At 56.5% G+C, this 111608-nt stretch carries 114 protein-coding genes and 3 pseudogenes; 60 read left to right on the top strand and 57 right to left on the bottom strand.

The window, feature by feature from the left end:
* The first annotated feature begins 186 nt into the window (after positions 1 to 186).
* The 14 genes and pseudogenes from BDE40_RS17845 to BDE40_RS17785 all read left to right on the top strand — a co-directional run bounded on the left by BDE40_RS17845 (position 187) and on the right by BDE40_RS17785 (position 12878).
* A complete protein-coding gene (locus BDE40_RS17845) occupies positions 187 to 2169 on the top strand; it encodes a ParB/RepB/Spo0J family partition protein (protein ID WP_134016919.1) in 1983 nt (660 codons plus the stop codon).
* 74 nt (positions 2170 to 2243) lie between these two features.
* A complete protein-coding gene (locus tag BDE40_RS17840; protein WP_025042408.1) occupies positions 2244 to 2837 on the top strand; it encodes a hypothetical protein in 594 nt (197 codons plus the stop codon).
* Positions 2837 to 3490 (top strand): DUF6927 domain-containing protein, encoded by a 654-nt coding sequence (locus BDE40_RS17835; RefSeq protein WP_134016947.1) that lies wholly within the window; start codon positions 2837 to 2839, stop codon positions 3488 to 3490. Before BDE40_RS17840 ends, BDE40_RS17835 begins: the two co-directional genes overlap by 1 nt.
* Positions 3491 to 3613: 123 nt before the next feature.
* Positions 3614 to 3940: a type II toxin-antitoxin system PrlF family antitoxin gene (locus BDE40_RS17830; RefSeq protein WP_005668772.1), complete on the top strand. Its 327-nt coding sequence runs from the start codon at positions 3614 to 3616 to the stop codon at positions 3938 to 3940.
* A complete protein-coding gene (locus BDE40_RS17825) occupies positions 3937 to 4455 on the top strand; it encodes a type II toxin-antitoxin system YhaV family toxin (RefSeq protein ID WP_101657206.1) in 519 nt (172 codons plus the stop codon). The genes BDE40_RS17830 and BDE40_RS17825 overlap by 4 nt, the downstream gene beginning before the upstream one ends.
* 101 nt (positions 4456 to 4556) lie before the next feature.
* Positions 4557 to 4721, top strand: a complete 165-nt coding sequence (locus BDE40_RS18265; RefSeq protein ID WP_162848126.1) for a hypothetical protein — start codon at positions 4557 to 4559, stop codon at positions 4719 to 4721.
* A complete protein-coding gene (locus tag BDE40_RS17820) occupies positions 4711 to 4863 on the top strand; it encodes an antitoxin PaaA2 family protein (RefSeq protein WP_113912995.1) in 153 nt (50 codons plus the stop codon). Before BDE40_RS18265 ends, BDE40_RS17820 begins: the two co-directional genes overlap by 11 nt.
* 103 nt (positions 4864 to 4966) lie before the next feature.
* Positions 4967 to 9230: pseudogene (locus BDE40_RS17815) on the top strand (strawberry notch-like NTP hydrolase domain-containing protein).
* Positions 9231 to 9351: 121 nt separating this feature from the next.
* Complete coding sequence (locus BDE40_RS17810; protein ID WP_134016917.1) at positions 9352 to 9738, top strand: DUF6878 family protein; 387 nt, start codon at positions 9352 to 9354, stop codon at positions 9736 to 9738.
* A 1-nt stretch (position 9739) separates the two neighbouring features.
* Positions 9740 to 10201, top strand: coding sequence for a DUF6915 family protein (locus BDE40_RS17805; RefSeq protein ID WP_134016915.1), 462 nt, complete (start codon positions 9740 to 9742; stop codon positions 10199 to 10201).
* Between the two features lie 100 nt (positions 10202 to 10301).
* Entirely contained in the window at positions 10302 to 10604 is a 303-nt protein-coding gene (locus BDE40_RS17800; RefSeq protein WP_134016913.1) for a hypothetical protein, read from the top strand.
* 124 nt (positions 10605 to 10728) lie between these two features.
* Positions 10729 to 11457 carry a DUF736 family protein gene (locus BDE40_RS17795; RefSeq protein WP_134016911.1) on the top strand — a complete coding sequence of 243 codons (729 nt, stop codon included), beginning with the start codon at positions 10729 to 10731 and terminating at the stop codon, positions 11455 to 11457.
* Positions 11458 to 11611: 154 nt separating this feature from the next.
* Positions 11612 to 12148, top strand: a complete 537-nt coding sequence (locus BDE40_RS17790) for a hypothetical protein (RefSeq protein ID WP_246030512.1) — start codon at positions 11612 to 11614, stop codon at positions 12146 to 12148.
* Positions 12149 to 12278: 130 nt separating this feature from the next.
* Complete coding sequence (locus tag BDE40_RS17785) at positions 12279 to 12878, top strand: rhomboid family intramembrane serine protease (RefSeq protein WP_246030511.1); 600 nt, start codon at positions 12279 to 12281, stop codon at positions 12876 to 12878.
* 103 nt (positions 12879 to 12981) lie between these two features.
* Here the strand turns inward: BDE40_RS17785 and BDE40_RS17780 are convergent, their stop codons facing one another.
* Entirely contained in the window at positions 12982 to 13296 is a 315-nt protein-coding gene (locus tag BDE40_RS17780) for a hypothetical protein (protein WP_088664985.1), read from the bottom strand.
* Between the two features lie 187 nt (positions 13297 to 13483).
* Between BDE40_RS17780 and BDE40_RS17775 the strand changes: the two genes are divergently transcribed.
* A complete protein-coding gene (locus BDE40_RS17775) occupies positions 13484 to 17425 on the top strand; it encodes a tetratricopeptide repeat protein (protein WP_134016909.1) in 3942 nt (1313 codons plus the stop codon).
* Between the two features lie 91 nt (positions 17426 to 17516).
* On the opposite strand, the gene BDE40_RS17770 is transcribed toward BDE40_RS17775, so the two are convergent.
* A protein-coding gene (locus tag BDE40_RS17770) for an IS3 family transposase (RefSeq protein ID WP_134016907.1) occupies positions 17517 to 18625 on the bottom strand; the annotation gives its coding sequence in 2 pieces (ribosomal slippage) (positions 17517 to 18370 and positions 18370 to 18625; 1110 coding nt in all).
* Between the two features lie 705 nt (positions 18626 to 19330).
* On the opposite strand from BDE40_RS17770, the gene BDE40_RS17760 reads away from it, so the two are divergent.
* The 6 genes from BDE40_RS17760 to BDE40_RS17730 all read left to right on the top strand — a co-directional run bounded on the left by BDE40_RS17760 (position 19331) and on the right by BDE40_RS17730 (position 27591).
* Entirely contained in the window at positions 19331 to 20260 is a 930-nt protein-coding gene (locus tag BDE40_RS17760) for a DUF2493 domain-containing protein (RefSeq protein WP_134016903.1), read from the top strand.
* A 131-nt stretch (positions 20261 to 20391) separates the two neighbouring features.
* Entirely contained in the window at positions 20392 to 21408 is a 1017-nt protein-coding gene (locus BDE40_RS17755; protein ID WP_246030510.1) for a nucleotidyltransferase family protein, read from the top strand.
* A 533-nt stretch (positions 21409 to 21941) separates the two neighbouring features.
* Positions 21942 to 22148 (top strand): hypothetical protein, encoded by a 207-nt coding sequence (locus BDE40_RS17745; RefSeq protein ID WP_007120662.1) that lies wholly within the window; start codon positions 21942 to 21944, stop codon positions 22146 to 22148.
* Between the two features lie 520 nt (positions 22149 to 22668).
* The gene (locus tag BDE40_RS17740; RefSeq protein ID WP_134016896.1) at positions 22669 to 23262 is read left to right on the top strand and encodes a transposase; all 594 of its coding nucleotides are present in this window, start codon (positions 22669 to 22671) and stop codon (positions 23260 to 23262) included.
* Positions 23249 to 25582 carry a relaxase/mobilization nuclease domain-containing protein gene (locus BDE40_RS17735; protein WP_134016893.1) on the top strand — a complete coding sequence of 778 codons (2334 nt, stop codon included), beginning with the start codon at positions 23249 to 23251 and terminating at the stop codon, positions 25580 to 25582. The genes BDE40_RS17740 and BDE40_RS17735 overlap by 14 nt, the downstream gene beginning before the upstream one ends.
* 8 nt (positions 25583 to 25590) lie before the next feature.
* The gene (locus BDE40_RS17730; RefSeq protein WP_134016943.1) at positions 25591 to 27591 is read left to right on the top strand and encodes a type IV secretory system conjugative DNA transfer family protein; all 2001 of its coding nucleotides are present in this window, start codon (positions 25591 to 25593) and stop codon (positions 27589 to 27591) included.
* 61 nt (positions 27592 to 27652) lie between these two features.
* On the opposite strand, the gene BDE40_RS17725 is transcribed toward BDE40_RS17730, so the two are convergent.
* From BDE40_RS17725 to BDE40_RS17645, 18 genes are all read right to left on the bottom strand, one after another.
* On the bottom strand, positions 27653 to 28369 hold the full coding sequence (locus BDE40_RS17725) for a hypothetical protein (protein WP_134016891.1): 717 nt from the start codon (positions 28367 to 28369) through the stop codon (positions 27653 to 27655).
* A gap of 23 nt (positions 28370 to 28392) precedes the next feature.
* Entirely contained in the window at positions 28393 to 30711 is a 2319-nt protein-coding gene (locus tag BDE40_RS17720; protein ID WP_134016889.1) for an anti-phage 6A-MBL system cap2_3 protein, read from the bottom strand.
* Positions 30712 to 30720: 9 nt separating this feature from the next.
* Positions 30721 to 31893 carry an anti-phage 6A-MBL system MBL-fold protein gene (locus tag BDE40_RS17715; protein WP_134016887.1) on the bottom strand — a complete coding sequence of 391 codons (1173 nt, stop codon included), beginning with the start codon at positions 31891 to 31893 and terminating at the stop codon, positions 30721 to 30723.
* A gap of 221 nt (positions 31894 to 32114) precedes the next feature.
* The gene (locus tag BDE40_RS17710; protein WP_134016884.1) at positions 32115 to 33194 is read right to left on the bottom strand and encodes a TrbL/VirB6 family protein; all 1080 of its coding nucleotides are present in this window, start codon (positions 33192 to 33194) and stop codon (positions 32115 to 32117) included.
* 6 nt (positions 33195 to 33200) lie between these two features.
* On the bottom strand, positions 33201 to 33605 hold the full coding sequence (locus BDE40_RS17705) for a hypothetical protein (protein WP_134016882.1): 405 nt from the start codon (positions 33603 to 33605) through the stop codon (positions 33201 to 33203).
* Positions 33602 to 33790: a hypothetical protein gene (locus tag BDE40_RS17700; protein WP_043772467.1), complete on the bottom strand. Its 189-nt coding sequence runs from the start codon at positions 33788 to 33790 to the stop codon at positions 33602 to 33604. The genes BDE40_RS17705 and BDE40_RS17700 overlap by 4 nt, the downstream gene beginning before the upstream one ends.
* Positions 33787 to 34773 (bottom strand): ATPase, T2SS/T4P/T4SS family, encoded by a 987-nt coding sequence (locus BDE40_RS17695; protein ID WP_134016880.1) that lies wholly within the window; start codon positions 34771 to 34773, stop codon positions 33787 to 33789. Before BDE40_RS17695 ends, BDE40_RS17700 begins: the two co-directional genes overlap by 4 nt.
* 4 nt (positions 34774 to 34777) lie before the next feature.
* Positions 34778 to 36157 carry a TraB/TrbI/VirB10 family type IV secretion system protein gene (locus tag BDE40_RS17690; protein ID WP_134016878.1) on the bottom strand — a complete coding sequence of 460 codons (1380 nt, stop codon included), beginning with the start codon at positions 36155 to 36157 and terminating at the stop codon, positions 34778 to 34780.
* Positions 36154 to 36849, bottom strand: a complete 696-nt coding sequence (locus BDE40_RS17685; protein WP_134016876.1) for a TrbG/VirB9 family P-type conjugative transfer protein — start codon at positions 36847 to 36849, stop codon at positions 36154 to 36156. Before BDE40_RS17685 ends, BDE40_RS17690 begins: the two co-directional genes overlap by 4 nt.
* A 2-nt stretch (positions 36850 to 36851) precedes the next feature.
* Positions 36852 to 37505, bottom strand: coding sequence for a VirB8 family type IV secretion system protein (locus BDE40_RS17680; RefSeq protein WP_134016874.1), 654 nt, complete (start codon positions 37503 to 37505; stop codon positions 36852 to 36854).
* Between the two features lie 114 nt (positions 37506 to 37619).
* Positions 37620 to 38429 (bottom strand): type IV secretion system protein, encoded by an 810-nt coding sequence (locus BDE40_RS17675; RefSeq protein WP_134016941.1) that lies wholly within the window; start codon positions 38427 to 38429, stop codon positions 37620 to 37622.
* Complete coding sequence (locus BDE40_RS17670; protein WP_211342455.1) at positions 38429 to 39583, bottom strand: lytic transglycosylase domain-containing protein; 1155 nt, start codon at positions 39581 to 39583, stop codon at positions 38429 to 38431. Before BDE40_RS17670 ends, BDE40_RS17675 begins: the two co-directional genes overlap by 1 nt.
* Positions 39573 to 39740 carry a hypothetical protein gene (locus BDE40_RS18260; RefSeq protein WP_009815545.1) on the bottom strand — a complete coding sequence of 56 codons (168 nt, stop codon included), beginning with the start codon at positions 39738 to 39740 and terminating at the stop codon, positions 39573 to 39575. Before BDE40_RS18260 ends, BDE40_RS17670 begins: the two co-directional genes overlap by 11 nt.
* On the bottom strand, positions 39737 to 42112 hold the full coding sequence (locus BDE40_RS17665) for a VirB4 family type IV secretion/conjugal transfer ATPase (RefSeq protein ID WP_134016872.1): 2376 nt from the start codon (positions 42110 to 42112) through the stop codon (positions 39737 to 39739). Before BDE40_RS17665 ends, BDE40_RS18260 begins: the two co-directional genes overlap by 4 nt.
* Positions 42102 to 42380, bottom strand: coding sequence for a VirB3 family type IV secretion system protein (locus tag BDE40_RS17660; protein ID WP_008327373.1), 279 nt, complete (start codon positions 42378 to 42380; stop codon positions 42102 to 42104). Before BDE40_RS17660 ends, BDE40_RS17665 begins: the two co-directional genes overlap by 11 nt.
* Entirely contained in the window at positions 42373 to 42693 is a 321-nt protein-coding gene (locus tag BDE40_RS17655) for a TrbC/VirB2 family protein (protein WP_134016936.1), read from the bottom strand. The genes BDE40_RS17660 and BDE40_RS17655 overlap by 8 nt, the downstream gene beginning before the upstream one ends.
* 71 nt (positions 42694 to 42764) lie before the next feature.
* Positions 42765 to 43379, bottom strand: coding sequence for a lytic transglycosylase domain-containing protein (locus tag BDE40_RS17650; RefSeq protein WP_134016870.1), 615 nt, complete (start codon positions 43377 to 43379; stop codon positions 42765 to 42767).
* Positions 43380 to 43422: 43 nt separating this feature from the next.
* Positions 43423 to 43791, bottom strand: coding sequence for a hypothetical protein (locus BDE40_RS17645; protein WP_024099343.1), 369 nt, complete (start codon positions 43789 to 43791; stop codon positions 43423 to 43425).
* A 210-nt stretch (positions 43792 to 44001) separates the two neighbouring features.
* Here BDE40_RS17645 and BDE40_RS17640 point away from each other — a divergent pair, with 210 nt between their 5' ends.
* Positions 44002 to 44253, top strand: coding sequence for a hypothetical protein (locus BDE40_RS17640; RefSeq protein WP_076981275.1), 252 nt, complete (start codon positions 44002 to 44004; stop codon positions 44251 to 44253).
* A gap of 124 nt (positions 44254 to 44377) precedes the next feature.
* A complete protein-coding gene (locus BDE40_RS17635) occupies positions 44378 to 44635 on the top strand; it encodes a helix-turn-helix domain-containing protein (protein ID WP_134016868.1) in 258 nt (85 codons plus the stop codon).
* 546 nt (positions 44636 to 45181) lie between these two features.
* Here BDE40_RS17635 and BDE40_RS17625 read toward each other — a convergent pair.
* Both BDE40_RS17625 and BDE40_RS17620 read right to left on the bottom strand, forming a co-directional pair.
* The gene (locus tag BDE40_RS17625; RefSeq protein WP_162848125.1) at positions 45182 to 45730 is read right to left on the bottom strand and encodes a methyltransferase family protein; all 549 of its coding nucleotides are present in this window, start codon (positions 45728 to 45730) and stop codon (positions 45182 to 45184) included.
* Positions 45730 to 46365: a cation efflux transmembrane domain-containing protein gene (locus BDE40_RS17620; protein ID WP_134016861.1), complete on the bottom strand. Its 636-nt coding sequence runs from the start codon at positions 46363 to 46365 to the stop codon at positions 45730 to 45732. Before BDE40_RS17620 ends, BDE40_RS17625 begins: the two co-directional genes overlap by 1 nt.
* Before the next feature lie 73 nt (positions 46366 to 46438).
* Between BDE40_RS17620 and BDE40_RS17615 the strand changes: the two genes are divergently transcribed.
* The 3 genes from BDE40_RS17615 to BDE40_RS17605 all read left to right on the top strand — a co-directional run bounded on the left by BDE40_RS17615 (position 46439) and on the right by BDE40_RS17605 (position 48038).
* A complete protein-coding gene (locus tag BDE40_RS17615; protein ID WP_134016858.1) occupies positions 46439 to 46855 on the top strand; it encodes a MerR family transcriptional regulator in 417 nt (138 codons plus the stop codon).
* Positions 46830 to 47093 carry a hypothetical protein gene (locus BDE40_RS17610; RefSeq protein ID WP_162848124.1) on the top strand — a complete coding sequence of 88 codons (264 nt, stop codon included), beginning with the start codon at positions 46830 to 46832 and terminating at the stop codon, positions 47091 to 47093. Before BDE40_RS17615 ends, BDE40_RS17610 begins: the two co-directional genes overlap by 26 nt.
* A gap of 600 nt (positions 47094 to 47693) precedes the next feature.
* Positions 47694 to 48038 (top strand): hypothetical protein, encoded by a 345-nt coding sequence (locus BDE40_RS17605; RefSeq protein ID WP_134016854.1) that lies wholly within the window; start codon positions 47694 to 47696, stop codon positions 48036 to 48038.
* Positions 48039 to 48220: 182 nt separating this feature from the next.
* Here the strand turns inward: BDE40_RS17605 and BDE40_RS17600 are convergent, their stop codons facing one another.
* The 4 genes from BDE40_RS17600 to BDE40_RS17585 all read right to left on the bottom strand — a co-directional run bounded on the left by BDE40_RS17600 (position 48221) and on the right by BDE40_RS17585 (position 50974).
* Positions 48221 to 48772 carry a methyltransferase family protein gene (locus BDE40_RS17600; RefSeq protein WP_134016852.1) on the bottom strand — a complete coding sequence of 184 codons (552 nt, stop codon included), beginning with the start codon at positions 48770 to 48772 and terminating at the stop codon, positions 48221 to 48223.
* Positions 48769 to 49686 (bottom strand): cation diffusion facilitator family transporter, encoded by a 918-nt coding sequence (locus BDE40_RS17595; RefSeq protein ID WP_134016850.1) that lies wholly within the window; start codon positions 49684 to 49686, stop codon positions 48769 to 48771. The genes BDE40_RS17600 and BDE40_RS17595 overlap by 4 nt, the downstream gene beginning before the upstream one ends.
* On the bottom strand, positions 49676 to 50446 hold the full coding sequence (locus BDE40_RS17590; protein ID WP_134016848.1) for a transglutaminase-like domain-containing protein: 771 nt from the start codon (positions 50444 to 50446) through the stop codon (positions 49676 to 49678). The genes BDE40_RS17595 and BDE40_RS17590 overlap by 11 nt, the downstream gene beginning before the upstream one ends.
* Positions 50447 to 50545: 99 nt before the next feature.
* Entirely contained in the window at positions 50546 to 50974 is a 429-nt protein-coding gene (locus BDE40_RS17585; protein WP_134016846.1) for a MerR family transcriptional regulator, read from the bottom strand.
* Positions 50975 to 51146: 172 nt separating this feature from the next.
* Here BDE40_RS17585 and BDE40_RS17580 point away from each other — a divergent pair, with 172 nt between their 5' ends.
* The 6 genes from BDE40_RS17580 to BDE40_RS17555 are packed head-to-tail and all read left to right on the top strand — an operon-like array spanning position 51147 to position 54722.
* On the top strand, positions 51147 to 51737 hold the full coding sequence (locus tag BDE40_RS17580; RefSeq protein WP_134016844.1) for an SCO family protein: 591 nt from the start codon (positions 51147 to 51149) through the stop codon (positions 51735 to 51737).
* A 5-nt stretch (positions 51738 to 51742) separates the two neighbouring features.
* Complete coding sequence (locus tag BDE40_RS17575) at positions 51743 to 52165, top strand: disulfide bond formation protein B (RefSeq protein WP_134016934.1); 423 nt, start codon at positions 51743 to 51745, stop codon at positions 52163 to 52165.
* The gene (locus BDE40_RS17570) at positions 52162 to 52821 is read left to right on the top strand and encodes a DsbA family protein (RefSeq protein ID WP_134016842.1); all 660 of its coding nucleotides are present in this window, start codon (positions 52162 to 52164) and stop codon (positions 52819 to 52821) included. The genes BDE40_RS17575 and BDE40_RS17570 overlap by 4 nt, the downstream gene beginning before the upstream one ends.
* Positions 52822 to 52861: 40 nt before the next feature.
* The gene (locus BDE40_RS17565) at positions 52862 to 53314 is read left to right on the top strand and encodes a copper chaperone PCu(A)C (protein ID WP_246030514.1); all 453 of its coding nucleotides are present in this window, start codon (positions 52862 to 52864) and stop codon (positions 53312 to 53314) included.
* Entirely contained in the window at positions 53314 to 53925 is a 612-nt protein-coding gene (locus tag BDE40_RS17560; RefSeq protein WP_134016838.1) for an SCO family protein, read from the top strand. Before BDE40_RS17565 ends, BDE40_RS17560 begins: the two co-directional genes overlap by 1 nt.
* A 14-nt stretch (positions 53926 to 53939) precedes the next feature.
* Positions 53940 to 54722, top strand: coding sequence for a ZIP family metal transporter (locus tag BDE40_RS17555; RefSeq protein ID WP_134016836.1), 783 nt, complete (start codon positions 53940 to 53942; stop codon positions 54720 to 54722).
* Positions 54723 to 54756: 34 nt separating this feature from the next.
* On the opposite strand, the gene BDE40_RS17550 is transcribed toward BDE40_RS17555, so the two are convergent.
* The 3 genes and pseudogenes from BDE40_RS17550 to BDE40_RS17540 all read right to left on the bottom strand — a co-directional run bounded on the left by BDE40_RS17550 (position 54757) and on the right by BDE40_RS17540 (position 58750).
* Positions 54757 to 55266 (bottom strand): L,D-transpeptidase family protein, encoded by a 510-nt coding sequence (locus BDE40_RS17550; RefSeq protein ID WP_425462410.1) that lies wholly within the window; start codon positions 55264 to 55266, stop codon positions 54757 to 54759.
* A gap of 107 nt (positions 55267 to 55373) precedes the next feature.
* Complete coding sequence (locus BDE40_RS17545) at positions 55374 to 57677, bottom strand: heavy metal translocating P-type ATPase (protein ID WP_134016832.1); 2304 nt, start codon at positions 57675 to 57677, stop codon at positions 55374 to 55376.
* Positions 57678 to 58002: 325 nt separating this feature from the next.
* Positions 58003 to 58750, bottom strand: a pseudogene (locus BDE40_RS17540) (IS6 family transposase).
* Between the two features lie 130 nt (positions 58751 to 58880).
* On the opposite strand from BDE40_RS17540, the gene BDE40_RS17535 reads away from it, so the two are divergent.
* Positions 58881 to 60290, top strand: a complete 1410-nt coding sequence (locus BDE40_RS17535; RefSeq protein ID WP_134016830.1) for a fused MFS/spermidine synthase — start codon at positions 58881 to 58883, stop codon at positions 60288 to 60290.
* A gap of 159 nt (positions 60291 to 60449) precedes the next feature.
* The gene (locus tag BDE40_RS18460) at positions 60450 to 60737 is read left to right on the top strand and encodes a hypothetical protein (protein WP_134016828.1); all 288 of its coding nucleotides are present in this window, start codon (positions 60450 to 60452) and stop codon (positions 60735 to 60737) included.
* Positions 60738 to 60770: 33 nt separating this feature from the next.
* On the opposite strand, the gene BDE40_RS17525 is transcribed toward BDE40_RS18460, so the two are convergent.
* Complete coding sequence (locus BDE40_RS17525; RefSeq protein WP_134016826.1) at positions 60771 to 61433, bottom strand: L,D-transpeptidase; 663 nt, start codon at positions 61431 to 61433, stop codon at positions 60771 to 60773.
* 396 nt (positions 61434 to 61829) lie between these two features.
* Here BDE40_RS17525 and BDE40_RS17520 point away from each other — a divergent pair.
* Positions 61830 to 62587 (top strand): IS5 family transposase gene (locus tag BDE40_RS17520; RefSeq protein ID WP_134016932.1). Its coding sequence is split into 2 segments (ribosomal slippage): positions 61830 to 62163 and positions 62163 to 62587, totalling 759 coding nucleotides; the frame shifts between segments, so codons are not numbered across the junction.
* On the opposite strand, the gene BDE40_RS17515 is transcribed toward BDE40_RS17520, so the two are convergent.
* Entirely contained in the window at positions 62571 to 63071 is a 501-nt protein-coding gene (locus tag BDE40_RS17515) for a disulfide bond formation protein B (RefSeq protein ID WP_134016824.1), read from the bottom strand. The genes BDE40_RS17520 and BDE40_RS17515 overlap by 17 nt on opposite strands.
* A 123-nt stretch (positions 63072 to 63194) precedes the next feature.
* Positions 63195 to 64397, bottom strand: a complete 1203-nt coding sequence (locus BDE40_RS17510; RefSeq protein ID WP_134016930.1) for a sialidase family protein — start codon at positions 64395 to 64397, stop codon at positions 63195 to 63197.
* 251 nt (positions 64398 to 64648) lie between these two features.
* Between BDE40_RS17510 and BDE40_RS17505 the strand changes: the two genes are divergently transcribed.
* On the top strand, positions 64649 to 65434 hold the full coding sequence (locus BDE40_RS17505; RefSeq protein ID WP_134016821.1) for a DsbA family protein: 786 nt from the start codon (positions 64649 to 64651) through the stop codon (positions 65432 to 65434).
* Between the two features lie 7 nt (positions 65435 to 65441).
* On the opposite strand, the gene BDE40_RS17500 is transcribed toward BDE40_RS17505, so the two are convergent.
* A complete protein-coding gene (locus tag BDE40_RS17500) occupies positions 65442 to 66728 on the bottom strand; it encodes a multicopper oxidase family protein (protein ID WP_246030507.1) in 1287 nt (428 codons plus the stop codon).
* Between the two features lie 185 nt (positions 66729 to 66913).
* Between BDE40_RS17500 and BDE40_RS17495 the strand changes: the two genes are divergently transcribed.
* Positions 66914 to 68971, top strand: a complete 2058-nt coding sequence (locus tag BDE40_RS17495) for a protein-disulfide reductase DsbD family protein (protein ID WP_134016819.1) — start codon at positions 66914 to 66916, stop codon at positions 68969 to 68971.
* 321 nt (positions 68972 to 69292) lie between these two features.
* Here the strand turns inward: BDE40_RS17495 and cueR are convergent, their stop codons facing one another.
* The gene (cueR, locus tag BDE40_RS17490) at positions 69293 to 69688 is read right to left on the bottom strand and encodes a Cu(I)-responsive transcriptional regulator (RefSeq protein ID WP_134016817.1); all 396 of its coding nucleotides are present in this window, start codon (positions 69686 to 69688) and stop codon (positions 69293 to 69295) included.
* Between the two features lie 9 nt (positions 69689 to 69697).
* Positions 69698 to 72208, bottom strand: a complete 2511-nt coding sequence (locus BDE40_RS17485; protein WP_134016815.1) for a heavy metal translocating P-type ATPase — start codon at positions 72206 to 72208, stop codon at positions 69698 to 69700.
* A 152-nt stretch (positions 72209 to 72360) separates the two neighbouring features.
* Here BDE40_RS17485 and BDE40_RS17480 point away from each other — a divergent pair, with 152 nt between their 5' ends.
* Complete coding sequence (locus tag BDE40_RS17480) at positions 72361 to 72555, top strand: heavy-metal-associated domain-containing protein (RefSeq protein WP_134016813.1); 195 nt, start codon at positions 72361 to 72363, stop codon at positions 72553 to 72555.
* Between the two features lie 25 nt (positions 72556 to 72580).
* Here the strand turns inward: BDE40_RS17480 and BDE40_RS17475 are convergent, their stop codons facing one another.
* From BDE40_RS17475 to BDE40_RS17435, 9 genes are all read right to left on the bottom strand, one after another.
* A complete protein-coding gene (locus BDE40_RS17475) occupies positions 72581 to 73300 on the bottom strand; it encodes a DsbA family protein (protein ID WP_134016811.1) in 720 nt (239 codons plus the stop codon).
* A gap of 10 nt (positions 73301 to 73310) precedes the next feature.
* The gene (locus BDE40_RS17470; protein ID WP_134016809.1) at positions 73311 to 73784 is read right to left on the bottom strand and encodes a c-type cytochrome; all 474 of its coding nucleotides are present in this window, start codon (positions 73782 to 73784) and stop codon (positions 73311 to 73313) included.
* Complete coding sequence (locus tag BDE40_RS17465; RefSeq protein WP_134016807.1) at positions 73781 to 75169, bottom strand: multicopper oxidase family protein; 1389 nt, start codon at positions 75167 to 75169, stop codon at positions 73781 to 73783. Before BDE40_RS17465 ends, BDE40_RS17470 begins: the two co-directional genes overlap by 4 nt.
* A 13-nt stretch (positions 75170 to 75182) precedes the next feature.
* Positions 75183 to 76073, bottom strand: a complete 891-nt coding sequence (locus tag BDE40_RS17460; protein ID WP_134016805.1) for a c-type cytochrome — start codon at positions 76071 to 76073, stop codon at positions 75183 to 75185.
* 4 nt (positions 76074 to 76077) lie between these two features.
* Entirely contained in the window at positions 76078 to 76647 is a 570-nt protein-coding gene (locus BDE40_RS17455) for a c-type cytochrome (RefSeq protein ID WP_134016803.1), read from the bottom strand.
* A 19-nt stretch (positions 76648 to 76666) separates the two neighbouring features.
* The gene (locus BDE40_RS17450; RefSeq protein ID WP_134016801.1) at positions 76667 to 77122 is read right to left on the bottom strand and encodes a c-type cytochrome; all 456 of its coding nucleotides are present in this window, start codon (positions 77120 to 77122) and stop codon (positions 76667 to 76669) included.
* A complete protein-coding gene (locus BDE40_RS17445; RefSeq protein WP_134016799.1) occupies positions 77122 to 77691 on the bottom strand; it encodes a L,D-transpeptidase in 570 nt (189 codons plus the stop codon). Before BDE40_RS17445 ends, BDE40_RS17450 begins: the two co-directional genes overlap by 1 nt.
* Before the next feature lie 163 nt (positions 77692 to 77854).
* Complete coding sequence (locus BDE40_RS17440) at positions 77855 to 79309, bottom strand: ATP-binding protein (RefSeq protein ID WP_134016797.1); 1455 nt, start codon at positions 79307 to 79309, stop codon at positions 77855 to 77857.
* Complete coding sequence (locus BDE40_RS17435; protein WP_134016795.1) at positions 79306 to 80025, bottom strand: response regulator; 720 nt, start codon at positions 80023 to 80025, stop codon at positions 79306 to 79308. Before BDE40_RS17435 ends, BDE40_RS17440 begins: the two co-directional genes overlap by 4 nt.
* A 135-nt stretch (positions 80026 to 80160) precedes the next feature.
* On the opposite strand from BDE40_RS17435, the gene BDE40_RS17430 reads away from it, so the two are divergent.
* Both BDE40_RS17430 and BDE40_RS17425 read left to right on the top strand, forming a co-directional pair.
* A complete protein-coding gene (locus BDE40_RS17430) occupies positions 80161 to 80610 on the top strand; it encodes a DUF411 domain-containing protein (RefSeq protein ID WP_134016793.1) in 450 nt (149 codons plus the stop codon).
* A gap of 94 nt (positions 80611 to 80704) precedes the next feature.
* Positions 80705 to 81229 (top strand): hypothetical protein, encoded by a 525-nt coding sequence (locus BDE40_RS17425; protein WP_162848123.1) that lies wholly within the window; start codon positions 80705 to 80707, stop codon positions 81227 to 81229.
* A 38-nt stretch (positions 81230 to 81267) separates the two neighbouring features.
* Here BDE40_RS17425 and BDE40_RS17420 read toward each other — a convergent pair whose 3' ends face one another.
* Positions 81268 to 81543 carry a hypothetical protein gene (locus BDE40_RS17420; protein ID WP_134016788.1) on the bottom strand — a complete coding sequence of 92 codons (276 nt, stop codon included), beginning with the start codon at positions 81541 to 81543 and terminating at the stop codon, positions 81268 to 81270.
* Positions 81544 to 81847: 304 nt separating this feature from the next.
* On the opposite strand from BDE40_RS17420, the gene BDE40_RS17415 reads away from it, so the two are divergent.
* Complete coding sequence (locus BDE40_RS17415) at positions 81848 to 82297, top strand: hypothetical protein (protein ID WP_246030506.1); 450 nt, start codon at positions 81848 to 81850, stop codon at positions 82295 to 82297.
* Between the two features lie 145 nt (positions 82298 to 82442).
* Complete coding sequence (locus tag BDE40_RS17410) at positions 82443 to 82724, top strand: hypothetical protein (RefSeq protein ID WP_134016784.1); 282 nt, start codon at positions 82443 to 82445, stop codon at positions 82722 to 82724.
* Between the two features lie 57 nt (positions 82725 to 82781).
* Here the strand turns inward: BDE40_RS17410 and BDE40_RS17405 are convergent, their stop codons facing one another.
* A complete protein-coding gene (locus tag BDE40_RS17405; RefSeq protein WP_134016783.1) occupies positions 82782 to 83447 on the bottom strand; it encodes a L,D-transpeptidase in 666 nt (221 codons plus the stop codon).
* A 240-nt stretch (positions 83448 to 83687) separates the two neighbouring features.
* Between BDE40_RS17405 and BDE40_RS17400 the strand changes: the two genes are divergently transcribed.
* A complete protein-coding gene (locus BDE40_RS17400) occupies positions 83688 to 83993 on the top strand; it encodes a DUF2933 domain-containing protein (protein WP_134016781.1) in 306 nt (101 codons plus the stop codon).
* A gap of 85 nt (positions 83994 to 84078) precedes the next feature.
* Here BDE40_RS17400 and ccmI read toward each other — a convergent pair whose 3' ends face one another.
* Genes ccmI through BDE40_RS17380 form a run of 4 tightly spaced genes read right to left on the bottom strand, consistent with a single transcriptional unit; the run spans position 84079 to position 88269 of the window.
* A complete protein-coding gene (gene ccmI, locus BDE40_RS17395) occupies positions 84079 to 85179 on the bottom strand; it encodes a c-type cytochrome biogenesis protein CcmI (RefSeq protein ID WP_246030513.1) in 1101 nt (366 codons plus the stop codon).
* Positions 85180 to 85229: 50 nt separating this feature from the next.
* Positions 85230 to 85703, bottom strand: coding sequence for a cytochrome c-type biogenesis protein (locus tag BDE40_RS17390; RefSeq protein WP_425462409.1), 474 nt, complete (start codon positions 85701 to 85703; stop codon positions 85230 to 85232).
* Positions 85700 to 86263 (bottom strand): DsbE family thiol:disulfide interchange protein, encoded by a 564-nt coding sequence (locus tag BDE40_RS17385; RefSeq protein WP_134016777.1) that lies wholly within the window; start codon positions 86261 to 86263, stop codon positions 85700 to 85702. The genes BDE40_RS17390 and BDE40_RS17385 overlap by 4 nt, the downstream gene beginning before the upstream one ends.
* A gap of 2 nt (positions 86264 to 86265) precedes the next feature.
* On the bottom strand, positions 86266 to 88269 hold the full coding sequence (locus BDE40_RS17380) for a heme lyase CcmF/NrfE family subunit (RefSeq protein WP_134016775.1): 2004 nt from the start codon (positions 88267 to 88269) through the stop codon (positions 86266 to 86268).
* Between the two features lie 202 nt (positions 88270 to 88471).
* Here BDE40_RS17380 and BDE40_RS18455 point away from each other — a divergent pair, with 202 nt between their 5' ends.
* From BDE40_RS18455 to BDE40_RS17335, 9 genes are all read left to right on the top strand, one after another.
* Positions 88472 to 89038, top strand: coding sequence for an EF-hand domain-containing protein (locus BDE40_RS18455; RefSeq protein ID WP_246030505.1), 567 nt, complete (start codon positions 88472 to 88474; stop codon positions 89036 to 89038).
* A gap of 156 nt (positions 89039 to 89194) precedes the next feature.
* Positions 89195 to 89548 carry a rhodanese-like domain-containing protein gene (locus BDE40_RS17370; protein ID WP_246030504.1) on the top strand — a complete coding sequence of 118 codons (354 nt, stop codon included), beginning with the start codon at positions 89195 to 89197 and terminating at the stop codon, positions 89546 to 89548.
* 10 nt (positions 89549 to 89558) lie between these two features.
* Positions 89559 to 91001 (top strand): multicopper oxidase family protein, encoded by a 1443-nt coding sequence (locus BDE40_RS17365; protein ID WP_134016771.1) that lies wholly within the window; start codon positions 89559 to 89561, stop codon positions 90999 to 91001.
* Between the two features lie 74 nt (positions 91002 to 91075).
* Positions 91076 to 91480 carry a DUF6010 family protein gene (locus BDE40_RS17360; protein WP_134016769.1) on the top strand — a complete coding sequence of 135 codons (405 nt, stop codon included), beginning with the start codon at positions 91076 to 91078 and terminating at the stop codon, positions 91478 to 91480.
* Between the two features lie 4 nt (positions 91481 to 91484).
* Positions 91485 to 92141 (top strand): TVP38/TMEM64 family protein, encoded by a 657-nt coding sequence (locus BDE40_RS17355; protein ID WP_134016767.1) that lies wholly within the window; start codon positions 91485 to 91487, stop codon positions 92139 to 92141.
* A 90-nt stretch (positions 92142 to 92231) separates the two neighbouring features.
* A complete protein-coding gene (gene petA / locus BDE40_RS17350) occupies positions 92232 to 92792 on the top strand; it encodes a ubiquinol-cytochrome c reductase iron-sulfur subunit (protein WP_134016765.1) in 561 nt (186 codons plus the stop codon).
* 229 nt (positions 92793 to 93021) lie between these two features.
* Complete coding sequence (locus BDE40_RS17345) at positions 93022 to 95301, top strand: copper-transporting P-type ATPase (protein WP_211342456.1); 2280 nt, start codon at positions 93022 to 93024, stop codon at positions 95299 to 95301.
* A 182-nt stretch (positions 95302 to 95483) separates the two neighbouring features.
* Entirely contained in the window at positions 95484 to 97559 is a 2076-nt protein-coding gene (locus BDE40_RS17340; RefSeq protein ID WP_134016763.1) for an AarF/UbiB family protein, read from the top strand.
* Positions 97556 to 98881 carry an APC family permease gene (locus BDE40_RS17335; protein WP_134016761.1) on the top strand — a complete coding sequence of 442 codons (1326 nt, stop codon included), beginning with the start codon at positions 97556 to 97558 and terminating at the stop codon, positions 98879 to 98881. Before BDE40_RS17340 ends, BDE40_RS17335 begins: the two co-directional genes overlap by 4 nt.
* 172 nt (positions 98882 to 99053) lie before the next feature.
* On the opposite strand, the gene BDE40_RS17330 is transcribed toward BDE40_RS17335, so the two are convergent.
* Both BDE40_RS17330 and BDE40_RS17325 read right to left on the bottom strand, forming a co-directional pair.
* Positions 99054 to 99740 (bottom strand): IS6 family transposase, encoded by a 687-nt coding sequence (locus tag BDE40_RS17330; RefSeq protein WP_134016758.1) that lies wholly within the window; start codon positions 99738 to 99740, stop codon positions 99054 to 99056.
* Between the two features lie 76 nt (positions 99741 to 99816).
* Positions 99817 to 100086: pseudogene (locus BDE40_RS17325) on the bottom strand (transposase); the annotation flags it as partial.
* Positions 100087 to 100234: 148 nt separating this feature from the next.
* Between BDE40_RS17325 and BDE40_RS17320 the strand changes: the two are divergent.
* A complete protein-coding gene (locus BDE40_RS17320; RefSeq protein WP_134016756.1) occupies positions 100235 to 100573 on the top strand; it encodes an H-NS histone family protein in 339 nt (112 codons plus the stop codon).
* Positions 100574 to 100733: 160 nt separating this feature from the next.
* Here the strand turns inward: BDE40_RS17320 and BDE40_RS17315 are convergent, their stop codons facing one another.
* The 4 genes from BDE40_RS17315 to BDE40_RS17300 are packed head-to-tail and all read right to left on the bottom strand — an operon-like array spanning position 100734 to position 102788.
* The gene (locus BDE40_RS17315; protein ID WP_134016754.1) at positions 100734 to 101033 is read right to left on the bottom strand and encodes a type II toxin-antitoxin system RelE/ParE family toxin; all 300 of its coding nucleotides are present in this window, start codon (positions 101031 to 101033) and stop codon (positions 100734 to 100736) included.
* Positions 101030 to 101254 carry a type II toxin-antitoxin system ParD family antitoxin gene (locus tag BDE40_RS17310; protein ID WP_342775048.1) on the bottom strand — a complete coding sequence of 75 codons (225 nt, stop codon included), beginning with the start codon at positions 101252 to 101254 and terminating at the stop codon, positions 101030 to 101032. The genes BDE40_RS17315 and BDE40_RS17310 overlap by 4 nt, the downstream gene beginning before the upstream one ends.
* A gap of 40 nt (positions 101255 to 101294) precedes the next feature.
* On the bottom strand, positions 101295 to 101894 hold the full coding sequence (scpB, locus tag BDE40_RS17305; RefSeq protein WP_134016750.1) for an SMC-Scp complex subunit ScpB: 600 nt from the start codon (positions 101892 to 101894) through the stop codon (positions 101295 to 101297).
* A 3-nt stretch (positions 101895 to 101897) separates the two neighbouring features.
* Positions 101898 to 102788 carry a DUF1403 family protein gene (locus tag BDE40_RS17300; protein ID WP_134016748.1) on the bottom strand — a complete coding sequence of 297 codons (891 nt, stop codon included), beginning with the start codon at positions 102786 to 102788 and terminating at the stop codon, positions 101898 to 101900.
* A gap of 126 nt (positions 102789 to 102914) precedes the next feature.
* Between BDE40_RS17300 and BDE40_RS17295 the strand changes: the two genes are divergently transcribed.
* The 4 genes from BDE40_RS17295 to repC all read left to right on the top strand — a co-directional run bounded on the left by BDE40_RS17295 (position 102915) and on the right by repC (position 107877).
* Entirely contained in the window at positions 102915 to 104021 is a 1107-nt protein-coding gene (locus BDE40_RS17295) for a tyrosine-type recombinase/integrase (protein ID WP_134016746.1), read from the top strand.
* Between the two features lie 249 nt (positions 104022 to 104270).
* Positions 104271 to 105458, top strand: coding sequence for a plasmid partitioning protein RepA (gene repA, locus BDE40_RS17290; protein WP_134016744.1), 1188 nt, complete (start codon positions 104271 to 104273; stop codon positions 105456 to 105458).
* On the top strand, positions 105455 to 106471 hold the full coding sequence (repB, locus tag BDE40_RS17285) for a plasmid partitioning protein RepB (protein WP_134016742.1): 1017 nt from the start codon (positions 105455 to 105457) through the stop codon (positions 106469 to 106471). Before repA ends, repB begins: the two co-directional genes overlap by 4 nt.
* Before the next feature lie 176 nt (positions 106472 to 106647).
* Positions 106648 to 107877 (top strand): plasmid replication protein RepC, encoded by a 1230-nt coding sequence (gene repC / locus BDE40_RS17280; protein ID WP_134016740.1) that lies wholly within the window; start codon positions 106648 to 106650, stop codon positions 107875 to 107877.
* 139 nt (positions 107878 to 108016) lie between these two features.
* Here repC and BDE40_RS17275 read toward each other — a convergent pair whose 3' ends face one another.
* The gene (locus BDE40_RS17275) at positions 108017 to 109219 is read right to left on the bottom strand and encodes a Fic family protein (RefSeq protein ID WP_134016738.1); all 1203 of its coding nucleotides are present in this window, start codon (positions 109217 to 109219) and stop codon (positions 108017 to 108019) included.
* A gap of 313 nt (positions 109220 to 109532) precedes the next feature.
* Here BDE40_RS17275 and BDE40_RS17270 point away from each other — a divergent pair, with 313 nt between their 5' ends.
* From BDE40_RS17270 to BDE40_RS17260, 3 genes are all read left to right on the top strand, one after another.
* A complete protein-coding gene (locus BDE40_RS17270) occupies positions 109533 to 110003 on the top strand; it encodes a hypothetical protein (protein ID WP_134016735.1) in 471 nt (156 codons plus the stop codon).
* A 41-nt stretch (positions 110004 to 110044) separates the two neighbouring features.
* The gene (locus BDE40_RS17265; protein ID WP_134016733.1) at positions 110045 to 110977 is read left to right on the top strand and encodes an ArdC family protein; all 933 of its coding nucleotides are present in this window, start codon (positions 110045 to 110047) and stop codon (positions 110975 to 110977) included.
* A gap of 90 nt (positions 110978 to 111067) precedes the next feature.
* Positions 111068 to 111457, top strand: a complete 390-nt coding sequence (locus tag BDE40_RS17260; protein WP_134016731.1) for a DUF3768 domain-containing protein — start codon at positions 111068 to 111070, stop codon at positions 111455 to 111457.
* Positions 111458 to 111608: the final 151 nt, after the last annotated feature.

Below are 111608 nucleotides of genomic sequence, written 5' to 3'. Positions count from 1 at the left end.
GAATTGGTATCTCAAATTCGGTGGAGAGTAAGTTCTTGACCGGACGTTTTTGACATTTCCGAAGCTATTGACAAAGGCCCGCCCCATTACGGAAGTGGGCCTTTTGTCGTGGTGATCCCTGAAGCCGGGGATTGGTCACGCGCGTGAGCGCGCGGGCCACACCTCACCCTCCTGGAAGGATATCCCATGACCACAAGCTTTGCTCCCCTTACCGTCGCTATCGGCGATCTGGTCCCGCATCCCGCCAATGTGCGCAGCAACTCTCCGGAAACTTATGACCCCGAGAACATCGCGCATCTGAAGGCCAGCATCGCCGTTCTGGGTCTCCTGCAGCCGCTCCTGGTCCAGAAGCTTGACGGCAAATATGCTGTCCTCGCCGGCGGACGGCGCCATGCAGCCCTGAAGGAGCTGATCGCCGACAAGGCCACCAAGGGGTTCACCGCGAAAACCAAGATCGACTGCCGCCTCGTGCCGGAAGACTGCGACGTCACCACGGCGCTGTCGCTCGCCGAGAACATCACCCAAGCACCGATGAATGCCATCGACGAGTTCGAGGCCTTCGCCCGGATGATGGAGGTCGACGGCCAGACGCCCGAGACGATCGCAAAGACCTTCGGCACCACGGTGGCGGCCGTGAAAGGCCGGTTGCGCTATGGCCTGATCCACCCCGACATCCGCACAGCGGCCCGGGGCAAGGTGATCACGCTCGACACGATGAAGGCCTTTGCCGAGCATCCAAGCCAGGAGGCACAGCGCGAGGTCTTCGAGGCGCTCACGAAAGACGGCGGCTATCTGCAGGCCTATACCGTCCGTCAGGCCCTCAAATCCCGCGGCGTGCAGGTCAGCGATGATATCGGGGCTTTCGTGCGCGAAGACTACGAGGCGCGTGGCGGTGCCGTCGCAGCTGACCTTCTGGAAGAGCATTCCGTGCTTGAGGATGCGGCGCTGGTCGAAACCATCCTGCTCGAGAAGCTCGGTGCCGCCGCCGAAGAGGCTCGCAGAGAGCTGGGCTTTGCCTGGGCCGATGCGATGGTCCGCTATGATTACGCGACCATGGCCGACTACGGCCGCGTCTATCCCGGCCCGATCGAGCCGGATGAGGCTGCCCAGAAGCGCATCGGTGAGATCACCGCCGAGCTTGAGAAATTGCAGCTCGAGATGGAGGACGAGGGGCTCGAGGACGGTGCCTACAACGCGCTTTACGACCGCGTGGACACGTTGGAAGAGGAAGCCCGCGATCTGCAGGAGGCCTACAGCGCCGAGGACCTCGCGCGGTCTGGGGTGATCGCGTCGTGGCAGGGTGGGCAGATCACGCTCCATGTGGGCCTCGTCCGCCCGGAAGACACCGTCAAAGAGGAGGGCGCGCGCGGCTCCTCCGCCAACCCGACGGGGGAGGGGGCCCCGGACGCCGGCGAAATCACCTATCCGGCCTCGCTGGCAGAGGACCTCAAGACCGAGCGGGCTATGGCCCTTGGCGCCGCGATGGCGCTGCATCCGGAGGCCACGCTCGATCTGACGCTCTTCAAGCTGGTCAGTGACGTTCTGGCCAGCGGCATGAGTGTCACGCAGGCAATCAAGATCGATGCCCGCAAGGAATACCGCAGCCATGCCAAGATGGACGAGATCGACGAGACCTCGCTCGAGCAGGTGGCGGCGGCGCATGATGCGCTTGACCTTTCTTGGCTCGATGACGCCCGCGCGCCCGCCGATCAGTTCGCGGCGTTTCGCGCGCTGGAGGCCGGCGAGAAGGCCAAGCTCGTCGCCTATGCCACGGCCAGCACCACGCAGTCCTGCTTCGCGCGGGACCGACAGCGCGACAGCCTGATGCATGCGTTCGAGATCGAGATCATGCCCGACATTCGCGCGCATTGGACGCCGAATGCGGCGCTCTTCAACCGCTTTAAAAAGGCCTGGCTCCTGAAGATCCTCGGCGAGGATCTGGGTCTGGCCCAGGAGGCGGTGACGCTGGCTTCGTCGAGCAAGAAGGAGATCGTCGCCTTCTGCGACAAGCTCTTCGCCGAACCCTTCGCCACGCTCACCGACGCGCAGCGCGCCGCGGTGGCCACCTGGTGTCCGCCCATGATGCAGACCGCCGGTGTCGCCTGTGATGAGGCGGAACCCACTGCGGACTCCCGGGAGCCTGACAGCGAGGTCGCGCAAGCGGCCTGAGTCCTCACGCGACCCGCGCGAAGCATTTCGCCCGCGCGGGTCGCCCTTCCCACACTCAATCGAAAGACATCCCCATGGCTATTCTCAAGTTCTCTGCCTCCGCTGTTGCGGCACAGATCGCCCATGCGCGCGCCTGCAAAACCTTCCTGCCCAACTGGAACGGGCCCGTGGACAGGCCCGCCCTGATCCTGATCGTCGGCAATGGTGTGCATCTGCGCTCAAACGGCATCGATGGCACGACCACCCGAATCGTCACCACCGAACAGGCCGATCCGTCTTTCGCCTTCGCCGACGGCATGAACCCATTTCGGGACACCGACTGGATGGCGCAGCGCCGCATGGCGTTTCGCGATCTGACCGGCCAGTTCTACACCGACATCCTGGATGACGTGCAGGTTCTCATCGACCGGGGGCGGGGGGCTATCCGGCTGGCCACTGATGGCCACAGCATCCGCGTCTTCGTGCGCCGCGCCTCGGACTATCTCATCGGCGGGACCTACGAGGTGCCCTCGGGCCTCGGCGGCACCTTCCGGGTCATCCTCAAGGATGCCTGCGACACCTTCGCGATCGTGCAGAACTGCGGCAATTGCGAGGATTTCGACGCCATGCAGCCCTACCGCGTGCCGCTCGATGCGCTGATGGAAATCGATGACCGGAGGGCGGCGTGATGGGTTGGCTCTTCTACACCGACGGCCGCGTCCAGACCTACGCGGATGAGAAAGCGGAGATTGCTCGGCTGTGCACCTTCGAGGGCGAAAGGCGCAAGACGGAACTGGTCAAAGCCTGCAAGGTGGGTTCGACTTGGTACGCGGCGGCAAAGGTCACAAATATCGACGGCACCCCTGTCGAAGACACGACCTATGTCACCGATGCGGATGGCTCCATCACTTTCGCCGCCGTATTCCTTACCCGATATGATGACGGCTGCTGGGGCTACAAGGACATGGAGGAAAGCGCGGGACCGGTCGAATCCCGCGCGCCACTGAGCCTATTGGCCATGCTGTCCGAGCTGAAAGACCCAGACAGCTATGCTCATGCCTGGCGCCAGCGCTGCCAGGACTGGGCTGCGATCCCGGACTACGAGGAAGGCGACAAGATCAGGCTCGCCACCCCTGTGACGCTCACCGATGGCAGCACCTGCCAGATTGTCACCGCGACCCACTACAGGCGGGGCCGGCAGAAACGCCGCTGCTACCGCATCGAGGAAACCGGTGGGCTCGTACGCTTGTCGAAGGCCTCGCTTGCGGGCTCGGAGCTGCTCAGCTCCGCGAAAGTCGCGACCAGTCCTGTGCTGGCGGAGTTTCTGGCGGGGCGAGAATAGGTCAGCGCCGGACGGTTCATCGACCTGCCCGGTAACAGCAGATCCTGCGTCTAATCTTGACAATGCAATGCAAATGCATTACCTATCGCGGGCAGCAAAGACCCTTTTCTTCAGGAGACTGCCATGACAGCCCTCGCACAAGATGTCTCGAAACTCACGGATCGGTATCAGACGACCGTGCCGGCGGGTGTGCGCAAACAGCTCAAGCTGGGCAAGGGCGACCAGATTCGTTACTGCACCGAGCCGAGTGGCAGGGTCTATATCGAGCCCGTGCGCAGCGACGAGGAAGATCCCGTGCTCGGAGCCTTTCTCGATTTTGTCGAGGCCGATATCAAGGCGCATCCGGACCGCATTCGGGCGTTCGATGGGGCTTTGCATGACCGTCTTGCAGCACTGGTCGGCGACGTTGACGTCGATCTCGATGCGCCGCTATCGCTCGAGGATGAATGAGCGGCGATAGCGTGCCCGCCCAAGCGCCCCTTGTCGTAAACGGATGGTCGATCTATGCGCATCCGCTCTTTCTGGACCAGCTCGAAGGGCTGACCCTGGAGGTCGAGGCGCGTAAGGCACGCGATCCAAAGACCTGGCGTAAGAAAAACCCCACGAAACGGCTGGCAGCCATCTTCAAGCTGGTCACCGAGGCTATACCGGCAGATCCGGGTGCCGCCGCCTTCCGGCAAGGCGGCACACTCGGCGATCATCGCAAGCACTGGTTCCGGGCGAAATTCTTCCAACAGTATCGGTTGTTCTACCGGTTCAACAGCGATGCGAAGGTCATCGTGGTGGCCTGGGTGAACGACGACAAGACCCTGCGCGCCTATGGCAGCAAGACGGATGCCTATGCGACGTTCAAAGGGATGCTGGAAGATGGCAACCCACCTGACAATTTTGACGCGCTCCTGAAAGAAGCCGCGGCGGCGGACAAGCGGTTCGAAACTTCCCTTGAAGCGGCGCCCGATCGGTAAGTGGCCAGTAGAAGGCTTGCTGTGAACCTTACGGCATTGCCGTTTACGACGCCAGGCTGGGTGATGTAGCATCGACCCATAGTATAGTCGGAGAGAGCGCAATGGACCCAACGGGGAAGGAAGAGCCGCACCTTGGCACCGATGAGCAAGGCGCATCTCGGATGAAATGGAAGCATTCGCAATTTGCTGTGCGCGTTGCAGACATGCCCGATGACCTCGGCAAGCTGCTGGATATGGGGCTCGAGGAGTATGTCCGTGGCCGCTGAAGCGAATTCGTATGACGCGTGGTTTCGCGCGAAGGTGCAGGCCGCGCTGGAGGAGGAATGCACGGGAACATCTCAAGTTCAGGTGATGCAGGCCGCACAGGCATTGATTGATGCGAAACGGGAGGTCGAACCCAAGTCCTGACCAAGCCTTGGAGGTCAGCGCGGTCTGACCCCCGTCACCCTGAAAAGCGAAAGCGGGCTTTTTGTCCTTTGGAACTCAGACCCTGATCCAAAGGAAAATCCCCATGAACAAGCCCAAACCGGCAAACCCGGCTCTCTCGATCTCCCACCCTGACCTCGCCTCTGCCCTCGAGCAGATCGGCGCGGAGGTCGACAACCAGCCCCTGCGCAGTTCAGCGCTCGCGCGTATCATGCGCGAGACGTTCCATGGCAGCGATGCCGGCGGTGCCTGGGACTGGCGCATGGCCTATGACCTGATGCAGGCCGCGGCTGTTCAGGTGCTGCTGCGTGGGGACGGCGCGGCAGGTGACATCGCCGCTGCAAAGCTTCTCGCTTCACGGCTGCTGACAGAGACGCGCCGCTCCGAGTTGCAGATCCGGTTGCAGCAGTTTTCCACGCCGTTGCCTTTTGCGGCGATGGTCGTGCGGGGCGCGGCGATCCGCAAGGGCGAGACCGTGCTGGAGCCCTCGGCTGGTACCGGTGCCCTGGCCGCTTTCGCCGCCCGGGCCGGTGCCACACTTCTGCTCAACGAGATCGACCCCTTTCGCCAGAGCCTCCTGCGCGCGGTTTTCGGCGGCGAGGTGACGGGCCATGACGGCGAGCAAATCGACGATCTGCTGCAGTCGACGGTTCTACCCGACGTCGTGGTGATGAACCCGCCCTTCGCCTCCTCGGTCGATCGTTCCCGCGACAAGCACATCGCTGCAAAACATCTCATCGGGGCTGCAAAGCGTCTCGCGCCCGGCGGGCGGCTGGTGGCGATCATGCCGCCGGGATTCACGCCCGAACGCGATGCCGCGCATTGGTCCCGCGCCTGCGGTCTCCTGACGCCACGCTTGGCGCTGACGATGCCGGGGCAGGTCTACCGCAAGCTCGGCACCTCTGTCGAAACCCATCTGATGGTCTTCGACAAGGTGCAGGAGGACGGCGAAATGATCCGCGCCGCGGTTCAGGATCTGGAGGAAGTCCTTCCTTTCGTTGACGCCGTGGCCGCGACCCGGACCGAGATGCGCCCAGTCCAACGGGCGGCAGCGATCCCTCATACTCGGTCGAGCGTTCCATCATCTGCCCCGCGCAAGGCCGCCGCTGCGCCTGTCGCCCCCTCCAAACCCCGGGCCAAGGCCGTTGTCCCGCTCAGCTTCACAAGCCTTCAGACCCCGCGCGACAACACGCCGGTCTCGGACATCTATGCGCGCTACCGTCCGCAGCGGATCGCGATCGCGGGTGCGCAGGAACATCCCACCCCGCTCGTTGAAAGCATCGCCATGGCCTCTGTTGCCCCGCCCATGCCCTCAAACACGGGTCGTGATGACTTGCGCCTGCCCGCACGGTTGATCGAGGAGGGAGGTCTTTCCGAGGCACAGCTCGAGACCATCATCATGGCGCATGATGCCCATGGGCGTGATCTGCCCGGTCGGTTTACCATCGATGACGACCAGACCAAGCTGACGCGCGCCGATGATGACCCGGATGCACGTGCCTATCGCCTTGGTTATTTCCTCGGCGACGGCACCGGTTGCGGCAAGGGCCGCGAATGCGCGGGGCTCATTCTCGTGAACTGGCTTTCCGGGCGCAGGAAGGCGATCTGGGTCTCCAAATCCGCCACGCTCATCGAGGACGCCATCCGCGACTGGACCGATCTCGGCGGCTCGCCAGCCGACATCCAGCCGCTCTCCAAATGGAAACCGGACCAGCCCGTCCCGATGGGCGACGGCATCCTATTTGTCACCTACGCCACGCTGCGGTCCGCGGGCAAATGCGGCACCACGCGACTGAGCCAGATCCTCGCCTGGATGGGCGAAGACTTTGAAGGCGTGCTGGCCTTTGATGAGGCCCATGCCATGCAGAACGCGGCCGGGTCCGAGCAGGGCAGGGGGGGTCAAACCCTCCCAGCAGGGCCTTGCCGGGCTGCGGTTGCAACTGGCAGCACCCCGCGCTCGCGTCTTCTACATCTCGGCCACGGGCGCCACGAGCGTGCACAACCTCGCCTATGCCGCGCGGCTGGGGCTCTGGGGGCAGGGGCCGGAATACCCCTTCCCAAGACGCGAGAGCTTCGTTTCTGCTATGGAAGCCGGCGGTGTCGCCGCCATGGAGGTGGTCGCGCGTGATCTCAAGACGCTCGGGCTCTACACGGCCCGCGCCCTCAGCTTCGATGGCGTGGAGTATGACGTGCTCGAACACGCGCTCACCCAGGCCCAGATCGAGATCTACGACGCCTATGCGGGTGCGTTTCGGACGATCCACCACAATCTCGAGGCCGCGCTGACAGCGACCGGCGTCAACGACGCCTCGGGAGAGACCAATGCCTCGGCCGCACGCGCCTCGGCCAAGTCCCGCTTCGAGAGCACGAAGCAGCGCTTCTTCAATCATCTGCTGATGGGCATGAAGGCCTTGACCATCATCCGCGCCATCGCGGACGATCTGGCGGCGGGGCACGCTTGCGTCATCCAGGTTGTCTCGACAGGCGAGAGCCTGCTGAAGCGTCGGCTTGAGGCGATGGACCCGGAGGATGAACTCGTCGAGGGTGCCTTGACGCCGCGCGACTATGTTCTGGGCTACCTCGAACAGGCCTTCCCGATCCACGCGCAAAAGCTCGTGGAGATCGACGGCAACATGGTCGCGGAACCCTTGCGGGATGAGGCCGGCGCGCTGGTCGTCTCGCGCGAAGCGCTCGCTTTACGTGACGCGGCCATGATGGAGTTGATGACGCTGGCGCCGATCCCCTCGGCGCTCGATCAGATCCTCTGGGCTTTTGGCGATGAGGCCGTGGCAGAAGTCACGGGGCGGTCCATCCGGCCCCTCAAGGCCGAGGATGGTCATCTCTTCATCGAGAAGCGCAGCGCAAGCAGTAATTCGTCGGAGACCCAAGCCTTCATGGACGGCGAGAAGGATGTCCTGATCTTTTCCGATGCGGGCGGGACGGGCCGGTCCTATCATGCGGCACAAACGGCCAAGAACCAGAAGCGGCGGCGGCACTACCTGCTGGAGCCCGGCTGGCGCGCCGATGCGGCCATCCAGGGGCTGGGCCGCACGCATCGCTCGGCGCAGGTCAGCGCACCCTTCTTCCGGGTCTGCACCTCAGATGTGCATGGCGAGAAGCGCTTCACTTCGACGATTGCCAAGCGCCTCGATCAGCTTGGGGCCCTCACCAAAGGCCAGCGCGAGACCGGCTCGCAAGGCATGTTCCGCGAGGAGGACAATCTGGAAAGCCCGATCGCACGGGCGGCTTTGCGGGGATATTTCGCCGATCTTGCCGCCGGGCGCGCTGAGGCGATGAGCTACGAGAGCTTCACCGACTGGACGGCCCTGCGGCTGATCGACAAGGACGGGGTGCTCCTTGAAGAGCTTCCCCCGATCCAGCGGTTTCTCAACCGGGTGCTTGCCCTTCCTATCCACATGCAGCACGCGCTCTTTGCCGAGTTCATGCGTCGGATCGCTGATCAGACTGAACGGGCGCGCGCGGCAGGCACGCTCGATCTTGGCGTGGAAACCCTGCGCGGCGAAAAGATCGAGCAGGTCTCCACAGAGGATCTCTGGACCTGCCCGAAATCCGGCGCGGTGACGCGGATCATCGGGCTCGAGGTGACGGACCCAGTGTATGTCCTGGGCGCCGAAGAGGCCATATCGCGCAATCCCGACAAGCTGCCGATGGTCAATCGCGCCTCCGGCCGCGCGGCGCTCATCTCGGCGCACCCCATGCAGATGTATGACGAGGACATTGTCACGCTGATGCGCAAGGCGGTGAGGCCAAACGGGTCCAGCTATCTCGAAGAGGCGCGGTTCGAGTCCTCGGCTTGGGAAGACATTGAGCGGCCCGAGTTCACCCAGCTTTGGGACGCAGAGGCTGCGTCCCTGCCAAAAACCACCACGACGAAGCTCTACCTGCTGACCGGGCTGCTGCTGCCGATCTGGAAGGACATTCCGACCACCAATGAACGCATCTACCGGGTCACGCCTGACGGGGCGACGGCGATGATCGGGCGCACGCTGAGCGAGGAAGGGGCGGCAGCGCTGCGCGCCCGCTTCCTCGTCTCCAACCCGCAAACACCGCAGGAGATGCTGACCGCCGCCCTCGGCACCACCGAACCTGTCGATCTGGGCCGGGGACTGACCCTGACCCGTCGCCGGGTCGCAGGCGAGATGCGCCTCGAGCTTGGCGGCGCGGATCGGGGCATGATCGACAGCCTCAAGGCCATGGGGTGTTTCACGGAGATCATCGCCTTCCAGCTGAGGGTGTTCTTGCCGCATGGGGACGGGATCGACACGGGAAGCATTCTGGCCCGGATCGTGGGGCAGGAAGCCGCCAGAGCGGCAGAACAAGCCGCCTGAAAAGTCAAAGCGGGCTTTGGGTCGGGCGGCGTGGATCGGGATTTGGCCGATCTGCGCGTTCCGGGCGGGCGCGGACCAATGCAACGCCCGCCCCCCCAAATTCAGATAAGAGGACACACCCATGACCAATCCCCAGATCGATTATGCCGCAATGGCGGCTCAGTGGCGTGCAGAGCGCGAAACCACCCTGAAGGCATCCCGAGCGGAGCTGCTCGCGCAACTACGAGCGCTTGGCATCAGCGAGGTCACTGCCGAATACGAAGGCTATGGCGACTCCGGCAATGTCGAGGATGTGACGGTGCAGCCTGCAGAGGTCCAACTGTCGGAACCGCTTGCGACAGAGGTGGGCGATTTCGCCTGGTCGCTCGCCTATCACCATCATCCTGGGTTCGAGAACAATGAGGGCGGCTATGGCACCCTGACCTGGGACATAGCACTAGACAGCATCACCCTCGATCACGCGGACCGCTATGTTGAATGCGCGCACTGCTATGACGAGGGGCTTTGATATGGCGCATCCGCTTCATCATGCTGAAAGCTCCGCCCGGAAATTCGGCGGTGTCCCGTCTGATTATCAGGCCGTCCACGACTGGTTTGACGTCTCAAAAGAGCACCTCGCGCTCTTCACGCACAGAGCCCTGCGTCATCATGCTCAAGGCCTGTTCGAGGCCGAACGTGTCTTCGGCTTGACCCTGACCAATAGCGCTGGTCGCGACATCCCCGTGCGCTGGATTGGTGAGCAACATGTCCGCGAAGACTGCCAGGGCCGCATTCCGAGCATGGCGGACTGGCTGCGACGGATCCAGCCCGAGCCATGGATGGCCAATGGCCACATCGACCGGCATTCCGGCGATGAGCCCTGCGGCGACCCAAGGGCAGCCTGGGCATCTGAAGTCGCCGCCGGCAGAACGGTTCTTGGTTTGAAGGATTGGATGGCTGCGCGCGCGACGCAAGCCACGCAAGGTGCCTGACAGCTCTCGGCCGTTGGCCAAACAAATGCTGCATGGAAGCCCGGTTGGACGATCGGGCTTCCTGCGTCGTTTCCCCACCATTCTTCTTGAGGAGGATCGCATGCCACTCGATGAAATCAAAGCCGCGGTTGATGCCGGGCAGACCGTGCATTGGGCCAATACCGGCTACGTTGTCCACAAGGACCGGCTCGGTCAGTACCTCATCACCTATGTGCCGAATGGTAGCTGCATCGGTCTGACCGACCGGGGCGGGCACCGGTTGAACGGGGAAGAAGCGGAGTTCTTCGTCGCGCAATCGAAGGACGCCGCAGAAAATCCGGGCAACCAATCAAGACCAGACGGGCAGGGGAGGGGCGTAGCACCCGGAGGCGCGGGGGCATTCCCACTCGGACGGCAGCTTTGACCCGTGGGAGGGGCTGAAAGGAAAGCAGGCTTTCTGATTTGTGATCCCTCAAGGGGTCGAGAAAGCAATCCCGGATGCGCTGGCAAGAACGTCAGGCACCGGCCAATCCAAAAGGAACCATCCCATGTTCGCAGGAACCCTCACCCGCAATGTCGAGACCGCAGCCGCTCAGTACACCGGCATGATCCACTCGACGCGCTTTGACATCGCCATCCAGTTGGAGGCGCGGGCCAAGATGTCCGAACGCAGCCCGGATTTTGACGTAACGGCAGTCAACAAAACAGGCCGCAAGGTGCGCATCGGCACGGCCTGGAACGAGACCGGCAATACCAGTGGCAACCCCTACATCTCGATGCAGATCGATGTCGGCTTGGGCCCCTTCCGGGTCAACGCGGTGCAGACGAAAGAGGCGCGCGCGGCCCAAAGCGGCGAATTCGAGATCATCCCGCTGGTCTCGAACGGCCTGATGAAATCCGGCTCGATCTCGGGCGAGCTCACCGCCATGGACGCCGACAACGCCTTCACCGGCTACATCGCCAACATGATGTTCGATCTGGAGTTCATGCTTATCGAAAACAGCTACAAGACCGAGGAGACTCACCCCGATTACCGGATCGAGGTCAGCTCGCCTCGGGGCACGCCGATCCGCGTCGGCTCGGCCTGGATGGCCAAAAGCAGCCGCACGGGCAATGACTACCTGTCGCTGCTGATCAACACGCCCGATGGCGACCTGCGCGTCAACGCCGTGCAGAACGAAGAACAGCGCGGTGGGCAGACCTTCTCGATCATCCCGTTCATCGACAGCGGTGAGCAGCCGCAGGATGCAGGCACGGGGCTGTCGTTGGTCGCCTAATCGGCGCGCGAGATAAAACGATACGAACCGAAAGGGGAGCCGTGGGACCACGGTTCCCCTTTTTCCATGTCTGGCGGTACGACGCACACATCTGCTTGCGATCTGCTGAATATGATATACGATAATATATTATTGAGAGGGCGAGGGTAGGCACATGGTGGCGAGACTGGGAAAAGCTCCATGGTTCGAGAGCTTTGATGTAGAAGCAGAGGTTGCAGAGCTTCTTGCTCATATCGAGCGTTGCACCGGATTTGCGCTGCTTGACCGCAAGCGTGATGTCATCATGATCCATGCAAGGGCAAAGCTCGACAGGACAAGGCAGGCATTTCTGGAGGCCAAGGCGGCGGGAAAGCCGGTGTCCACATCGCGGCGTGCGTATCTGACCGAAGTTCAGGACACGATCTTCATGGCGATCCCGGAGGAGAACCTCGCGCGGATGCCGCTGCGCGAGCAGGTTCTCAACGACCCGTCATTTTACGCGGATGCCATGCACCGCGCCGCTGCGATTAGCGAGGATGAGCTTTTCATGGCGCTGTCCTCTTCGCTGAAAGACATGACAGTCCAAGACGCCCGGGCCTTCGCCTCGAAGCTTTGGCACAACACGATCGATGACAATGCGCGCAAATACGCCGAAGCCCTGAAGCGTCCCGAGCGTGAACCGCAGCCCTTTCGTCCGGGAAACACCGTGTAAGATCCGAGCCATTCTCTTGGCTTGAGCCGTACCGAGGTTGGCCGCCTCAAACCCCCTTTCCTGGAGGTGGCATCCTGTGCAGCGCGCGAAAGCCGTTGAAGGTGCTGTGGGGACGTCTACTGTCGCCAACATGATGAACCGGGATCACATGCGCGCCTTCTTTCGTCGCGCCGCGGCGCTTGTCGCCTTTGTCGCACTGCTCTGGGCGGTTCACCTCCTCAATTGGATTATCGGTTACGGCTTGAATCCGGCCTTCGGCCTGATCCCCCGTCACGTAAGCGGATTGGATGGTGTCATCGCCATGCCCCTCCTGCATGGAAGTTTCGCGCACCTTATGGCAAATACGCCGCCGCTCTTGGTGATGGGTGGGCTGTTGGTGGCAACGACCACGAGGGCCCTGCTGCCGGTGAACGCAGTGGTGATCGGCCTCGGCGGCGGACTCGTCTGGCTGTTCGGAAGCTCCGCCATCCATATCGGTGCGTCAGGGTTGGTCTTCGGCTGGTTTGGCTTCCTCGTCGCGCGCGGCTTTGTGGATCGCTCATTGATCACGCTGGGCGCGGCACTGGTGGTCGGTGTCCTCTATAGCTCCATTCTCTGGGGCGTTCTTCCGGGCCAATCCGGCGTCTCCTGGGAGGCGCATCTCTTCGGCGCCATCGCGGGCGCGGGCGCTGCGTTCCTAATCCGAACGCATGTACATGCGCCGCGCCTCGGCGGCGTCGATCTGGACTGAAGCCGTACGCCAGACGTGGTCGGCCCTTAGCCGACGTTGAGCACTGGTTTCTAAGACCGCGTTCGCAGCCCGCATTGCAGACATTCTTCTGATAGCCCCTCAATCAGGAGATTGTTGGGTTGCTGGCCTCATACCATTCCCTGATTGTTCTCGTTAGTGTTGACAGCGCAAAGCCCCGGCTCATGCGCACATCAAGTGATGCGAAGTGTTCGGTGAATTTTACAGCGTCTTTTCCCGAAGCTGTAAACTCAAAACGACCGCCGGAATACTCATCATTTGGATCATAGCCAACAACGCGCCACTTGCCGATGATCTCCCCGTCGCGAGTGATGACATCGCCGTGCGACAAGCCCGGGTCGTACCCGCTGTTCATCCACTGATCGTGGCCAACAAAATTAATGGGGTAAGTGTATTCCATGGCGGAAAGGATAGCCTGTCCACCTGTCTGCGCAAGCCGATCCAAGGTGAAATTGGAATGTCAGCCCGATAGGTGCCTTAATCGCCACCCGTTGCGCCGTTGCCCGGCACGCCATGGCACCATATGTTGTAGTAAACCCTAGAGTCGCCGCAGCATGCGTCCAGGCACCCTCTAAACGAGTACAGTGATGTCCCTATCCAATCGTTCACTACCGAAACCCGAAAACTGGCAAGATTTCGAGCACCACACTTGGCTGCTTTTTAGGGCTGAGCTGCAAGACCATGCGACAGAAAAGAATGGACGGCAAGGCCAAGCTCAACACGGCGTCGATGTCTACGGCAGAAGAAATCGCACGCACTGGGTCGGTGTTCAGTGCAAGCAAAAAATGGATGAAGCTGTCACCGAAACTGAATTGCGTGATGAAGTTGAGAAAGCGAAATTGTTCTCACCAAAAATCAAAGAGTACATTCTTGTTACAACGGCTCGTCGCGATGCTGCCATCCAAAAAGCGGCTAGGGAAATCACGGACGAACTTGCAGGTACGGACCATGGGTTCTCTGTTTCTGTTTGGGGATGGGATCAATTCCAAGAGCACGCTTCTCTACATTCCGATGTTTGGGAGCAGATAGACCCTACATACGATCCGTTTTCAAAGAGGGGCCTCGAACAGATCGCCGTAAAGATTGATGAGGTGAAAGACCTTGTTACATCTGCTTTGCCGGATGCGCAGAATGATCTTCGTCCGCCCAGCTTCGACGCTCAGGCGGAAAATGAAAGCTCTCCTCGACATACGAAGATCACGATCTTCGTGGAAATGATAGAAAATGGCAATTTGGAAATAGGCCGCACGGGTCTAGCTGATTTGAAAGAAGCGGATTGGGGGTCTGCCACTTCATCAGAAAAGTATCGAATTCTGATTGGTCTTGCTTCAGCCGCGTTGAAGTTTGGGGACGACAGCGAGGCGCATTCGCTGATAGAGCGCGCCTATGACATTTGCCCGGATCATAGATCGTCAAAGAGGAACCTTGCGACGTCGAAGCTATTGCAGGGCGAGTACGATCAAGCGAGGAAGTTGGCTGGAGAGGCTGTACATGCGCGACCTGATGACGACATCGCTGCAGCCGTGCTCGTTCAAGCTCGAAGTTTCTTTCCAGCCGATGATCTGTTGGCGGGACTTTCGGAGAATGTGCAAGGCAAGTCGGCTGTAAAGGCGGCTTTGTGCCAGGCCTATCGAAATCGCGATGACGCAGCTTGGCTTACGATGGCAGTCGAGGCGTACCAGTCAGACCAATCCGACGATCAGATTCGTTTGAACTGGGCGGAGGCTGTTCTGGAGCTTGAAATTCAGAACAATGCTAAAAGCGCACAAGGTGGCATCAGTGAATTCCCTAGCTTTCAGGACCTGAACTCCGCTGCAGAAGAACTATACCAGGCGTGTGTTTCGAGACGATCACGTTTTTCTTTGGCTACAATCCACAATGCAGGTTTGGCACTGCGCCTTGTTGATCGTAACGACGAGGCCAAACAGGTATTGGAAATGGGGCTCGCCCTTTGCTCTGGGGAGCCATCGATATCGCTTCAGCTAGCCATAATTGCCCATGAGGATCGAGATTTCGGCAGAATCCTTGAGCTTCTCGACGAGGACAGCGAGCACCCTGAGGTCATTTCGCTTAGAACTGAGGCGACGGCTCACATTTTGAGCCCGTCTGACGCGCTAGAAGCAATTGATCGCATCGATGCGACGAACTGGTCCGAAGAACATCGGTTGATGTTGCTTTCGTCTGAGCTGACCTCTCTTTCGAAGATGGGAGATTGGAACACCGCAATCAAGAAATGTAGACAGGGGCTTGTAGAAAACCCGGACTCACTTCGTTTCAAGATTGTGTTGGCGAGAGTTCTTCGGATTAGCGGAGATGTTGAAGCGGCAAATTCTCAACTTGATGAGATTGTAGCCGGCCTTCCCTCGGATGCTACGATGGCTGAACGGGTCGAAATCGCCACTGAATACCGACAGCTTGGCAACCACGACCAAATCGTCGTCTTGCTGGAGGATCAGGTTTCAACACAACACGACAGTGAAGCACTTCGGTTGCTGCTCAGCGCACTGATCTCGGGCCAAAAGCACCGCAGGGCGCTGAATCTATTCAATGTATTCCCGCCTGAACTCTCAAGTGATGAATGGTACCTTCGGGCAAGATCAATTCTTGCGATCAATTCTGGCGCTGCGGATATTGAGAACCACCTTAACGCCTACCTTCGGGTCGAACCCAACGACTTAGAAATGCAAATCTCGAGGCTTGGGCTTTGGCAACTGCAAGGTCGCGAGAGCGAAATTGGAAGGAAACTGCGCACCTTCGAGAAGAAAATTCCTGAAGGTAACCCGCTGGAACGTATGCGCCTCTGTCACCTTGCCGTTCAGTACGGCAACAGAAAGTGGGGTGTGGATACAGCCTATCAGGAGCTAATTTTAAACTGGGATGACCCAGCCATTCATCTTGCTTATCAGGGGCTTATCTTGATGTATGATGATTTGGAGGACGCAATCCCCAAGGCTGCGGAAATACAAGAGAATTGCGTTTTTGAAACTAGGTCCAGTGATGGTGTTCGACGCGCTCGTATTGAAGGGACGAATGCTCACAATTTTGAGGCTGAAAGACACGCGCCGACCAGCGAATTCGCGAAGGCTTGCATTGGTAAAACTGTAGGCGAGAAGTTCGTTATCGCCACTCAGTATGAAAGCATCGAGTTCGAGGTCTTGTGGATCAAGCCGAGAGTTCTCGACCTTCTGCATAAGTCACTAGAGGAATTCAACAAGAGATTCCCGACGAACTCGGGTATGCAGCGAATGACCTTCGACTTCCAGGCCGACAATCCTCTCGTCGACATGGAGCGCATCACGAAAGCGGCACATGACCGCGATCAATCCGTTTTGGACAACTACGCCGCTAACGCACTCCCATTCTGTTTTGTTGCAGAAGCGCTTGGAAAGGACGTAGTTGACGGTTGGGCGGGCCTCCCTGGTGTTGGCATTCAGCCACGTGTTTGTATTGGCAGTCGCGACGAGCGCAACAATGCAATCAAGGAAATCCAGTCCAATGCCGAAAGAGGGTGCGTGCTGGACCCGATCACGGCCGCGCTGGCATCGGACTTCCATCTTTGGGAAACGATTTCGAAAGTTTGCGGCCCAGTTCACGTTACTCAAACAACGTTGGAGGTCTTTGCAAAGCGGGAAATTGAGGCAAAGAACAACATCGACCGACGATCCGGAATAACGTCCTGGCAAGATGGTCGTTTCACGATGATTGAGATAACACCCGAGCAAAACCAAATCGACTTCGAAGTCAAGAAACGTCAACGAGAAGACGTTCTAGCTCACTGTAAAATCGCTACTTCCGTTCCACGGGCCGATCTAGAAGGCCAAGACCTCGAGATATCTGAGGTTTTAGGGTCGTCGGCGAGAGACAGCGTCTTGGCTGCTGAAGGGAATGGTTTCCTGCTGCTATCTGAGGATCAAGGATTGCGACAGTGGGCGTCAGCCGCGCTTGAGGTCGGATCAAGTTGGCTGCAGCCTGTTCTACTGCTTGCCAAAGATCGAGGCTTTGTCTCGATTGAGGACTACACCAAATTCATCGTAGACTGCCTGAACCGCGACTTCACCTACGTGTCAATGGACTCTCAAACTTTGCTAACCCAGGCGAAGGCTGATGGGTTCAGCGGGCAAAGTACTGCGAAGAGGATGTTGGAAGTGGTTGGCGGGAAGAACGCGGACTTGGAAACCAACATTGGTGTCGCTGCCCTGTTCCTTGACTTGGTGTTCCGGGAAACGAAACAAGAGCACCTGCGAAACCGCTACGCAAGTCTGGTTCTAGAGGCATTCTGTGCACCGCGTAGGGGCAAAACGATCGAAGTCATAAAGTTGCTGACCGCGCAGGTCTCCATTCGCGTATTTAACTTGATTGAGCACGCCTTTTGGTGGCTTGTTGGTCGAGAACTTGGAACGCCGAATTTCGATCAACAAGTTGAAGAAGCAAAGAAATCTCAGCTACAGCGGCCGGTGTCTCTTCCTCATGCCATTCGATTTCGTGTGACGGAAAAGATTAGGCTACTCGGTTCGTGCATCCCAAACTGAACCATTTAATTGATATTGGCGTGAACGTCCGCTTTACGACCCACCCAACTCGCGGTGCGCTCTGACCTGCTCCCCTTTGAGTCCGCGTCTTTCAGTTAGCTCTGTTCAGGGTTTGGTCCTCTCTTGACCGTTGGTGATACTCCCACGGGGTGAGCCCGTCGAGGCTCGAGTGTGGGCGGTGTTGATTGTAGTCGGCGCGCCATGCCGCGATCATGCGGCAGGCATGGCGCAGAGACGGGAACAGGTGTTCGTTTAGGCACTCTTCGCGCATCCTTCCATTGAAGCTTTCCACCAGGCCGTTCTGCATGGGCTTTCCTGGTGCGATGTAATGCCAGCCGACCTTTCGGTCCTCCTGCCATTTCAACATCGCGTTCGACGTCAGTTCGGTTCCATTGTCCGAGACCACAAGGCAGGGATAGCCGCGCAGCTCGGCGATCCGGTCCAGCTCACGGGCGACGCGCGCACCGCCAATGGATGTATCCACCACGGCGGCCAGGCATTCCCGGCTAAAGTCATCGATCACATTCAGCACCCTGAACCGGCGTCCGTCTTCCAGCGCGTCCGACATGAAGTCGAGCGACCATCTCTGGTTCGGCCCCTGCGGGATCGCCATGGGCGTCCTGGTGCCTACTGCGCGCTTGCGTCCGCCCCGTTTGCGGACTGTTAAGCCTTCTTCGCGGTAGAGCCGATAGAGCTTCTTCCAGTTCACTTCCCAGCCTTCACGCTTCAGCAAGATATGCAGCCGTCGATAACCGAACCGACGCCGCTCAGAGGCCAGTTCATTCATCCTTGTGCGCAGTTCCGTGTCGGCGGGGCGCTTCGACTTGCGCCGATACACACGCGGATCGATCCCGGCCAGCGCACAGGCACGGCGCTGATTGTAACCCTTGGTCTTCATGGCCCAGTTCACAGCATTCCTCCTCGAACCGGGCCTCAGAAGTTTTTTCCGAGCATCTCTTTCAGCGTCGCCACGTCCATCATTTGCTCGGCCAGCATCTTCTTCAGCTTGGCGTTCTCGGATTCCAGCGTCTTCAGCCGACGGGCGTCTGAAACCTCCAAGCCGCCATACTTGGAACGCCACTTGTAGAAGGTCGCGTCACTGATCCCATGCTTGCGGCACAGCTCCTTTGCACCAAGCCCGGCCTGATGCTCTTTCAAAATGCCAATGATCTGCTCTTCGCTGAAACGGCTTCTCTTCATCGTCTGTCTCCTCAGTTGGAGAACAGGCTAACCTCAAATCGAGGACTTTTCAGGGGAGCAGGTCAGCTCGTGCAGCGAACGGCGGCTCCCCGTCCGATCACGTCGCAAGCTTGGAGAAGTAATCCGTATAGCCTAAAGCGTAGCCCCTGCACATCAACCTTGGCTTATGCCTTGCGGCCTCCCCAGCTCGGCTTCGCGTGTCGCAGGGGAGAACGGCCCTTCGGTCCGTCGCGCATTCGGCCATGCGGCCTCACCGCGGCGCAGCACCCGGCATCCCGGTTTGCCCGCCTCGCGAGCACGTCCCTCCCCGGCCGCTCCGCCGGATTGCGCTCTGGTCTGTTTTGCGGGGCAAAACGATCCCGCCGCTTCATCCGTCTTCCGCGTCCGGTCGGGCCGTTTGCCTGCTCGGGTCGGGCAAACCTACCGTCAAAACACACACACATGAGTGCGGAAGCATATCCTCCGGATGGCCCCCAAATCAGCCCGCGTCAAGGATCGCAAAACTTTTCGGCGAGGGCGGGGCCTTTGGCGCGGGGCGGTCCCATGCGTGAGGGCGCGCCTGTGTCCGGTGCTGCACGCGGAAAACTTTTGCGCCCGGCAAGCCGGCGGCTGCGCCGTCCCTGACCCGGGCAGATTCGGAAACCAGACATTCGGCCATGCCACCACACTCACGTGGTGGTCGAACCCAATATCTGGAGAAAGAACATGGCTTACGACACCGCTAACACCTACGAGACCATCGAGCTTTTCGGGCTGACCGAGAAGGACGCGCAGCTGCCGATCCCCGAGGATCACGTCTTGACCGACCGCATCATCCGCGAAAGCTTCGATGCATTGCTCGGACTGCTGCGCGGGACCGGGCTTGAAGCGGAAATCGAACCGCTGGCGCACGGGCTCGCCACGATCCTGCAGCGCCGCAAGGTGGCGCTTGGCAAGGAGGTCGACCGCACCGCCGACAAGATCGGCGCGCTGGCAAAATCTCACGACGGATCGGAGATCGCCGAGACCGCGCTCGAAGAGGCGCAGGCGCGCTTTGTGCAATTGCGCGAGATTGTCGGCGCCATCGAGGTGATGAGCGAAGCAGCGGCGGAATGCTACGAGGTCGAGACGGGCCACGCCTTCATCCCGGCAGCCGGGTCGCGCGCAAGCGTCCGGGCGCAAGAGACCGGGGCGGTCTTCGAGGCGCGGCAGCTCCTCGAGCAGCACGACCGCGAGACTGCCGAGAAATCCAAAGTCGAGGGGGTGCCCCTGATCGTCTCAGGCGCCACCGACTGGACCGATGTCGATGTGATCTTCAACACGCTCGACAAGGTTCGCGAACGGATCAAGCAGAACCGCAACCAGGAGATATTCCTCTGCCACAAGGGTGGCAAGCACGGGGCGGAGATGATCGCGGCTCGGTGGGCCCGGGCACGCGGGATAGCACAGGCGCGCTTCGATCCGCGCTGGTCCGCGCACGGGCGTGCGGCACCGTTCAAGTGCAACGACGAAATGCTGGACGACAAGTTCGCGGCGACGGGGGTTGTGCTCTTCGGCGGCAACGGGGTCGCGCTGAACCTCGGGCAGAAGGCCGAAGCGAAAGGCTTGACGGTCATGCGGGTTGCGGACCCGGCAAAGAAAACTGCGGAGACGTGAGTTGAGAGGGTCGCCTTCGGGCGGCCCTTTCGTTGTTTCTCATGCGCGTGGCGGGGCCCAAATTGCTTTGCCTAGCATTTTCCTGTTTTGATAGGTATATGTGTGCCAAGCAAAACTTGGAAATGATTGGCATGACTCCACTCAGCAGCATCGCGATGAGCGCCTATACCGATCTGGTACGTCTTTTGAAGGACGACGCTTTGTCCGGTGTCGAAGGCAAGCCGACTCTCAAGGAGCGCGGCGACAAGGCCTATTGGTACGCAGCCCGGCGTGTCGGCACCGAGATGCGCTTCATCTATATCGGCGAGGACAGTGACGAGACGCGTGCACGTATCAACCGGATTGAGGAGCTGCGCGCAACGGCCAAGGATCGGCAGGCGGAACGGTCGCGGCTTGTTCGGCTCTTGCGTGCGGAAGGCATGACGCCCATCGACCGGGCGACCGGTTCCATCCTGTCGGCCATGGCCGCAGCCGGAACCTTCCGTTTGGGTGGCACCATCGTCGGAACCAATGCATTTCGCCTCTATGAAGGCGAGCTTGGTATCCGTCTGCCAATTGGCGGTATGGCCAATACTGGCGACATCGACATCGCGCAGTTCGAGAAGCTCAGCGTTGCGTTGCAGGATCAGGTCGACCCGGGTCTTGCCGAGACGTTCTCAGCGCTCAAATTCGATCCTCTGCCAGCTCTTGACCAAGGTCGGACATGGCGATGGGCCCAGGGTGGCAGCGGCCAGTTGGTCGAGTTTCTCACACCGGCGTTCGGAGATGAGACCATCCGTGATCTGCCAGCATTGGGCGTGAACGCCCAAGGATTGAACTATCTCAATTTCCTGATCGCTGAGCCGATCCACGCGGCGGCTATCTATCGATCCGGCATTCTCGTGCAGGTCCCTCGTCCAGAGCGCTATGCGATCCACAAACTGATCATCGCGGATCGGCGCCGCGATGGGGCAGGGAGCCTGAAATCCGCGAAGGACCGCGAGCAGGCGGCTTTCCTTATCGAAGCGATGGCCGAGGACCGGCCCGATGATCTGGCTCGGGCCTATGCCACCGCAATGGAGGTTGGGCCGCGCTGGCGGGAGCACATCGGCAACTCGCTGAAGCGAATGCCTGATACCAGGGGGATGCTCGACAGCTTGGGCGCGTGATGGCCGTAACGGGGTCGTGCTTGGCGCGGCCCTTTCGTCATGTCTCATGGCGCGTGCGATCGGTCACACTTGATCGGCAGCTCACGGCATCCAGCACCGTCATCCCTCTACCCAGCCCGTCAGAGTGCGGCCCATCCGCATCGGTATGGGCTGGGGATGGTGCGCACCTCGCACATCGTCAGCAGCGCAAAACCGAGGGGTCGAGACATCGCACATGAGGCTGAAGACCTGTACAACCTTCGGGTGGTGTTTCGGAACATAGCTCCCACGCGGTCGGGCTCCGTCCGCACCCTGGCCAGGCTTGGCGGGACGCGGATGGTGGCGTCGGCGTGATAGCAAGGATCATCCGGATCACTCCTTTTTGCTCATAGATGTGGATCGCACGGGGTCGCCCCAATCGTGCCCTGCGCTTCGCTCCGGCAAGCACAAATACGGCTTCCACGGCGGAGCCGCGGACCCTCCGCATTTGCGCTTGCGACCGGGCCTCTTGCCCCCGTGCTGGCAGATCCCCATCGCAACAAGGAGTAACCCAAATGACCAACCACTACGTCGCCACCGTCCCCGTCAAGTTCACCGACACCGATGGCCAGGAGCGCACCCGTTTTCAGCGCGTGGGTGCGATGTTCCGCAACACCCGCAACGGGGACGGCTCGGAGTTCTTCAGCCTCAAGCTCGACTTCCCGGTCGCGGTCTCGGAGCTGGTGATGTTCCCGCCGAGCGCGAAAGATCCCCAGGACTAAATCCTCTGACGAGGATGGGCCGCCCCAGGACGATCTTGGGGCGGCCCGATCCCTGTTCCAGGGATGCAGGTCCCTGCGCGCTCAAAGGACGCACTCCCCCCGGAATGATCATGCCGCGACAGACCGGCCAGTCAGCCTCAAGGGGGCCATCCACAAAAACCTATCGGCCAGGGCCTCCCGGTTTTTGCGGCAGAGATTTGGCGGAGCCAAATCTGGCCCTCCTTGACCCTGCCTTTCCGCCCTGTCGGTGGGGTTTGCGCCCGCCCGCGGTTCCGTCCGAACACATGCGTGTTCGGCCAGACCCTCGGGCGGTGCTGGGGAAGGGGACCCCTAGGACAGGTGGGTCGCCCGGTGGTGAGGGCGGCAGAGCCGCGTCCCTGCGGGCCGCGGCGTGAAGCGGACACCAAGGCTGCCTGAGACTGAGTGCGACGTAAGTATATAGTTGACAGCTAGGTATATTATCGTAGGATAGGGGCAGCCTTGGTGGAAGGTGGCAGGAAATAGGGGGTCTTTCTTCCGCATGTCCCGAACAAAACGCCTGACAGAGATCGAGAAGATGCAGATCGTCCGCGAGGCCGCGGAGGGTGTGTCGACGTCCGAGCTGGCCGAGCGTTTCGAGGTCACATCGCGGGCCGTGCGCTACGTCCTGAAAGCCGATGCCGAGCGCCAGACGGATGCCGCGATCCCGGTCTCCGCGGTCAGTGTGAAGGTGACGGCCGCAGAGCTTGCGGCGCTCGACGAGGTGCTGGCCGCCGCCGGGATCGAGAGCCGTGCCGAGGGGCTCAGGCGGCTCATTCAGGCGGCGGGCGGGGTGTTCGTTCCGGACGCGCAGATGGCGGCCGAGATGGCGCGCTACCGCGCCTCTCTACACGAGGTCGGCAATGGGGTCGGGCAGATCGCCAAGCAGATGACGCGGGCCAACCGGATGGGGCAGGGGGCCGTGGGCGGCACGAGTGCCGAGTTCACCGAATTGCGTCTCGCGCAGATGCGCGGGCTGGCGCGGTTCATTCTGGATTCCGCGGACGAGATCGATCTGCTTCTGCGCCGCCGTCGAGACGCGATGCAGCTGCAGGCCACGGCCGCGCTGAGGGAGTTTGCCCATGCGGCTGAATGATGCCGTCCATGCCGTCACGGGCGAGGTCTTCCGGGATGGCTGGAGCCGCGTTCGGGGCTCGATGCAAGGGCTGCACGTGGCCAAGCAGACCCAGCTTGTGCGCGCGGCAGCAGGGCATCGGCCAGCGGTCTTCAAGGCGATCCGGGGCGGGGGCACGCACACGAAATCGCAGCTCGCAAACCAGCTCGATTACCTCACCACCAAGTCCACCCATATCGTGGACAGTAGCGGGTTCCTGGATGGCAAGACGAAGCTCGAGGCGGGTGACATCAAGGATCTGACCGAGCGCTTTGCCAAGCGGTGGGATGCGGGCTTCAAGCCCAAGCTTGGGCAGACCACCCACATGCTCATGTCCTTCCCCATCGGCACGCGCGGGGAGGATGTGCGCGACATCGCGACGGACGTGGCGGAGCGGTTCTTCCAAACTGATGAGGGGCATTTCGATTACATCATCGCGGTGCATGAGGACCGCGATCACCCCCATGCGCATCTGGTGCTGAACCGCCGCTCGCAGGAAGGCGAGTTCTTCTTTCTGGGGCGCAACCATCGGTTCAACTATGACGACTTCCGCCTCGCCATGGTCGAGGAGGCGGAGAAGTACGGCGTGCGCCTGGAAGCCACGCGCCGGGTGGATCGCGGGGTTGTGCATTACCCAGCCCGCACCAGCGAGGTCTACGCCGCGAAAGAAGAGGGTCGCGCGCCCCGCGAGCGGGAACGTGTGGGGGCCGACTTGACCCGGACGCTGGCCCAGATCGCCAACGCCAGAACTGTCTACCATTCGCTTGCCGCGGAAGCCTCCCAGGAGGCCCGCGAGGATATTGCCGCGGCACTCTTCCGCGCGGGCGAGGTGCTGGCGCATGGCGGGCAGGTGGACCGAACAGGAGATGTGTATATGGCCGAAGATCAAAGTTTCGAGGATCTGAGAAGCCTCTATGCGGAAAAGCTCGCGCGGGTGCAGGGCATGATCGCCGAGAAGTCTGACGCGGAACGTCCCGTGCTGGAAAAACGTCTCATCGAGATCCAGACGCAGGTCCAGCACATGCAGCCGCTTGGTTTGCGATCATCCACGCTGTCAGAGACCCCCTCGGAGGGCGGGATCTATTCCGAAGCCAATATCGACGCCAGCCAGCGCGAGCGACTGGCCGAGCCCGACCTGAGATCGCGCATTGACGTAGCACTACGGGGCACCGGGATCAGCACATCGGAAGTGGTGGCCCGGATCGAGACGGGCGCCTCAAATGCAGCGCTCGAGCATCAATGGATCGCAGATGATCTCGCCAAAGTGGCCGAGGCGCGCGATCTGAACCTCGAACGCCGCGCTGATCTGGAACAGGCGCGCGACATTCTCAACGATGTGCACGTCGAACTTGGCACGCTCTTGGAGCGGGAGAACGTGCTGCGCCGGGATGGCGTCATGGAAGCGGAACCGGACAGCGAGCGGTTCCATTATCACGAGGACGCGGTGCGGGCGATGGAAGGGACAATCCGTCAGGAGATGCGCGCAGAGGGCCTGACAGCGCAGCAGATCGAGGGCCGGGACTGGGAGGTTGTCTCACGGGCGGAGCGCCGGATCGAGACGGAGCAGCGCGCGTATCTCGAGGCACACCCGAACTTGCTCGCACGTCCCGGCGACGTGATCGACCGGTCTGAGCCCTACAGGGAGACCATCACCGATGCGGCCCGCGCCAGCGAGATCACCCGCGAGGTCGACCGCATCATGGAGGGACGCGACCTCCGCATGCCGGTTGCAGATGCTGTCACGGATGAATTCAGGGAGCGCTATCCGGACATGCCGTCCCACCTCGCCCGCGGGCTTGGCGCGACCTATGCGGCCGTCGTCGAGATCCGGGACACGGAGGTCATCAACCAGGTCCGCCGCGAAACCGAGATGCGCGAGGGGCTTGGGGTTGGCACGCGTGACGAACGTCTAGCCACCCGCGATGAAACGGCGCCGCAGACTGACCGTACCGACCGCCTCGCAGACGAGATTGCGCGCGTCCTAGACCATGAGCGGGCGGGGGAGTTGTCCGCGCCCTTCGAGACCGAGGCGGAGCGGGACGCTTTCCGAACCGAGATCGCGCGGGTGCTGGATGACCGTCAACTTGAGCGGCTCACATCCGGTGATGCCGATGCGCTGGACAAGGTTCTCGAGGACCGCCTCAACCGGCTTTATGTCGCCAAGGTCTACCTGCAATCGGATGCAGCGACGGCCAACACGGAGGCCCTGCGCCAGGTGGTCGATGATCTTGCCGACACCGAATACGAAAAACACCGCGCGACAGACGTGGATGGCGAGACCGAGCGGGGACAGGTCCATTGAGCGCCGCCATGGGAAAAGCGCGGATCGCAACAGGGGTCTTGTTGGTAACGCTGGTGACCGCCGCTATGGGCTATACCATCGCCTCGGCGGTGCTGACCTACCAGGATCTCGGGTTTGGGGCCGAGATCGACTTTGCCTATATCGCGCAGAACTACATGGCGATCCTCGATCGCCGCCCGGAGGACGCCCAACTCATCCACCTGATCATCGGCAGCTTCGCCGCCGCCGGCCTCATGCTGAGCCTCGCCCTCTCGGGGTCCGCCCTGACACGCTTTGGCCAGACCCATTGGCAGACTGCGCGCGAGATGAAGGCCAATGGCTTCTTCGGGGCGCCGGGCACCGGGTTCATCCTCGGCAAGCTGGGGACGCCCGGCTCCCGCGCCAATTACATTTGCTCCAAGGTTTTCCCCCATGCGCTGATCGTGGCCCCCACGGGCCGCGGCAAGACCACGGGCTTTGTCATTCCGAACCTGCTGACCTGGCAAGGCTCCGCCGTGACGCTCGATGTGAAGGGCGAGTGTTTCGAGGCCACGGCCCGGCACCGCGCAGCCCAAGGCGACAAGGTCTATCGCTTTGCCCCCACCGATTGGGAGGGCAAGCGCACGCATCGCTACAACCCGCTCCTGCGCATCTTTGAGCTGAAAGATCCCGCGCGCCAGCAGATGGAATTGCAGCTTCTCGCGACGCTCTTCCTGCAGAGCGACAACGACCGGGTGCAGGGCCTCCTCAAAGGCGGGATCGATCTCTTCGTGGCGGCAGGGCTCTTGGCCTTCCAGCGTAAGCGTCCCACCTTAGGCGAGATCTACCGGATCGCGGCCTCGGGCGGGAACAAGCAGAAAGAGTATTTCGCGCGGGGCCATGAGGTCGACAACAGGGCGGCCAAGTTGATCTTCACGCGGCTCGCTTCGACCAACAATGATACGCTAACCTCGTATGTCTCGCTCCTGATGACCTCAGGGCTCGACCAATGGCAGAACCCTGCCATCGATGAGGCGACGGCGGTGTCGGATTTTGATTTCCGGACGATCCGCAAGAAGCCCTTTTCGGTCTATCTCGTGGTCCAACCGCTGATGGTGAAGCCGCTCGCGCCACTGATCCGGCTGTTCTTCTCCGATCTCCTCTCCGCCATGCAGGAAAAGGACCCCGGGCCGGATGAGCCCTGGCCGGTTATGATCATGCTCGATGAATTCAATCGCTTGGGCAAGATGCCCATTGTGGTCGAGAGCATCGAGACCCTGCGCACCTATCGCGGCCATCTGGCCGTAGTTACGCAAACGATCCCCGCCCTCGATGAAATCTACGGCGAGAACACCCGCCGCGCCCTGCAGGGCAACGCGGGCGTGAAGCTCTACCTCACGCCGTCGGATGAAAAAACCGTCGAAGAGCTCAGCAAGGCTGTCGGCAAGACCACGAAAACCGTCATCACGCGCTCTCAGTCCATCGGCAAGAACCCCTTCGAAGGGCGCAGCCAATCTACACGGACTGAAGAGAGCTCTCTGCTGCCCGAAGATGAGGCGCGCCGCTTGCCGCTCGACGAGATCGTCATGGTCATCGACGCCCAGATGCCTGTCCGGGCGAAGCGGATCCAGTATTTTGACGACCGGCTGTTTAAGGCCATCCATGCGGCGCAGACAGGCGAGTTGCCGTTTCCGAAGCCGGGGGGAGGGGGGGAGCAGGGCAATCTGCCGTTGAGTATGCGCGCCATGCCGATGACACCGCCGTCAAGCGGGCCCCGTGATTCTGAAGCTGATGTGGAGCGGGCACGCGAGGCTGTTGAAGGTCGACCGTCTGGCCAACCCGACGTCGTCTCAAAGAAGACCGCGCCCGTCGTTCAAGCTGTCATTGCAGAGGAACAGCGGCAAATGGAGATGGTTTTTGAGGGCCCGGTCGCGGATGCCGAGACAATGGGCGTGGAAGATGAGGCGCAGATGCGTTCCGCCGTCGATGGCTTGGACGACATGGAAGCGATGTTGCGAGAGGATGGAGGTCAAAAGCTAGTTGCTCGATAGGATGGCGGGCGCGTTCAGGATGTTTGCAGCCGCATATTTAGGTCTGACGTGTCGCATTCGCTCAGTGTTCTAAGCACAGTGACAGAATTTTTTCGGCATAGACCTGAGACGCGTGTTCTACCGAGCTCTTCGTCACTAAAAAAACCCACATCAAAAGTCCAATAATTGCGACTCCGCAAAGCAGTGCTCCGAGAACGAACGCAGTCGACCCGATCTCTAGATCATATAAGAAATATGCACTGCCAAGAGCCACCGTGGTGGTGATTGCAATGCCCAATGGTTTCAACCCGAGCAAATTGCGCGCGAACCCATACGCAATGTTCTCATTCAACAAGAGGCTTGCTTCTGTTTGCGGACGTGTGTGCTCAAGCAACCAACGTATTGCTAGCAAGCGGTCATCCTGAGCGTTCTTTGGGTCCTGGGTCTCATCAACCAAACTCGGCAAGATAATTTTGCTATGTTTCTCAATGTATGAGCGACACCTCGTCTTCATGGTCTTGGGTAAACGATCATCGGAAAGGGAAAGCAAAGACGCAGTATGGAGACGTCCAACTCGGCTGCCCAGTTTGCGCTCAACATTTTGACCAGACTTACGCGCCAACCGCGTCAACGCGAACAGGACCCCGCAAGTGATGACAAATGCAGCTATGGCACCCAATTGGGTCCAAACAGCTGGGAACCAAACAAAGACAAAAAGGAGCGCGGGCAACAGCGTCAAAAGCGCCGGATTGAGACGGGCAATCCTATCGTAGCGGTCCATACCGAACATCTTATCCATCTGCATGACCTTCTCGATGAAGATTAGGCATTTTCGTTTCCTCCGAGTTCGGAGGACAAGCCCACCGCCTCTGCGATAAGCTGACGATACCCAGTTGGGGTTCTAATAATCATCAGAACGGGAAACAGCTGTCCAATCGCGAGCTTGGCTGCTGTACTGAAATCAATTGCAGAGGGACCAGTGGACGCAAGGTGATTGTGCCACGTTCCTAGCGCGTAGAGAGTGTTTCCCGAAAATTTGGACAATTGTGCGAGCTGCTCACTCAAACCTTCGGTACCCAGAACAAACTCCGTTTTGGAAAATCTGCTATCGGGCGGAGCTGGAATCGTATCTACGACTTGGAAGACGTTACCGATGGCCGAGAAGCGCCCGACCAAAACACCGCCGGTTTCAGATCCCGGCTTGCGCGCAATTTCAGCGTCAATCTCTGTCGTAACCCGGCGGGCAAGCCGCGTTTCAAGCCCATCCATCTTGGGTCCTTTTACGATGGTATAGGGTTCGACGCTGTGGCTTTCCCAATTCTGGGAAAGCCCATCGGCCTGTAGGTGCCCAATGTTGAATTGCCCACTTTCATCTACATACCTCCCGGAAAGTACGTCGCTTGTTAGCGTCGCGAGCGGAGCCGCCAACATAGAAAGCCGAGCGTCTGAGGCGATCATCGAGAAGCTCGAGCATCCTTGACCAATGATGATCTCGTCTGCGCTTTGGCCGATCACTTTAGATCGGAGAGCGTCGTCGCTACGTAAATGGTGATAGAACTCGGTCATCAGGTCGCTGCTACTGGGGTTGGCGCGCTGGCCTGACACCGAGAAGAAACCAATGTCACTATCACCCATCAGGCTTGCTTCCATCACCCGTGGTGTCTTGCCCTGCGCCCAATCTGTAGAGCTCAGGGTTTCCCGCAGAACCGCAGAGGCGGTAGTGTTCAATATTGCTTTGGATTTTTCGAGCTTCAGCTTTCTGCGAAACTCTTTGGTACGCAGCACAGTGTTGGCATCAATCCGATACCCATCCGTCTCCTGCGCAAGTTTGCTGACGTCATGTGCAAATTCCCCAGCCTTGGAAGAGTAGAACATCGAATCCAAATCAGCAGAATACGGCAAGCAGGAATGTCGCGCGTAGTTGTGCGGTTCCATGGTGTCGTTGTCTATGACCGATATCGGGGCACGGCCTGACCGCGCGAGATGCATCGCAATTTTCGAACCTAAGCTTCCACAACCTAGCATGGACCATGAAAGCCATTGCGAGCTGGGATCACCATGCGAGGTTCTTCTTAAGACATCGATCGAGATCGAATCTCTGTGGCCCGCCAAACGGACAATCGCATTTGATGTCGGCTTGAGATCATCCACAGATTTGAATTCTATCACATATGGGCAGATTTCAAGAGGTGAGGCTTGGCCAATGAGATTGAACGGCCGGCGGGCGATCAATATCACTGTGACTGGCAACGCCTTTTTGATGGTATAGCCGTCGAGCTTCGAACGCAGCCACTTCATCCTCTCTGCCAGCATCTTGCCGCAGCCGTAGAGTTCAGCGCGTTCGTATAACTCCGCAACATTGCCTACTGTCTCTGGGAGATAGCGGTCACAGATGATTGGCTTACCGTTTGGATGCTTGCCGGGCCACACAATCAGTCCAAGGCTATATCCCGTCCATTCGTTGTCACTTTTCGGGACCTGTCCAAGGGATTTAAGTGTCTTTTCATCAATTTTAACCTGCTCATCGCCCTTTATACAGATTCGATAGTAGGGGTCGGACTGACCCATCTGCGCAAAAACCCAAGTACGGTGCCAAGTCCCGCCGGACCTACGTTTGACCACACTGCGGATCTGCGAGGCATCTCCAACAATAAGGTCGTTCAAGTGGTCACGCCGAACAAATTCCCAACCATGTTTTGGATCATTTAGTTTCAGCATCGCTGCTCGATCGAGCCAATCCAGAAGTTGCTGGAGAAGCGCAAGAATACCGCCCCCGGACTGAATTAGCTCACGTGGAGATCCGAAAACGAGGCAGGGTTCGGGCGCTGAACCGGCTGCATTTGGCTGTAAGTGAGGATGGGACCGGTCAAAGTCTTCCCGTAAACTCGGGCGCGGTGCAAACAGAGGGTAGGAGACAGGAAACGATAGTTTGACGGGTTCAACACGCCGTACTCCCGACGGGCTTTCGCCTCGAAACCGAGATGGAAGTTCTGATTTGATTTGCAGAGTCACATCCACCGGACTTTCGTCATCAGCCCGCGACGCAATAGCTATGCCGATTACTTGAGGGTGCCTGTCCAGTGTGCGAATTGCACGGGCAATGGCTACGGGAACGGTTAGAAGATCATCGACGGTTACCATGCAGCTGACTCATGCCAAGTCTGACCCACAACCATGAGCATGTGCCTCGACTCCAAGAGCGGACGATGAAGAGATAGCGGCTGCCATTTTCAGGGAGGCAACTTTTGGACCATGTTCGGTGATTTCCATCTTCAGCGGCTTGTCACCTTTTTCGTCCTCTAAACACCGGAACTCCCCATTGATATCCGCTTCGCTCAGAATGGCTTCATACTCCTCCTTTGCGCGGATACAGGGCGGGTCGTTGTCGTCGTCGACGACACTCTTACTGCTCGCAAGGATTATTGCACCGCCGTTTGCTTGCGAAAGAGCTGATCGGGCATCTTCAGAAACTACCGCATCTTTTCCCTTTTTGGACCAGCTGTCGTGCGACAGTGACCGCCAAGAACAATGATGGGGCGCGATCAATACATCATATGCAAGAACCTCGGGAGTTTCAGAATATTCCGCCCAAATTTTCTCCCAAATCGCCACTTCGGCGTCACCACCAAACAGGTACTGTGCGGCGTTTTCGGTATCATCTTTCGCAAGCGTAAACTGAGTGATGACACTAGAGTTATTCTTGCTGAGTAACTCCTCTTCGTCTTCATCGTCCGTGACCGGCAGCGGAGCCAACAAGACCGCCTTGAAACTGTCATCTGCTACGCCGCAAATCTCGGAAAATTTCTCGCCTGTCTTGATCAGAATTTCAGCCAAATCATCCGTCTTACCGTCCGCATCCTCGCTCAGGATCAAAATTCTGCTTCCGTCTTCTATATCTTTGTCCTGGCGGAACATTTCAACGCGTCGACGCGCTTCGGTCGCCCAAGCCTTTGCGTCAGCGCAAAGCTTGTTGGTACTGCTGGCACGTCTAAAAACAATTGGGGAAGACCACATCTCGCGAATTACGATCTTGTCGTCTTCGGGCGACCAATCCTCAATTTTGCCGAGATGAAAATGGTTCTGCAGTCCAGAGCAGTGATCCATGTCCGGATGCGTCAGCAAGAATGCATCGACAAACAGACGTCCGTCGCTGTCACGGTCAAGCGCTTTGCGAAGCTGTGCTCCAACATCAGGCGCAACCTCATCTTTATCATCAGCAGCGGCAGTAATATTTATGTCCACGAGAATATAACGGCCACTCTGTGTTTTGATTAGGCTCATGTCACCATTGGCGACTTTGAAATGCGAAGTTTCGACGCTCATCAGTACTGCTCCTTAGCTTGAAAACCTGAGTGACGCGCCTCCCACCGAATCGAACAAGTTTATGCTTTGTTCTTACCATAGTTGATCGAGGATAACCTTTCAACAACATGTTGTGTCTCGCAATAGGCATCACCAAAATTTTAGTACTTACAAAGGTCTGTTTTTAGAACCTGCGCCGCCGCGTTGATGGGATGCGCAGATGTCCACTTCGTTTCGGGCCATCACCGCTTGCCAAGGCGTCCCAACCTTGAAAGCTGCGCCAGCATTCGGGCTCCTGTGCCGGTCCCGTCGCTGGGAGGAGCAGCGGTTGGCCCTCCCGCAGTATTGGGTCGGGTAGGCAACGCTTGTACACCGAAGAATTGGCGCGCACGCAAGGCTGCATACTCCGCCCCCGTTGCACCTCCGATGGCGTATCGGTTGTAAACCTGTTGGCTACCTGCAAGCCCTCTGGCGAATGCATAGCTGCCGCCGAACCCGGCCGAGAGAGCTGGCATCATGATGTTGCCGGAGATCGCCCGAACCAGGAAGGGCGTGGCTATGATGAAGCCCTTTGCCATGAGCACCATCATGAAGAAGGGAATGAGCGCGCCGATGTTGGAAGCGCCTTCCGGGTCGCCCAACTCAGCAAGAAGTGCACGCGAGACACCAGTGATGGTCGCGAACACGCCGGCTACGACGATGGGGTACATCGCAAAAGAAATCAGCGCCGAAAGCCAGCGCGCGAAATAGTCCTTGGTCACTTCAAAAAGGGTCAGGAAGATCATGACCGGAGCAATCCCGATCAGAAGCGCGATCATGAGCCGTGACGCAACGACGATGAACGCCGCCAAGCCACCGAGGATCGAGAGCAGCAAAACCCCAAGGGTGTCCAACAGGGCACCGGCCATCCAGTTCAGTTCAGACCCCGCGGCATTCAAATAGTCCCCGAGCGCCGCGATCAGGTCGTCGAACTCCTCTGCGAAGGTGCCGGACGGGCCGGGTGATCCGCCGCCAACCGAGGCTACAAGCGATCCAGCAATACTGTCGATCCCATTCAAGATCGCCGCGGAAACGATGTTGAACTGAACCCAGTTGGTTGCAAAGACACCTATCAGCCCGACTTTCACGGCGAGCCAAAAGGCCGTGCGCCCGTCCATGGCGCGATACTGGTAGATCGTGTTAATGAAAACCAGAATGACCACGAGGGTGGTGCCGAGTACGAGCATCGTTCCGACTGTTGCTGCGACTGCGCCAAATTGCGTCTCGGCAGCGGTATTGAGATAGCCTTCAGCCGTTTCCACGAAGTAGGTGACGACGCTCATGAAACCCTACCAATTTCCAGCAGCTTCGCAGATTGGCATGGCTTCGCGCCGAAGATCATTTGCCTGCCGTCGGTATTCTGACGTCGCTTCCACGATGTCCCAGTATTCAGATGCGGCGAAATTCTCGACGAAGACGCCTTCAGCTGCCTCCCAGGGCGGATACCGCGTGGGACATTCACAGCTTTGGGCTTCAACAACGCGTTGCATGCTCTGCGCACGATAAATTTGTTGAATCAGGAGCCGTTTGTGGGACTCGCGCACATCTATGCCATGCATCCACTGTGGCTCTGGAGGCTGGTCAGGACAGACATCTGGCAGGTTGTCGAGCGTCGGGATCAGGTTCCGTTCAGCGACGCCAGCGGTCGCGCCGAAAACGACGAGAAAGCCTGCCGTCGCAACGACCCGCATCATTCTGAAGCCACCTTCGTCGCCAAAGATTCACGCTTCCAGAACGTGGTATAGCCGTAGTCACCGGCTTCAGCTGTAATGAATTCCCATCCCTCTGTGCCGCGCTCATTCAAGGCGCTTCGCATCGCGTCGTAGTCCTTTTGTTTCTTCACCTGGAAGAACAGAATGTCGTACTCAAAGGTCTTCATTGGGAAGCTCCGATCTGGGTTGCGCTTGGAAGATAGAATTCAGTGATGCCGCGTCGGCCGTCATGGCGCCCGGCCTGGATGATCACGTCGATGGAGTTCTCGATGTACTGGATCATGTCGGCATAGGTCATCGGGATCTCGGTCTTGAGCGCCGCGATCGCGAGCCGCTGCACGGCGAGTTGCGGGGTTTCGGCATGGAGCGTGGTCATGGAGCCGCCATGACCGGTGTTGATTGCCTCAAGGAACGTCATGGCCTCCTTGCCGCGCACCTCGCCCAGGATGATCCGGTCGGGGCGCATGCGCAGCGTGGCGGTGAGAAGCACATCGGCGGTCTGGAATTCCGCGTCGCGATTGGCGATGAGGGTCACGGCATTTGGCTGGGTCGGCAAAAGCTCGGCGGCTTCTTCGATGGTCACGATGCGTTCCTCGGATGGCACGTGAGATAGGATCTTGCGCGCGGCCACGGTCTTGCCGGTGGAGGTGCCGCCCGAGACGATCATGTTGAGTTTGTTCTCGACGCAGAAGGCCAACGCATCATCGATCAAACCCGCGGCCACCACTTCGCGCAAGGCGCGCTTCTTTTCCACGCGCAGGTCTTCAAGCTTGCGTTCCTTGCCAAAAAGGAAATCGAGCGCGATCCCCTCGAGCGGCAGGCTTGAAAAGAACCGCAGGCTGATCGACATGGCGGATAGGACGGCGGGCGGGGTGATGACCTGCGCCCGGATCGGGCGGCCCTTATAGGTGATCGAGACCGAGACGATCGGGCGGTCCTTGCTCATCGTTGTATTGGCGGAAGAGGCGATCTGGTTGCCGAGGTCCTTCACGTCCGTCGCGGTCAGCCTCTGGTCTAACCGGCGCATGAAGTGATCGCCCTGGAATTCACCCCAACAGGTCCCGTCGGGGTTGATGCAGATCTCGATGACATCGTCGCGGGCGGCGGTATCGATCCGGTCGAGGGAGGTTTCGAGATAGCTCAGCGACATGGGCTCAGAATATCTCCAGATCGCGGTCGACCATGACGGTGACGCGGGCGCCCTGGTCGACATAGATGACAGGCCCGATGGAGAGGTAATCGCCAATGACGCTGTCCGTGGCATCTGCCAGATCATCGCCAACGTCTTCGAGAACGTCGGCGGCAGTCTCATCCTGGACCTCGGAGGCGGCGGCACTTGGTGCAGCTGAGATCAGAGAAATCAACGCCGCTGAGCCAAAGCGTTCGTCAAAGCGTGTATCGACAAAACCGGTTACGCCGGAGCGACCCAGTTCATCGCCCCCGAAGGAGCTGATCTGGACGGTCTGGTTATCGGGAAGGATGATCCGATCCCAGGCGATGGTGACGCGGCGCTGCGCGATATCGATGCCAGCGCGGTAGCGCCCGATGAGACGGGAACCGCGGGGGATCAGGAGGCGCGTACCATCGAAGCTGAAGACATCTTCCGAGACCACGGCATGGGTTTGACCGGGCAGGGAGCTGTCGAGGGCGGTTTCCATGACGGCCTGGATCATTGTTCCCTGCACAATCGTATTCGAAGGGTTGGCGATGACTTCGGCCTGCGAGACCGAGGTGGGCAGGGCACCGTTCAGTACGAAATCCGTCACCTCTCCGAAGGTCCGCTCCGTGAGTGCCGTCTCGTTCGCACCAGATGCGCCGCCGAAGGCGATAGTGGGTGAGGCGATGCGGCGTTCCTGAAACGCGCGTTCTTCGGCGGCGCGGCGTTCAAGCTCGGCGAGCCGTCTTGCTTCCTCTTCTCGGCGGAGCCGTTCTTCCTCCCGCGCGCGCAACTCGTCATCGGAGGGCCCGATGGGCGCTGGGAGGGGGCGGTTGGCTTCGAGCTGGGCCAGCTCGAGATCCATGCGGAGTTGTTCAAGTTCGCGGTCGCGCGCTGTGAGTTCATCCCGGAACTGCTGTTGCGCGGCCTCGGATGCGGTTTGCAAGGCGGCGATCTGTGCGGTTAGCGCGTCGATGGCCTCGGCGGCGGCCGTGTCTTCCTCGACGACCGGTTCGGGGGCGTTGCGCAACTCCTCAATCTGGGCCTGCAGGGCGGTGATCTGCGCCAGAAGCTCCGCGTTTGGCTCGACGGGGTCTGGTCCGACGAACACAACCTCGGACTCGCGCGGGGGCAAGGTCTCGATGGCGCCAAAGCCGTCGCCTTCGTTTTGGAAGACGTCCGGGGTGGCCGTCGGCAAGGCTTCCTCTTCGTCGGGCTGTGAGAGGAGATAAAGCAGGGCACCACCCGCGCCGATGACGAGGACGACGATCAAAGCGAGCAGCGGCGAGCGCCGTGGGGTAGGGGTCGATCCTGCGCCTTTGCCTTGTTCGAGGGCAGCGAGGCGTTTCTCGAGATCTGCGTTTTCGGTGTCGCTCATGATCCTGCCCCCGCAGGCGGTGTGCTCTGAATACACACCACTTCTTCCCCGATCCGAAGCACCCATTGCCTATTCACCCCGGAGACCCGGATCACGCTGTCCTCGGTCGCTTGTGTATTGACCGTCCGCTCTCGGCCATTCGCGTAGCGAAATATCGCGGGCACCGGCGCGTTCCGCGGGAATTCGAAATACGTGAACGTCCCGTCATCCCAGATGCGCGTTGGCGTGAACTCGGTCCGCGCGCTGGCGCCGTAATTGTAGTTCGGCGCTTGGGCGGCGACGGCCCGTGTGGGCCGTGCATCGTCCTCCGGATAGCGGAACTGGACCACGTAGAAGGTTGGGCTACGGGTTTCCTGGACGTTGAAGTAGTAGCTGCGACGATTGGTATAGACGGTCACGTTGGTATGCACCCCGCGCGCAACGGGCTTGATCGCAAAGGCCTGGCCACCCGGCACGCCGTCGATCTCGAACCCTTCCGTGTCGCCCGCGATGATCGAGCGGATGCTCTCTCCCTCACCAAATTCGACTGTCGTCACATGGGTGAGGGAGACGCTGAGACGATAGACCTGGCCCTCCTGGTAGGTGGCCAGCCGCACTCGGCTGTCGCTGGGTCCGCCGCGCGGGATCGCTTCAGCCGCGGCAATGCCGGGAAACAAAGCAAGGAGGAGTAAGACAAGTCGAACAGGGTACAAGGTCAATTCTCCAATCTGTCGGAGCGGATGGAATATTCGAGCACGGTGAAGCCGAAGGGATTGGTCCAGACCTCGTCGATGGAGCGGCGGGTCTCGGGGCGGAACTCGAAGAGAAGCGTCGCAGTGAAGAGCCCGGTCTGGGTGCCGTTGATGGAGGTCAGCCGCTTGCGCAAGCGCACGGTGGCGCGGTTGGGTCCGATCCGGTTGATGCTGAGGATTTCCACGTCGAGCCGAGCATTGGGGCCATAGACGGACGGCGGGTAATTCTCGTTGGCGCTGTTCCAGATCTGGCGCAGCCCGCTCTCGGCGGCCCCATCCGAGCGGCGCAGGACGCCGCGGATGCGCAGGTCATTGTCGAGCTGGTTATAGACCTCCCGGTCAGTCACATAGCGGAACACCTCCGCCTCGATGATCGCTCGGTTGGCGGTCACCGAGGAGGCGCCCACCGAGGCTTCGGGGAGCGCAAAGCCGGTGGCGGGATCATAGGGGACAACGACGGGGGGCGGGTCGACATCGAGGATCGAGACTGCTGCTGCGCTCAGACAGCCGATGATGCCGAAGACAAGACCTGTCAGACCAAGGCGTTGCCAGAGCCGTTCCCGGCGCAGGGCACCATAGACCAGTTCTTCCTCGATGATTTCCTGTTCACTCGCCACGCGTCACACCTCCGCTCGGCGTTTCGAAACAAGCGGCATCGGTTCTTCGCTGCCTCTCGCTGCGCTCGAACGCGAAAACGGATATTTGATTTTCTGGGTCAATTTCGAAACGCCTTAATCAGCCCGCAGGTCGGGTAGGGTAAAATCCATGAAGCGCTGCTCCTCGGCGATGGTGGCGGCATCGATCACGCCGCCGGTGCCATCGCCCACCGTTTGAATCGCTTCCAGCTGCCACATCGCCACGAGGGCGATGGCCAATTCAGCTGTCACGCGCGTGTTGAGATCGACGCTTTGCTTGAGCTCTTCCATGTCGTCAATGAGCCCGACAAGGCGGTCTACCCGCTCGAGCGACTGGCCGGCATCTTCATAGCTGTTCTGGGCGGCGGCTGAGACGAGTGCGCCGGTTGTTGCCTGCGTGGCCACACGGTTGGCCCCGGGATTGCCGCTGGTGGCCATTTCCGAGAGCGTGTCTTCATCGAAGCCGAGATCGGCCAGCACCCGGTCCATCTGGGTTTCGATCTCGCCTGCGCCAGAACCAGACAGGCCGGAGAAATCCCCAGTCTTGATTGCCTCAATCGTGGCGAGGATGTCCCCGAACTCCTGGTCGAGCAGACCGTTCAACTCGTCTTCCATTTCCGTCCGGATGATTTCGGGAAGCTCGGCAAGTCGGGTGAGCGCTTCATAGGTTCTTTGCAGCTCCGCGAGTTGATCCGTGAGTGTGGCAAGCTGTTCGCGGAGCTGCGTCAGCTGCTCGTTTTGCAGGATCTCGTCTTCGATCATCTGCCGCAGCTGCTGGATGTTTTGCGCGATGTTCTGCGTGTCGACGACCGGTACACCTTGTGCTGCGGCAGGGGGTAGGGCGCTGAACTGCAAGCCAACGCCAAGTGTCGTGGCCAAAGCTGCCCTCAAGAGCAGATGTCCCATCATTCAATCTCCCTGATCGTAAAATCCATGAACGCGCCTTCGGCCATGCGGGCGCTGGCCTGGGCCAGCTCTTCGGCAGAGAGGACGCGGGTGCGTGCCGCCTGAAGCCGGATGCGGGCAGCCACGAGACGCACGAGTTCGGCGCGTGCATAGGTGTTGAGCGCGACGCTCTCCTGCACATCCTCGGTCTCGGAGATCCGCGTGACGATGTCGGAAATGCGCAGGGCGGCTTGGCGGATCGCGGCTGGTGAGTTGCTGCCATAAAAGGCTGCCCCATGACCCGTGAGCGAGAGGTTGGCATTGGCGAGAAGCGCCGGATCGATCGTGCCAAGCGCATCGATCCCTCCGATACGGCTCAGATAGAGATTGTAGCGTTCAGGTATGACCGACACGTAATGCTGGGTCTCGCGGAAGGGTGGCACGCCGCCATACTCGAAAACCCGGCCGGGTCCGGCGTTATAGGCCGCGAGGGCGTTGATGATGTTGCCATCGAATGTGTTGAGCTGGGTCGCGAGATAGCGCGCGCCACCATGCACCTGCAGATAGGGGCTGTCGTAATATTCCGGGTTGATGCCGAGATCGCTGGCGGTGCCAGGCATGATCTGGGTGAGACCATAAGCGCCGACGGGAGACCGTGCCCCAATCGTAAACCGGCTTTCCTGCCAGATCAGCGCTTGCAGCAACGCGCGCCACTGGACGGGCGAGAGCCCTGCGCGGCCAACACCCGCAAAGCCGCTGGTCTCCTGGGCGACCCGGATGATGAGCTGCTCGATGTTCTCAGATGCATCCCCGAACATCTGCGCACCGCCGGGATTGGGGTCGATCTCGCCCGTGCCATAGACGGCTTCCACGGCGCGGTCGGGATCGCCGCTGCCGCTTTCCAGCCCCGAGACCATGGCGGGCAGGCCCTGACCGCCGAAGCTGGTCTGGGCATCGAGGATGCGTCGGAGGGTTTCCAGCTGTTCGCGTTCGATCTCGGCGATGAGTTCGTGCACTGCAAGCTTGTCGGCCTGAACAGCCAAGTCTGCCTCGCGATCGCCGGTCTCGACGATGTCACGCGCGGTCAGCCCACTGTCATTGGTCGGCACACCTTGAGACAAGGCGAGACCGGGCAGCAGGCAAAACGCCAGGATATGAGGCAGGCTAGACTTCAACGTCGCCCTCCGGCGCACCGAGCGGTGCGAAGTGGCAATCCTGGGCTGTCGCTGCCGTCGAGGCGAGAAAGGAAAAGCAATTGGCCTGCGGCTCCCGATACTGGGTGCAGGAGGCCAGCGCGCCGAGCGCAGCCAAAGCGATAAGAATACGGATCATGAAAGCCTCCAAAAATCTGGGCGGGTGCGGTAATCAGCGCCGACAAGCGCTTCGCCCTTTTCCATGCCGCCAAGGATCGTGAGATTGGGCCCAAGGGCGCTCAGATCGGCATCGACGACGATTGAGCCCTGATCGTCGCGGATCAGCGCCAAGCGGCTGTTGCTGCCCGTGTTGAGAAGGACGTCGAGTTCCTTCTCCGAGAGGTTCAGCATGGCGTAGTCCGCAGGCTGCGCGCGGATATTGGGCAGCAGGATCTGCGTCGGCACCGCCTCGACGATGGTCTTGCCGGTCCGGGTGCGCTCAAGCTGGCTTGCGTATTGCGTCATCATCACGGCAACCGTGTTCTGCTTGCGCGCGGTCACCAGCCAGTTCGACAGCCGTTCGGCGAAATAAGCGTTGTCGAGCGCCTTCCAGGCCTCGTCGATCACGATGATGGTGGGGCGGCGGTCCTCGATCTCGCGCTCGACCCGGCGGAAAAGATAGGACAGGACCGCCATCCGTTCCTTGTCGGCCTCGCTGTCGAGAATGCCGGTCAGATCGAAGCCCACGACATCGCCCTTGAGCGAGAACGTGTCCTCGAGGCTCTGCCCGAAGATCCAGCCGTAGCGGCCGTCTTCGGTCCACTCGAGCAGGCGCTGGTGCAGATCGCCGCCATCATCGGTGGACACAAAAAGCGATGCGAAATCCCGCCAGTTCCGCAAGGCGGGGTTTGTGGCCTGCGCGTTCTGGCGCACGACTTCTTGGATGCGATTGGTCTGGGCAGGAGTGAGCGGCTTGTCGGCGCGGTAGAGCAGGGTGGCAAGCCAGTCCGAGAGCCAGGCGGTGCCGCGGGCATCGGTCTCGGTCCAGAGCGGGTTGAGGCCCGTGGGCTGACCGGCGTTCAGGGAGGCGTAGCGCCCGCCATTGGCGCGGACCGCCATCTCCATACCAAGACGGTAATCGAAGACGAAGATCCGCGCCCCTGCTCGACGGGCCTGGGTCATCAGGAAGGCCGAAAGCACAGACTTACCTGACCCGGGCCGCCCCATGATCAGGGTATGGCCGCTGGTGGGTTCTTTGTCGGGCGAGCCTTGCTCGTGATAGGAAAACCGGTAGGCGCTCTGCTCCGGCGTGGGCAAATAAGTGACGACCCGGCCCCATGGGGTTTTCGCGGCCGGTTTGCCGAGCTGTGTCCGGTGAAAGGCCGCAAAATCCGCGAAGTTGCGATTGGTGACGGCGCTGGCACGCACGCGCTTGGGCTGGTTGCCGGGATGCTGGCTGAGGTAATGCGCCTTGGCCGCGACCCGCTCGCCGATCATTTTCACGCCTTCGGTCGCGGCGGCGTTCACGATTTCGGCGCTGAGCGTCTGCAGCTCATCCAGCGTTTCGCAGAAGAGCGTCACGACCATATGGTGTTCGCCGAAGCTTTGGCGCTTGGCCTCGAGATCATCGGCGGCGATGTCGAGGGCTTCCATGAGCGAGAGGGCTGCGTCCTGGCTCGCCTGCATCTGCCGCTTTTGCCGCTTGATGCGGCCTGCCATGAGGTTCGAATTGATCGGCGTGAAGGAGTGCGTCACGATCATGTCGACCGGCAGGTTCAGCATGTCGAACATGGTGCAGGAGGTGCCTTCCGAGTATTCCCCGATGGTGAAACTCTTGCCGTAGCGGTGGCCCACGACGCCTTCCGAGAGCTCGAAATGGTCCCCCTGAAACGTCACGCGGGTATTGGCGACGTTGCAGGACAGAAAGCCGTAGGTGTTGGCCGGGTAGAGCGGCAGCTCGGTGCCCGTGTTGAGCGCGCCCAAAAATCCCACCAACTCTCCCGATCCGGCTGACAGCAGGCGCGGCCTGAGCTCGGTCAGCCCCGAGAGGAAGACGTTCACAGCCTCACCGAGGCGCTGCAGGCGTTTGCGGGTCTCCTCCTTCAGTCGGTCCGGCGCGCTGCGGCCGAGGTGCGGCAGGAGGCTTTTCGGAGGCGGGCGGTGAATGACGGTGAGCGTCAGTGTTTTGTCGCGGAGCCCGCTGGTCTCGAGTTTCGCGCGCCAGCGCCGGTCCACCTCGCCTGCGAAGCTGTCCTCGCGGATGGGGTCGAGATCAGGTTTGATGGCCTTGGAGACCTTGTGGACGTAATAGCTGAATTCCGGCCCAAGTTGCGCGACGATGCGGGCAAAAAGCGCCGTCACCTTGTCGAGATAGGCATCGTCCGTCGTGTAGCTGTTGATCCCCTCGAGCCGGATGCAGCGGAAGAGCTCATTAACCCGGGTGCGCACGGTCTGGCCATCGACGAGGCTCACATAGGGCAGCATATGCGCAAGGCGGGTCTCGCGCGCATACCATTCCGGCGTCATCGTGCGGGGATCGAGCGCAGCATCAGGGGCTTCATCACGGGGCATAGCTGTCCCCGCCATGGATGGACCTGTTGCGCGTGGGCGGTGTCTCCTGCAGGGCTGTCATCATCACATCTATGAAACGCGGGTCCCAATCCGCGGCCTTCCACAGCACCGGATAAAGAAGGGCGGCCACGCCCAGCACCGCGATGTGCTGGACCCAGACGAAGAGAAGCACCGAACCGAAGAGCCAGACCATCGCATACATGATGGGCAGGCCCAGAAGCTTGGGCGGCCGCACGAGGCCCAGGAAGAGGGGTGAGCGCTCAGCCACCGGCAAAGACCGCGGCAACGATGGTGGGGGCGGCGGCAACACCGGCGATGCCGACAAGGACCCAAAGCGCCTGGCGCAGGTCGATGATGTTGAAGAACCAGCTGAGAAAGACCCCGAGAACGGCAAGCGTCGCGATGACCACACCAAGGGGGCCGGTCAGCGCGTCGACAATGCCCTGCAACAAGCTCTGGATCGGGGAGAGATCGATGCTTTGTGCAAGGGCGGGCTCGGCAATGAACAGGAATAGCGCCAGCGAGGCGACAAAGAGGTTTGAAAACCAACTTGTTTGGAAAAAGCGGTATCGCCAATGCACTGCCGCGCTGCGCGCTCTCGTGACATTGCCGATAAATGTTCTGAGGAATGATTTCCAAAAAGGTTGGGACATCATGAATTTGATCCTTCCAATCGGGCCACAACGGCCATGACGCGGGCCACGTGGTTCTGGGTTTCTCGGTAAGGGGGAATGCCACCGTGTTGGCGCACGGCATCCGGCCCCGCGTTGTAGGCCGCCAGCGCCAGGTGCGGATCGCCGAATGTCTCCAGCATCATCGCGAGGTAGCGGGCGGAGCCATCAAGGTTCTGCAGCGGATCACGCGGGTCAACGCCGAGGTCGCGCGCGGTGTCGGGCATCAGCTGACCAAGGCCAATAGCACCTGCACTTGAAATCGCATCCTGCCGGTAGGCGCTCTCAACCTCGATATTGGCCCGATAGAGAGCCAGCCAATCCGTCACGGAAAGCCCCGCGCGACGCAGGCCGGGATGGCCGGCATAGCGCAAGGCCGTGGTCTGAATCCCGGAGAGGACATCGGCGCGGGGCAGGGGAGTCGGGCGGGCAAGGGCCGCGACTTGGACGCCCTCTTGCTCGGCCTCTACCTCGCCGAAGATCGCGATCCCATCGGAGGCCGAACCCTGACCAATGCCGTCATTGTAGTTCCGGGCAAAACTGTTCTGAGACCGGGATGGGGTCAGAGAGCCGTCGCTCTCCATGACCAGGACCATTTGAGCTGAGGCAGGTGCTGCGACCAGCCAGAGACAGACGAGGTTAGCTGCCAGCGTCCTTGTCTGATGGGGCTTTGTCTGGCGGGGCGAGTTTGTGCGTACGGCTTGTCCCCGCCTCAAGCGGCAGGTCGACATGTGCAAAGCCAAGGCCAATGAAGAATGACACCACGCCAGAGATCGTCTTGAACTCGCGGATCTTGATATCGTTGTAAGTCGTCCGGGTGCGCGCAGTGACGAGGAGCTTTTCCACGCCATCATCAGAGACAACGCGCATGATCCAGACCCCGTAATAGCTGGGGCCTTTCTTATGTGCCGACTCCTGGCACAGGATTTCTGCGCTATAGCCGCTTTCCACGAGCTCGCGGAACCTGGCTTCCGTAACCACATTTGGTGCTTCGATGTCCCAGTTCATGGCCCGGCTCACGCTTTCTCCAATGGCGCGACCCCAGGCATTCCCACTTGAAGCCCAGAGTTACGATAGTATACTATCAACTGCAAGATGTAATATCGTGCTTTAGCTGTAGTTTGGTCACGCAAACACTAGTCACGGCCAGTGTCTGCGATCAAGGAGATAACAGGTTTGAGAAACCCAAGGTTGACATGCCTGCTCCCATTGCAAGCTATGGTCCTTCTAATCTGCGTTCCCGGGCCGGTTTTGGCGGAATCCTGCTTCGCCCCGGCCCGTCCCTTCCTGCCAAGCGATTCGCAGGCGGCGCGGGACTATGCGGACATCATCCGTGGCGATTTCGAAGACTACATCCAGGATATCCAGAGCTACTTCCGTTGCCTCGACAGCGAGCGCGCCCGCGCTTTCGAGGAAGCGCGCGAAGTCAGCGAGGACTATGGCCGATTTCTGCAATTGGTAGGGGATTGATGGCCAACCTCGGGAGCATCAGACTTGCAGCCCATGGAAACCAGACGCCGATAACACCCTCATATATCTACTTTTTAGATAACAGATTTCATCCGCTAGCGACGTCACAAAAGGTATGTGACGCGTGGCAAAAACAATCAGAAGCAAAGGGCAGGTGGCACTCTGCCAGGCGTTGGTCGACGCGCGCAAAAGCGCAGGCTTGGGCCAGAAAGACTTGGCGGATAGGCTCAGATGCCACCAATCCCTTATTGCCCGTCTTGAAAGCGGTCAGCGCCGGGTCGACGTTGTCGAGCTGGTCGTCTTGGCGCGCGCCATCGGCTTTGACCCGTTCGAGGTTCTGGCGACCGTTGAAGCCGCCACGGAGCCCGACCACAGGATTTGAAGCCAATGAATTGTTGAGAACGCGGGAACCCATTTTCTCGGTCTCATGATCATTCCCTCATCGAGGACCAGGTAGCCAAAATCAACGAAGTCCGGCGCGCGGTCGTAGTGAACGCTCTGCAACCACACGCCGCAATTTGCAGCGCCACAGTGCAGGAAGTTAGTAAACAGTGAACGATGATAGGGGTGAGGGCGTCGCGATCGCCAATCTAATAGGGACCGATGGGTACAGCATTGTTGGTTGGGTATATCGCTGGACTACAGGCGCGCATGCGGTGATGTGGGACGTCCATGGGCCCCAGCCGGTATCGGAAACCCGGCCGGATATAAGTGACGAGCAGAAGGAAGAAATCGACTTCGACGCACTCACGCGGATTCGAAAAAGTGACAGTGGATAGGATTCTCAGGCAGCCGCCAGTTCATATTGATGGAAAGGGTCTGCGAGCGTACCGGTCATTGGAGCAGATGGCAGCGAAGGTCTCGAAGGAGCCCTTTGCCGACATTCTGTGGCGCGGCGAAAGTCGGCTTTGGTCGGTGTTGCATTACCTTATAGGAACCGCCGTACCCGCGGCGAGTAGTTATCGAAGGCGCTGCCATATTTATCTTTTAGCCAAGGCTCCTCGGAAAATGGCGCGGCAATAAGCACCACTATTCCAGCCAGTCCGACGACCATGGCCCAAGGCGCTGCTGACAGGATCATCCAACCAATGACGATGCCAATATCAGCTATATACTGCGGGTTCCGAGAGTAGCGGTACATGCCCTCGGTGCGCAGGGTGCCTTTGGCTCCCCCAGTCTGCGGCACTCCAAAATGTGAGACTTCCATCCACACGACGACGTTGCCGATCAGGATGAGTGGCAGGCCGACACCAAACCGCAACCAACTGGGTATGGCCAGATCGGCCCAACCCCAGACACCAAGCAGGATAAGAACCCCAAACAGTGTGAATGTTGGCACCCAGACAAGGAAAGGCGTGAGTGTAGTGTAGCGTTTTGGTGGCCATATCCGTCGATCAGGAAAGGCAATCGACCAGAGGATTGCTGCAAGGGTCATAGCAGCAACCCCAAGACCCAGAATAACCAGAAAGCCCTCCATCATGCCTCCGCGTGTTTGTGGTCGATTATTTCACGCCGCTCTGCGAGGGCTTGGCGCACGATCTGGAAAGCGGACGACAAGAACAGCCCAGCCATGATTGTTGCGACGATCAAATCAGGCCAACCTGTTGCGGTGCCCCAGACGCCCAAGGCGGCGAACATTACGGCGACGTTGCCTATGGCGTCATTGCGCGAGCATAGCCAAACCGACCGCACGTTGGCGTCACCATCCTTGTAGCGCACCAGTAAGAACACACTGGCAAGGTTCGTGAGCAAGGCCAGAAAGCCAACTGCGCCCATAATCTCGGCTGTGGGAACCCCGACATAAAAAACACGGTAGACGGTCGATCCGAAGACCCAAAGCCCCATTAACAAAAGGCTGAAACCCTTGAACAGCGCGGCATTTGTGCGTGCGCGAAGTGAGGCACCAATGACGGCCAGAGAAATGCCGTAGGTCATTGCATCGCCCGCGAAGTCGAGAGCATCGGCTTGCAAAGCCTGTGACTTCGCCAAGTGTCCCGCAGTCATTTCAACCGCGAACATTGTCGCGTTTAAGGCAATAACGATCCAGAGCCGTCGCTTGTAGTCGTCTGATACGCCGTCAAACTTGGCGTCATGTCCGCAGCAACCTGCCATGGGGAATCCTCTTTCATCTGATGTCAATGATAGTGTAATGTCTCTAGTGACTAGAGGTTCAAGAGGTTTCTTCATGTTTTCTATCGGCGAGCTTTCAAAGCGCACAAAGGTCAAAGTTCCGACGATCCGCTACTACGAGGAAATGGGGCTTTTGGCAGAGGCCGAGCGCACAAGTGGCAACCAAAGGCGGTACGATAAGGACGGATTGGAACGATTGAGTTTCATCCGTCACGCCCGCGATCTGGGCTTTTCGATTGAGGCTATCTCTTCGCTCATCGAACTACAGGAACACCCAGACCGATCCTGCGAGGCAGCAACCGACATCGCTGTTTCGCAGCTGGCCGACGTGCGCGAGAAGATGAAACGGCTCAAGCTATTGGAAAAAGAACTTACGCGAATTTCAAAAGGCTGTGATGGGCACGGCATATCCGAAGACTGTTACGTGCTGGCGTCTTTGGCAGATCATGAGCTTTGTGAAAGAGATCATTGAAAAGTCGATAGCAGACCTTGGCGCAGCTGCAGCGAAATGGCGCTCCGTCCGCCAACCCGCCGAACGCACTCACGATCCAATGTCCGCTGCGGGCTGGCACCAGTCAACTGACCAAAGCTATCAGATGACCGCTTCGAGCCCAATCTATGCGACAGCACCCTATCTGGACGTACAGCTGACTTCAAATATACTCACCCGAATTGGTATTACCAAAGTAGATGATTTTGCGTGCTTATGATTGGCGAACACCTCGTGATCTTCGGAGTCCTGCTTTCGATAATTTTGTCGCTGTTCATTGGTGTAAGGTGCCGCTCGAGTTTCAGCTCTTATGTCCTTAAGATCGGTGGAATGTTTTTCCTTGTGGCTTACCTGAACGTTCTCACTTTTGAATACGGTTGCGAGGGCCACGCGTTTATTGGGTATGCTAGATGTTTACTATTCTCTGACCCAATTGCCGCAATAGCATCGAGATTTAACGCTTTTGCAGTCGTCAGCTATCTAGTTGCTGCCGGACCACTCTTCATCTTGGCGATATCTGCGGAACTGTATTTTCGTTGGAGGGAAACCAGAAAATAAACGGCATCAAAGTCCGCTTAGCTGACCTCCGCGCCAGTTTTGAATGCGCGCTTCTGGGCGAGGGGTGCTGTTTATAGCGGCAACTCAAGTGGGACTGACCAGTAGCCTCCCTCGTTCTTCTCAAGCTCGCGATTCAGACACCAACCTTATGGCTTGGGTAGGCGGCATCAACATTTAGTAGGTGCTGAATTCTATACCCATACATATTGATTTTGTTCCCATTATGTTCTACATTGTGAGTCGAACAAAGATGGAGGGATCAATGCAGCAATCATCATCAGTTGGAACCGACAACGGGGCTCTTAATACGTCGAGCAACGACTACCATCGGTTGCCTGTAACCGAGAAGCAGTTGAACTTCGCGCGCCAAATTTCCTTTAGGACGGGCCAGGTCCTGCCATGGGAAACCCAGCAAGATCGCCAGGCTCTGTCGCGCTGGATCGATGAGAACCGCGAGGCTCCGAGCTCGAACAAGTTTGCGAATTATCCGTCATCCAAGCAAGTTGCATTCGCAGAGCGTATTGCGCGGTACAAACGCAGCGACGTACCACCTGAGTGCTTTAGAGATCGCGGGCTGATGTCGCTTTGGATTGATAGCAACAAGTAATTTCAGTGGGGATCAGCCCAATCGTTCTTGCTTTGTTTTCAACCTGTAATGCGTGTTATGTTAATAAATTTTGCTTTGATCGGCATTTCAGCGAAAACAGTCATCCGCCCGTGTGGCGGCGAAAATCTGCTCTGACCCATAACTAGGTGGCGACAGGCGACCTTGCTAAAAGTGCCTCGAAATCAAAGAAACCTTCGGACACGCACGGCATAATCATCAAATTCGGAACCATACTCTTCTTTAAGCCACGGCTCTTCTGCGAATGGTGCAGCTAACAGAACGAGGATTCCTGCCATTCCTACGATGAGCGCCGGCGTTGCTGATGTGAGAATTATCCAACCACCGACAATCGCGATATCGGCCACATACTGAGGATTGCGTGAGTATCGATACATCCCAGCGGTTCTCAGATTGCCCTTCGCACCGCCTGTTTGTGGTATTCCGAAATGAGCGACTTCAGACCAGACGACAAAATTGCCGACCAAGATAAGTGGAATCCCAACCCCGAAACGCAACCAGCCTGCCAAAGGAAGATCGCCCCACCCCCAGATCCCAAGGACAATAAGAATGCCAAACAGCGAGAGTGTGGGCGCCCAGACCAGAACAGGCGTCATGACTGTATAGCGTCGAGGGGGCCAAATGCGGCGCTTCGGAACTGCAATGGACCACAGGATTGAAGCGAGCGTCGCGGCGGCAATTCCCAGACCAAGAAGAATCAGCGTCGTCTGCATCATGCCTCGCTCTCTTTGTGTCCATAGAGCTGTGCGCCTTCATGCGCATGCTCTAGGTATTCAATTTCCAGCGTGGAATGCTGGATGCCGAACTCGTCGGCAAGACGGGCCTTTAGCGCCGTTTTGACTCCTTCGCCGGGAGCACCGTCACTGATCACCACATGGCAATCCAATGCGGCCTGGTTCTCCTGCATTTGCCAAAGATGAACGTGGTGGACGTCATGCACCCCCTCGACAGCTCTAATGGCGGCAATGACCGCCTCGTTGTCGAGGTCTGGCGGACTTCCCAGCATCAGAATGCGTATGGGGCCGCCAATTTCCGTGACGGCGAGGTAGAGAATATACAGGGCGATGCCAATCGTGATCGCAGGATCGACCCACCACATGTTATAAAGCAGGATAAGCGAGCCGCCGATGATTACGGCCACGGAGGCTAAAGCATCTGACAAGTTATGCAGGAAGAGCGCCCGGATGTTCACACTGCGCTTTTGCATAGAATACGTCAGCAGCGCTGTCAGCGTATCGACGACTAGCGCTACAGAGCCAAGGATCACCACTGTCCAACCAGCCACTTCGGTCGGTTTAATCAGTCGCATTCCGCCTTCATATATGACGTATACACCGACTAGGATGAGGGTTGTGTAGTTGATCAACGCCGCGACGACTTCGATCCTGCCATAGCCAAATGTCATTCTTTCATCAGCGGGACGTCTGGCAATCTTTCGGGCCGCGAACGCAATTACCAGAGAAGCCATATCAGAGAAGTTGTGCAACGCATCTGCAATGAGTGCGAGACTGCCCGACAGGATGCCGCCCACAATCTGCGCAACTGTCAGAAGTGCGTTCGCCCAGATCGCGATGGAGACACGACGATCACCGGATGCAGGGTCGATATGCGCGTGGCCGTCATGAGGCATGATGTGATCCCTCGTGGTGATGATTGGGCATTGCCATGCCAGGAATGCGCGGTAGGCGCCCGGTCCGAATGCGGCGAACGCGGGCATTCATCCAATGGCGGATGAGGTGTCGATAAAGAAAATCCTTCATCAAACTGAGCGACTGCCGATGATGAATGTAGAAGTCGTCGGGCGCGTCAAAAGTTCCGAAGTCCTGCACGATGCCTGTTTTCTGGATGTAGGTGTCGCTACCGGTCCACTCGACTGGCGGGGCCGTCAGACAATCAGTCCCTGCCCCATAGCCGCAGAGGCTTTGTGTATCGGTGAATGCGGATTGGAGAGTCGAAAGAAACTGAGCATCAAGAATAAATCCTTCGAGGTTCGCCCAACCCGTCTCCGTTTCGACCTCAATCCAGGAATGAAGGATTTCTTCGGGAGCAATGGGATAGACGAGTTCAGGAACGACACCCCGCTGCAGTTCTTTGTGGATGGTGAATCCATGAAGACGGCAGCGCACGCCGACCGCGCGCAAAAGCGCCATTAGAAGAGTGCCCTTGGTGTTGCATTGGCCGAACCCGTCAGTCAGCACCTCAGCAGCCGAGATGTAATCTGCCCGATTGTATCCGAAGGCGATTTCATTCCGCACAAAATCGTAGATTGCCCCAATCCGGACATGTGTCGACAGGGCGTTCCAGCCCCGACTCTCAATCAGTCTTCCAATCGACGGATGGGCGAAATCCAGGATTGGGGTTGCTGCCAGTAGCGGATCATCAGCACACATTTTACATCTCCACGAATCATATATGTATAGATGTAATTGCTCTAGTGACTAGAGCTTCAAGTGGCTTTTCCGTTTGATCCGTTCGGGCCCTTGTAAGGGCTAAGCTCCAATCCCGTCATGGTCGGTTAGACACTCCGAATGATCACGCAAGACTTCGAGAACCTTGCAGTCCGCTGTGTTTCCGCCGCTGCATTCCTGGATCATGCGTTTCAGTTCGGTGCGCAGCGCTTTTAGTCGATCCATCCGCAATTCGACCTGTTTGAGTTGCCGACGCGCGATGGAGTCGGCCTCATGGCATGAGCGGTCGGGATTATCGCTGAGATCAAGAAGTTCACGGATGGCTTCCAGAGGAAATCCCAACTGACGTGAGTGTCTGATGAAGGACAGGCGGTCGACCTCAGTGTCCCCATAACGCCTCTGGCCTCCTTCGGTCCGGCCCGGCTCGGGCATTAGCCCAATCTGTTCATAGTACCGAATGGTCTGAACCTTCGTTCCGGTTTTCTTACCCAAGCTGCCAATTGTAAGCATGTAACCTCCATAGCTATAGTGTTGGTAGCTATAGGTATCGGCATGTGCAAGCCAGTGCTCTGTTCACGGGTCCGTGACACGCCGTCACTGTGCCAAGAAACAGCTTGAACCTCTAGCAACTAGAACATTTACAACGCAATAAAAATGTACCGAATCGGGCGTAATTCGACCAATGAGACTATCTGCCTTGCAAAGAATGCTTTGGGGCCTCGCCGCGATTGCGATTGTGGGGTTCGTTTGGCTGCAAGTTTCTAGCAGGAGTGATCAGCGAACTGACGAGCCTGCGTTCCGGGCAGATTTCGAACTGACTGATCACCAAGGCATGATGCAAACAGACGAAGATTTTGCAGGGCGCTGGATGCTTGTTTTCTTCGGCTTTGCAAACTGCCCTGATGTTTGTCCCACGACACTGGCCGAGGTTGCCGCTGTCATGGATGCGCTTGGCTCCGATGCGGTGCAAGTACAGCCGCTGTTTATTTCGATTGATCCGGAACGGGACACACCACAAGCGCTCGCTGAGTTCATTCCTTACTTCGACGCTGACCTCATTGGGCTTACCGGAACTGCAGATCAGATCAAGCGAACATCTGAGACCTTTCGCATCTACTACGAAAAGATCGAGGAAGCCGCCTCGCCAGATGGCTATACCATGGGGCATTCCTCGCAATTGTTCCTCTTTGATACGCAGGACGGATATGCTGGAGCTTGGACTTACGGCACGCCGGCGGAAGAAATCGTCTCTGATCTAAGGGCGAGGCTGTAGATGTGATTTATGCAATTTCTAAAGACACCGCTTTGATTGGGGCATGGATCGTAGCGCTTACAAGTTCGCTATCCGTGCTCTATATTGGCGAGGTGATAGGGCAAGCACCTTGCAACCTATGCTGGTTTCAGCGCGCGTTCATGTTTCCTTTGGCTGTCGTTCTGGGTCTTGGCCTATGGTGGCAGGATGATCGGGTCGGCCGCTATGGCATCGCACTTGCGCTTGGGGGTGCTGCGGTCGCGCTTTGGCACATGGGCCTTTACACCGGAATCCTGCCGGAACCCATCCAACCCTGCACAGCGACAGGCCCGGCCTGCACCGGCGACAATCAGCTGTTTTTTGGGATTCCTATTCCGCTCTTGGCGTTCATCGCTTTTGCGCTCATCGCGTTCTTATCATTTCTCTCCCTGAAGGAGCCCCGCACATGAAAAACAGATCAATCGTACTATCCGTCTTGGCTGTTGGCCTAGCGATCTTTGCCGCCGCTTTCTGGTATCAGTCCCGCCCTGCCTCGATTGCACAAGTCGAGCCGATCCAGCCCGAAATAGCGGAGGCACTGATGCGTCCCTACTCGCCCATCATGGGGCCAGAGGATGCGCCTGTCACAATCGTGGAGTTCTTTGATCCAGCCTGTGAAGCCTGTCGGGCATTCTACCCGGTCATCAAGGATATCATGGCGGAGCACGACGGACAGGTTCGGGTTGTTCTTCGCTACACCGCGTTCCATGGTGCGGCCTCGGAAGAAGCCATCAGAGTGATGGAAGCCGCGCGTATGCAAGACGTTTATGTTCCGGTCAAAGAAGCGATCCTTGAGTTTCAGTCACGTTGGGCGTCTCACGGCGAACCAGCGCCCGGTTTGATTCTCGGCATTGCGGAACAGGCTGGCCTGGATGTTCACGCCGCAAAAAACCAAATGAGAGCGCCACAAACGCTGGCGATCCTCAATCAAGACCGCGCGGATGTTGAGACAATGAGCGTGCGCCAGACTCCCACCTTTTTTGTGAATGGCAAACCCCTTGATCCGTTCGGAGCTGACGAACTGCGCGCGTTGGTCGCCGCAGAAGTCGCGGCGATCGGCTCGTGACCAACTTACTATTGAGAGGAACGAACCCGTGAAATCATCCATTGCTGCCACTGTCTTTGCATCGTGCCTGTTCATCGGGCTGCCGACGATAACAGTTGCTGGGTCTGAGGACGTTGTGGTCGAAGACGCCTGGTCTCGCGCCTCTATCGGCATCAACCGTCCGGGTGCTGCTTATATGACCCTGCGCAATACGGGTACCGATCCGGTGACGTTAGTGGGCTTGGAAACGCCTCTCGCCATGATGCCGGATATTCATGAAACGACGACCGACGCAAATGGTGTGAGTTCTATGGCACCTGCAGGAGACATCATGGTTCCACCAGGCGAAACAGTTTCGCTTGAGCCGGGTGGCCTGCATGCCATGCTGATGCGACTGCAAATCAAGATGGTTGAAGGCGAAACCTTTCCGTTGACATTGAACTTTGCCGATGGCGGAGCTCTGACCGTTGACGTGCCCATTCTTGGGATTGCGGCGCGTGGGCCAGAGGGCTGATGAACCGAAGCACCCTCATCACTTATGGTGCTGCAGCGAGCGGCGTACTTGCGCTCGCGCTATTTGTCGGTTGGTGGCAGGTGGATGGGCCAGGCACACCTGAACCGGCAGCACAGCGGCCCTTGCCGCTTACTCAGATGAAATTTCAGATGACCGACCAAGACGGGTCAACGGTCGGACCAACGACGCTTTTAGGTAATCCATCTATAGTGTTTTTTGGCTTCACATACTGCCCCGATGTGTGCCCGACCACATTGTCGGACATTTCTGGTTGGCTCGACGACCTTGGAGACGACGTTGCCGACATGAACGTTGTGTTCATTACGGTTGATCCAAAGCGCGATACAGTGGCGGCCATGGCTGAATATGTCAGCTATTTTCACCCCGCTATCCAAGGTTGGAGCGGAACGCTGAGTGAAACGACACGCGCCGCGGCAGGCTTCCGCGCAAGTTATGAAAAAGTCGCGACCGAGGGCGGCGACTATACGATGAACCACACTGCGAGCGTTTTCCTCTTCGCTTCAGAGGGGCAGTTTCTCGGTACCATAGACTACCATGAACCACGAGAATTTGCAGTGCCAAAGATCCGCCGCGTGCTGACAAGAGCTTAACAGAAAGTACAAAAATGGAATCCTTATCCCCCATAATGCTTGGATTTCTGGGCAGTCTGGCCGCTGGATCTCTAACAGCTGTCGGTGCCATACCTGTACTCTTTGGGAGGATTCCGTCTCGCGCAACAAGGGATCTGTCACTTGGATTTGCGGCCGGCGTTATGCTTGCGGCATCTTTTTTTTCGTTGATTATCCCCGCTCTTGATGCCGCTGAAATGCGGTACCAAAATGCAGCCGCTCCCGCAGCAATCGTATGCGTGGCAATTCTCCTTGGGATGGGTGCCGTGGCGCTGATGAACGAAAAGCTTCCGCACGAGCATTTCAGCTCTGGCCGAGAAGGGCCTGAGGGCGCGTCTCTACGCCGCGTCTGGCTATTTATTATCGCCATTACAATCCACAATTTCCCTGAGGGTCTTGCAGTCGGTGTCGGCTTTGGCGCAGAAGGCGTTTCCGGCGGCCTGCCGCTGGCCATCGGAATCGGTCTGCAAAATGCCCCTGAGGGTTTAGCCGTAGCGGTGTCCCTTCTTGGCGAAGGGTATTCGAAGTTTCGAGCCTGGGGCATTGCGGCGCTCACGGGAATGGTCGAGCCCATCGGCGGGGTGCTGGGAGCCGGGATAATCACCTTTTCACAACCACTCCTGCCGTGGGGTCTCGCCTTCGCAGCAGGTGCGATGCTCTATGTCATTAGCCACGAGATCATTCCCGAGACGCATCGAAGCGGGCACCAGAACAAAGCGACGCTGGGCCTTGCCGTAGGTCTGGTCCTAATGCTATTTTTAGACGTCTGGCTCGGTTAAGATCGCCAGACATGCTTGTGTTCGTGAGGGATTCTCAGGCGTAGATTTCTATGGGCGTGCCGTCGCGCACCATCGCATAGACTTCTTCGACCTGCCGGTCGGTGACCGAAATGCATCCGGCAGTCCAGTCTCGCTTGTTCAGCGGGTCGATGCCCCATCGCGGACCCCCGTGGATGAAGATGTCGCCACCGGGAGATTGGCCTTGCGCCTTAGCAAATGCGATGTCCGCCTCATTTGGATAGGAAATGCCAATAGACAGGTGGAACAAGCTATTTGGATTGCGGCGATCAATAGTGTAGGTGCCTTCCGGCGTCCGCCCGTCCCCTTCAAACTGCTTATGTCCCGTCGGAGAGAATCCTAGGCCGACCGGATAAGTGCTCAACACACCCTGCGAACCGTCCAGAACCAGCAGTCTGTCCGACTTATAAAGGCGAATGCGAGTGACTTCTGGACCGCTGTAGGATCGAAATTTGCTTGCACATCCAGAAAGGACGGCAGCCATGCCGCCCGCAAGGAAGAACCGTCTAGGATTTTTTTTAATCATCACGGCTTGATGCCTCATTGTTTGAGGTCTTTTCTAGCAACTTGATATCGCCAAGTCAGTCCACAATCAACGTCCGTGTGCTAGTGCACCTTTGGTCGTCTGTTCATCTATCCAGTTGTGTCATCTTGTGTTCCTGGTTGATCGTCTCGCGCATTCAGTAAGCGCAACGCGTTGGCGACAACGAGGAGCGACACGCCGACGTCAGCAGCGATCGCGCCCCACATTGAGGCCATGCCGAACGCTGTCGCGACGACGAAGACGGCTTTGGTAGCAAGTGACAAACCAATGTTCTGCTTGATGATCAACATGGCCTGGCGGGAATGCCCGATTAGCCAAGGCACTTTGCCAATGTCGTCGGTCATCAGCGCAATATCAGCGGTTTCAATCGCAGCGTCTGACCCGACAGCGCCCATCGCGATGCCATAATGCGCGCGCGCCATTGCCGGGGCATCGTTCACGCCATCTCCAATCATCGCGACAGTGGCATGCTCTGCCACCAATTCCTCAATAGCGTTTACCTTGTCCTCTGGCAGGAGTTCGGCGCGCACCTCGTCTATGCCCACTTCGGCTGCCACCGCCCGTGCCGTTGCCGCGTTGTCGCCTGTCAGCATCACGATCTTTTTGACCCCTTGGGCGTGGAGCCGCGCAACGATCCCCTTGGCGTCGGGACGTATCTGGTCACGCAGTTCCAGCACGCCGCTGACACCACTGTCGTCCCCAACTGCCACAAGAGTGTTTCCAGCTCCTTCAATCTGGTCACGCAGCTCTGGTGGGATGGTAAACCCGAATCCTTTTTCCTTTGCAAAGCGGTCCGATCCTAGCCAGATAGACATGCCGCTCATCTCGCCCTCAAGCCCGCGACCCGGGACCGTGCGTGTGTTGTCAGCGGAAGCGAAGGAAATGTTGTCCCGCCCCGCGCGGCTAAGGATCGCCCTTGCCAGCGGGTGGGAGGACCGCGCTTCGAGCGCTGCGGCGCGCATCAGAAGATCGCGTTCCGATATTTCGCCAATTGGGTATACACCGGCCACTTCGGGCTCCCCCATCGTGATCGTGCCGGTCTTGTCCATGGCAATCGCTGTGGTGCGACCCGGCGCTTCTACATAGGCCCCGCCCTTGATCAACACGCCGTTGCGCGCCGATGACGCAAGGGCTGCAACAATGGAGACGGGCGTTGAGATCACCAGGGCGCAAGGGCAGGCAATGACCAGAAGCACCAGCGCGTTATAGAACCAAAAACCCCAGTCACCGCCGGCCACAAGAGGCGGCAGAAGTGCTATGAGAATAGCAAGCGCCATCACGACCGGTGTGTAGATACGGGCAAATTTCGTCACCCATTGCTCGACCTCTGCCCTTCGGGAATGGGCGTCGTCCACCATGCGGATGATCTTGGATAGCACCGTGTCATAGGCGGCCTTCGTCGCCCGTACCGTCAGCGTGCCATCACCATTGATCGTGCCGGCATAGACCTCATCGCCAGCCTCTTTTGGCACCAAGGCACTTTCGCCAGTGATAGGAGCTTGATCGACGGCTCCCGCTCCGTCAACCACTTCTCCGTCGAGCGGAATACGGTCACCGCCGCGCACAATGAACCGCGCGTCGACAGCAACCGCCGCGGCGGGAACGTCCGCTTCCGAGCCATCGTCATAAAGTACCCGCGCCGTCGGGGGCGCGAGATCAAGCAGCGCCGAGATAGCATTGCGCGCGCGCCCAACACTCCAGCTTTCGAGATACAACGAGAGCGAGAAGAAGAATGCCACTGTTGCGGCCTCGAAAAACTCTTCGAGCCCGATGGCACCGGCCACGGCCACGACCATCAACAAATTCATATCCGGAGAAAAACGGCGTGCGGACGACCAAGCTTTTGGGGCAACGAGCCATACGCCAAACAGGATGGCCACCGCGAATGGTCCCGCTTCGGCCACTGGCATCGGCGCCTCACCATGGCCTGCAAACAATCCGATGGCGCCACCAAACCCGGTCTCGACAACATGGTATATGAAACCGGCCGCCCAAAAGCCGCCGCTCAACGCTGTAAAGCGTTTCTGGGTTTTCAGATGCGCGGCCTGTTCCGTGTTGGCATCCTCGGCGTTCCAAGTTTTGGCTGTCATTCCGGTGGTCGCAACCAGCTTGATGATTCTGTCCGAGGATGAGTCGCTTCCGCCATCCAAGACTGTCATCCGCGCGTTTATCACATCAAACGCCAGATACTCTATGCCGCCGACCTCGGGTCCCACGACACGGTTCAGGATTGACACCTCTTCAGCACAGTCCAAACCGCTGACGTAAAAACTTCGGCCGTCGGTAGGCTGTATCTGTGTCTGTGCGACGGCTTCATCCCCGCAGCAGCTTCCGCCGGGTTTGGCTGCTTTTTCAGAATGATCGTGACTGTGATGAGCGGCATCATGTGGCATAAAGTATCCTCGGAATCGCAATGATGCCCTTTGCATACATTCTACAGTAACTAGAGGTTCAAGGGAAAAATGATGCCGGAAAAAATAAGTTGATACCCGATTTGGAATAGAGGCTGCAAATAACCAGAACTATTGAGTTTAAGCCACTTTTCCGGAGAAAAACCTCATGACAGCACGCGATCGCATTGCAGAACATGGAGTTCGATTCGAGAAAACTGAGTGAATGATATTTCCGAAAGACTAGTAGGACGTCAAACTCATGTTTAAACGATGGGTTCTGTTGCCCTAGTTAATGTGGAACTGGAGACGGCTGTTGGCGATCGTATCATGCTGCCTTCGTGAAGAGTTTTGCGACGAAGGCAACTTCGTTGAGCACGCCAGGCTCGTTGTTTGCGAAGTGACCCTTCTTTATCGCGCAGTGAGTTTCAATGCCTTTGAGGGTATTCTTTGCTGCGGTCAGTTGTCGGAAGCCACGCTTTGGTCGGAGCAATTGTTTGAGAGCGCCCTGATCGCCCTCGATCCGATTGTTCAGGTGCTTGCGATCAACATGAATGATTGCGTCATTCGGCCCGTTTCCGAAATTCATTTCTCGGATGACCTTGGCATAGCTGTGGGCTTTGTCGGTGATGATCGTCATTGGTTTGTAGCAGCGGACAGTATCGCAGGCCTGTCGCATGAAGGCCCTTGCGGCTTTGGAGTTTTGTCGTGCGGTCAGCCGGAAGTCAATCAATTGCCCACGCTGATCGACAGCCCGCCACAGATAGCACCATCCACTGCCCGGCAGTCGCTGCTTGCAGCGATGAGAGGGGACCATTCACCCGCACGTAGGTTTCGTCCACATGCCATTGCAAACCACGCCATGAGCGATGTCGACCATAGGCGTGTTTACGAATTTCAGGACCGAACTTTTGTACCCAACGGTAGACTGTTGCTGCGTCTACTGCGATACCGCGCTCAGCGAGCAGGTCCCGCACATCGCGATAGGACAGCGGATATCGACACTACCAGGGCACCGCCAGCAAGATCACGTCTTGCGGGAAACGGTGATGTTTGAATGGATCTCCGCCGGTCATGGCGAACTCCTGTAAACAATTCCCCCAGCATCAGGCCACATCGAAAATAATGCAACAGTGCCGATCAGGGCGTTATTGCGGCTCGTGCGATGCCCATGTATCGCGCGTGTACGCGAAACATGGAGCTGTCATGCGGTTTTGGGAGACAGTCGGCCTTATTCTAGTTTTGTCCGCAGTTGGGCTCACGTATGAGATTGCGGCGGGCCGTGTATTAGCGCCGTTTTTTGGGACGTCGCTCGTTACGTGGACCACAGTAATCGCGACAGTTTTGGCAGGGTTTTCATTCGGTAGCGCACTCGGCGGGCTGATTGCGGAACGCGAGAGAGATGTGGCGGCACAGCTCGTCCGGCGGGCCCTGATCGCAACGGCGCTACTAATGGCGCTCTCACCGATGATCCTGTCGATGCTGTATGGGCTAGGAGCGCGAGGCACTGGTGGAATGATCCTTTCGGTTATCGTCGCTTTCTTTCCCGCGTCAGTACTGGTTAGCTTCCCTTCTCCCTATTTGGCGAAGCTGGCTGTAGAAGCGCGGCCAGGGAGAGAGGGATCATCACTGGGTATTGTACTGGCTGCGGGTTCGCTGGGCGCTATTTTAGGGGCGGTTCTTGCCGGATTTGTCGCCTTGCCAATAGTGGGTTCGGCGCTGACCTTTGCGGGATGCGGGGCTGTGGCTCTAATGTGCGTGTCTTTTGTGCGTGGTGGCCCGCAGTCCATATTAGAGATCATCGCACCAGCAGGATTGATCATTGCGTTGAGCTTCGCAAACGGGTCGGTCTGCCGGTATGAATCAGGCTTATCGTGCATCGATGTCGGTTATCGGGACGGTGAATTACACCTGTTTTCAGATCGCATCGCTCAAGCAGCCGAGCGAATAAATTCTGATAATACTCCTTCGCAGGAAGATCCGCTGGTTCTGAATTATACGCAAATGCTGTGGGCGCGCATGTCACATGATTTGCCCACGAGTGCGAACGTTCTGTTTGTGGGTGGCGGTGGGTATACATTGCCAAGTCAGTTGTTGAGTATGCGCCCGAATGCACGGGCGGTGGCGGTTGAGATTGATCCGCTCGTGACTGCGGTGGTGCAAGAGAATTTCCCTTGGGCCGCGTCGGTGATAAAAGATAACAGGCGGCTCGAAATAGTGCATGCGGACGGGCGAAGGTATATAAACGAAACAGAACGCCAGTTTGATGCGGTTGTCATGGATGCATTTTCATCCGGATCTGTCCCTGCACATCTGGTTACTTTGGAAACTTATCAGCGCCTGCGCGAGATCGTCACCGGGCCAGTGTATGTGAACCTTATCGATGAGCCAAACGGGCAACTTGTACGTGGAACCCATGCGATCCTGACGCAACTTTATCCGTATGTAACGGCGGTAGTCGGACCTGTAAGTGCGCGTGGCTATGCTAATTTCATCCTGACGGCCTCGCCCACGCCGCTCGCGCCACTCGACCGGTTGCCTGCTGATTTTATGGTTACGACACTGGCGGCAAGCAGCCCCTTCACGGACGATCGTGGCTGGATCGGGCATCGCTAGGCGCACCTGACCCCAATAAATTGGCACAAAAGTAATTTTTTGCTGCATAGGTTCAAGACCTAACTGTGCTGTCGGTACATTGTCCCGCGTGCGACGGAATTGCGCTTGTTGCAACGGGAACCGAGTAATGTAATGGATATTTCCAGACACTGGATTTGAATGAATAGACAGGGGACTATCGTGCGAACTGTAACTGGAACATTAGTGGTCGGCGCTTTTCTATTGAGCGCGTGCACAGCAACAATATCTCCCAATAGGTCATCTAAGGTCAGGCAAGTTCCAGACGAAGTCGTTAATTTGGCAGCACTCGGTCAGGACCTCAGCACAGCCCGTCTGCTGCCGGAAGACGGCTGTTACTGGTACGAGCACAGAGGTCGCGTCGAGACTACACTGCTTCCATTGCGTTCTGCTCGTGGTAATCCAATCTGTGTCGCCAAAAAGACCTGATTTCTTTGTGGACTACGGTTCTACAGCGCGAGTTTAAGTCTCCGAAACTACGCTTCCTTCAGCGGAGTATAGATATGCTGTGGATCCGATAGCGACATTTGGATAAAGATCATTGATATGGGCCATTACCATACGAACACAGCCTGAACTTGCCCTCCCGCCAATCGAACGAGGGGACGGCGTGCCGTGTATTCTAAGGTAAGTATCGCGATTGCCGACATATAAATAGAGTGCTCTAGAGCCAAGCGCATTCTTAGGGCCAGGCTCCTGCCCATCGGCAAATTCAGCGTATTCGGGGTTCCGCTTAACCATCGAGGCGGTGGGTGTCCAATGCGGCCACTCTACTTTTCGCCGAATGGTGTATGTTCCCGGTTCGTAAAGATTGCCACGCGCGATCGCTACGCCGTATCGCATCGCGGTGCCGCCCTCTTCGATGTGATACAGATATCTTGCAACTGCATCGACGTGAATATCACCTGGCTCCAAACCATCATTCGCAACAACCCGCTGTGGTAAAAATCTTGCTGGTAGACCCCAAGGATTGGATGTTGCTGGATCGTATGCATCTGGGGTTACGCGCGCATCCCAAGATGCCTTTTGTCCCTTTGTTGGTTGGGATTTTCCCAAAACTGGGCTCGCTAATGGCGCCGAGAACATAGCAGCAGTTGTCGAGATAAAGTGGCGTCGTGTTAGCATTGATCAGTCTCCCGCAAATTTTTGAACGCGCTGGGCTCTTTCGCCAACAAGGTCAATTTGTTAAATATACAACCTCAAGCAGCTGTAGGTTCAAGTTGTTATCTCGTCTCGTGATCAAAATTTAGTGAGCAACATGTTCATCACAGCTGGCACATTAAATTTTACACCTAATTGAGGAAAGTCGGGTTTAAAGCAACTTCGGGCACGCTTGTTTCGTATGTTGGTCAACGTTCATCATATAGATCGTATTGATTGATGCAGGTACTCAAAAAAGTCTTGATTGCTTCGCGGCACTCAAAGAGTTTCATTTATTAATCTTCCCTGGGGTCAGCCCCCATTAACTGATTGAGCTTGTCGCGCTGCTATGATTCACGATCCCCAGTTTCGGGGGATATGATGAGCAACTTATACTGGCTTACGGAGGCGCAGATGAAGCGTTTGCGGCCTTACTTTCCAAAGAGCCGGGGTCGCGTTCGCGTGGATGATTGCCGTGTTTTAAGCGGCATTATATTCATCAATCACAATGGTTTAAAGTGGTGCGATGCACCTGCCGAGTATGGCCCACCAAAGACGTTGTATAATCGCTGGAAGCGTTGGAGTGATATGGGCGTGTTTGCCCGGATCATGATGGGACTGGCTGAGCAAGCCCCCGACAACGCAACCATCTCAATTGATGCAACATATCTCAAGGCGCATCGCACGGCCTCCAGTCTGAGGCTTAAAAAAGGTTGCGTGGACGCCTGATCGGGCTGACCAAAGTGGGAATGAATACTAAATTGCACGCCGTTACAGATACCAGCGGCCGTCCTGTCCGCCTGTTCATCACGGCAGGGCAGGTAAGCGATTATACTGGTGCTGCGGCTTTGATGAACGGCCTGCTTGAGGCCGAGTGGCTTCTCGCAGATCGAGGATATGACGCTGACTGGTTTCGAGATACCCTTATATATAAGGGCACAAAGCGCTGCATCCCAGGAGGCAAATCGCGCAAGAAGACCATCAAGTACGACAAGCGCCGATACAAACGCCGCAACCGCATCGAAAGGATGTTCGACAGGCTCAAAGACTGGCGACGTGTCTCAACCCGTTATGACCGCTGCCCAAAGGTTTTCCTGTCAGCAATCGCTCTCGCCGTAACAGTCATATTCTGGTTATGAGTCCTGACCCTAGCTTGCCTTGTTTCGACGCAATAATCCATAATCCGACAAGGACACAACTCAGCAATGTATTCCAACTCGCCATCGAAAGAGTAAGAAACTCCCAGGAGACCTGATCGCACATCACCAAGTCTGCCACCCCAGAAGTTGATAGTAGATCTTCTGGTGTCATTGTTGTCAGATCCAAACCCGAGCCTGTGCAAGAAGTTGGCCCTTCCCACCAATCTCGCTCTACTCCGGTATGAAATATCCCGATGCCAGCCGTGGATGCAGTTGCGATGGCACCGACGAGATAGATCACTTTGTGGCGCAAACCGAAAAAAACTAGTGCGCCCAAAAAGATTGCGATTGCGTGAGGGTATCTTTGCCAGATGCACATGGCACAAGGGGCGTATCCAATTGATTGAAATACCCAAGCTCCAAGCAAAAGTGCCAAAGATCCAGCAGAGGCCGCTAGGCCGATTTTATAAGATGGATATGTCAAAAACTCACCAACGTGATTTAGGGTTACCCACTTCTTGCCGAATAATTATATGTTCGTCCACCAGCTCAGTCTCTTAATTCGTTGGAGATTTGTATTCGTTTGTAACGGCAGCAAATCCATTCACTAATACTTCGCATACACAACCCGAACAGTCGCTTCGCCAGTGGGGTGTCCACCCCCTTCGAGCGCGGGTTGTGTCCAGGCCAAGTAAACTCCATCTACCGTTCGCGCCATGCGCGGAAAGTTGACTGATCCATCACCTGTATTGACAGTTACTGCTTCCTCTTTTTCACAAGTTTCGCCAATCCGGACCTGGCAGGCAAAAATAACTTCGCCAGCGTCTTGCCATTCGACCCAAGTCACAAGCGCAGTTGTTTCGCTTAACATTAGTGCATCTACGCGCCCTGCCGCCTCTCCAAGATCAACCCTGATTGGTAGGTCAAAATCTCGACCACTGTTCCTTGAGAATGCGACTTTCACCGCGGGGATATCATCAGCGGATGTAAACCATGCGACAACGGCAGTCTGACCCATTGCTGCAATCGCTGGCCCGTTTACAGGGCAGCCCGAAATTTCCCAGTTATCATCGTGCACAATTTTGGAGCTGGACCATTGCCCGTCTTCAAACCGCACGACCGAGATGTCGCGAATTTCTGCGTCGGTCCGGTTGCGATATGCAACCAGTATTTTACCATCCCCAGTGACCGCTGCGGAGGTTTGGCAACAGGTACATGTCTGAGCGTCCACAAGGACGTCTTCCGACAATATACCGTCCGATGTGAGCTGCGTTGCCCGCAATTGCATTGCGTCGGGCAGTCCTGTTGATTGGCTTGCCAGCAATTCTTTTTTATACGCGCGGGCATCCAGCCAAACACTGACCAATGAATCTTCTGAACTTGGTATCAGCGTTGCAAACCCATGTTGACTTTGAGTGCCGTCCTGGTGCGGAACTATGGGTGTGCTCCAAGATTTGCCCTCGTCCTTTGAGAGCGCAATATTGACATCGTAGACGTAAGCCCCATCGCCAGCTTCCTGCAACCAATGAGCCGCCAAAGTCCCGTCCGGGAACGCAGTGATGGATGGGAAATCAGCCCAGTTTATGAACAAATCCTCAGAGCTTGTGATAGTGCGGGCCTCGGTCCATGTCATATGGTCGCCGATGGCCATTTTGACGGCGAACCCATCTCCATCGGGTTCTGTCCAGCTCATGACGACACGTCCATCGGTGAGGGCGAAAAAAGAGGGTTCTTGTGCCCCTAGACCGACGGGCGGGTCTAAAGTGACGAAGTTAAGGGGTACTTCTGCGGCAATACCAGACCCCGTCATCAATGCCCATATCGCAACGAAACTTCCAAAAACCGATCTCAGCATGATCATCCTTTCTTAAGTTGAACCCAGCTTAGCTTCGTTTTTCTCCCAACAGCTTTGGTCACTTGCCTGATAGTAGCGCAGATTGAGGTTAGTGAAAGAATGATATGAGCCTGATAAACATTGTATCTGTATGTAAAGTTGACCTTGCCACTGAAATGGCCTTATCGAAAAGACTAATTTCACGTCTTTTCAATTAAGGTGACATCGTGAACAAGCAGAGACGTAATACCCTCATGGCCATCGGCGCGGTTGGAATGGGATTTGTTGCTGTTCGTTTTGTGCCGACGTTGATTCCCCAAAAATTAGAGATGGAGGCGATGAGCGACCTCCAAGGCTTCAGGAAACTTAATGCAGGAAAAAGCTCAGCTGGCAGTTTCGACTTTTTTGTTGGACTAGACGCGGAAGAAGACCGGCTGCAAAAAGATGCGAAGCTTAAAGCAGACACACGTGTGCTCAAAAATATTTGTGGCGCATTGTATGAAGGACTCGACCTTAAATCAGGCCAGGTGCCTATGGCGTCATTTTCCGACTATTACTGTCCCTATTGCCGAGTGCAAACTAAACGCTTGGCTAAACTTGTTGAGACAAAAGGCGATGAGATTGCGGTTGCATGGCACGAATTGCCCTTGCTGGGTGAGAACTCAGACCTAGCTGCAAAAGCCGCCTTGGCTGCGAAACGGCAAGGCACCTATGCAGCGTTTCACAGAAGACTTATGAAATCAGCTTTTTCTGTAAGCCCGGAATACTTGTCCCAGCTGGTCAAAGATCTGAACATAAACGAGTCCCAATTTCTGGCAGATATGGCCAGCGATGAAGTTAGAATAGAGCTAGAAAACAGTGCCGCCTTGTCACGAGCCTTTGCCTTTGTCGGCACACCGGCCTTGGTGATTGGACGCACGGTAATTCAAGGACAAATCAGCGACAGGGTAATTGAAAGAATAGTCGAGTTGGAACGTGAGGAAGGCTGGGCCGAGCAATGCGGCTATGCATAATCTGTTCTCAACTCACGTATAGCCAAGTTGCCATGCCGTCTACCTGATGACTGAGCATGTGGCAATGAAGCAGCCAAGATCCGGGATTATCTAGAACGCAAAGAATTTCGCGTGTCTCGCCTGCGGCCAAAAGAGTTGTATCGCGCAAATAAGTTGGCTTACCGTCAGTAGTCGTTTCCCAAAAGTGGTGCCCATGCAAATGGATGCCGTGAGGGAAGGCCGTATTGTTAATCAATCGCAACCGCACAGTGTCTCCACGAGGCACAGAGACGAGTGGTTTATCCGGAAGACCGCTTGTATCGTTGAAGGCCCAAGTGCCAAAGCCACCATGCGCCATCCCTCCTGCTCCGCCTTGCATTTCTAGATCGGCCTCGTAGGTTACAAGCCCTGGGCGCGGCAAGGAACTTTTCGGCAAAGGCAGGACTTCACCCTCACGAGGTTTCCGCTCCCCATCGATCGGGATGCGCACCAATTCAGTTTCATCAGTATCAGTAGACTCAATGATAGAAACGTTGCCGAGTACGTCCCCAATAATGTCGACACGTTGCCCCGGTGCCAATGTCAAATTCTCCATAGGCTGCAACTGGGTCAGGGGCATGCCATCAAGTGCCACAATTTTGCCGTTCACCCCATCTAGGCGAATGTTGAAAATGCGGTCTGGAGCCGGATTAATCACCCTCAACCGCAAGCGTTCTCCAAGTCTTACTTTTCCTGTCGACACAAATGGCGTCATGATATTCCCAATCCGTCCAGCCGTTGCAAACTGCTCTGGCTCAAATTCGGTCTCGAACTGGCCATCGGCATCCAGCAGGACATCAAAAAGCATGACCGTTATGTCTTGATCCACATCAGGAGGGTCAATCTCCTCAACGATCAGAGGGCCAAACATCCCGCGACTAACTTGTTCAACTGACATGTAATGAGAGTGGTACCAAAAAGTGCCTGCGTCAGGCACTTTGAAATCATAGTCGAACGACCGCCCCGGTGGTATCGCGTCCTGCGTCAGCACGTTGACACCGTCCATTGCATTGGGCAGCCGGATGCCATGCCAATGCAGAATTGTTCCATTCTCAAGTTCGTTTACAACACGGACGCGTAGTCGATCGTTCTGTCTCAGACGGATTTCTGGTCCGGGCCACGATCCATTAAAGCCGAGCATATCGATTGATTGCTGATTGATATGGGCTGAAACTTGGCCCGGGCGCAGGGTTATCCGTGTCCCCCCAGCGTGCAGCGGCAAAGGCAACATTGAGGCCACCGAAGTAAGTAAAAAGCTTCGTCTGTTCATGGCCATGCGGAGCGAGCCTTCGGAAAGAATTCGCTGGATTGAACCATATAAAGCCGCCAGAAGTAAGGGACGCTTGGACTGACATTTTGATACATTTCTGTCCTCTTCAAGTATGCCGCTTTGGTGTATGCATCACTTTACTGTTTTCATTGATTGAGCCGATCCGAATGACGCTTACCTTTTGGCGCGTAATGATTTTTCTGATCAGCGTCCTTTGGGCGCCGTTGTTGCATGCCGCAAGCTCCGAGAGCTTTTCAAATTTCGCACTCTCGGCACGCCTGATATCGGTTGAAAACGGAGTAGCCCCAAACGTAAAAACGTTGTCTCTCGGCTTAGATCTTGAACTGGCGGAAGGTTGGAAAGCTTACTGGCGGTCGCCAGGCGAAGTCGGCCTGCCGCCGGAAATTGATTGGCAAGGCTCACGGAACCTTGAAACATCAGAGCTTCTTTGGCCCGCGCCTCAACGCTTCACGGCCTTCGGAATAGAAAATTTTGGATATCACGACCGCGTCGTGCTCCCGATTTTGGTTGTTCTAGAGGAGCCAGGCGCTCCGGTAGAACTCGCTGCTCGTGTTACGTTACTCACTTGCTCAGACATCTGCGTGCCGCATGATTTCAATTTGACCTTGGCAATTCCGGCAGGCAATGGCGTCGACACACAGACGGCAGCGCTAGTAACGAAGTTTGCACAGAGAATTCCGGCCGAGCCATCTGCCAGCAATATAGTGATCACATCTGCGGCCTTAACAAATGACGCGCTTGTCATAACCGCAACAAGTTCGGAGGCCTTCCAATCACCAGATGTATTCCCGGAGATGGGCTCGTTCTTTACGTTTGGACAACCAGATATCCGGACCAGCGCATCTGGAACCTCCCTTTGGGCGCAATTACCGCTCCTGTCGCGCGATGACGCTACTGGGCCTTTGCGCTTAACTGTGACGGACGGTGCGCGTGCGGTGACTGCACAGCCCGATTGGTCCGACTTTCCTGCGGAGCCACCTTACAAAATTACAGTGGCCCAACCTGATGTCATGCAGCTAATTTCGATCGCTGTTTTTGCATTTCTGGGTGGGTTGATCCTGAACTTTATGCCTTGTGTCCTGCCAGTTTTATCAATCAAGTTGGCGTCGGTCATGGCCCATGCTGATCGGTCCGCCCACACGGTGCGCGGCGGGTTTTTGATGTCTGCATTAGGTGTTCTTGCGTTCATGTGGGTGCTGGCTACCGGCGTTTTGGCGCTTCAAGCCGCAGGGATGAGCATCGGCTGGGGGCTGCAATTCCAGAACTCCGCCTTTCTAACGATAATGTTTATGATACTAGTTGTGTTCGCGGCAAACCTCTTCGGAGTTTTTGAGATATCGCTTCCTTCTGCTTTGCAACGACGGCTGGCAAGTGCTGGGGCACGAGAGGGATATCTAGGCGACTTCGCGACTGGCGCTTTCGCTGCGGTTCTTGCCACACCTTGTTCTGCACCGTTTCTTGGCACAGCTATTGCATTCGCTCTGACCGGTCGAGCGATTGACACTGTTCTGGTGTTTACCTCACTCGGGCTCGGGCTGGCTCTGCCCTATCTACTGTTTGCTGTGCGACCGCAGTGGGTGAAACTTCTGCCAAAACCCGGGCGCTGGATGATTGTAATCAAGTGGGTGATGGGTCTTTTACTGACTCTTACGGCCATTTGGCTTCTTTGGGTTTTGAACGGCGTGGCAGGAGCGTGGGTCGTAAGTACAGTATTCGGCTTGTCCGTCGGGTTTGTGTTTTTGGCTGCGTTGCCACGGCTTGGTGAAAATGTTCGCATCGCTTCGCTCGTCAGCATTTCCGCTCTAGCCTTTTTGGTTGCTTCCAATTTTACAACTGCGCCGACCCCAAGAACATCTTCGCAGGATTGGGCAGAATTCGACCGGAGCGAAATTCCGCGACTGGTTTCGCAAGGAAAGACTGTTTTCGTTGATGTGACCGCAGATTGGTGCCTGACATGTAAAGCGAACAAAGCACTAGTCTTGGATAGAGAGCCAGTTGCAGGCCTATTGCAGGCAGAAAACATCGTCCCTATGCAGGCAGACTGGACGCGGCCAGACCCCGAGATATCGCGTTACCTCGAGACACATAACCGGTTCGGGATCCCCTTCAACATAGTTTACGGACCCAACGCACCAAGTGGCGTTCTGCTATCAGAAATCCTGTCGTCTGACGCTGTAATCCGTGCGTTGGAAGAAGCCCAATCGGAAAAATCGACGAACGGTTTTTGAACTTTGCTGACTGGTGCAGCGCTCTTATTGTAGAACCACCCCATGGCTCGAGAAGGCATCCAAGGTTTGATAAGAACTACCATCGGGTTTTCGGTCAACGTCCGATTCCCAATTCAATAATTGAGTCCTCTCCGGCGCATGCACGTTTCAGTTAACGCTCTTTAAGATAAACGGCTCTAAATCCGGAAACGGCACCGATCGTGCCAATTACAAACACAAAAGATGCCAAACTCCTGAACCATGAGGCTGCTAGTTAATGCCGCGCCAGAATGATATGTATCTTTCAATTCATTGAGACGCCCTTCCGCAAGATTTTTGCCCTCAATCTACGAGGGTGTTCGACAAATCTTCGAGAATAGGACAATCAGGTCTGTGATCGCCCTGACATGCCTCTACAAGATGAGCTAGCGTATTTCGCATAGACTGCAATTGCGCTATTTTCTCGTCGATTTGATGCAGGTGTTCTTCCGCGATCTGCTTAACCTGCGCACTTTCGCGGGTACTGTCATCGTAAAGAGCCAACAGTGTGCGACAGTCTTCGATGGAGAACCCAAGCGCGCGAGCCCGACCCAGAAACGCGAGCTTGTGTAGATCCTTTGGCTGAAACGCGCGGTAGCCATTGTCGCTCCGCAAGGGGCAGATCAGGCCTATGTCTTCATAATAGCGGATGGTTTTGGGCGGCACGCCTGCGCGTTCGGCGACTTCTCCAATGTTCATTCTAAGCTCCTATTCTGCGGGCTGGGAGGTCAAGTTCGCGTGGTGGGAATCTGGCGAGTCGCCCTCCGACATCAACGGCTTCACACGGCGCAAGCGCAGCGCGTTGGTGAGGACAGAGACCGAAGATAGCGCCATCGCACCGGCTGCAAAGACAGGCGACAAAAGCAAGCCAAAGGCCGGATACAGGACACCCGCAGCAACCGGAATAAGGGCCGCGTTATAGCTGAACGCCCAGATTAGGTTTTGGCGTATGTTGCGCATCGTCGCTTGGGAAACCTCGATGGCATTGACCACACCGCGCAAATCGCCGGACATCAAGACCACATCAGCGCTTTCGATTGCCACATCGGTGCCGGTGCCGATTGCAATGCCCACATCCGCGTGGGCAAGTGCGGGGGCGTCGTTGATACCGTCGCCCACGAAGGCGATGCGCGTCCCAACCGCGCGCATGCTATCCAAAGCAGCGACCTTGCCGTCCGGCAAAACGCCCGCCACAACATGATCGATCCCGGTCTCGCGGGCGATTGCTTGCGCTGTTTCCTCCTTGTCTCCGGTAATCATCACGACCTTTATGCCTCGCGCACGCAATGCTGATATAGCCGCTGCACTGGATATTTTGACGGGGTCGGCCACAGCGATTACCGCTGCTAGCTGTCCGTCGATGGCGGCGTAAAGCGCTGTCCTGCCGCGTTCAGCCAATCGGCTTTCTTCCCTTACGAGTGGGCCAAGGTCGATCCCTTCACGGGTCATCAGGCGGTCCGCGCCAACCAGTACCCTTCGGCCTTCAACTGTAGCTTCGACCCCGTATCCCGTAATGGAGGTGAACGCACTTGGCTTGGCCAACTCAATCCCCTCGCCCCGCGCGCTGTGCGCGATGGCCTCGGCAATTGGATGCTCTGATTGCGCTTCGACAGATGCAATAAGGCGCAAGGCCTCCACCCGATCAAAGCCCTCCACCAAGACAAAATCGGTCAGTGTCGGCCTTCCCTGCGTCACGGTCCCGGTTTTGTCGAGCGCGATTACGTCCACATCGCTTAGGCCTTGAAGCGCGTCACCTTTGCGAAACAGCACTCCCATTTCTGCCGCCCTGCCCGTCCCAACCATAATCGAGGTCGGCGTAGCCAGCCCCATGGCACAGGGGCACGCGATGATAAGCACGGAAACGCCAGCAACCAGCGCAAAGGTCAGCGCGGGGTCAGGGCCAACTGCAAGCCAGACTGCCACCGTCAGTGCGGCAAGGCCCAGCACCGCTGGCACGAACCACATAGTGACGCGATCGACGAGCCCCTGAATGGGTAGTTTGGCTCCCTGTGCCTCCTCAACCATGCGAATGATCTGAGCCAATGTTGTATCGGCGCCAACGCGGGTCGCGCCGAAGGTCAGGCTGCCGGTGCCGTTCACAGTGCCTCCTGTGACAACATCACCCGCCACCTTGGACACGGCCAATGGCTCACCCGTAATCATGCTTTCATCTACATTGCTGGTGCCTTCGATCACGTCGCCATCAACCGGTATCCGTTCGCCAGGACGAACAAGGATCACATCCCCAAAGCGCAGGTCATCAATCTGCATCTCTAGCGGCGCACCATTCCGGATCACGCGTGCGGTCTTGGACCGCAATCCTAAAAGCGATTGAATCGCGGCACCAGTGCGGCCCTTCGCGCGGGCCTCTAGAAAGCGGCCCAACAAAATCAAAACGACAATGACGGCGGCAGCCTCGAAGTAAACTGCACGGACACCATCCGGCAAAAGCGCAGGTAGGAAGGTGGCAACAACCGAGTATGTCCAAGCCGCCCCCGTCCCAAGTGCAACAAGGCTGTTCATATCCGGAGCGCCTTTGACCAAGGCAGGCAAGCCCTTGGAAAAGAATTGACGTCCGGGGCCAAACAACACAATGGTGGTCAGCACGAATTGGATCAACCACGAGGTCTGCGTTCCAATCGTGCGCTCTAAGAGCATGTGAAAGGCGGGAATTGCATGCGCGCCCATCTCCATGACAAAGACAGGTGCTGTTAGAATTGCCGCGAAAATCATACGCCGCCGTAGTGTGTGCGCTTCATCGGCCTTGCGCTCTACACGAGTGATTTGCGCATCAGCTTGGGCAATCTCGGCGGGATATCCAGCCGTTTTGCTGGCTGCGCTCAATGCCGCCGGCGTCGTGACCCCGTCTAGATATTCCACTGTGGCAGTCTCAGAGGCCAAGTTGACGGATACATCGACCACGCCCGAAACCGCTGCAAGCGCCTTTTCAACCCGGCCCACGCACGATGCGCAGGTCATCGAAGCCACGTTCAGCGTGACCCGAGACGTTCGCGCCGGATATCCTAGATCCGTCAGGGCCGCCGCGGCCGCCTTGAGTGGCTCGGCTCCTTTCGCTTCAAACGATGCCGTTTCGGCGGCCAAATTCACGGATACGCCCTGCACACCCGGCACTGTCGCCAAAACCCGATCTACACGGCCAACGCAGGACGCACAGCTCATGCCTTCGACAGACAGATTGATGATATTCGAATCGGGCATTGGTAATTCCTTTGGTTTCCACCTCAACCGATATGGATTCCAGCTACTGGAAGCTCAAGAGAAAAGATTCTCTTCAAAAAATTCACGATAAAGCTTGACCTTCGGCCAACTGGAAGCCCCATCTAGAGCTTATTCTTTTGATGGAGCACCACATGAAATTTCACGTCCCTGATATGAGCTGCGGCCACTGCACGGCGGCAATCAAAAAAGCAATACTGGCCAAAGACCCCACAGCGGGCATAGAGATTGAGACTGAAACGCGTCACGTTTCAGTCTCAAGCAACCTTGGGCAGTCCGATGTGCAAGAAGCCATTCTGGATGCAGGCTATGAGGCAGCCGCCGCCTAAGCCGGTACTTACAAACCCTACAAAACTAGTTCGCAACGCGTGCCTGATTAACGAGCTCAATCATCTGATCCGCGTCGATCAGACCTGGGGCCAGTGCCTCCCCAATGACAAAAGAGGGTGTTCCGTTAAAGCCAAGCGTGCGGGCAAGATCCATCGATGTCTCAATATGTTCGACCACCTCAGGCGCATTCATGTCCCGGCGCAATTTGCCGATGTCGAGGCCAATCTGTTCAGCGGCACGGATCACAGTCTCCTCCTCGGCCCGACCGCTGAGACCCATCATAGCCCAATGAAATTCATCATATTTGCCCTGTTCGCGTGATGCCAACGCAGCTTTGGCCGCAAAAACTGATCCCTCCCCAAGAATCGGCCATTCGCGGTACACGACGCGCACATTTTCATCCGCAGCCAGAAGCGCCTCCATATGCGGTTTCACTTGGCGACAGTATGGGCAATTATAGTCGAAGAACTCCACAACCGTGACATCGCCTTCGGGATTTCCCAGCACAGGCGCATTGGTATCTTGCTCGAGAGCCGCTCTTTGAGAGGACAGAACCTGCATCGACGCAGCCGCTTGCGCGGCGCTTTCGCGTGCTTCAATGATCCCCACAGCCTCCAGAACGATCTCAGGGTTTTCCCGAATAGCTTCAAGAACCAGTTCCTTGATCCGTCCCTCGTCCAACCCGTCAGCAAATGCTGAAAACGGCAAGAGCAGCAATGCAATGCTTGCGAAAAGTATTCTCATATCATTTCCCTTATGAACCATCGTCTGCGGCTGTCCGTTCTGCCTGAACCATACGGGCCCGTTCGGGCCATGTTGACTTGATGTAAGCGATAATGCTCCAGATTTCCGGGTTGCTGAGCTGATTCCCAAATCCCGGCATGCCGCTATTAAATTCCATGCCTTGTGCCGCCAAAGTCTCTTTTCCACCAAGTTTGGTGTAAGTGAAAAGCAGGCTGTCAGGATGGTGCCAGGTGTGGCCCGTCTCATCATGCGGTGGGGCCTTTAACTTACCATCGTCCCCAGGGCTTTGCCAATCTTCCTGGCCCTCCAGATTGGCGCCATGGCATGATGCGCAGCTCTCTAAATACAGGGACTCACCTTTAGCAATATCGATAGGGAAGTCTGCTGCAATCGGCAGATCAGCATGCGAATTTGCCCAAACAATCGCAGATCCGGCCGCAAGAACCAATGCGGCCAGCCCGCCATATGCAAGTCGGTGCCTCATGCCACATCAATCCATGTGCTCATGCCAGACGCCGCGTGGGACAGCATGTGGCAATGCAACAACCACTTTCCAGGATTGTCAGCGACAAACGCAATATCGCGACTATTTCCTCTCTCGATCAGAGTTGTATCCCGCAACGGCCCGAGGCTTCCATCCGCATTGACTTCGTGAAAATGCATGCCATGCAGATGCATTGCGTGCGGAAATGCCGTGTCGTTGGCAATGGTAAGGTGGACATGCTCGCCTTGCGAAAGCTTTGTAAAGGCTGGACCGTCTCGCCCATCAGCTGCTCCGTTAAAGGCCCAATACCGACCTGCCTCGACGATCTCGGCCATAGACTTAGTCTCGCCATCCAAGGTCGCGGATCGAAGCCCTCCCATCGCGCCGCCTTCCATCTTCAAGGGCATCGCTTTGGCTTTGCTAAGATCAACCATCTGATGTGCATTCGGTGGCAGGGGCGCTGGCGCACCACGGCGCGTGGCAGCACCGCCAGAACTAACTTCAAAAGCAACCTGACTGGCGGCGTCGGATTGGCCCAGATGGACGACATGTGCGGCCTCTCCTTCGCTGGCCACGACATCAACAATCAGGTCAATGCGTTGAGCAGGCCCCAGAATGATCGTTTCCGTAACAGGTTCCGGCTTCAAAAGCGGCATTCCATCCAAGGCAACAGTCCACCCTTCCAAGCCATCTAGTCGTAAGGGAAAAACCCGGGCGTTAGACGCATTGATTATGCGCAGCCTCATCCGTTCGTTTTGCCGCGCATTCAATGCCAAATTATAGATGCCATTGGTTGTAACGAAATTTCCAATTCTGCCCCCATGGCTCCTTGCGTGGGGTGCCGCGAAATCACTCACGATTTGGGCCGTATCGGGGTCAAGTAACCAATCATCGAGGATCAGAACCTCTTCTCGGTCCACGTCAATTGTATCAGCTTCTTCAACAATCAATGCCCCGGCCAGCCCGCGGGCGACTTGTTCAAATGATCGGTTATGGGCGTGATACCAATAGGTTCCTGCGTCAGGCGCTATGAAATCATAATCGAACGTTTCACCGCGCGGCACCGCTGCTTGCGTCAAGCCAGAGACACCGTCCATTGCATTATCAATTCGGATACCGTGCCAATGAACAGAGGTAGGGTCTGGTAGGGCGTTCACCAACCGACGTTGCACGCGCTGCCCTTGTCCGAGCCGGATTTCTGGCCCGGGTGTCATCCCTTCAAAGCCCCAAATTGACGTCTTCCCATATCCGTTCGGCAACAACTGAAGGTCAGCAACCTGCGCATTAAGGTCAATTGGATCAGAGGACGCTAAAGATGCGCCAACGGGTAAAGTTGCAAACGAAGCAGCGGATGCTAAAAACTGGCGTCGGTTAAGTCTGAGCATAGATTGCCCCCTTTTAGATATCACTATCCATGACATAGGTCGCCATGGCCTCTAGGTCATCATCACTTAGGAAACCGGTTCCAAATTTGACAACTTCGGCCATAGAGCCTCCGAAAACATCGCCAGATGGAGTAATTCCAGACCGAAGCGCATAGGCCAAATCATCCACAGACCACCCTTCGGCCAAAAGATCCTCAGGCAAGATGGAGGGCGCTTTGCCTCCAACCGGAAGCAGCGCATTGCCCGTGAAACGTTTGGATGCAATCCTTGCACCGGCAAGGTTGCGCGGCGTGTGGCATGCTGCGCAATGTGCAGCCCCCCTGACAAGGAGTTTCCCTCTATTCCAGGCATCACTCTTGCCCTGAACGGGCTCTACATTTGTTGGGGCAAGGAAGGCCGCACGCCAGAGTTTTAGCCCCCAACGCTGATCGAACGGAAATGAAGTATCGTGTGGCAGTGCCGCCTCATTGACAGCTGGAACCGTCTGAAATGCCGCCCAAAGATCTGCGACGTCCTGATCCGTAAAGTTGGCGTAGAACGGGTACGTGAAGGTTGGATAGTAGGGCTCTCCGTCTGGCGAAATTCCCTGCCGAACTGCTTTCGCAAACTCATCGACTGTCCAGCCCCCTATCCCAAACTCGACATCTGTTGTCAGGTTTGGTGGATAAAACCTACCGAAGTCTGTTTTCAAAGGCGCACCCCCTGCCAATGGCGCACCACCCACTTCTGCGTTTGTGTGGCAAGCTATACATCCGCTTGCGCGCGCCAAATAAGCACCGCGTTCGACGTCTCCTAATTGCGTGATCCCTGCTACTCCGATGCCAATTGGCCATACGGCAGTCGCGGCGATAACTCCAAGGCCAGTGCATGCTCCAGCTAAAAGCAACCACATCCAAACTCGCATTGGATCAGTTTTCCTCCGCGCGGAATTTCTGATGACATGCGGAACACGTCTGCGCCACAGCCGCAAAGGCTCTGTCCGATGGCATCGCGGCAAACATTTCAGGTGTCATTGCTTGTTCAGCGCCGCCCATCATGCCGCCGCCCATGGAACCGCTCGCCGCCCCCCCCATCATTGAAGAGCTTTGCTGCCCCGCAGCGTTCGCTAGACCAATATCGGCGCCCAGTTTCATACCCTCGGCATAGCTTTTCAAATTTTCCGCCAATTCAGCAAAACCATCCCAGTCTTCCCAAACAGTTGGCAAGGCTGACGATGGCTTAGCCCCGGTGCCCTCAGGGAACAGACGCGTCATCTGTTCACCTGAATGCATAATCATCACATCTGCCGAAGCGCGCACTTGGTCCGCGTCGTAGGATGTTTTCCCGCGCATCATCGGTGTCAGCACCTTAACGGCTTTGCCCATTGCGGACATACCATCCATGCGTTCTTTGACGATACCGGTTGCCCCATTATGCGCAAAGGCTGCAACGCCTATCGACGCAATAACTGTGGAAATTATCCAAACTCTTGCTCTCATAACCCATATCCTTGTTTTGCTAATTTATCCCGTTGGCCCGCTGCAACTCGCGCACGTAAGCCACGACCATTTTTACATCCGCGTCAGTTAAGCCCTCGACCGCGGGCATGTTGCCAAACCGCCAATGGTGTGCTCGCACCCCGTTTTTTGCAGCCAATATAAATGAGCTGTCGCCGTGGTGACTTGGTTCGTAAATCTTGTGTACCAGCGGTGGAGCAACGCCATTTTGGCCTGCCGCATTCGCGCCGTGGCAGTCCGCACATTTGCCATCGAATACACGTTTTCCGATCTGAGCGTTGGAGGAGAACTCAGGAGGAATTGTGACCTGTACAATCGCCCCGCCTTCGGAAACATCGGACAAGTCTGGAGGCGTCATCGAATGCGCACCCGAGGGCACGGGCTGCAACTGTTGCCAGACGATTGCAGCTCCAGCGACAAACAGAAAAGCTGAAATAAATAGTCCTGACTTTGCCATTAAAGAAGCTTCACCTGGGTTCCGACAGGTGTCCGAGAAAACACCTCAGCAATATGCTCATTATATAAGCCGATACAACCATTTGACGATTTGCGCCCAATCTTGCGCGTATCCTGAGTGCCGTGGATGCGGTAGTATTGCCATGACAGGTAGATCGCATGCGACCCAAGCGGGTTCAAAGGATCGCCGCCTTGAATATACGCCGGCCACTCGGGATTGCGTATCCGCATGGCTGGCGTCGGGCCCCAACCGGGCGCGACACGCTTGTCGACCACTTCGGTGTAACCTCGTTTGGTCAGGTCGTCCGACAGCGGTACTGATGTTGGGTATATGCGCATTTCACCATCGGCGGTCCAATGCTGCAAAACCATGGTATTGGTGTCAGATAACAAAATACCTTTCCCGATTTTGTCAAAATGGTCCTGCCACTGGTGGGTTAGGAATGATGACACGTTCCGGCGAACGCTTGACTGCTCTTGCGCGCGTAAGAGTGAAGGCGCGAACAATGCGGCCGCGCTGGCACTTCCGATAAACCCACGGCGATCTACTTTTCTTATTTCCGTTGACATGTGACGTACCTCATTCAGGCTCCTGCGATTGCCGCAAGTTACTTGTTTGATGCACTTTTCTAAATAGAATGGGTGACTAAATTTTGTAATGATATGTATCGCTCAACGGTCGTGAAAGTGAAGGTTCGGTCGCTTCTTCAATCAAGAAGGCGCTCAATACTCTCTATGTTTTCAGAGAGATACGAACATCGATATCCTGACCATCGCTCTTAGGTTCAACTAAGCTCTCTGTCGCGACAGTTTGCGTGTGCAACTCTAGTGGTAACCGGATCCGCGCACGCAATCCACCCTCAGGCCTATTTAACAATTCAATCGACCCACCGTGCTCCAGAATAATGCTTCGCGCGATTGAAAGACCTAATCCGTGACCTCCGGTATTACGCGAGCGTGACGTTTCGAGCCTCACATAGGGGCTAAAAACTGTCTCTAATTCACTGTCCGGTATGCCTGGGCCATCGTCATCCACGAAAATATCTGCGTCGGAACCCACTGCCTGCCAAGACACACGGGCTTCTTTTCCATATCGCATGGCATTTTCGGTTAAGTTCCGAAGCGCCCGCCGCATCGCGCCCGGTTTGACCGGAACAACCAAGTCCTTGTCACTCAGCAAGGACAATTCCGGCGCCTCAAAGCCCGCCATCAAGTCATTCAAATTGGTCGGAAGAACTTCTTCGTGTTGACCTACGCCCTTCGCGAAGTCCAACGTGGCTTCAACCATCTGTTGCATCTCTTCGCTTGAAGCAATCAACGATTCACGGGTTTCGCCATCCTCGACCATTTCTGCGCGAACTCTTAGCGCCGTTAGAGGTGACCGCAGATCGTGCGCCAGTGCTGCCAACATCTGCGTGCGGTCGGATACGAACCGAGTCAGGCGATCCTGCATTGTGTTAAATGCGCGTGTTAGATCTTGAACTTCTTTAGGCCCGACGACAGGTAACGGCCCTTTCCGGGCACCTCGCCCCAGACGGTCTGAAGCTTCAGCTAAGGTATTCAGCGGGCCCGTTAATCGGGTCAATAAAAACCAAAAACTTACAACCAACAGCAAAGCCGCTGTAATTGCGAATGACACGTTCGAGGCCAGAGACCATTGAAGCGGTGGGCGTTCGAACCGGGTTCCGACGTTCAACCATTGCCCACCAGCCAAAGCGATAGAGAGCTCCATTTCGATCGCGGCTAACCTACCTTGCATCATCTCAGCATGCATTTCGGCCATTTCCGGCGAAAGGTTCGGCAGTGGAAGCAGGCCTTGCTCGGTTTCATGGACTTCAACTCGGATGTCGCGGCTGTAGCTGTCACCAAGCAAGGCGCGAACGCGGGCTTCAACTGCGATGCCTTGGTTGAAGTGCTCGTGTGTAACCTTTGGTTGGTCGGAAAGATCAAACCGGACAAGTGGCGACGTCGCGGCACTGATAATCTGAGCATGTAAATCCGAGGGGGCGCCTTCAATCAACTGCGCCACATTTGCCGCGCGCCCTGCGGCCTCGGCACCGATGGCAGCCTGAACGGCCAAACTGCGTTCGTCGACAAAAAGCCACAGACTGAGGGCCTGCGCTACAATAAGCACGCCCAGAACGAGAAGTGCGATCTGCGTGCGTAACCTCAGCGACACCGCCTTCATGGTTGAACCTCAACGTCGCAAGTCAGGCTGTAGCCTCCGTTTCGAACTGTTGCAATTACTCGGGGCCGCAAGACATCTTTCTCGATCTTTCGACGTAACCGACTGATATGATTGTCAATCGTGCGATCGAGCGGCCCAGCGGTGCGCCCGGTGCTCAAGTACAACAATTCATCGCGGCTCAGAACCTGGCGAGCTCGTTCAAGTAAAATACCAAGCAACTTCAACTCACCTGAGGTCAATAGTGTGCGGCCCCCGTCCGTGTCTTTCAAAGTGCGTCCATCAAAATCAAGTTCGAGGTGAGCAAACTTGACCGTCTTTCCTGAAAGAGTTTCGGTCTGCGGAACGTTTTGCGTACGGCGCAGAATCGCATTGATCCGAGCGAGTAATTCCCTTGGGTTGAAAGGTTTCGCCAAATAGTCATCAGCACCGCCGTCAAGTCCAGCAATTCGGTCATCATCGTCTCCTAGCGCTGTGAGCAAGAGAACAGGTGTAGTGCCGTCTTGTCGCAATCGCTTACATGCACTCAAGCCGTCCTCACCCGGCATCATCACATCCAAAACGATCAAATCAAACTGCGCTCGGGCAAGTTTCACTTCCATATCCGCTGCGTTTTCGGCGCTAGACGTGCGCATCCCGTTCCGCTCTAGATAAGTCGAAACAGAGTTACGGATCTCTGAATGGTCGTCGACGACTAGGATATGTGGAATGTCTTTCATGCCGGCTTTATACCCAATGAGTTTCGAAAACACCCAGGCTGCTTTTGTAGCCAAATGTAACAGGCGCTTGATGGGCACCATACTCGACTTTTCGGCAGTTCCAGACTAAGTATTGCTTATCGGAAGGACCAGCACATGCACAAACGACATTTCCTTATAGCCACGGCGAGCTTCCTCGTCGTCCGCCCCGCCCTTGCTGCGGGAACATCAACGTTAAAAGTCGCAAAATCACCGACCTGTGGATGTTGCACTGCGTGGGTTGAGCAGATGCGCGAGGCTGGGTTTGCCGTCGACACCCAAGACGTTGACCAAGACACGCTTTATGCCTTGAAAGACCGACTTGGTATCACACCGGATCTGGAAGGCTGCCATACGGCAACGATTGGTGATTATTTCATCGAAGGCCACGTTCCTGCCGAAGACATCCGGCGACTACTCGCGAATGCAACAGAGGCGCGCGGAATTGCTGTGCCGGGGATGCCGATGGGCTCTCCCGGAATGGACATGGGCGGTGCGCGCGAGGCTTACGATGTGGTGCTCGTCCTCAAGGATGGCTCAACGCAGGTCTTCGCGAGACACAGCTAACTTGTTCTGGTCGTCTTTCCTAAACAGATTTTTCGACACTGACCTACCATTTGTGCGCTTTTGCTGGAACGTTCTGATTTTCAGCGTGTTTAGCTTGTTTCCGTTTTTGCTGATTTATATTGGGCTTTCACCCGGTTTGGGCGCGATGCTGATCGCAAACGAGGCCGCGCTTGCTCGGTTCATGCGGCAAGTTTTGACCAACGGTATTATGATGGTTTTTGCGATCAATTACGTGGGCTTTTTCGCGTTTTCCCATTTCCAACGGCAAGGGAAAGGCAACAGCCTTCGCCACTTGCTCGCAGACGTGCTTTCCCGTTCACTGCTTTTTGTTGCTCTGCACGCGATAATCTACGTTATGTCCGCAGATCTATTCGCCTCCTTTGGCGGAAATCGCAAGGCCGCATTGCAAGTTATCGGCCCCACACTCGAGCGCGCATTTTTTTTCAAGAACCTCTCTGGTGTGTATCTCTACAGCGCCCTGCCCGGCGCCTTCGTTTGCTATCTTGCACTGTTGCAGGGGCGGAGAGCGCTGGTTGCGACCCTTGGTTTTTGTGCCGCCTTCGTATTTGTGGTGACTCTGCTATCTGTCGGGTCGACCCAGCTTTTGGGCAGACCCTAACAGTCGAGATGGCTTCTTTTGAGGTTGTCTAGTTTGCGTTAGGTTGTAAAAACCACGCCGCACTTTTCCACCCCGCTCTGTTTTACCAGCCTGCGAAGCGCCCGAAAAGTTGCCTCATGTGTCAGAGAAAGCGTCGCATCAAAGTCGATTACCTTACCGACAAGCAATCCTGCAATCAGCCCTGTAAAGACGCGCTCTTTAGCTGACCGAATGGCAAGAATTCCCCTGATTTCACGCACATGTTGCACATGTAGGGCCAGAGCTAGGCAATAAGCTTTCGCAAAATAGGTTCCCAGCACGGCACGATGGATCATAGTCGATTGCCTATCCTGCCCCACGCGCACCGCAACATTTATCGACGCGAACAGATTCAAGGTTGTCACATCAAACCGAAACAAAGCTTCCCCATGCCGCACCTTCACTAACGCAGCAGCATTAGGCAGGAATAAGTTAGATGGTTCACGTGCTGTATGATCAGGATCATATGGGGATACACAGAGGTTTGTTATCAAAAGATTCATTCTTTGAAAGGAACCACTTGTGAAGTTATTAATAGGACTTGGCCTAGCGCTCGCAACGACGACTGCCACATTGGCGCAACAGAGCCACTCTAACAAGATGACCCACCCAGCTTTAGATATCTCAGAGCCAGGCCAATCCGCGTTTGCTGCAATCGCCGAGATTACCAGTCTATTACAAAACGATCCCACGACGGACTGGTCGCGTGTTAACATTGAGCCACTGCGACAGCATCTGATTGATATGGACCTTGTCACCGTTAGAGCGTATGTTTCGACCGAACAGACGGAAGAAGGTGCCGTTTTCACTATTACGGGGGACGAGCGCACGCTTCAGGCCATAAGAGCTATGGTTCCCGCACATGTACCATTTCTCGAAAAAGAAACCGGCTGGAAAGTGCAAGTTACAGAGATCGAACACGCTGTTCTTTTGCAGGTAGACGGGACTGCGACCAAAATTCAGGCCTTGGGATTCATTGGCCTCATGACTATTGGTGCGCATCACCAAGAACACCATTTAGCAATGGCCAAAGGGAACGGTATTCATTGATTTATTCTGGCCAATAAATACAACAACGCTTCGCTTTATCGAGCCATGCGTTTCAAACTTGAAAGTTGAGGCGCATGCGCTCTAATTTGGCTAGTATTCCCGATAAAAATCAATCATATTCAATGCATTAAGGAAGGTGTCGTATATGAAGACCTCAGTCTGGTTATTTGGAGGGACGGCTTTATTGCTCGCATCTTGTGGTGGTATTCAGAGCGGTGGCAGCGAGCAGTCAAATCCGTTTATTGCTGAATTACCTGAAGGTGTGCTTGAGATCGTCGCCCCATTCCAAGACCTGAAAGCCGTACAGATCAACCCATTGGACGGTTGCTACGAATATCGCCACATCGGAAAGGTCGAGACTACATTCTTACCGCTGCGCGCAAAAAATGGCAGGCCAATTTGTACACGCTTTCCTGAGACCACTTAAACAGGCAGGCCCTTTTTTAGAGCAATTACCGGTACACTCAAATCCGTGCAAGCATACTTAGCTTTTTGCCGATATCTGATCTTCGGGTGGATACAAATACGCCGTCGATCCGGTAGATACCTGCTCATAAAGTCCATTGATATGGACCATCGCCATACGAACACACCCCGAACTGGCGCGGCCCCCGATGGATTTTGGACTTGGAGTTCCATGGATGCGCAAATAGGTATCTCTGTTTCCAACATATAAATACAAAGCACGCGAGCCGAGAGGATTCTTAGGACCTGCATTCACACCCTCTGCGTGTTGTTGGTATAGATCAGGGTCGCGCTCGATCATGGCCGCGGTCGGCGTCCAGACAGGCCACTTCGCCTTCCGACGGATCGAATAGGTTCCCGGCTCGTAGAGATTTCCTCGCGCGATCGCGACCCCGTAGCGCATCGCCGTCCCATCATCTCCGATGTGATAGAGATACCTTGCAACCGCATCGACATGAATATCGCCGGGTATCAGGCCTGCATTTGCCTCAACACGTTGTGGCAAAAACCGTCGGTGAAAACCCCAAGGATTTGACGTCGCGGGATCATAGTCGGCAGGTGTGACCTGCGCATCCCAAGTCGACCATTTAGATCGATCCGATGTTGGACCAGCCCACGCTACTCTTGAAATGGGGGGCGAAAATAGAGCGGCTGCGGAAATTACGAAATGGCGTCTGGTCAACATGGTTCTAGATTCCTCAATCACGTCTTTTCGTTAGGTGGTTGGACACTTACGTCGTACTTTTCAACACGCAGAGCCACTCACATACGCGTGTAAAGCGCAAAACGTCTGTGATGCTCACCAATGTATACAAAGTCTGAAGATCGATAGAATGCCATAGCCTAAATTTACCCAAATGTATCCTTGACCCGCCCCTGCTGGAAGCTGAGATAATTACGCTCAACTACTCTCCATGAGGTACATATGCCCAATACCGATACTCAAAAATCGAGCACCCCGTCCAAAGTTATGCACTACGGAATGATAGCCTGCTGCGCAGTTATGCTATTGCCCGTTGCCCTATTTTTCGTCGCCGGTGGTAGCATTGCTGGTCTTTGGGCCAACGTGAGTCTTTTTGTGCCCATCGCACTTTGCGTCGGCGTCCACATACTAATGTTTAAGATGATGGGTAAATCCTGCCACGGTTCCAAAAAAGAAAATATTGAAGACGTCGCAGTTGAGACCGAGCCAAGCAAAGTACCAATTATCGCGCGCGAACTCAGAGCGTAAATTGTCTTTGTCATCTTACTGACATGGGACCTCGTTAACCGTAAACTGCCCTCGGTCCCGTGCTCAAAGGTCATCCGAAAGCTCATTAGCGCAGACCACTCAGCGCATTTGCCACCACACTCCGCCTTTGGTCGGATTCCGGAACATTCAACAAGAGTGTTTCCGCGCGCTCGAAAGCGTTCACGGCGGATGAGGTATCTCCGAGTACTGAAAAGGCATTTCCCAGCCGCATCCAGCCATCCAGATCATTCGGCTCATCTTCGAGCCGCGTCGCTAATCGATCCACCATCGAGCGGATGAATGCTTGTCTGTCCTCTTCAGTCATGTCCTGCGCATTGGCGATATCTTCGCCCGTAGGACCCAGATCTGTCGGCATCGGGGCGAAACTCGCCATAGAAAGCGGTGCCTTACCAATTTCAACCCCGATCCGGTTCGCTTCCGCTAGAAAACTTTGCATCCATGGATGGAATCCGTCTGCATTGTCCAATCGTGCCACCAAAAGGTCATGCGCCTTTCTCAGTTCACCACGCTGAGACAACGCGGTCGCCTTGTAGAAAATCGCTGCTGGATTTGCAGGATCAAGATTAATCGCGCTGTCAATTGCGGCTTCAGCCCTCGGCGTAACCACTCCCTGTTCCTCATTAATCAAAGCTTCGGCCATCATAGAGAAAACTGCAGAATTCGCTTCGGGTCGCTTAGCGACCGTATTGAAAGCATTCGCGGCATCTACGAAACGCCCCATTCGAGAGTAGGTTTGGCCAAGCAGCATCCAACCCTCTGACGGCCCCCCCTGCGGATCAGAAGCCAGCTTTTCGGATAATTCGTCAGTAAGGTCCGCTATTTTTGCCGCCTCTTGCCGTTCTGCAGTGCGTTTCGCGAAGGCGATACCCGACACTTCGGGCGAGCCGTTAAAGGCATAGTAACTAAGGGCAAGTACGGGCACTAAAATAGCACTTAGTAGAAGTGCTACGCGCCCATCTTCAACAGAGCGCACCTTTGAGGACTCAGGCTTGCGGGCTTCTGATAATATCCGCTGTTTAAGTTCCTGCTCTGCCGCTTGAGCCTCCGCAGCAGAAATGACGCCACGATCAAGGTCGCGGTTCAACTCGTCCAATTGGTCCAATAGAACCGCAGGTGTTGCATTGGAAGATGCTAAAACCTCCTGTCGACGACGCAGCAGGGGCATCCCCATCAGAATTGTGGCGACCAGTGAAAGAACCGCGAATAGGCTCCAGATCATGCTTCATCTCCAGATTTGTGAAGGTCAATGAAGCGCGCAACTTCTACCTCTTCTTCATCGGTCAGGCCAGTTGCGGCCTGCTTGGGCTGTCCCGATAAAAGCACGACCCATCCAACGCCCAATGCCAATAGCGCAAGAAATGGGGGCGCAAACCAAAGCGCAAAAGTCTGCAGCTTGAAAGGTGGGCGCATCAGAACATAGTCTCCGTATCGCGCTTGAATAAAATCAACAACTTCGGTGTTGCTGTCTCCTGCCACTAAGCGCTCGCGAACAAGTATCCGAAGATCACGCGCGACCCCAGCATTCGAACTGTCGATGTCTTGATTTTGGCACACGACACAGCGTAATTCCTTGGATATCTCACGTGCTTGCTCTTCCATGGCTGAGTTTTGCAGCATTTCGTCTGGTTCAACCGCATAGGTGGCAAAAGGAATAATTAGAAAAAACAGTACAATTAGATGTTTCATCATCCTTGTTTACCTTGCAGAGCACCAGATGCGATGAGTGCGTCTCGAAAATTTCCAACGGCTTCATCACCGATAATCGGCCCAACATATCGAAATAGAACCATACCTTCGGGCCCTACGATAAATGTTTCTGGAACACCGGATAGGCCCCACTCGATGCCTGCTCGTCCTGAAAGATCAGAGCCGATCCTGTCGTAAGGGTTGCCAAGTTCAGTGAGCCAGCGAACAGCGTCCTCGGGCTTGTCTTTATAGTTGATACCGAAGAGCGTCAGACCCTCTTTCTCAACTAATCTGCTGAGCACAACGTGTTCTGCACGGCAAGGGACACACCACGACGCAAAGACATTGACAATAACCGGGGCACTGTTGCCGCTCAGGTTCTCCCGCGACAAGCCCGGGGTATCCAAGCCGCCAATTGGCTCCAGCTCAAATTCTGGCACAGGTTTCGCAATCAGAACGGATGGTATTGCATTCGGATCACGATCCGGATTCAGGCCCCATAGAAAGAATCCGCCCACAATGAGCGCAATGAGCAGCGGCAAAAAAGCTAAAGCACGTTTCATCCTTATTCTGCCGGAACTTTAGAAAGTGACAGTGCGATGCGCCGCCGAGGCACCCCAACGCGCAATCGGCGGTCAGACAATGACAAACCTCCGCCCAGAACAAGCATCGCCGATCCGATCCAAATGAAGTTTACTAAAGGCTCGTAAAGGATTCGAAGCGTCCAAGCTCCGCTCGCACCAACCTCCTTCGACGCAGGTTCAGCAATGGAAGCATAAAGGTCGCCAGCAAGCGTGGAGCGGATAGCACTCTCGGTCGTGTTGCTCCCCGCAACAGGATATGTCCGCCTCTCAGGGTAAAGTTGCGTCAAGATTTCGCCATCTCTTCGAACCGTTAGATTAGCACGATCAGCGAAATAGTTTGCGCCACGCACACGATCTGCGCCTTCGAAGGTTACGTTAAAACCAGCAATGGTGACGGCTTCTCCAGGGGTGACAAAGACGATTTCTTCAGACTTCCAAACGCTTGACCCCGTAAAGCCAAGCATAGCAACCGCAAGACCTGCATGGGCAAGACTCATCCCATGTGCCGCCCGTGGGAGGCTTTTGACGCGCCGGGTGCTTTCGGCAAAGGAAACCTCGAACAATCGCACACGCATCATCCATTCTCGCACCGTCGCCAAAAGCAACCAAACAGCAATCATGATCGCCAGATACCCCAGCACGGGCCCGCCTTGTGTTAAATACCAGACAGCCAATGTAGCCAGTACAGATAGCACCGCCACAAAGCGTAATCGTTGCAGGACCCCAGCAAGATCCGCGCGTTTCCAAGAAAGGTATGGCCCTAGCCCCATCACAAAGACCAACGGAAGCATCATTGGAATGAAAGCTGCATTGAAAAATGGCGGACCAACTGACAGTTTTTCGCCACCCGTAATGGCCTCGTAGAAAAGTGGATAGAGCGTACCAAACAGTACCACTCCTGTGGCGGTCGCCAGTATGAGATTATTGACCAAAAGCCCGGCTTCCCGGCTAACCGGTTTGAATAAACCTCCTGGCTCCATCATCGGTGCGCGCCAACTGAAAAGAGCCAGCGAACCGCCAATTGACAGCGCAAGCAGCCCAAGGATGTAGAGGCCGCGCTCAGGGTCGACGGCGAATGCATGGACAGATGTCAACAGCCCGGACCGAACAATAAAAGTCCCCAACAGCGACAGTGAGAACGTCAATATTGCCAAAAGAATGGTCCAGCTTTTGAACGCGCCCCGCTTTTCAGTGACAATTGCGGAATGCAGAAGTGCGGTCCCCATGAGCCAAGGCATGAAGCTAACATTCTCGACTGGGTCCCAGAACCACCAGCCGCCCCAGCCAAGCTCGTAGTAGGCCCACCAAGAACCAAGTGCGATACCTGCCGTCAGGCTCATCCACGCCGCCAGTGTCCAAGGTCGGACCCAACGCGCCCAAGCAGCATCAACGCGGCCTTCGAGCAGCGCCGCGACGGCAAAAGAGAAGACAATTGAGAAACCGACATACCCGAAATAAAGGAGCGGCGGATGCATCGCAAGGCCCACGTCTTGTAACAATGGGTTCAAATCTTGCCCATTGGGCGGTGGAGGATACAACCGATCGAACGGATTAGATGTGAATAGCATAAAGGTCAAGAAACCGACACTAATCCAAGCTTGAACAGAAAGTGTGCGCGCCTTGAGGGCATCGGGAATGTTCGAGCCAAAAACAGACACGGCCGCGCCAAACACAGTCAAAATGAAAACCCACAGGAGCAGCGAGCCTTCGTGGCTGCCCCATGTGCCCGCGATTTTGAATAGCATTGGCTTGAGAGAATGCGAGTTCTCGAATACATTCGTAACGGTGAAATCACTGGTAACGAAAGCCTGCATTAACGCTGCAAAGGCAATGCCAACAAATCCGACCTGCCCCAGTGCTGACCATCGTGCAGATTGCATCCAAAGTACATTCCCCCGCGTGGCACCAAGAATTGGCAGTACACTTTGCACTAACGCCATAGCCAGCGCTAAGGCTAAAGCGAAGTGACCGACTTCTGGTGTCATTGGCGTCGTCCCCGAATTTGGCAAATTGATGGCTTGGATTTCAACAGTTTTACCAACTTGAGACGCAGGCTGTTAGAGGTTGCTTTGTCTTCAATTGTATCAGTGCTCTGTGACATATGAATACAAATCCTCAACCTCCTAAACCTTTACGGCAACGTCAGGACTCCCAATATCTAAGAAGTATTTAAAAAGGAGAGAAATGATGGCTGACAAGAAAATTCTGGCCCTTGGACTGTTGATCACAGTTGGACTGGCAAATGCTTCACTCGCCGATATTGGTAATGGGCATGACAAAAAGGATGGTGCAGGTTCAGCGTCATCAACGCCAGGGATGGAAATGCAGAACAGGGGTTCGAAAAGGGGCATGATGGACGGCGACCACCACGCTATGATGCGCTCAATGATGCAAATGCATATGGCGGGAATGTCCAGCGGTGGGATGGAACATGGCGAACAAGGCATGATGGACCGTGATATCATGTCCATGATGATGACATCAGATAAGGGTCCGAACCTTGGTGATGCAATGAAAGCGAAGGTCGAAGAGTTCGACACTGACAATGACGGTGCCTTGACCCTTTCGGAGTTTGAAGCTTTGCACGTGGCAGCCCTGCGCGAACGCATGGTTGACCGCTTTCAACATCTCGACTCTGATGGTGACGGGCAGATTACGCAGAAAGAGATCGAAACTGCTGGTACGCGGATGAGCGCTATGACGATGAAATCTGGCGGCTCCGGAATGGATGATCACCATGACGACGACAAATAACACAGCTCGCAGAGCTTGCGGAAAACTAGGCGGAGAGGGCTGATGAAACTCCTATTGGGCCGACGCGCCGTCTTGGTATCCTTGGCATCCGCAGTAGCTGTCCCATCCTCCATCGTTGCCCAGACCGCCGAGATTTGGTCAGCGAAAGACACATATATGGCCTTGGACTCGGACTTGATTCGCATGATCGACGTGCGATCCCGTGCGGAATGGGTTGAGACCGGTGTGGCTGAAAAAGCCTGGGCCATCAGCCTGCATGAAGACCGCTTCGCAGAGCGATTATTCGAGGCGCGAGTTCTCGCTGATGGTCGTGAAATCGCACTGATTTGCGCGACCGGAGGGCGATCGGGGCGTGTGATGCGCAGTTTGCAAAATGCTGGGTATGACGGCTTTATCGATGTTTCCGAAGGGATGTTGGGATCTGAGCGCGGACAAGGATGGATTGCTGCAGGACTACCGGTTGTAAATATTGAAAATGCGATTGCGGCATTACCGAAGCCATTGATCTGAGGAGATAACTATGAACCGTCGTCAAATGATGCAATCTGTGGCTGGTATCGGGCTGGGTATTGTGTCGCCAAGCGTTCTTTTCGCAAAAACACTTCGTAAGTTACAGTTTCCACCACTGCTCGATGCAACTGATACCCAGAAATTTCATTTGAAAGCACAGGCAGGGAAAACCCGATTTGGCGGCTCGGCAGCCACCGATACGCTTGGCTTCAATCAAGCCTATCTCGGCCCAACCCTGCGGCTACTGACCGGAGTCACAACAAAAGCGGAAGTCGAAAATACTTTGGACTCTCCCGTCTCTGCCCATTGGCATGGGTTGATGGTTCCTGGCGAAGCAGACGGAGGCCCACACCAGTCAATCTTGCCCGGACAGACCTGGCGCATTGATTTGCCACTTGATCAGCCCCCAGCAACGGCATGGTACCACAGCCATGTACATGGAGCGACGGCGCGACAGGTTATGTATGGCCTAGCGGGTGTTCTGCACGTTACCGACGGGCGAGACGATGAACGCGGTCTTCCTTCAAGCTATGGGATCGACGATCTGACGCTCGTCCTTCAAGATCGGCAGCTCGACTGGAGGGGCCGGATAAAATACAATGCAGGAATGCATGAGGCGATGAATGGCTTCAAAGGCGACACCATGCTGATCAATGGTCAAATTGATACCGCTGCAGAGGTCCCTCGCGGTCTGGTCCGATGCCGATTGGTAAACGGCTCTAATGCTCGTATTTACAATCTCTCGCTGTCGGATGGTCGCCCAATGCATGTAGTTGCAACGGACGGTGGGTTTCTCGATCAGCCGCTGCCACTCACCAAGCTAACTCTCGCACCCGGTGAAAGATACGAAGTTCTCATCGACTTCACAAACGGGAACGAGACTGTTTTGATGTCAGACAATATCAGCAACTCGCCCATGGGAGGAATGATGGGCGGATCCGGCGGCGGTGCTGGCTTTGCGGTGTTACCTTTCAGAATTGACAGGTCCCTGCCCGCCCGAATAACAAAAATGCCTCAGCACCTGAACAGTGATATACCAGACTTGGTCGGAACAGACGCGACAGTTAGACGCATTTCACTCGATATGGCGATGGGAATGGGCATGATGATGTCGCGCTCGGGTCAGCAATTCTCAATCAACGGTGCGACCTTCGATCAAAATAGCCTGAACTTTACGGTCGCGCAAAATAGTGTCGAGCGTTGGATTGTTAGCGCAGATATGATGATGCACCCCTTCCACATCCACGGGGTACGGTTTCAGGTCAAATCAGAAAATGGTCAAACACCGCGTGCACAGAACGACGGTTGGAAGGACACAGTGCTTATTGATGGAACTGCGGAATTATTGATGCAATTCGAAAAACCGGCGCTGGAAATGGCTCCCTTTATGTATCACTGTCATATTTTGGAACATGAGGATGGAGGCATGATGGGGCAATTTAGTGTCGCATGATGCGAATAAACCTTGACCTTCCTCTGGCCGGAACCTGCAGAGGTTGCCTACAATAACTTGATTGTAGGTCCGCAATGACATCAGAATTAGATTTACGGAACCCTGCCCTTATCGGCGGCCTTCTTTTCATATTATCTGTACCGATTCACCTTCTCCTCTCGCAAGACGCATCTATCGCTCTAGCAGCAGTCACTCTTAGTCTAATCGGCGGTGCATATATCGGATTTGGCGCACGATCAGACAATTTGCGGACATTCGCAATGGAACTTGGGGTTGCTGGCATGTTTGGCTTGGCCGCCCTCACCGGTCTTCTTTTTCATTGGAGCGCGATACCCATCGGACTGTCCCTTCATGCTGTATGGGACCTACTGCACCGCAACCATATACTTGGTGCAGCGGTTCCGCGTTGGTATATCCCTCTTTGCTTGGTTTTCGATTTGGCCGCGGCTCTTTTCTTCACCATTATTTATGCGACTTAACAACATGGACCTCAAACGTGTTGGCGCCCTAATCCTATTCGCGTTTGCCTTGGTATCTGTTGCCCTGTGGGCAACAGGGCTATTGCCACAGGTCGATCAACAGATGATTGCCGCCTTAGTCGAAAAAGCAGGGCCTTGGGGTCCAATCTTGATCATCGTTCTCATGCTAGCCTCCATCGTTGCCAGCCCAATTCCAAGCGCTCCTGTTGCTTTGATAAGCGGTGCTGCATACGGGCACTTTTCCGGAGCGATTTACGTTGCTATTGGATCAGTATTGGGCGCGATTACGGCCTTCTCTATCGCAAGGCACCTTGGGCGGGATTACGTGGAGCGTTGGTTGGGCGACAAGGCCAATTTCGGCCTTTTAGGTTCACAAAACCTGCTGATGTTGACCGTCTTCGGATCGCGGCTCCTGCCTTTCGTCTCGTTTGATGCAATGAGTTATGCTGCCGGATTGAGCCGACTACATCTTTGGCGATTCCTCATTGCGACATTGGCAGGAATTCTGCCAGCCAGCTTCGTGCTAGCGCATTTCGGAGCCGAAGCTATGACAGGAGAGTTTGGCCAAGCCGAATGGATTATCGTTGGTCTTGGTTTAACTACAGCGCTTCCTTTGATTATTACTGCGATCTGGCGCGGGTCAAAACGAGCAAGACCCTAGTTTTGCTGTCATCTTGGCGTACCTGCCACCTATTTCATATTGATCATTGCCGCTTGACCTTCCTGCGCGGGAGGCCTGTAGGGTATACTTATGACTTATACATCTGTAGCTTCACTGCGCCGCGATTTTCTTTATCATGCGACTGCTGGCGCCGGGGTGATTGCAACCGGTGCTGCGGTTTGGCCTTTGTTGAATCAGATGAATCCATCGGCTGATGTCCGCGCTCTCACGCGTATAGATGTTGATATTTCAGACCTACAATTAGGAACACAACTAACGGTAAGCTGGCGAGGTAAACCCGTGTTTATCCGGTATCGTACTGAGCAAGAAATTAATGCTTCACGTTCAGAGGATGTCTCTGAATTACCTGATACTAACCCGCGGAATCTAAACGTAACGTCTGACGCTCTGGCTTCAGACGAAAACAGATCTGTACAGGGGCATGAGCAGTTCTTGGTGATGATCGGCGTTTGCACGCATCTGGGATGTGTTCCGCTTGGAGATGGTGCAGGCGACTTCGGTGGCTGGTTTTGTCCTTGTCATGGCTCACATTACGATACGGCTGGGCGTATTCGAAAAGGTCCAGCTCCAGAAAACCTGCATATCCCCGAAATATCTGTTTCCGATGACATGGTTCTGACGCTGGGATGACGGATAAAGTTCGCACAGCCACGAAATAGTGATCGCTACTAAATGCATGTTTTTGTGAGAGGTTTTTCGGATTCTCCGCGAAATATCTCTATTTTCTGGAAAAGCGTTCAATATCGTTTGACCTTCTAGTTACTGGAAGGACTACGTGCTGGGTAGCAAGCGCTTAAAGGAAAAAATCATGGCCCAGCATATCCATTCATCCACGGAAACCTCCCAATACGTGTGCCCCATGCACCTGGAGGTGCAGCAAGACGGACCGGGAGACTGCCCAAAGTGCGGAATGCATCTGGTGCCAAAAGCAGATGCGACTGCGGCTGCGCACGCAGGCCACGATCACCATGGGTCTGAAAAGGCACCCGCTGGTGATCTGGACATTGTTCCAGCCGGATTTGACGGCGCTGTCTACACGTGCCCTATGCACCCAGACGTCCGTCAACCGCATGCAGGGTCCTGTCCGATCTGTGGTATGGGGCTAGAATTGGAATCGGCCACAATGGACGACGGCCCCAACCACGAGCTTGTCGATTTCACACGCCGTTTCTGGTTCGGCGCTATTTTGACAATTCCTTTGCTGATCCTGACGATGGGCCCATATCTGGGCCTGCCTGTCCGCGACATATTCGGCGAACGCGCCACGCTTTGGATCGAACTGGTCCTTGGCACGCCTGTCGTTCTTTATAGCGGTTGGCCGTTTCTTGTGCGCGGTTGGAATTCTTTCAAAACCATGAACCTCAACATGTTCTCGCTGATTGCAATGGGCGTCATGGCGGCGTGGATATTCAGCATCGTTGCTGTTCTTGTGCCGTCCATCTTTCCGACCGGCTTCCGTGATGTCGACGGTAATGTCGGTGTCTATTTTGAGGCCGCGGCGGTGATTGTGACATTAGTTCTACTCGGGCAAGTGATGGAACTGCGGGCGCGTGAAGGCACCGGCAAAGCGGTCCGTGCGCTGCTTGATATGGCGGCCAAAACCGCACGTGTCATACGCAAAGATGGCACCGAAGAAGAGATCCCGCTGGAAGACGTTCTTGTCGGTGACCACGTCCGTGTGCGGCCTGGCGACAAGGTACCGGTTGACGGGACAGTGGCCGAAGGGCGGTCGTCCATTGACGAAAGCATGATCTCCGGCGAACCTGTTCCCGTCGAAAAGGTAGAAGGCGATACCGTCACGGGCGCCACGATCAATGGCACCGGCAGCCTTGTGATTGCGGCAACACGGGTCGGGTCCGATACGATGTTGTCCCAGATCGTCGAAATGGTGTCGAACGCGCAGCGTAGCCGCGCACCTATCCAGAAATATGCTGACCAAGTCGCCGGCTTCTTTGTGCCGATTGTGATCTTGGTGGCGGTTCTTGCCTTTGCCGCTTGGGCGCTTTGGGGTCCGGCACCTGCGCTGTCATACGCGCTGATCTCTGCGGTGGCGGTGCTGATCATCGCGTGTCCTTGTGCGCTTGGTTTGGCTACACCAATGTCAATCATGACGGCGACTGGTCGCGGCGCACAGGCAGGTGTTCTGATCAAGAACGCCGAGGCGCTGGAACAGTTTGAAAAGGTCGATACTTTGATCGTCGACAAAACCGGTACGCTAACAGAAGGGAAGCCAACACTGGTCGCTGTCCTACCTGAAGCCGCCCACGGTGAAGCCGAAGTGTTGCGCCTTGCAGCGTCATTAGAGCGCGGGTCAGAACACCCGCTTGCCGAAGCAATTGTGCGCGGTGCCGAAGAGCGTGGCGCGGACATGGTCACGGCTACTGACTTTGAGGCCATTACTGGTAAGGGTGTCAAAGGTGTCGTTGACGGCAAGCAAGTCGCCCTTGGAAATCGCGCCTTGATCACGGACATGGGCCTTGAGGGCGGCGACTTAATCGAAAAGGCAAACCTGCATCGCGACGAAGGCGAAACAGTCATGTTTGTCGTACTCGATGGCAAAATTGCAGGACTGGTCAGTGTCGCGGACCCCGTGAAGGAAACCACACCCGCAGCCCTAAAAGCGCTACACGAGCTAGGCTTTAGGATCATCATGGCCACAGGTGACAATGAACGCACAGCAAAGGCAATTGGAGCCCGTCTGGGTATCGACGAAATCCGCGCTGACGTTCTGCCCGAAGACAAGGCCCGTATCGTGCGCGAATTACAGGAAGCTGGCGCAAAAGTGGCGATGGCGGGCGACGGTGTGAACGACGCGCCCGCGTTGGCGCAAGCTGACGTTGGTATAGCCATGGGGACCGGAGCAGATGTCGCTATCGAAAGCGCCGGGATTACTCTGCTCAAGGGAAACCTTGATGGGATCGTCCGTGCCCGGCGTTTAGCCAGTGCAACCATGCGTAACATCCGCCAGAACTTGTTTTTTGCCCTGATTTACAACACCGCAGGCGTCCCTGTGGCTGCAGGCGTTCTGTTTCCTTTCTTCGGGATATTGATCAGTCCGATGTTTGCTGCGTTCGCCATGAGCGCATCATCCATTTCCGTGGTGCTGAACGCTCTGCGGTTGCGCAGCGTAAAAATCTAGAGCGAGGGATACCCTATGCGACATGACCTCTGCGACGCAGACATGAACAAAGGCTCGATCAGTCTCAGCGGCGCTGTGGGCATGGGAACGGGGGTCATGATCTGGACAAGAAGCCTTGCATCAAAAAATCAGAATTTTCTGCGGGCTTGCCATTGCTTCACCCCACATTGTGGGGCGGGCACTTGACCCTGTTTTCGAACATTCGGCGGTTGAGCATGATTTTGTGGACCTTGCGCCGTGAAGTGCGAGCATTGCGTCAATACAGATTGCAGTCCCGCGGCCGAGCCGACCCGTCTCGGTTTGTTGAGGCCCTAATCGAACTCGGCCCTACATTCGTCAAACTGGGCCAAGTTCTCAGCACTCGACCCGATGTCTTGCCTGAAGAATACGTAGCTGCGCTGAAACGACTGCAAGAACGGGCTCCAATGGTTCCACTGGACGTCATCAGGGCAACCATCAAAAGCGAACTTGGTGGCAAACTAGCTGATCACTTTGAGACATTCGAGTGCGACCCAGTCGCATCAGCGTCGCTCGCACAAGTGCACCGGGCCACTTTGAGGAACGGCTCCGTGGTCGCGGTCAAGGTTCAACGATCTGATATGGATGCTTTGATCTCACGGGATATGGCGGCGCTAAGCTTGGGCATTACGATTTTGGCTAGGATTGCACCCCACAAGCTGCGTCGATCAAACTTGTCAGCCTTTTTCGCTGAGTTCCGCCGATACACTCTGAACGAGTTGGATTTTGCCGCCGAAGCCCGAACGATAGAAAGGTTTCGGCTGAATTTTGCCGGCCATGATACTGTCGTAATCCCCAACACCTACCCAAAACTGACCACACGGCGCGTTTTGACGATCGATTGGGTTGAAGGGCTGCGTCTTGGCGAAGCTGCTGAGATATTGACCGATGAAAAGAAAGACATCTTGGTGAGCAGTCTGGTCAATATGCTGCTGAAGATGTTCGTGTCCGATGGCTTGTTCCATGCAGACCTGCACCCTGGCAACATCGTGTTTCATTCTGATGGGCGACTGACACTGCTTGATTTTGGTATGTACGGCCAATTGGAGCCACGCCAGCAAGACCGCTTCGTCCTGTACTGGATGGCCGTTGTTCAAGGACAGACGCGCCGCGCCTTTCATCATTTTCGCGCTCAAACAGATGCACTTCCGGATGCAGACGAAGCGGCGTTCTACAGCCAGTTTGCTAAGCTGGCAGAGGAATTTTATACCTCTCCCTTGCGCGAAACGAGCCTTGCAAAGGTTTATTTTGAGATGATGCAGGCTGGGTATCAAGCTGGGTTTGTATTTCCTGCGAGTTTGATGCTGCACGCAAAGGCGCTGACGACGGCGGAAGCCTTATTGTTCGAACTGGCACCCGATGCACGGTTTGAACAAATATCGCGGCCATATATCGCTCAGGAATTTGAAGCGCGTGTGGCCTCCCCCAACAGATTGGCCAAACGCGCGTCACAGATTTTGCCCGAACTTCTGCTACTTGGCGAACTGCCACCGCAAACCGCTATGGATGAGGACTGGGTTTGGTCCACGACCAAGGCGCTGGCAAATGACCTTGCACTGCAAGTCGGTCTCACAAAAGTTGACGGGGGGCGAGCTATGCTACGCGACTTGGTGGAGCATTATGCGCTGCCAATTCTACAGTCCACCAAGCCCGCTTTAAACGTTTCAAGTGTGTTGGAAGCAACATGGTGCCGGTACGATAAATTGGAACCCAATTTACCCGTGTCGGAAACAACAGGTGCGATGATCACAACGCATCTCGCCGCGATCACGCTGGCGATTTACGAAAGTCTGGTTGCACAGGGTCAGAGCGCCGATGAAGCGCAAAGCATCGTATATCAAATTGGTTGGTCGATCTACGAGCCCATGTCAGTCCTGCCACTTATGCTGGCCAAGACACTGACCGTAGACCCAACTAAACAGATGCGTATCGCGACTGGCGTCTTCCGAAAGTTCCCGTTTGGTGAGCCTGCGTATGGCTGGAGAGATGTCGACACCGACCCGAAAATTGTAGGTTTCGACTGCACGAAGTGCCCAGTTGCATCGTTCTTTAAGGAACATGATGCCAGCGACCTATGTGTGCAGACTTGGTGCGCATTGGACTACCCACTGGCGCAAAAATGGGGCGGTAAACTGGAGAGGACAGGCACCATCGCAATGGGCGATGACCACTGTGATTTCCGTTGGAATATGGGTTCATCCCGACCACATCAGCAAATCAATAGAAGGGCCAAAACATGACACACTCCCATGGCGATGAGGATTCCAATAAGGGCTCGATTAGCCTCAGCGGTGCTGTGGGCATGGGCACAGGGGTAATGATCGGGGCGGGTATTTTTGCGCTGACCGGGCAGATCGCTCAGCTAGCGGGTCCCTACTTTGCTTTGTCTTTCGTATTAGGTGCGATCATCACGTCGTTTAGTGCCTACAGCTACATCAAGATGTCCAACACGTGGCCATCCTCAGGCGGGATCGCGATGATTCTGCAAAAGGCATATGGGCCAGGAGCGATTGCAGCCGCTGCCTCACTTTTAATGGCGCTCTCGATGGTAATCGCTGAAAGTCTCGTTGCGCGAACATTTGCGACATATGTCTTGCGTCCGTTCGACATTGCAGGGGGACCATTAGTCCCGATCCTAGCGGTAGGAGTAATCCTGTTTGCATTTCTTGTGAACCTGTCAGGCAACAAGTCCGTTGGCATCCTGTCGATCATTATGGCCGTCATAAAGATCGGCGGCATCGCTTTATTCGGCATCGTGGCACTTTGGTCCGGCGGGTTCAGTTTTCCAGACGCCAGCGGCAATGTCAGCGGATTCAGTAAAACGGGCTTTGTTGCTTCCGTGGCTCTTTCAATCCTCGCGTTTAAGGGCTTTACCACAATCACAAACAGCGGCGGCGAAATCACGGATCCACACCGGAATGTTGGGCGGACCATTATGATTTCGATCGCGATCTGCGTTGTGATCTACCTGTTGGTCGCTTTGGCGGTCGGCTCTAATCTGACGATCGATGAGATTGTTGAAGCCAAGGACTATTCGCTTGCCGAAGCGGCAGAACCTGCTTTTGGTCAGGCGGGATTCTATTTCACGGTCGTGCTTGCAGCCGTCGCGACGGCATCAGGTGTTTTGGCAAGCGTCTTTGCCGTGTCGCGTATGCTGGCAATGCTGACCGACATGAAGATGATCCCTCACAGCCATTTTGGCATGTCAGGCCCAATTCTCAGCCATACGCTGGTTTACACTGTGGTCCTTGCATCAATACTGGCTGTCTTTTTCGACCTGAGTCGTATCGCTTCCCTTGGCGCGTTTTTTTACCTGATTATGGACATGCTAGTCCATTGGGGAGTGTTTAGGCATCTACGCACGGAAATCGGTGCAAACGGGCTGATATTGCTATGTGCACTAGGATTTGACGCGATTGTCTTGGTGGCATTCACCATTATGAAATTGGGGTCTGATCCCATGATCGTGCTTTACGCAGCCATCGCCGTTACGGGTGTCTTCGTTTATGAGCGGATATATCTGTCACGTTGGACCGCCCTTCAAGACGATGACGCTCATTAACGGCACTTACGAGACTTTGGACTCAGATCCGATTTGCAGGGTGGACGGTTCGAGCTTCTCAGTACCGGTATTATTTACTTGATGAAACGAAATGGAAATCACGTAACGGTAGTCGTGAAGGTTCTGTCGCAAAGTACTCGCTGGGTTGAAGAACGGTATTCTCTAGACACATTTATGCTGCGAGGGCCGCGAACTGCTTGAATGCCGAGATACCTGTTTGTGCAAGCTGGCCCTTGCGGATCATATGCGCAGTTTCAATCCCAGCTAACGTTGCTGCCGCAGAATGGAATGCTTTGAACCCGAGCATTGGCCGTGTGATCCGCTTGATGAAACGGTGATCCTGCTCAACGATATTATTGAGGTATTTGGATTGAACGATACCGATGATCCGACCAGTTCCCGTGAATTTGAGAATGACGTTTAGACTTTGCAGACCAGCTAAATTGGCACCGCTCTTGTCGATGGCAATCCGATCCGGGACACCGTTGGTGCCAACGGCTCGCTTGAAGAACCTTCGCGCGGCGGCGGTATCGCGGCGTTCTGACAGCATGAAATCGAGGGTTTGGCCATCGCGGTCGACCGCCCGGTAAAGATACATCCACTTTCCGCGAACCTTGATGTAAGTCTCATCCATGCGCCACGAGACAGCTGTCGGATTCTTTCTGGCCTGAGCATTTGCAGCGATCAGTGGCGAGAATTTCACCACCCAGTGGTTCAGCGTGGCATGATCGATTTCAACGCCGCGTTCGGCCATGATCTCCTCAAGATCCCGATACGAGACACCGTAGCGGACATAAAAAAACACAGCGTAAAGGATCACGCTCTTCGGGAAATGGCTCCCTTTGAAATCAATCGTCACGGTTAGGCGCTCGCTTTCAAACTCAAAAGCCCGAACCTACCACGCACGAGCCAGTCCAACCAACCGCGAAAACTTTGCGACAGAACCAGTTCAAATGCACCTCTTCGCACAACCGGCGTTCAGACCGGATACCGAAGCAATACCCAACCAACAACATCCGGATCAGCAGTTCGGGATCAATCGACGGACGGCCTGTATGGCTGTAAAACTCAGCCAAATACTGGCGGATGTCACTCAAATCGACGAACCGATCAATCGAGCGCAGCAGGTGATCTTGCGGGACGTGATCTTCCAGAGAAAACTCATAAAACAAAGCTGCCTGTGCTTCCTGCTTTGGTCCAATCATACTCAAATCCCCCACATCCTTGGGAGAATTGAATCAGCGGCAGCACCTCAAATCAACAGGAGTTTTTCAACAAAATTCGCCCTCCTTGTTAAATCAAGCCAATCCGATATAGCTCAAGAGCACTTAAAAGCTGGGGAGCTTATACAAAATGGCAAAAATTGATCTCAAGGGTCTCTCACTCACAGAACTAAAGGCGCTGAACGCTCGCGTTGCGAAAGCAATTGAGCGTCACGATAAGGGAGAGCGGAACAAAGCGTTGGCCGCGATTCAGGCGAAAGCCAAATCACTCGGCTTCTCTTTGGATGAGCTAACGGGTGGTGGCGCAGGCAAGGCCGCAAAGCCAACTCGCAAAAAGCGCGCGCCAGCTAAAGTCACGCATCGTCATCCCGATGATAAGACGCTCACATGGGTCGGCCTTGGTGCAAGACCCAAATGGCTGAAAGATGCGATTGCCAGCGGGCGTTCTTTGGACGAGTTCAAGATCTAGCGTTCGACTTACAAGCAAATGAGACCTCGAAACCCGCCTTTCACGAAGGCGGGCTTTTTTACGAATTGTTGAATTTCTATCGAAGCCGCTTACCAACCACTGCAGCGAATGATCGCAATTCTTCGCCCTTGGTGCGCTTCGCTGCGAAAGTGTTCTAGCCTTACTCCGCGAGCAACGTGGTCCAGTTTGCGCGACTGTGGAGGACGCGGATCACGTCTATAAGGTCACCTTCTGCCAGATAGACAATGAGGTGGCTTTGATAAGGTAGGATGCGCACCGGCGGGGTGAACTCCATCCGAAGGCGCGCCATTTCCGGAAACTGGGCAAGTCGGTCAAAAATCTGTCCCAAACCGGTGAGATAGACTTCTGCCTGCTTCTCCGACCAAGCCCCAACCGTGTAGTCCCAGATGTCGCCCAAATCTGCTTCGGCTGACGGCCTCAGCACAACACCGTATGTCACTTCGACACTTTGCCTGCGATAAATGCCGACATATCGAAGGTGCGGGCCGGGCCACTTTGTAGTCCTTCAGTGATCAAGCCCTGCAGTTCTTCAATGGCGACATGTCGTTCCTGATCTTTGCGAATGAGATCTCGAACATAGTCGCTCACGTTGCTGTACCGACCGCCTCGCGTGCGGTGTTCGGCCCAGGATTTCATTGGGCCAGGAAGGGATACGTTCATTGTCGCCATGGGCAAGATCTAAGATTTATGGCAAAGATTGTCAAGATTCGGCTGATCCAAGCCCTGCATCCTCAAGTTGCTCTCGATCCGGCAGGTCTTGCAGAGACGTCAGATCGAAGGCGAGAAGGAACCTATCCGTCGTCACATATGTGTAAGGTGCGCCGCGCCGGGGCGATCGCGGACCGGTTCCAATCAGGCCCTGAGCATTCAGGCGCCCGATCAAATCCCGGCTGATCTCCTTGCCGAACATATCCTTCAACCCATCCCGCGTCATCGGCTGGTGATAAGCAATCGCCGCCAGCACCGCGACATCGAACTCGCGCAGATCGAGGTCTTGGCCTCCACTATCCGCAGCCGCTCGGATCGCTTGAGCATAGCTTGGCCGCGTTCGCATGATCCAGCCACCAGCGACCTTTGCGACTTCAAACGACCGTCCCTCAAGATCGGCCATCAGGTCTTCGATAAGCAGATCGACCGAGGCCCCCTGCCCCACCACACGCACGAGGTCTTCGCGCGGCACAGGCGACGCGCTGGCGAAGAGAACGGCTTCAATCCGGCGCATCCACTCCCGCCACCGCAATTCAGCGGGAAGGTCTTCCAGATCTCGATCCAGTTCCGTATCGGCGTGACGCTTGGCCATCCCTCAGACCCCGTAAAGCCGGAAGGTATCGCGTCCGGTCAATTCACGCACGACACCCAGCTCGACGAGCCGGTCACAGAACCGCCGCGACGCCCTTTTTGACCCAAGGGAGATCAAACTCGTCGGCGCAACAGCCTCTTCAGTCAAAAAATGCTGCAAGGCCTCATCGGCCCCTTTGGCCCGCAGCTTTGGAGCAACGGCCAGCAATCGGGCTGTCCCTCGGCTCAAGACTGAGGCTTGACGTGTCGTCTCAGCGGCACACACCACGACGGCCCGATGACAGGACGATCGCAGCTCTGCACCGGTCTTTCGCAGGTCACCCCGTTTCAGACCGAGCGCCAGTAGCGGCAGAATAAACTCCCAGCCGAGGGCCTGTGCCAAAGCTGCATCCGCCAGCACCAACGCAGCCACGATATCCCGCGGCCGCTCCTCAAGCACGGCTTGCAGAACCGCGGATGCGCGCATCACCGGCGCGCCCTGCCCCGCATCAAGCCAGATCGCGATTTGCTCCGCCTCCAGCTCCGGCAGCGCCCGGTGCAACGCCTTGACCGAAATCGGCCGCAGCGTGGCACGCCGCCACGATAAATAGACCTCACCAGCTGGACCGGCACTGTCGCCCGGTTGCAGGAATGCGGCCGCATCGCGCAGATCCCCTGCCCTCTCTGGGCGTCCTTGATGCGTCAAACAGGCCTCCGCGGCGCGCAACGCCAGATGCGCTCTAAGCAAGGTCTGGGGCGTCGCGTCATGAGCGAGCACAAGATGCAGGTGGTTTAGGGCCGCTCCTGACAAAAAGGCCACATCTTCAAGGGTTTTAGCGCGCGCAGAGGTGACCCAAGCGGGGAGTTTGGGTACATTTATCAAGTCGTCAGGGTGTATGGCTGGCTGATAGGTCATGCCGTGACACTATTTCATTAGGGCGCTTATATCCAGATAATAGCGCTTCAACCGCCCCACCTCGTCGTATGTTTTCATGTCCAATAAGTTTGCCTTATCGGACGTAAAAAGATATGCTGAGTGCATATGTTCAAAAACACCGAAAAATCAAGCTCAGAGCCAGCAAACGCATCCTCGCCCAACGAGGACGACGCCAAGGACCCGCACGGCGGGCGCGGCCCTGAGTCTCTGACCCTTCCTGACCTTGTGGCTGGTTCCGGCACGCTCGATCGGCTGGTCGAGACTGCCCGCGACTATGCGAAGCACGCTGCATCTGAGAACACGCTAAAGGCCTACGCGAAGGATTGGGCGCATTTTACGCGCTGGTGCCGGATGAAAGGTGCGGAGTCGATGCCGCCGTCTCCAGAGATGATCGGCCTTTATCTTGCCGATCTTGCGGCGCCAACGAACGGGGTCCCTGCCCTATCGGTGTCCACCATCGAGCGTCGGCTTTCTGGCCTCGCCTGGAACCTCACGCAGCGCGGTTTCACCCTTGATCGCAAGAACCGACACATCGCCACGGTACTGGCCGGGATAAAACGTAAGCATGCGCGTCCCCCGGTGCAGAAAGAGGCGATCCTACCGGAAGACCTCCTGGCCATGGTGGCCACCCTACCCTTTGATCTGCGCGGGTTGCGCGACCGAGCGATCCTGCTTCTCGGATACGCAGGCGGATTGCGCCGCTCCGAAATCGTCAGTCTAGACGTTGGTAAGGACGATACCCCGGACAGCGGCGGATGGATTGAGACTGTGGACGATGGCACCATTCTCACCCTGAACGCCAAGACTGGCTGGCGTGAAGTCGAGATCGGCCGCGGCTCTTCTGACCAGACCTGCCCGGTGCATGCGCTTGAACAATGGCTGCACTTCGCCAAGATCGATTTTGGGCCAGTGTTTGTCCGCACTACACGTGATGGGAAGAAAGCGCTCAAAGCACGGCTAAGCGATAAACACGTTGCGCGCCTGATCAAGCAAACCGTACTGGACGCAGGAATTCGAAGCGAACTACCCGAGAAAGAGCGCCTCGCCCTGTTCTCTGGCCATTCCCTGAGGGCTGGCCTTGCGTCGAGCGCTGACGTCGACGAGCGCCACGTCCAGAAACACCTTGGTCACGCCTCTTCTGAAATGACACGGCGGTATCAGCGGCGTCGCGATCGGTTCCGGGTGAATCTGACGAAGGCAGCAGGGCTGTAATCAGGCGCAACCCCATCATGCATTGGTTGGGCGCAACAAAACCCCGCAAATGCGCACCCCCGCCCCGCACGGGCGCTGCGAGAAAAGACACTGCGGGCATACGCTCTTGTGTTTTGGCGCACCTGACCCACCAGATGTGGATAACACTTGCGCGAATCTCCCTTGTCGGGCAATAGTCACGGAAACGAGGCAAAAAACGACAATTACCGTGAACACGCCAAAGATGCGTGGCGCGGAATGAGGGGGCAGATGAACAAGACCTTCGTGCAGCAGGACCTGAACGCGGTGATCCGCCAGCATTCCGAATGGTTGGCCAACCAGTTGCATTCGCAACGCGAGAGCCTGTTTCCGCCTGACGCCAGCAAGACGATGCGCAAATTCACCTCAGGTGAGGCAGCAGCACTTCTTGGTGTGAACGATTCCTATCTTCGCAAACTTAACCTAGATGGCAAGGGCCCGTCGCCCGAGCTGACCGCAGGCAACCGCAGGCATTATTCCGCTGAGGATATTCAAGACTTGCGTGTGCTCCTGGAAAAGACCGCTCGCAAACCCGGCGACTACATCCCAGGGAGGCGTGACGGTGACCACCTGCAAGTCATCGGCGTGATGAACTTCAAGGGCGGCTCGGGCAAGACAACGACCTCGGCCCACCTTGCCCAGCGGCTCGCCCTGCGCGGCTACCGTGTGTTGGGCATCGACCTTGATCCGCAGGCTTCCTTTACCGCGCTGCACGGCGTCCAGCCCGAATTCGACCTCGAAGATGGCGGCACGCTCTATGATGCCATCCGCTATGACGACCCCGTGCCGATCCGCGCGGTTATCCGCAAGACTTATATCCCGAACCTCGACCTGATCCCGGGCAATCTGGAACTGATGGAATTCGAACACGAAACGCCGCGTGCCCTGTCACAGGGCAATGCTGGCCTGTTCTTTTTCCGCGTGAAAGAGGCGCTGGCGCAGGTAGATGGCGATTATGACGTCGTGGTTATCGACTGCCCTCCGCAACTCGGGTTCCTGACTATGTCGGCCCTCTCTGCCGCAACGGGCGTATTGGTAACGATCCATCCGGAAATGCTTGATGTGATGTCCATGTCCCAGTTCCTGCGCATGACTGCGGACCTGATGGATGTGATCGCCGAAAGCGGCGCGGATATGTCTCACGACTGGATGCGCTATGCGCTGACCCGTTATGAGCCGCAGGATGCGCCGCAGAACCGTATCGTCGCCTTTCTGCGCACCATGTATGGCGATGCGGTGCTGAATTCCCCAATGCTCAAATCCACCGCGATTTCTGATGCGGGCCTGACCAAGCAAACCCTCTACGAGGTTGAGCGTAGTGCCTTTACCCGGACCACTTATGACCGCGCACTCGAAAGCCTGAATGTGCTTAACGACGAAGTCGCAGACCTGATTCAGAAAACCTGGGGGCGTTCATGACCAGCGGCAAGAAAAAAAGGATGTCCATGCTCGACAGCCTCGCGGCGTCCGGAGGCCCCTCCCCTGCCCCGCAGACTGGCGCTGCAACCCCGATGATGACCTCGAATCGCGCCCTGCGCTCAGCCCGTGATGCGGTCGATTCACATCATGTCTGGGAGTTGGACCCGTCCAGCATTGTCGATGACCGTTTGGCCGACCGGCTTGATCCGGCAGATGTCATGGATCTGCGTGACGCGATCGAGGCCAACGGCCAGACCGTGCCGATCCTCGTGCGCCGCCACCCGAGTGAGGCAGATCGCTATCTGCTGGTCTATGGTCGTCGTCGGCTTGAGGCGATCCGCCGGTCAGACAAGGTCACGAAGGTGCGCGCACTGGTTGCCAATCTGGATGACGACAGCGCCCTGCGCGCCCAGATTTCCGAAAACATGGCGCGCCGTGATCTGTCGTTCATCGAAAAGGCGATTTTTGCGCAAGAGCTCGTGTCCTCTGGCTTCGGAAATCAATCACAGGTTGCAGAGATTCTGACCGTGACCAAGTCCTCGGTCTCTATGGCGATTGCCATCGCCGATATGGTTGGCGCGGGCCTTGTGCGCGCCATAGGTGCCGCCCACGGCATCGGCCGTCCGCGGTGGGAGGCCATGGGCCGTGCCATCGCGGACAACGGGTTGGATCGGGATGGCCTGATCCATATTGCCGAAGAGGCCCATGACAAGGCCGACGTGGCCATGGTGATCGACGAGGCGACCACCACCGACGATCCCTCGGTTCAGGCGTTCGAGGCCGTGTCAAAGGCCGTTGCCAAGGCGGTCAAACCCGCCAAGGCCTCCTCCGCTTCTCTGGCGTCCAGCGTGCCACTCAAGATTGGTGGCAAGCGTAGCGGCATCGTCAAACGCACCTCTAAGGGTGTCGCAATCGAACTGGCAAACAGTGATTTTGCCAACTGGGTTGAGGTGGAGGCCCATGATTTTATTGAAGAACTTCACGAACGTTGGCAACAGCGCTCGGAAGACTGAGGAAGAGCAGAAACCAACACAGGAGGCACGATAAGGCCAAAGAAAAGGTCCCGCAAAGCGACCGCCCCACGAGACCCAGACTTGTTCTTAGCACTCTCAAGTTAGTCTCTGACGCTGTTTTTCGCAAGTCTTTAGTGATTCGCGGGCCGCAATTTCTTTGTCTTCGTGAATGATAAATGGACTACACCCCCATAACGCCTTTCCGGCGACCGGTAAATGCTGCCATCTTGAAACATCAGGCTGCGGCGCAACAGGAAGTTCCGCCATCAGGCGTCAACAAATGGGAGGCCCTGAGAGAGCTCGGCGCCGCTCGCGTCGCCTTTGGCCTTACTGACCGTGATCTGAGCGTTCTCCAGGCGCTGGTGAGCTTCCATCAGGCCACGATTCTTGGCGGCAATAACAGTGAACTCGTCGTGCATCCATCCAACAAGGCTATTTGCGAGCGTCTGAACGGCATGCCCTGCTCGACCATGCGTCGGCATCTGGCGAATCTGGTGCAAACCGGCTTCGTCGTGCGGCGCGACAGCCCCAACGGCAAGCGCTACGCCCGTCGTTACGGCGACGAAAAAATCGCCTTCGGCTTTGATCTGGCACCCCTCGCCCAACGCTTTCCCGAAGTTTGCGAGGCCGCTGAAGCTGTCCGGGCCGCCGAGGAGCGCTACAGGCGCCTAAGGTCCACTGTGAGCCTCATGCGACGCGATCTGGTGGGTCTGGTCGAATACGGCCGCTCTCTGCGCCCTGACCTCGTTGTCTGGGACCAGGCGTCGGATCTCGCGGTGCTGACAGCGCGAGACCTGCGCCGCAAACTCGACTTTGCCGAGCTACAGCAGATAGAGGCCGGTCTTTCTGAAGCACTGAATGCCACACGTGGCGTAATAGAAGGTGATCAAACAGAAGATATGAGCAGCAATGATGCCTCATATGAGCAGCACTATCAGAATTCAAATATAGACTCTTATGATTCTGAACCACGCTTAGAAAAAGCGCAGGGCGGCGAGGTCACGACAAACCAAACCGAGGCTCCGGTTGCGAACGACCAAACCGATAAAGCGGATGACACAATCCCCAAGGAAAATCACTTACCAAGGATTCCGCTTGGCCTCGTCCTTGCCGCCTGCAGCGAATACCAAACATATGCCGAACCGCCCGTGCGGCACTGGCATGATTTGGTAAGGGTTGCAGACATCATTAGGCCAATGATGGGCATTTCCCCATCCGCTTGGGACGAAGCCAAAAGCCATATGGGCCCGGAAGAGGCGGCTGTGGTCATCGTCGCCATGCTCGAACGCTTCGGAGATATCCGTTCACCTGGTGGTTACTTGCGGGCATTGTCCGCCAAAGCGGCGCTTGGAGAATTCTCGTGCGGACCCATGATCATGGCACTTATGCGAAAGGAGGCCGCATGAAGAGTTCACAGCTGTGAACTTAGTATCTGGGCGGTAAAGCCAAGCCGGGTTCACAGCTGTGAACTTTTGGCGGTGACGATCTCCGGCTGACTTCCTAACAGCATCTTCGCGATGGGATGAGGATCGCAACTATCGCGGTTTACCTAGGCAGTTCAGCATCGCCGAACAGATTGGGGAAGAGCCGTTCCCGATAGTCCAAAGGAAATGCCAGTCTCACAGGCGTCTTAGGCGACGCCGACGCCAGGTATCCGGCCGCGGTGAGCTTGCTGAGTGTATTGCGCGCTGTGCGCTCAGATGTCTTGAGCACAATCTGCGCGTCTCCGCGCTCAAGTGCGCCATGTCGAAGGACAGCGGAGACCAGATCAGGTGCGCGTTTGTCCTCGATAGTGTCTGCAACGAGGCGACGGAAGCGCTTGTCCAAACCGCCGAGGTCAAACAGCTTTGCGGAAAACGTGATCTGGTCGAGAGTCACGTTCAGGAACCATTCGCTGTACGACTTCAATGCAGTCTCGGACAAGTTACCGCGCCCGTCGCGATCACCTTGTCGAGGACTGTCAGCAAGATCCATCATCCGTTTGTACTCGCCGCGATCGTTCAGGCCGCGAGCCAGCCCACGAGATACTGACCACAAGCCTTGGCCGCCAATCCCAGCAGTAAGCGCCATGGCGTGCGACATCAATCTGCTGACGCGTCCGTTCCCATCGGGGAAAGGGTGGATGTAGTTCAATCGATGGTGGGCAGAGGCTATTGCTATAATCCGTCCGCTAGATGATCGTGCTGCGACCTGAAACCGTTTGTCGAAGTGCTCCATGAACGCCGCAACTCGTGATGAAGCGGGGGGCAGGTGGCGCCCCACGGATACCTCACGATCGTCTTCTTGGCGCATTCGTCCCGGAACGATCGGTTCTACTGTGCCGTCGGGATGTTCGATGACCCGAAACTCATCGGGCATCTCATCGTAGAAGCTCTTGTGAACCCAGGACAGGAATTCGACTGACGTAGGGCGGGGCAGGGTGCCTTTGTGGTGCATCTCGTCTATAGCGCGTTGAACTATGACGTGCGATCGTGCTTCTAACGCGAGGGGGCGTGTCTCTTCTTCGAGTTCCGCACCTTCTAGGGCCCGTTCGATGTCACGAGGGCGAGTGTTGTGGCCCTCGATTAGGTTCGAGTAATAGCAGTTCATTACGCGGACGAGATCGGCCAACTCGGCAGCGCTGTCCGGATGCAATCCTTGCCCCAGCCGAGTGGCTTCCCTCTGGATGTCGACCGAAAGGTCTGCCAGCTCCGCCGGAATATGCTCCTCGAAGAAGCACGGTTCAATTCTCGAAGGTGTTTCCAGCATTTTTGCCGATCTCTCATGGTTGCGAAGTAATTGAAAAATAATCACATTAAAGAGATTGAAGCAAGGTTTTGCCGATATACATTGCCGATCTTGAGTACCGACCTGGATTTGTTGCGCCAAATCAAGGGCTTCGGCAGAGGTGCCGGCAATGAGCTGCGTGGTGAGGACTGTTGGTTTTAAGAAGGGCAGGGTCCGGACTTAAGGAAAGTGAAAGTTTCCTTCTTGTTTTGGGACTGTCTGAAGGAACCCTTGTGGGCGTTCCTGACGGGTCCGGGTCGGTTTCCGACCTGTCTGTCCTGACAAGGAACCTCCCATGCAAACAGAAGTATTGCGCGTGCTGCGCACTGAAGCTCAGTCGTGGTGGCGGCATCGAGAGCTTAGAAGAACTGGTGACATTGATGAGGCTTGTCGGCTGGAACGCCGAACGATCCTACGTGACCTTGGCTACCTTCGGACTGCGATCAACAACCCCAACGCCTATGTCAGCTGCGGTGGGGGAGGGACCATTCTTCACCTCGGACTGACAACAGTCTCGATCTATGCCCCCGTCGAACGCTTGCCGCTCGCCAGCTTGGCCGTCCGGCTTGGAACGCCTCTTATCGACTGCCGCATCGTTCGCGACATCATCGCCTTCGCACACCTGCCGAAGGTCACAATGGATGGCACGGTTGATCCAGAACCTTGGACGTCCTCCAGCCGGATACCGCTTCTGACCTATCTCGATCTTGTCGAACGCCTTGGCGCTCGTATCGTCAACGACCCGCGCGCAGGTCGCGCGACCTAACCCAACCTTCCTAATCAACTTCAACCGAAAGGAGGCCAGCCATGGCCCGTTCCCGCACGTCCAAATTCGACGCGTCAGAAGCGATCACCAATGAACTCATCCGCATCATCGAACGCGGGGTTCTCCCATGGCGCAAACCGTGGACCGCTGGCGGCAGCGCGCGTCCATTGCGCCACAACAGCGAGCCCTATCAGGGCGTGAACAACTTCCTGCTCACCATGCGCACGGTGATGGCAGGATATACCTCTCCGTTCTGGATGACCGTTCCGCAGGCAAACACTCTTGGAGCTAATATCCGAAAGGGCGAACGCTCGTCCGTTGTTGTTTACTACGGGCAAAGCCACAAACAGGCAGAAGGCGATAGCGGAGCAAAGGACGACAGTTCGGAAGAGGCCCGCGTCTTTCGTTTCCAGAAGTCATACCGGGTGTTCAACGCAGACCAAATTGACGGCTTGCCGGACGCTTTTTACCCGGATGCCTGTCCGGTCCCCGATCATACGCCGTCCGCGCCAATCGAGCATATGCAGACGTTCTTTGATGCCATCGATATTACGACAGTCTTTGGTGGAACCGAGGCACGCTACAACCCGCCCGTCGATAAAGTGTTCATGCCAGCTATTGAGCGCTTCAAGAACCCGCTGAACTTTTACGGCGTCTGGGCGCACGAGCTGGCTCATGCCACCAAGACGCCCCATCGCCTGAACCGAGACTACGGTCTTAGCCGGTTTGGCAACACGGCTTATTCCCGCGAAGAGATCGTCGCCGAACTGACGTCCTGCTTTTTGGGGCAGGAGCTTGGGTTCACTGCGCATACGCTAGAGCTGAACGCGTCGTATTTGTACCACTGGCTGCGTGTGCTGCGCTCGGACAAGACGGCGATTTTCAAGCACACGGCGGATGCGCAGAAGGCCTGTGACTATCTGATCGCGAGGTCAGAAGCGGGCAGGGCAGGGGCCACCGATCAGGCAGCTTGAGAGGTCTGGTGCTGTCGCAGGCGGTGGCTCTCAAAGAGTGAAAGCAAGCTTTGGGTTTTGTGTTTTCAATTTCCGCGAAAGGACAGCCCCATGACCACTTCCGCACTCCCTCAAACCGAATGCCCCGACATCGCAGCAATCGCGGTGCAGAATGATGCCTTCCGCAAACTCGCCTGCCTTGGCATTGCACCGGATCAGCCCATTGCAGGCCGTATGCATGTCACACGGTCTCTTGCTGAAGCCGAGGATGGCTTCATGCCTGAGGCGGTCAAAGCAACAGGTGAGTTCGACACCTTTGAGCCCGAGAACGATCCAGACGGATGCCACGACTTCGGGGCTGTCGACATCCGAGGGCAAAAGGTATTCTGGAAAATCGATCTTTATGAGGCGGATAGCGATTTCCGCTACGGCGCGGAGACCCCTGACAATCTCTCAACCACCATGCGCGTGCTCACCATCATGATGGCATCCGACTGGTAGGGCAGGGGGCCCAACCTCACAAACGAAGCACAATCTCAAGGCCCGCTGACCCCTTAAAAGGGAAAGATGCCGTAATGGGGCTTACCGCGAATCAAACACGTTTCGCTTGTCTGCTAGCTTAATTTGGAGTGCCGTTGCCCTTGATGCGCCT

The organism is Litoreibacter halocynthiae (assembly GCF_004365635.1).
Lineage (GTDB): Bacteria > Pseudomonadota > Alphaproteobacteria > Rhodobacterales > Rhodobacteraceae > Litoreibacter > Litoreibacter halocynthiae.
Note: the sequence above shows the minus strand (reverse complement) of the source record. Positions and strands in the feature narration are given on the sequence as shown.

Coding starts and splice junctions, on each gene's coding strand:
- BDE40_RS17300 (WP_134016748.1), bottom strand. CDS start 102,788: ATGACCTATCAGCCAGCCATACACCCTGACGACTTGATAAATGTACCC.
- BDE40_RS17430 (WP_134016793.1), top strand. CDS start 80,161: ATGCACAAACGACATTTCCTTATAGCCACGGCGAGCTTCCTCGTCGTC.
- BDE40_RS17550 (WP_425462410.1), bottom strand. CDS start 55,266: ATGATTAAAAAAAATCCTAGACGGTTCTTCCTTGCGGGCGGCATGGCT.
- BDE40_RS17845 (WP_134016919.1), top strand. CDS start 187: ATGACCACAAGCTTTGCTCCCCTTACCGTCGCTATCGGCGATCTGGTC.
- BDE40_RS17775 (WP_134016909.1), top strand. CDS start 13,484: ATGTCCCTATCCAATCGTTCACTACCGAAACCCGAAAACTGGCAAGAT.
- BDE40_RS17800 (WP_134016913.1), top strand. CDS start 10,302: ATGCCACTCGATGAAATCAAAGCCGCGGTTGATGCCGGGCAGACCGTG.
- BDE40_RS17510 (WP_134016930.1), bottom strand. CDS start 64,397: ATGACGGGGTCTGGTATTGCCGCAGAAGTACCCCTTAACTTCGTCACT.
- BDE40_RS17780 (WP_088664985.1), bottom strand. CDS start 13,296: ATGGAATACACTTACCCCATTAATTTTGTTGGCCACGATCAGTGGATG.
- BDE40_RS17355 (WP_134016767.1), top strand. CDS start 91,485: ATGGACCTCAAACGTGTTGGCGCCCTAATCCTATTCGCGTTTGCCTTG.
- BDE40_RS17465 (WP_134016807.1), bottom strand. CDS start 75,169: ATGCTCAGACTTAACCGACGCCAGTTTTTAGCATCCGCTGCTTCGTTT.
- BDE40_RS17790 (WP_246030512.1), top strand. CDS start 11,612: ATGGTGGCGAGACTGGGAAAAGCTCCATGGTTCGAGAGCTTTGATGTA.
- cueR (WP_134016817.1), bottom strand. CDS start 69,688: ATGAACATTGGAGAAGTCGCCGAACGCGCAGGCGTGCCGCCCAAAACC.
- BDE40_RS17645 (WP_024099343.1), bottom strand. CDS start 43,791: ATGAACTGGGACATCGAAGCACCAAATGTGGTTACGGAAGCCAGGTTC.
- BDE40_RS17265 (WP_134016733.1), top strand. CDS start 110,045: ATGGCCCGTTCCCGCACGTCCAAATTCGACGCGTCAGAAGCGATCACC.
- ccmI (WP_246030513.1), bottom strand. CDS start 85,179: ATGCCCCTGCTGCGTCGTCGACAGGAGGTTTTAGCATCTTCCAATGCA.
- BDE40_RS18260 (WP_009815545.1), bottom strand. CDS start 39,740: ATGATCCGTATTCTTATCGCTTTGGCTGCGCTCGGCGCGCTGGCCTCC.
- BDE40_RS17830 (WP_005668772.1), top strand. CDS start 3,614: ATGACAGCCCTCGCACAAGATGTCTCGAAACTCACGGATCGGTATCAG.
- BDE40_RS17365 (WP_134016771.1), top strand. CDS start 89,559: ATGAACCGTCGTCAAATGATGCAATCTGTGGCTGGTATCGGGCTGGGT.
- BDE40_RS17440 (WP_134016797.1), bottom strand. CDS start 79,309: ATGAAGGCGGTGTCGCTGAGGTTACGCACGCAGATCGCACTTCTCGTT.
- BDE40_RS17665 (WP_134016872.1), bottom strand. CDS start 42,112: ATGCCCCGTGATGAAGCCCCTGATGCTGCGCTCGATCCCCGCACGATG.
- BDE40_RS17725 (WP_134016891.1), bottom strand. CDS start 28,369: ATGGATAAGATGTTCGGTATGGACCGCTACGATAGGATTGCCCGTCTC.
- BDE40_RS17615 (WP_134016858.1), top strand. CDS start 46,439: ATGTTTTCTATCGGCGAGCTTTCAAAGCGCACAAAGGTCAAAGTTCCG.
- BDE40_RS17370 (WP_246030504.1), top strand. CDS start 89,195: ATGGCCTTGGACTCGGACTTGATTCGCATGATCGACGTGCGATCCCGT.
- BDE40_RS17390 (WP_425462409.1), bottom strand. CDS start 85,703: ATGATGAAACATCTAATTGTACTGTTTTTTCTAATTATTCCTTTTGCC.
- BDE40_RS17755 (WP_246030510.1), top strand. CDS start 20,392: ATGACTCCACTCAGCAGCATCGCGATGAGCGCCTATACCGATCTGGTA.
- BDE40_RS17785 (WP_246030511.1), top strand. CDS start 12,279: ATGATGAACCGGGATCACATGCGCGCCTTCTTTCGTCGCGCCGCGGCG.
- BDE40_RS18455 (WP_246030505.1), top strand. CDS start 88,472: ATGGCTGACAAGAAAATTCTGGCCCTTGGACTGTTGATCACAGTTGGA.
- BDE40_RS17545 (WP_134016832.1), bottom strand. CDS start 57,677: ATGCCACATGATGCCGCTCATCACAGTCACGATCATTCTGAAAAAGCA.
- BDE40_RS17400 (WP_134016781.1), top strand. CDS start 83,688: ATGCCCAATACCGATACTCAAAAATCGAGCACCCCGTCCAAAGTTATG.
- BDE40_RS17295 (WP_134016746.1), top strand. CDS start 102,915: ATGTTCAAAAACACCGAAAAATCAAGCTCAGAGCCAGCAAACGCATCC.
- BDE40_RS17730 (WP_134016943.1), top strand. CDS start 25,591: ATGGGAAAAGCGCGGATCGCAACAGGGGTCTTGTTGGTAACGCTGGTG.
- BDE40_RS17480 (WP_134016813.1), top strand. CDS start 72,361: ATGAAATTTCACGTCCCTGATATGAGCTGCGGCCACTGCACGGCGGCA.
- BDE40_RS17445 (WP_134016799.1), bottom strand. CDS start 77,691: ATGTCAACGGAAATAAGAAAAGTAGATCGCCGTGGGTTTATCGGAAGT.
- BDE40_RS17795 (WP_134016911.1), top strand. CDS start 10,729: ATGTTCGCAGGAACCCTCACCCGCAATGTCGAGACCGCAGCCGCTCAG.
- BDE40_RS17320 (WP_134016756.1), top strand. CDS start 100,235: ATGGCAAAAATTGATCTCAAGGGTCTCTCACTCACAGAACTAAAGGCG.
- BDE40_RS17600 (WP_134016852.1), bottom strand. CDS start 48,772: ATGATGCAGACGACGCTGATTCTTCTTGGTCTGGGAATTGCCGCCGCG.
- BDE40_RS17835 (WP_134016947.1), top strand. CDS start 2,837: ATGGGTTGGCTCTTCTACACCGACGGCCGCGTCCAGACCTACGCGGAT.
- BDE40_RS17735 (WP_134016893.1), top strand. CDS start 23,249: ATGCGGCTGAATGATGCCGTCCATGCCGTCACGGGCGAGGTCTTCCGG.
- BDE40_RS17740 (WP_134016896.1), top strand. CDS start 22,669: ATGTCCCGAACAAAACGCCTGACAGAGATCGAGAAGATGCAGATCGTC.
- BDE40_RS17405 (WP_134016783.1), bottom strand. CDS start 83,447: ATGTTGACCAGACGCCATTTCGTAATTTCCGCAGCCGCTCTATTTTCG.
- BDE40_RS17695 (WP_134016880.1), bottom strand. CDS start 34,773: ATGTCGCTGAGCTATCTCGAAACCTCCCTCGACCGGATCGATACCGCC.
- repB (WP_134016742.1), top strand. CDS start 105,455: ATGACCAGCGGCAAGAAAAAAAGGATGTCCATGCTCGACAGCCTCGCG.
- BDE40_RS17360 (WP_134016769.1), top strand. CDS start 91,076: ATGACATCAGAATTAGATTTACGGAACCCTGCCCTTATCGGCGGCCTT.
- BDE40_RS17705 (WP_134016882.1), bottom strand. CDS start 33,605: ATGATGCGGGTCGTTGCGACGGCAGGCTTTCTCGTCGTTTTCGGCGCG.
- BDE40_RS17690 (WP_134016878.1), bottom strand. CDS start 36,157: ATGAGCGACACCGAAAACGCAGATCTCGAGAAACGCCTCGCTGCCCTC.
- repC (WP_134016740.1), top strand. CDS start 106,648: ATGGACTACACCCCCATAACGCCTTTCCGGCGACCGGTAAATGCTGCC.
- BDE40_RS17500 (WP_246030507.1), bottom strand. CDS start 66,728: ATGGCCATGAACAGACGAAGCTTTTTACTTACTTCGGTGGCCTCAATG.
- BDE40_RS17495 (WP_134016819.1), top strand. CDS start 66,914: ATGATTTTTCTGATCAGCGTCCTTTGGGCGCCGTTGTTGCATGCCGCA.
- BDE40_RS17535 (WP_134016830.1), top strand. CDS start 58,881: ATGCGGTTTTGGGAGACAGTCGGCCTTATTCTAGTTTTGTCCGCAGTT.
- BDE40_RS17640 (WP_076981275.1), top strand. CDS start 44,002: ATGGTCCTTCTAATCTGCGTTCCCGGGCCGGTTTTGGCGGAATCCTGC.
- BDE40_RS17525 (WP_134016826.1), bottom strand. CDS start 61,433: ATGCTAACACGACGCCACTTTATCTCGACAACTGCTGCTATGTTCTCG.
- BDE40_RS17460 (WP_134016805.1), bottom strand. CDS start 76,073: ATGCGAGTTTGGATGTGGTTGCTTTTAGCTGGAGCATGCACTGGCCTT.
- BDE40_RS17345 (WP_211342456.1), top strand. CDS start 93,022: ATGCACCTGGAGGTGCAGCAAGACGGACCGGGAGACTGCCCAAAGTGC.
- BDE40_RS17450 (WP_134016801.1), bottom strand. CDS start 77,122: ATGGCAAAGTCAGGACTATTTATTTCAGCTTTTCTGTTTGTCGCTGGA.
- BDE40_RS17675 (WP_134016941.1), bottom strand. CDS start 38,429: ATGGGACATCTGCTCTTGAGGGCAGCTTTGGCCACGACACTTGGCGTT.
- BDE40_RS17385 (WP_134016777.1), bottom strand. CDS start 86,263: ATGAAACGTGCTTTAGCTTTTTTGCCGCTGCTCATTGCGCTCATTGTG.
- BDE40_RS17435 (WP_134016795.1), bottom strand. CDS start 80,025: ATGAAAGACATTCCACATATCCTAGTCGTCGACGACCATTCAGAGATC.
- BDE40_RS17590 (WP_134016848.1), bottom strand. CDS start 50,446: ATGTGTGCTGATGATCCGCTACTGGCAGCAACCCCAATCCTGGATTTC.
- BDE40_RS17650 (WP_134016870.1), bottom strand. CDS start 43,379: ATGGTCCTGGTCATGGAGAGCGACGGCTCTCTGACCCCATCCCGGTCT.
- BDE40_RS17560 (WP_134016838.1), top strand. CDS start 53,314: ATGAACCGAAGCACCCTCATCACTTATGGTGCTGCAGCGAGCGGCGTA.
- BDE40_RS17720 (WP_134016889.1), bottom strand. CDS start 30,711: ATGGTAACCGTCGATGATCTTCTAACCGTTCCCGTAGCCATTGCCCGT.
- BDE40_RS17625 (WP_162848125.1), bottom strand. CDS start 45,730: ATGGAGGGCTTTCTGGTTATTCTGGGTCTTGGGGTTGCTGCTATGACC.
- BDE40_RS17410 (WP_134016784.1), top strand. CDS start 82,443: ATGAAGACCTCAGTCTGGTTATTTGGAGGGACGGCTTTATTGCTCGCA.
- BDE40_RS17715 (WP_134016887.1), bottom strand. CDS start 31,893: ATGAGCGTCGAAACTTCGCATTTCAAAGTCGCCAATGGTGACATGAGC.
- BDE40_RS17580 (WP_134016844.1), top strand. CDS start 51,147: ATGAGACTATCTGCCTTGCAAAGAATGCTTTGGGGCCTCGCCGCGATT.
- BDE40_RS17485 (WP_134016815.1), bottom strand. CDS start 72,208: ATGCCCGATTCGAATATCATCAATCTGTCTGTCGAAGGCATGAGCTGT.
- BDE40_RS17620 (WP_134016861.1), bottom strand. CDS start 46,365: ATGGCAGGTTGCTGCGGACATGACGCCAAGTTTGACGGCGTATCAGAC.
- BDE40_RS17760 (WP_134016903.1), top strand. CDS start 19,331: ATGGCTTACGACACCGCTAACACCTACGAGACCATCGAGCTTTTCGGG.
- BDE40_RS17825 (WP_101657206.1), top strand. CDS start 3,937: ATGAGCGGCGATAGCGTGCCCGCCCAAGCGCCCCTTGTCGTAAACGGA.
- BDE40_RS17260 (WP_134016731.1), top strand. CDS start 111,068: ATGACCACTTCCGCACTCCCTCAAACCGAATGCCCCGACATCGCAGCA.
- BDE40_RS17310 (WP_342775048.1), bottom strand. CDS start 101,254: ATGAACGTATCCCTTCCTGGCCCAATGAAATCCTGGGCCGAACACCGC.
- BDE40_RS18460 (WP_134016828.1), top strand. CDS start 60,450: ATGAATAGACAGGGGACTATCGTGCGAACTGTAACTGGAACATTAGTG.
- BDE40_RS17840 (WP_025042408.1), top strand. CDS start 2,244: ATGGCTATTCTCAAGTTCTCTGCCTCCGCTGTTGCGGCACAGATCGCC.
- BDE40_RS17700 (WP_043772467.1), bottom strand. CDS start 33,790: ATGAAGACCTTTGAGTACGACATTCTGTTCTTCCAGGTGAAGAAACAA.
- BDE40_RS17415 (WP_246030506.1), top strand. CDS start 81,848: ATGACCCACCCAGCTTTAGATATCTCAGAGCCAGGCCAATCCGCGTTT.
- BDE40_RS17455 (WP_134016803.1), bottom strand. CDS start 76,647: ATGAGAGCAAGAGTTTGGATAATTTCCACAGTTATTGCGTCGATAGGC.
- BDE40_RS18265 (WP_162848126.1), top strand. CDS start 4,557: ATGGACCCAACGGGGAAGGAAGAGCCGCACCTTGGCACCGATGAGCAA.
- BDE40_RS17570 (WP_134016842.1), top strand. CDS start 52,162: ATGAAAAACAGATCAATCGTACTATCCGTCTTGGCTGTTGGCCTAGCG.
- petA (WP_134016765.1), top strand. CDS start 92,232: ATGACTTATACATCTGTAGCTTCACTGCGCCGCGATTTTCTTTATCAT.
- BDE40_RS17595 (WP_134016850.1), bottom strand. CDS start 49,686: ATGCCTCATGACGGCCACGCGCATATCGACCCTGCATCCGGTGATCGT.
- BDE40_RS17275 (WP_134016738.1), bottom strand. CDS start 109,219: ATGCTGGAAACACCTTCGAGAATTGAACCGTGCTTCTTCGAGGAGCAT.
- BDE40_RS17270 (WP_134016735.1), top strand. CDS start 109,533: ATGCAAACAGAAGTATTGCGCGTGCTGCGCACTGAAGCTCAGTCGTGG.
- repA (WP_134016744.1), top strand. CDS start 104,271: ATGAACAAGACCTTCGTGCAGCAGGACCTGAACGCGGTGATCCGCCAG.
- BDE40_RS17805 (WP_134016915.1), top strand. CDS start 9,740: ATGGCGCATCCGCTTCATCATGCTGAAAGCTCCGCCCGGAAATTCGGC.
- BDE40_RS17810 (WP_134016917.1), top strand. CDS start 9,352: ATGACCAATCCCCAGATCGATTATGCCGCAATGGCGGCTCAGTGGCGT.
- BDE40_RS17585 (WP_134016846.1), bottom strand. CDS start 50,974: ATGCTTACAATTGGCAGCTTGGGTAAGAAAACCGGAACGAAGGTTCAG.
- BDE40_RS17745 (WP_007120662.1), top strand. CDS start 21,942: ATGACCAACCACTACGTCGCCACCGTCCCCGTCAAGTTCACCGACACC.
- BDE40_RS17710 (WP_134016884.1), bottom strand. CDS start 33,194: ATGAGCGTCGTCACCTACTTCGTGGAAACGGCTGAAGGCTATCTCAAT.
- BDE40_RS17610 (WP_162848124.1), top strand. CDS start 46,830: ATGAGCTTTGTGAAAGAGATCATTGAAAAGTCGATAGCAGACCTTGGC.
- BDE40_RS17605 (WP_134016854.1), top strand. CDS start 47,694: ATGCAGCAATCATCATCAGTTGGAACCGACAACGGGGCTCTTAATACG.
- scpB (WP_134016750.1), bottom strand. CDS start 101,894: ATGGCCAAGCGTCACGCCGATACGGAACTGGATCGAGATCTGGAAGAC.
- BDE40_RS17335 (WP_134016761.1), top strand. CDS start 97,556: ATGACACACTCCCATGGCGATGAGGATTCCAATAAGGGCTCGATTAGC.
- BDE40_RS17555 (WP_134016836.1), top strand. CDS start 53,940: ATGGAATCCTTATCCCCCATAATGCTTGGATTTCTGGGCAGTCTGGCC.
- BDE40_RS17470 (WP_134016809.1), bottom strand. CDS start 73,784: ATGAGGCACCGACTTGCATATGGCGGGCTGGCCGCATTGGTTCTTGCG.
- BDE40_RS17380 (WP_134016775.1), bottom strand. CDS start 88,269: ATGACACCAGAAGTCGGTCACTTCGCTTTAGCCTTAGCGCTGGCTATG.
- BDE40_RS17420 (WP_134016788.1), bottom strand. CDS start 81,543: ATGATCCATCGTGCCGTGCTGGGAACCTATTTTGCGAAAGCTTATTGC.
- BDE40_RS17475 (WP_134016811.1), bottom strand. CDS start 73,300: ATGAGAATACTTTTCGCAAGCATTGCATTGCTGCTCTTGCCGTTTTCA.